This is a genomic window from Streptomyces sediminimaris (assembly GCF_047049295.1).
Taxonomy (GTDB): domain Bacteria; phylum Actinomycetota; class Actinomycetes; order Streptomycetales; family Streptomycetaceae; genus Streptomyces; species Streptomyces sediminimaris.
Genome location: NZ_JBJWOT010000001.1, coordinates 5500425 through 5612407, shown reverse-complemented (window position 1 = coordinate 5612407; position 111983 = coordinate 5500425). Strand labels below are relative to the sequence as shown.

100 protein-coding genes, 2 tRNA genes and 1 pseudogene (2 of these 103 cut by a window edge) are annotated in these 111983 nt (G+C 71.7%); 39 read left to right on the top strand and 64 right to left on the bottom strand.

What is annotated here, in order from left to right; translation table 11 throughout:
* On the top strand, positions 1-10 hold the 3' end of the coding sequence (locus ACJ9NR_RS26165) for a DMT family transporter (RefSeq protein ID WP_412493368.1). 314 nt of this gene lie to the left of the window's left edge; the window shows 10 of its 324 coding nt (coding positions 315-324); the start codon falls outside the window, past its left edge; its stop codon occupies positions 8-10.
* 383 nt (positions 11-393) lie between these two features.
* Here the strand turns inward: ACJ9NR_RS26165 and ACJ9NR_RS26160 are convergent, their stop codons facing one another.
* Complete coding sequence (locus ACJ9NR_RS26160) at positions 394-999, bottom strand: TetR/AcrR family transcriptional regulator (protein WP_412493529.1); 606 nt, start codon at positions 997-999, stop codon at positions 394-396.
* A 308-nt stretch (positions 1000-1307) separates the two neighbouring features.
* Between ACJ9NR_RS26160 and hisN the strand changes: the two genes are divergently transcribed.
* The 3 genes from hisN (at position 1308) to ACJ9NR_RS26145 (ending at position 3246) form a co-directional block, all read left to right on the top strand.
* On the top strand, positions 1308-2108 hold the full coding sequence (hisN, locus tag ACJ9NR_RS26155) for a histidinol-phosphatase (RefSeq protein ID WP_412493367.1): 801 nt from the start codon (positions 1308-1310) through the stop codon (positions 2106-2108).
* Positions 2109-2305: 197 nt separating this feature from the next.
* On the top strand, positions 2306-2698 hold the full coding sequence (locus ACJ9NR_RS26150; protein ID WP_412493366.1) for a CBS domain-containing protein: 393 nt from the start codon (positions 2306-2308) through the stop codon (positions 2696-2698).
* Between the two features lie 131 nt (positions 2699-2829).
* Complete coding sequence (locus ACJ9NR_RS26145) at positions 2830-3246, top strand: Fur family transcriptional regulator (RefSeq protein ID WP_412493365.1); 417 nt, start codon at positions 2830-2832, stop codon at positions 3244-3246.
* Positions 3247-3403: 157 nt separating this feature from the next.
* Here the strand turns inward: ACJ9NR_RS26145 and ACJ9NR_RS26140 are convergent.
* The 4 genes from ACJ9NR_RS26140 to ACJ9NR_RS26125 all read right to left on the bottom strand — a co-directional run bounded on the left by ACJ9NR_RS26140 (position 3404) and on the right by ACJ9NR_RS26125 (position 8728).
* Positions 3404-3477 (bottom strand) — tRNA-Met (locus ACJ9NR_RS26140).
* Positions 3478-3586: 109 nt separating this feature from the next.
* Positions 3587-5407: a tetratricopeptide repeat protein gene (locus ACJ9NR_RS26135; protein ID WP_412493364.1), complete on the bottom strand. Its 1821-nt coding sequence runs from the start codon at positions 5405-5407 to the stop codon at positions 3587-3589.
* A 205-nt stretch (positions 5408-5612) separates the two neighbouring features.
* Positions 5613-5686, bottom strand: a tRNA-Met gene (locus ACJ9NR_RS26130).
* A gap of 72 nt (positions 5687-5758) precedes the next feature.
* Positions 5759-8728: a UPF0182 family membrane protein gene (locus ACJ9NR_RS26125; RefSeq protein WP_412493528.1), complete on the bottom strand. Its 2970-nt coding sequence runs from the start codon at positions 8726-8728 to the stop codon at positions 5759-5761.
* Positions 8729-8892: 164 nt separating this feature from the next.
* On the opposite strand from ACJ9NR_RS26125, the gene ACJ9NR_RS26120 reads away from it, so the two are divergent.
* On the top strand, positions 8893-9435 hold the full coding sequence (locus ACJ9NR_RS26120; protein ID WP_412493363.1) for a PPA1309 family protein: 543 nt from the start codon (positions 8893-8895) through the stop codon (positions 9433-9435).
* Between the two features lie 20 nt (positions 9436-9455).
* Here the strand turns inward: ACJ9NR_RS26120 and ACJ9NR_RS26115 are convergent, their stop codons facing one another.
* From ACJ9NR_RS26115 to ACJ9NR_RS26100, 4 genes are all read right to left on the bottom strand, one after another.
* On the bottom strand, positions 9456-10550 hold the full coding sequence (locus ACJ9NR_RS26115) for a YlbL family protein (RefSeq protein ID WP_412493362.1): 1095 nt from the start codon (positions 10548-10550) through the stop codon (positions 9456-9458).
* Positions 10551-10606: 56 nt separating this feature from the next.
* Positions 10607-10771 carry a hypothetical protein gene (locus ACJ9NR_RS26110; protein ID WP_412493361.1) on the bottom strand — a complete coding sequence of 55 codons (165 nt, stop codon included), beginning with the start codon at positions 10769-10771 and terminating at the stop codon, positions 10607-10609.
* 121 nt (positions 10772-10892) lie between these two features.
* Positions 10893-11354: a molybdenum cofactor biosynthesis protein MoaE gene (locus ACJ9NR_RS26105; RefSeq protein ID WP_412493360.1), complete on the bottom strand. Its 462-nt coding sequence runs from the start codon at positions 11352-11354 to the stop codon at positions 10893-10895.
* 180 nt (positions 11355-11534) lie between these two features.
* Complete coding sequence (locus tag ACJ9NR_RS26100) at positions 11535-12698, bottom strand: SDR family oxidoreductase (protein ID WP_412493359.1); 1164 nt, start codon at positions 12696-12698, stop codon at positions 11535-11537.
* Between the two features lie 192 nt (positions 12699-12890).
* On the opposite strand from ACJ9NR_RS26100, the gene ACJ9NR_RS26095 reads away from it, so the two are divergent.
* Entirely contained in the window at positions 12891-14369 is a 1479-nt protein-coding gene (locus ACJ9NR_RS26095) for a zinc-dependent metalloprotease (protein WP_412493358.1), read from the top strand.
* Positions 14366-14887 (top strand): NUDIX hydrolase, encoded by a 522-nt coding sequence (locus ACJ9NR_RS26090; protein ID WP_412493357.1) that lies wholly within the window; start codon positions 14366-14368, stop codon positions 14885-14887. The genes ACJ9NR_RS26095 and ACJ9NR_RS26090 overlap by 4 nt, the downstream gene beginning before the upstream one ends.
* Positions 14888-14951: 64 nt before the next feature.
* On the opposite strand, the gene ACJ9NR_RS26085 is transcribed toward ACJ9NR_RS26090, so the two are convergent.
* The 4 genes from ACJ9NR_RS26085 to ACJ9NR_RS26070 all read right to left on the bottom strand — a co-directional run bounded on the left by ACJ9NR_RS26085 (position 14952) and on the right by ACJ9NR_RS26070 (position 18947).
* Positions 14952-15707: an AIM24 family protein gene (locus ACJ9NR_RS26085; RefSeq protein WP_412493356.1), complete on the bottom strand. Its 756-nt coding sequence runs from the start codon at positions 15705-15707 to the stop codon at positions 14952-14954.
* A gap of 18 nt (positions 15708-15725) precedes the next feature.
* Positions 15726-16406: an AIM24 family protein gene (locus ACJ9NR_RS26080; protein WP_412493355.1), complete on the bottom strand. Its 681-nt coding sequence runs from the start codon at positions 16404-16406 to the stop codon at positions 15726-15728.
* A gap of 11 nt (positions 16407-16417) precedes the next feature.
* Complete coding sequence (locus tag ACJ9NR_RS26075; protein WP_412493354.1) at positions 16418-18121, bottom strand: TerD family protein; 1704 nt, start codon at positions 18119-18121, stop codon at positions 16418-16420.
* A gap of 229 nt (positions 18122-18350) precedes the next feature.
* Positions 18351-18947 (bottom strand): M48 metallopeptidase family protein, encoded by a 597-nt coding sequence (locus ACJ9NR_RS26070; protein WP_412493353.1) that lies wholly within the window; start codon positions 18945-18947, stop codon positions 18351-18353.
* Between the two features lie 260 nt (positions 18948-19207).
* Here ACJ9NR_RS26070 and ACJ9NR_RS26065 point away from each other — a divergent pair, with 260 nt between their 5' ends.
* Both ACJ9NR_RS26065 and ACJ9NR_RS26060 read left to right on the top strand, forming a co-directional pair.
* The gene (locus ACJ9NR_RS26065) at positions 19208-20410 is read left to right on the top strand and encodes a TOMM precursor leader peptide-binding protein (protein ID WP_412493352.1); all 1203 of its coding nucleotides are present in this window, start codon (positions 19208-19210) and stop codon (positions 20408-20410) included.
* A complete protein-coding gene (locus ACJ9NR_RS26060; protein ID WP_412493350.1) occupies positions 20403-21764 on the top strand; it encodes an ABC1 kinase family protein in 1362 nt (453 codons plus the stop codon). Before ACJ9NR_RS26065 ends, ACJ9NR_RS26060 begins: the two co-directional genes overlap by 8 nt.
* Positions 21765-21873: 109 nt before the next feature.
* Here ACJ9NR_RS26060 and ACJ9NR_RS26055 read toward each other — a convergent pair whose 3' ends face one another.
* From ACJ9NR_RS26055 to ACJ9NR_RS26040, 4 genes are all read right to left on the bottom strand, one after another.
* Complete coding sequence (locus tag ACJ9NR_RS26055; protein ID WP_412493349.1) at positions 21874-22197, bottom strand: putative WhiB-interacting protein; 324 nt, start codon at positions 22195-22197, stop codon at positions 21874-21876.
* Complete coding sequence (locus ACJ9NR_RS26050) at positions 22194-22562, bottom strand: WhiB family transcriptional regulator (protein WP_412493348.1); 369 nt, start codon at positions 22560-22562, stop codon at positions 22194-22196. The genes ACJ9NR_RS26055 and ACJ9NR_RS26050 overlap by 4 nt, the downstream gene beginning before the upstream one ends.
* 175 nt (positions 22563-22737) lie before the next feature.
* Positions 22738-23052 carry a hypothetical protein gene (locus ACJ9NR_RS26045; RefSeq protein WP_412493347.1) on the bottom strand — a complete coding sequence of 105 codons (315 nt, stop codon included), beginning with the start codon at positions 23050-23052 and terminating at the stop codon, positions 22738-22740.
* Between the two features lie 165 nt (positions 23053-23217).
* Complete coding sequence (locus tag ACJ9NR_RS26040) at positions 23218-25470, bottom strand: ATP-dependent DNA helicase UvrD2 (protein ID WP_412493346.1); 2253 nt, start codon at positions 25468-25470, stop codon at positions 23218-23220.
* A gap of 146 nt (positions 25471-25616) precedes the next feature.
* On the opposite strand from ACJ9NR_RS26040, the gene ACJ9NR_RS26035 reads away from it, so the two are divergent.
* On the top strand, positions 25617-25874 hold the full coding sequence (locus tag ACJ9NR_RS26035) for a mycoredoxin (RefSeq protein WP_412493345.1): 258 nt from the start codon (positions 25617-25619) through the stop codon (positions 25872-25874).
* Positions 25875-26711: 837 nt separating this feature from the next.
* Here the strand turns inward: ACJ9NR_RS26035 and ACJ9NR_RS26030 are convergent.
* Complete coding sequence (locus ACJ9NR_RS26030) at positions 26712-28415, bottom strand: recombinase family protein (protein ID WP_412493344.1); 1704 nt, start codon at positions 28413-28415, stop codon at positions 26712-26714.
* 66 nt (positions 28416-28481) lie between these two features.
* Here ACJ9NR_RS26030 and ACJ9NR_RS26025 point away from each other — a divergent pair.
* Positions 28482-28559, top strand: a pseudogene (locus ACJ9NR_RS26025) (NrdH-redoxin); the annotation flags it as partial.
* 71 nt (positions 28560-28630) lie between these two features.
* On the opposite strand, the gene nudC reads toward ACJ9NR_RS26025, so the two are convergent.
* The 5 genes from nudC to ACJ9NR_RS26000 form a co-directional block, all read right to left on the bottom strand.
* Positions 28631-29575 carry an NAD(+) diphosphatase gene (gene nudC, locus ACJ9NR_RS26020; RefSeq protein WP_412493343.1) on the bottom strand — a complete coding sequence of 315 codons (945 nt, stop codon included), beginning with the start codon at positions 29573-29575 and terminating at the stop codon, positions 28631-28633.
* A 157-nt stretch (positions 29576-29732) separates the two neighbouring features.
* On the bottom strand, positions 29733-31145 hold the full coding sequence (locus tag ACJ9NR_RS26015; protein WP_412493342.1) for a dipeptidase: 1413 nt from the start codon (positions 31143-31145) through the stop codon (positions 29733-29735).
* Positions 31146-31155: 10 nt separating this feature from the next.
* A complete protein-coding gene (locus ACJ9NR_RS26010) occupies positions 31156-34812 on the bottom strand; it encodes an ATP-dependent helicase (protein WP_412493341.1) in 3657 nt (1218 codons plus the stop codon).
* Between the two features lie 100 nt (positions 34813-34912).
* Positions 34913-38446, bottom strand: a complete 3534-nt coding sequence (locus ACJ9NR_RS26005) for an ATP-dependent helicase (RefSeq protein WP_412493340.1) — start codon at positions 38444-38446, stop codon at positions 34913-34915.
* Between the two features lie 257 nt (positions 38447-38703).
* Positions 38704-39144, bottom strand: a complete 441-nt coding sequence (locus ACJ9NR_RS26000; RefSeq protein WP_412493339.1) for an MGMT family protein — start codon at positions 39142-39144, stop codon at positions 38704-38706.
* Between the two features lie 185 nt (positions 39145-39329).
* Between ACJ9NR_RS26000 and ACJ9NR_RS25995 the strand changes: the two genes are divergently transcribed.
* The 3 genes from ACJ9NR_RS25995 (at position 39330) to ACJ9NR_RS25985 (ending at position 45512) form a co-directional block, all read left to right on the top strand.
* A complete protein-coding gene (locus ACJ9NR_RS25995) occupies positions 39330-42107 on the top strand; it encodes a lysylphosphatidylglycerol synthase transmembrane domain-containing protein (protein ID WP_412493338.1) in 2778 nt (925 codons plus the stop codon).
* Positions 42108-42274: 167 nt separating this feature from the next.
* The gene (locus ACJ9NR_RS25990) at positions 42275-43822 is read left to right on the top strand and encodes an alpha/beta hydrolase (protein WP_412493337.1); all 1548 of its coding nucleotides are present in this window, start codon (positions 42275-42277) and stop codon (positions 43820-43822) included.
* Between the two features lie 136 nt (positions 43823-43958).
* Positions 43959-45512 (top strand): alpha/beta hydrolase, encoded by a 1554-nt coding sequence (locus ACJ9NR_RS25985; RefSeq protein ID WP_412493336.1) that lies wholly within the window; start codon positions 43959-43961, stop codon positions 45510-45512.
* A gap of 80 nt (positions 45513-45592) precedes the next feature.
* Here ACJ9NR_RS25985 and moeZ read toward each other — a convergent pair whose 3' ends face one another.
* The 7 genes from moeZ to ACJ9NR_RS25950 all read right to left on the bottom strand — a co-directional run bounded on the left by moeZ (position 45593) and on the right by ACJ9NR_RS25950 (position 54740).
* On the bottom strand, positions 45593-46771 hold the full coding sequence (moeZ, locus tag ACJ9NR_RS25980; RefSeq protein ID WP_412493335.1) for an adenylyltransferase/sulfurtransferase MoeZ: 1179 nt from the start codon (positions 46769-46771) through the stop codon (positions 45593-45595).
* Between the two features lie 63 nt (positions 46772-46834).
* Positions 46835-47584 carry a spherulation-specific family 4 protein gene (locus ACJ9NR_RS25975; RefSeq protein WP_412493334.1) on the bottom strand — a complete coding sequence of 250 codons (750 nt, stop codon included), beginning with the start codon at positions 47582-47584 and terminating at the stop codon, positions 46835-46837.
* Positions 47572-48531 (bottom strand): NAD-dependent epimerase/dehydratase family protein, encoded by a 960-nt coding sequence (locus tag ACJ9NR_RS25970; RefSeq protein WP_393865957.1) that lies wholly within the window; start codon positions 48529-48531, stop codon positions 47572-47574. The genes ACJ9NR_RS25975 and ACJ9NR_RS25970 overlap by 13 nt, the downstream gene beginning before the upstream one ends.
* A 175-nt stretch (positions 48532-48706) precedes the next feature.
* Positions 48707-50221 carry a hypothetical protein gene (locus ACJ9NR_RS25965; protein WP_412493333.1) on the bottom strand — a complete coding sequence of 505 codons (1515 nt, stop codon included), beginning with the start codon at positions 50219-50221 and terminating at the stop codon, positions 48707-48709.
* Positions 50218-51933, bottom strand: a complete 1716-nt coding sequence (locus ACJ9NR_RS25960) for a DUF3492 domain-containing protein (protein WP_412493332.1) — start codon at positions 51931-51933, stop codon at positions 50218-50220. Before ACJ9NR_RS25960 ends, ACJ9NR_RS25965 begins: the two co-directional genes overlap by 4 nt.
* 270 nt (positions 51934-52203) lie before the next feature.
* Positions 52204-53658 carry a DUF3152 domain-containing protein gene (locus ACJ9NR_RS25955; protein ID WP_412493331.1) on the bottom strand — a complete coding sequence of 485 codons (1455 nt, stop codon included), beginning with the start codon at positions 53656-53658 and terminating at the stop codon, positions 52204-52206.
* Between the two features lie 8 nt (positions 53659-53666).
* The gene (locus ACJ9NR_RS25950) at positions 53667-54740 is read right to left on the bottom strand and encodes an alpha/beta fold hydrolase (RefSeq protein ID WP_412493330.1); all 1074 of its coding nucleotides are present in this window, start codon (positions 54738-54740) and stop codon (positions 53667-53669) included.
* A gap of 308 nt (positions 54741-55048) precedes the next feature.
* Here ACJ9NR_RS25950 and ACJ9NR_RS25945 point away from each other — a divergent pair, with 308 nt between their 5' ends.
* From ACJ9NR_RS25945 to ACJ9NR_RS25930, 4 genes are all read left to right on the top strand, one after another.
* Positions 55049-55273 carry a hypothetical protein gene (locus ACJ9NR_RS25945; RefSeq protein WP_412493329.1) on the top strand — a complete coding sequence of 75 codons (225 nt, stop codon included), beginning with the start codon at positions 55049-55051 and terminating at the stop codon, positions 55271-55273.
* Between the two features lie 244 nt (positions 55274-55517).
* Positions 55518-56162 carry a TetR/AcrR family transcriptional regulator gene (locus ACJ9NR_RS25940; RefSeq protein ID WP_412493328.1) on the top strand — a complete coding sequence of 215 codons (645 nt, stop codon included), beginning with the start codon at positions 55518-55520 and terminating at the stop codon, positions 56160-56162.
* A 146-nt stretch (positions 56163-56308) separates the two neighbouring features.
* Positions 56309-56536, top strand: coding sequence for a DUF3107 domain-containing protein (locus tag ACJ9NR_RS25935; protein WP_142142321.1), 228 nt, complete (start codon positions 56309-56311; stop codon positions 56534-56536).
* A gap of 247 nt (positions 56537-56783) precedes the next feature.
* Positions 56784-57056, top strand: a complete 273-nt coding sequence (locus ACJ9NR_RS25930) for a hypothetical protein (RefSeq protein WP_412493327.1) — start codon at positions 56784-56786, stop codon at positions 57054-57056.
* 130 nt (positions 57057-57186) lie between these two features.
* On the opposite strand, the gene ACJ9NR_RS25925 is transcribed toward ACJ9NR_RS25930, so the two are convergent.
* Positions 57187-57924 (bottom strand): ferritin-like fold-containing protein, encoded by a 738-nt coding sequence (locus ACJ9NR_RS25925; RefSeq protein ID WP_412493326.1) that lies wholly within the window; start codon positions 57922-57924, stop codon positions 57187-57189.
* A gap of 469 nt (positions 57925-58393) precedes the next feature.
* Between ACJ9NR_RS25925 and ACJ9NR_RS25920 the strand changes: the two genes are divergently transcribed.
* Entirely contained in the window at positions 58394-60940 is a 2547-nt protein-coding gene (locus tag ACJ9NR_RS25920) for a DEAD/DEAH box helicase (protein WP_412493325.1), read from the top strand.
* A 275-nt stretch (positions 60941-61215) separates the two neighbouring features.
* Positions 61216-62097, top strand: coding sequence for an alpha/beta fold hydrolase (locus tag ACJ9NR_RS25915; protein ID WP_412493324.1), 882 nt, complete (start codon positions 61216-61218; stop codon positions 62095-62097).
* Between the two features lie 121 nt (positions 62098-62218).
* On the opposite strand, the gene ACJ9NR_RS25910 is transcribed toward ACJ9NR_RS25915, so the two are convergent.
* Complete coding sequence (locus tag ACJ9NR_RS25910; protein ID WP_412493323.1) at positions 62219-63112, bottom strand: NYN domain-containing protein; 894 nt, start codon at positions 63110-63112, stop codon at positions 62219-62221.
* 173 nt (positions 63113-63285) lie between these two features.
* Here ACJ9NR_RS25910 and ACJ9NR_RS25905 point away from each other — a divergent pair, with 173 nt between their 5' ends.
* Entirely contained in the window at positions 63286-63438 is a 153-nt protein-coding gene (locus ACJ9NR_RS25905) for a DUF8834 family protein (RefSeq protein ID WP_412493322.1), read from the top strand.
* Between the two features lie 166 nt (positions 63439-63604).
* On the opposite strand, the gene ACJ9NR_RS25900 is transcribed toward ACJ9NR_RS25905, so the two are convergent.
* The 3 genes from ACJ9NR_RS25900 to ACJ9NR_RS25890 all read right to left on the bottom strand — a co-directional run bounded on the left by ACJ9NR_RS25900 (position 63605) and on the right by ACJ9NR_RS25890 (position 66110).
* Complete coding sequence (locus ACJ9NR_RS25900) at positions 63605-64210, bottom strand: MarC family protein (RefSeq protein ID WP_412493321.1); 606 nt, start codon at positions 64208-64210, stop codon at positions 63605-63607.
* Between the two features lie 59 nt (positions 64211-64269).
* Positions 64270-65127, bottom strand: a complete 858-nt coding sequence (locus ACJ9NR_RS25895; protein ID WP_412493527.1) for a PHP domain-containing protein — start codon at positions 65125-65127, stop codon at positions 64270-64272.
* A 341-nt stretch (positions 65128-65468) separates the two neighbouring features.
* Positions 65469-66110: a DUF6758 family protein gene (locus tag ACJ9NR_RS25890; protein ID WP_412493320.1), complete on the bottom strand. Its 642-nt coding sequence runs from the start codon at positions 66108-66110 to the stop codon at positions 65469-65471.
* Between the two features lie 171 nt (positions 66111-66281).
* Here ACJ9NR_RS25890 and ACJ9NR_RS25885 point away from each other — a divergent pair, with 171 nt between their 5' ends.
* Entirely contained in the window at positions 66282-67508 is a 1227-nt protein-coding gene (locus ACJ9NR_RS25885; RefSeq protein ID WP_412493319.1) for an MFS transporter, read from the top strand.
* A 49-nt stretch (positions 67509-67557) separates the two neighbouring features.
* On the opposite strand, the gene ACJ9NR_RS25880 is transcribed toward ACJ9NR_RS25885, so the two are convergent.
* On the bottom strand, positions 67558-68142 hold the full coding sequence (locus ACJ9NR_RS25880) for a suppressor of fused domain protein (RefSeq protein ID WP_412493318.1): 585 nt from the start codon (positions 68140-68142) through the stop codon (positions 67558-67560).
* A gap of 502 nt (positions 68143-68644) precedes the next feature.
* On the opposite strand from ACJ9NR_RS25880, the gene ACJ9NR_RS25875 reads away from it, so the two are divergent.
* Positions 68645-69763, top strand: coding sequence for a magnesium and cobalt transport protein CorA (locus tag ACJ9NR_RS25875; protein WP_412493317.1), 1119 nt, complete (start codon positions 68645-68647; stop codon positions 69761-69763).
* A 24-nt stretch (positions 69764-69787) separates the two neighbouring features.
* Positions 69788-70300 (top strand): hypothetical protein, encoded by a 513-nt coding sequence (locus ACJ9NR_RS25870; protein WP_412493316.1) that lies wholly within the window; start codon positions 69788-69790, stop codon positions 70298-70300.
* A gap of 4 nt (positions 70301-70304) precedes the next feature.
* Here ACJ9NR_RS25870 and ACJ9NR_RS25865 read toward each other — a convergent pair whose 3' ends face one another.
* A complete protein-coding gene (locus tag ACJ9NR_RS25865) occupies positions 70305-71048 on the bottom strand; it encodes a hypothetical protein (protein WP_412493315.1) in 744 nt (247 codons plus the stop codon).
* 227 nt (positions 71049-71275) lie between these two features.
* Here ACJ9NR_RS25865 and ACJ9NR_RS25860 point away from each other — a divergent pair, with 227 nt between their 5' ends.
* From ACJ9NR_RS25860 to ACJ9NR_RS25850, 3 genes are read left to right on the top strand one after another with little or no spacing between them, the layout of a single operon-like run.
* Complete coding sequence (locus ACJ9NR_RS25860; protein WP_412493314.1) at positions 71276-72574, top strand: magnesium transporter MgtE N-terminal domain-containing protein; 1299 nt, start codon at positions 71276-71278, stop codon at positions 72572-72574.
* Entirely contained in the window at positions 72571-73164 is a 594-nt protein-coding gene (locus tag ACJ9NR_RS25855; protein WP_412493313.1) for a DUF1003 domain-containing protein, read from the top strand. Before ACJ9NR_RS25860 ends, ACJ9NR_RS25855 begins: the two co-directional genes overlap by 4 nt.
* 43 nt (positions 73165-73207) lie before the next feature.
* Positions 73208-74341 (top strand): Mrp/NBP35 family ATP-binding protein, encoded by a 1134-nt coding sequence (locus ACJ9NR_RS25850; protein ID WP_412493312.1) that lies wholly within the window; start codon positions 73208-73210, stop codon positions 74339-74341.
* A 54-nt stretch (positions 74342-74395) separates the two neighbouring features.
* On the opposite strand, the gene ACJ9NR_RS25845 is transcribed toward ACJ9NR_RS25850, so the two are convergent.
* The 5 genes from ACJ9NR_RS25845 to sigE all read right to left on the bottom strand — a co-directional run bounded on the left by ACJ9NR_RS25845 (position 74396) and on the right by sigE (position 79858).
* Positions 74396-75067: a hypothetical protein gene (locus ACJ9NR_RS25845; protein ID WP_412493311.1), complete on the bottom strand. Its 672-nt coding sequence runs from the start codon at positions 75065-75067 to the stop codon at positions 74396-74398.
* A 270-nt stretch (positions 75068-75337) separates the two neighbouring features.
* Positions 75338-75781 carry a sec-independent translocase gene (locus ACJ9NR_RS25840; protein ID WP_412493310.1) on the bottom strand — a complete coding sequence of 148 codons (444 nt, stop codon included), beginning with the start codon at positions 75779-75781 and terminating at the stop codon, positions 75338-75340.
* A 179-nt stretch (positions 75782-75960) separates the two neighbouring features.
* Positions 75961-77523, bottom strand: a complete 1563-nt coding sequence (locus tag ACJ9NR_RS25835; RefSeq protein WP_412493526.1) for a S1C family serine protease — start codon at positions 77521-77523, stop codon at positions 75961-75963.
* Between the two features lie 554 nt (positions 77524-78077).
* Positions 78078-79088 carry an anti-sigma factor family protein gene (locus ACJ9NR_RS25830; RefSeq protein ID WP_412493309.1) on the bottom strand — a complete coding sequence of 337 codons (1011 nt, stop codon included), beginning with the start codon at positions 79086-79088 and terminating at the stop codon, positions 78078-78080.
* Complete coding sequence (sigE, locus tag ACJ9NR_RS25825) at positions 79085-79858, bottom strand: RNA polymerase sigma factor SigE (protein ID WP_412493308.1); 774 nt, start codon at positions 79856-79858, stop codon at positions 79085-79087. Before sigE ends, ACJ9NR_RS25830 begins: the two co-directional genes overlap by 4 nt.
* 229 nt (positions 79859-80087) lie before the next feature.
* Between sigE and ACJ9NR_RS25820 the strand changes: the two genes are divergently transcribed.
* The gene (locus ACJ9NR_RS25820) at positions 80088-80735 is read left to right on the top strand and encodes an O-methyltransferase (RefSeq protein WP_412493525.1); all 648 of its coding nucleotides are present in this window, start codon (positions 80088-80090) and stop codon (positions 80733-80735) included.
* A gap of 99 nt (positions 80736-80834) precedes the next feature.
* Here ACJ9NR_RS25820 and ACJ9NR_RS25815 read toward each other — a convergent pair whose 3' ends face one another.
* Positions 80835-81002, bottom strand: a complete 168-nt coding sequence (locus ACJ9NR_RS25815; protein WP_003966491.1) for a DUF3117 domain-containing protein — start codon at positions 81000-81002, stop codon at positions 80835-80837.
* Positions 81003-81376: 374 nt separating this feature from the next.
* On the opposite strand from ACJ9NR_RS25815, the gene chcB reads away from it, so the two are divergent.
* Positions 81377-82180 carry a 2-cyclohexenylcarbonyl CoA isomerase gene (gene chcB, locus ACJ9NR_RS25810; protein ID WP_412493307.1) on the top strand — a complete coding sequence of 268 codons (804 nt, stop codon included), beginning with the start codon at positions 81377-81379 and terminating at the stop codon, positions 82178-82180.
* Between the two features lie 15 nt (positions 82181-82195).
* Here the strand turns inward: chcB and ACJ9NR_RS25805 are convergent, their stop codons facing one another.
* Together ACJ9NR_RS25805 and ACJ9NR_RS25800 are read right to left on the bottom strand one after the other, a co-directional pair.
* Positions 82196-82777, bottom strand: a complete 582-nt coding sequence (locus tag ACJ9NR_RS25805) for a DNA-3-methyladenine glycosylase I (protein ID WP_412493306.1) — start codon at positions 82775-82777, stop codon at positions 82196-82198.
* Positions 82774-83163, bottom strand: coding sequence for a DivIVA domain-containing protein (locus ACJ9NR_RS25800; protein ID WP_412493305.1), 390 nt, complete (start codon positions 83161-83163; stop codon positions 82774-82776). The genes ACJ9NR_RS25805 and ACJ9NR_RS25800 overlap by 4 nt, the downstream gene beginning before the upstream one ends.
* Positions 83164-83299: 136 nt before the next feature.
* On the opposite strand from ACJ9NR_RS25800, the gene folP reads away from it, so the two are divergent.
* Positions 83300-84160 carry a dihydropteroate synthase gene (gene folP, locus ACJ9NR_RS25795; protein WP_412493304.1) on the top strand — a complete coding sequence of 287 codons (861 nt, stop codon included), beginning with the start codon at positions 83300-83302 and terminating at the stop codon, positions 84158-84160.
* A gap of 7 nt (positions 84161-84167) precedes the next feature.
* Here the strand turns inward: folP and ACJ9NR_RS25790 are convergent, their stop codons facing one another.
* Positions 84168-84926, bottom strand: a complete 759-nt coding sequence (locus ACJ9NR_RS25790; protein WP_412493303.1) for an LOG family protein — start codon at positions 84924-84926, stop codon at positions 84168-84170.
* Positions 84927-85042: 116 nt separating this feature from the next.
* Positions 85043-86122, bottom strand: coding sequence for a succinyl-diaminopimelate desuccinylase (dapE, locus tag ACJ9NR_RS25785; protein WP_412493301.1), 1080 nt, complete (start codon positions 86120-86122; stop codon positions 85043-85045).
* Between the two features lie 85 nt (positions 86123-86207).
* On the opposite strand from dapE, the gene ACJ9NR_RS25780 reads away from it, so the two are divergent.
* Positions 86208-87173 (top strand): heavy metal transporter, encoded by a 966-nt coding sequence (locus tag ACJ9NR_RS25780; RefSeq protein WP_412493300.1) that lies wholly within the window; start codon positions 86208-86210, stop codon positions 87171-87173.
* Between the two features lie 278 nt (positions 87174-87451).
* Entirely contained in the window at positions 87452-87910 is a 459-nt protein-coding gene (locus tag ACJ9NR_RS25775; RefSeq protein WP_412493299.1) for an ATP-binding protein, read from the top strand.
* 81 nt (positions 87911-87991) lie between these two features.
* Here the strand turns inward: ACJ9NR_RS25775 and ACJ9NR_RS25770 are convergent, their stop codons facing one another.
* Entirely contained in the window at positions 87992-89083 is a 1092-nt protein-coding gene (locus ACJ9NR_RS25770; RefSeq protein ID WP_412493298.1) for a bifunctional succinyldiaminopimelate transaminase/glutamate-prephenate aminotransferase, read from the bottom strand.
* Between the two features lie 127 nt (positions 89084-89210).
* Positions 89211-89531, bottom strand: coding sequence for a ferredoxin (fdxA, locus tag ACJ9NR_RS25765; RefSeq protein WP_263212261.1), 321 nt, complete (start codon positions 89529-89531; stop codon positions 89211-89213).
* A 140-nt stretch (positions 89532-89671) separates the two neighbouring features.
* Here fdxA and ACJ9NR_RS25760 point away from each other — a divergent pair, with 140 nt between their 5' ends.
* Positions 89672-90715, top strand: coding sequence for a GNAT family N-acetyltransferase (locus tag ACJ9NR_RS25760; RefSeq protein WP_434056979.1), 1044 nt, complete (start codon positions 89672-89674; stop codon positions 90713-90715).
* 32 nt (positions 90716-90747) lie between these two features.
* Entirely contained in the window at positions 90748-91599 is an 852-nt protein-coding gene (locus tag ACJ9NR_RS25755; protein WP_412493296.1) for a transglutaminase family protein, read from the top strand.
* A gap of 55 nt (positions 91600-91654) precedes the next feature.
* On the opposite strand, the gene ACJ9NR_RS25750 is transcribed toward ACJ9NR_RS25755, so the two are convergent.
* From ACJ9NR_RS25750 to ACJ9NR_RS25710, 9 genes are all read right to left on the bottom strand, one after another.
* The gene (locus ACJ9NR_RS25750; protein WP_412493295.1) at positions 91655-92269 is read right to left on the bottom strand and encodes a response regulator transcription factor; all 615 of its coding nucleotides are present in this window, start codon (positions 92267-92269) and stop codon (positions 91655-91657) included.
* The gene (locus ACJ9NR_RS25745) at positions 92266-93456 is read right to left on the bottom strand and encodes a sensor histidine kinase (protein WP_412493524.1); all 1191 of its coding nucleotides are present in this window, start codon (positions 93454-93456) and stop codon (positions 92266-92268) included. Before ACJ9NR_RS25745 ends, ACJ9NR_RS25750 begins: the two co-directional genes overlap by 4 nt.
* A 5-nt stretch (positions 93457-93461) precedes the next feature.
* Positions 93462-94211, bottom strand: coding sequence for an ABC transporter permease (locus ACJ9NR_RS25740; RefSeq protein ID WP_412493294.1), 750 nt, complete (start codon positions 94209-94211; stop codon positions 93462-93464).
* Positions 94208-95134 (bottom strand): ABC transporter ATP-binding protein, encoded by a 927-nt coding sequence (locus tag ACJ9NR_RS25735; protein WP_412493293.1) that lies wholly within the window; start codon positions 95132-95134, stop codon positions 94208-94210. The genes ACJ9NR_RS25740 and ACJ9NR_RS25735 overlap by 4 nt, the downstream gene beginning before the upstream one ends.
* A 228-nt stretch (positions 95135-95362) precedes the next feature.
* The gene (locus ACJ9NR_RS25730; RefSeq protein WP_412493292.1) at positions 95363-97528 is read right to left on the bottom strand and encodes a hypothetical protein; all 2166 of its coding nucleotides are present in this window, start codon (positions 97526-97528) and stop codon (positions 95363-95365) included.
* Between the two features lie 154 nt (positions 97529-97682).
* A complete protein-coding gene (locus ACJ9NR_RS25725) occupies positions 97683-98093 on the bottom strand; it encodes a DUF6113 family protein (protein ID WP_412493291.1) in 411 nt (136 codons plus the stop codon).
* Positions 98093-98971, bottom strand: a complete 879-nt coding sequence (gene mshB / locus ACJ9NR_RS25720; protein ID WP_412493290.1) for an N-acetyl-1-D-myo-inositol-2-amino-2-deoxy-alpha-D-glucopyranoside deacetylase — start codon at positions 98969-98971, stop codon at positions 98093-98095. Before mshB ends, ACJ9NR_RS25725 begins: the two co-directional genes overlap by 1 nt.
* 119 nt (positions 98972-99090) lie before the next feature.
* Positions 99091-99438, bottom strand: a complete 348-nt coding sequence (locus ACJ9NR_RS25715) for a hypothetical protein (protein WP_412493289.1) — start codon at positions 99436-99438, stop codon at positions 99091-99093.
* Positions 99435-100355, bottom strand: a complete 921-nt coding sequence (locus ACJ9NR_RS25710) for a helix-turn-helix domain-containing protein (RefSeq protein ID WP_412493288.1) — start codon at positions 100353-100355, stop codon at positions 99435-99437. The genes ACJ9NR_RS25715 and ACJ9NR_RS25710 overlap by 4 nt, the downstream gene beginning before the upstream one ends.
* A gap of 451 nt (positions 100356-100806) precedes the next feature.
* Here ACJ9NR_RS25710 and ACJ9NR_RS25705 point away from each other — a divergent pair, with 451 nt between their 5' ends.
* Positions 100807-101682, top strand: coding sequence for a helix-turn-helix domain-containing protein (locus ACJ9NR_RS25705; protein WP_412493287.1), 876 nt, complete (start codon positions 100807-100809; stop codon positions 101680-101682).
* Positions 101679-101888 carry a DUF397 domain-containing protein gene (locus ACJ9NR_RS25700; RefSeq protein WP_412493286.1) on the top strand — a complete coding sequence of 70 codons (210 nt, stop codon included), beginning with the start codon at positions 101679-101681 and terminating at the stop codon, positions 101886-101888. The genes ACJ9NR_RS25705 and ACJ9NR_RS25700 overlap by 4 nt, the downstream gene beginning before the upstream one ends.
* A gap of 36 nt (positions 101889-101924) precedes the next feature.
* Here ACJ9NR_RS25700 and ACJ9NR_RS25695 read toward each other — a convergent pair whose 3' ends face one another.
* Entirely contained in the window at positions 101925-102119 is a 195-nt protein-coding gene (locus tag ACJ9NR_RS25695; protein WP_384250654.1) for a hypothetical protein, read from the bottom strand.
* 175 nt (positions 102120-102294) lie between these two features.
* Here ACJ9NR_RS25695 and ACJ9NR_RS25690 point away from each other — a divergent pair, with 175 nt between their 5' ends.
* A complete protein-coding gene (locus tag ACJ9NR_RS25690) occupies positions 102295-104415 on the top strand; it encodes a S9 family peptidase (RefSeq protein WP_412493285.1) in 2121 nt (706 codons plus the stop codon).
* Positions 104416-104536: 121 nt separating this feature from the next.
* Here ACJ9NR_RS25690 and ACJ9NR_RS25685 read toward each other — a convergent pair whose 3' ends face one another.
* From ACJ9NR_RS25685 to ACJ9NR_RS25665, 5 genes are read right to left on the bottom strand one after another with little or no spacing between them, the layout of a single operon-like run.
* Positions 104537-105631 (bottom strand): ABC transporter ATP-binding protein, encoded by a 1095-nt coding sequence (locus ACJ9NR_RS25685; RefSeq protein ID WP_412493284.1) that lies wholly within the window; start codon positions 105629-105631, stop codon positions 104537-104539.
* The gene (locus ACJ9NR_RS25680) at positions 105624-106607 is read right to left on the bottom strand and encodes an ABC transporter ATP-binding protein (RefSeq protein WP_412493523.1); all 984 of its coding nucleotides are present in this window, start codon (positions 106605-106607) and stop codon (positions 105624-105626) included. The genes ACJ9NR_RS25685 and ACJ9NR_RS25680 overlap by 8 nt, the downstream gene beginning before the upstream one ends.
* Positions 106608-106612: 5 nt before the next feature.
* Complete coding sequence (locus tag ACJ9NR_RS25675) at positions 106613-107590, bottom strand: ABC transporter permease (protein ID WP_412493283.1); 978 nt, start codon at positions 107588-107590, stop codon at positions 106613-106615.
* Positions 107583-108506, bottom strand: coding sequence for an ABC transporter permease (locus tag ACJ9NR_RS25670; RefSeq protein ID WP_412493282.1), 924 nt, complete (start codon positions 108504-108506; stop codon positions 107583-107585). The genes ACJ9NR_RS25675 and ACJ9NR_RS25670 overlap by 8 nt, the downstream gene beginning before the upstream one ends.
* A 6-nt stretch (positions 108507-108512) precedes the next feature.
* The gene (locus ACJ9NR_RS25665) at positions 108513-110150 is read right to left on the bottom strand and encodes a peptide ABC transporter substrate-binding protein (RefSeq protein ID WP_412493281.1); all 1638 of its coding nucleotides are present in this window, start codon (positions 110148-110150) and stop codon (positions 108513-108515) included.
* 495 nt (positions 110151-110645) lie between these two features.
* Here ACJ9NR_RS25665 and ACJ9NR_RS25660 point away from each other — a divergent pair, with 495 nt between their 5' ends.
* A complete protein-coding gene (locus ACJ9NR_RS25660; RefSeq protein WP_412493280.1) occupies positions 110646-111674 on the top strand; it encodes an ABC transporter permease in 1029 nt (342 codons plus the stop codon).
* Between the two features lie 80 nt (positions 111675-111754).
* Positions 111755-111983: the 5' end (the start) of an ABC transporter substrate-binding protein gene (locus ACJ9NR_RS25655; RefSeq protein WP_412493279.1), read on the top strand. The gene runs 1532 nt beyond the window's last position; only the first 229 of its 1761 coding nucleotides appear in the window; it begins with the start codon at positions 111755-111757; its stop codon lies off the right edge, out of view.

The following is a 111983-nucleotide window of genomic DNA, read 5'->3' as shown; positions in this document are numbered from 1 at the left end:
GGCGCACTGAACGCTCGGCCGGGAGTGCGGAGGGGTGGCGTGGTGTGGTGTGACGCGGTATGTCGTGGTGTGGGGTTGCGGCCGGGGGATGTGCCGTGGTGCCGTCGCGGGCCGGTAGTGCCGTCGTCTGCCGACGCGGCCGGAGGAGATGTGCCGTGGTGTGCCGTCGCGGCCGGAGGAGGCGCCGTGATGTGCCTGCGGACGGCCGCGGCGCCGTCGTGCCGGGTCGGAGCAGCGCGACGGGTCGGAGCAGCACGGAGCAGCGGAGCGGCTGATGGCTGCGGCCCCGGGTGCCCCGCCGTACGCCGGAGTCGCCCGTCGCCCGTCGCCCGTCGCCCCCGGCCCCGGGGCCGGGCGGGGCCGCATTCATCAGCAGCCCCGCCCGGCGACCGGTCACACAGCCTGCCGGGGCAGCGCCGTACGGATCAGGTCGGCGACGCCGCCCTCTCCCGGCGGGGCCGCCACGCAGGACAGGGCGATGCGCACCACCAGCTCACAGCAGCGGGCCAGGTCGGCCGTGTCCGACCTGAGCGCCCCGGGCCCCGACAGCACGGCCACCGCCCGGTCGCGGACCATCGCCACGAAGTCGCCCGGCGACGGCAGCGGACCGTCCGCCCGCCGCTGCGCCGGCACCGCCGAGGAGGAGGGGACCGCGGACAGCGTCGGCGAGGGCAGGCGCTCGCTCCAGCAGCCGGTCAGCATGGCGCGTACCAGTGCGTTGTCGCGGGCGGCGGAGGCGGTCCACTCGGCGGTCGCGGTCAGCCGCTCCCGGGCGTCGCTGTGCGTGGCGAGCGCGCGCTCGACGCCGGCGAGATACGCGTCCGCCTCCCTTCGGACCAGCGCCCGGGCCAGGCCCTCCTTGCTGCCGAACTCGTTGTAGAGCGTCTGGCGGGAGACCCCCGCCACCGCGGCCACGTCGACCATCCGCACGGCGGACCACGGTCGGCGCGCCAGCGCCGTGTACGCGGCGTCCAGTAGGGATTCCCGCGCTGCAGGCATCATCGCCTCCCTGGGGCGAGCGGCTCTGCGCCCAGATTTGACGCGCCCCGGGGCACTGTCAAGGGTTCGCGAGGGTGCGCGGGGGCGCCCTTCGGCCACTGTGTGCCGTCCGGATGCCGTCGGGGTGCCGCAGGGCACGGCGGAGGTGCGGCAGGGGTGCGGCGCGGAGGGGCGGTACGGCGGCTCGGAGGTGCAGTGGGCCGCCCGGAGGCTCCGAGGAGGTGCCGAGGAGGTGCCGAGGAGGTGCCGCCAAACCGTAAGCACGGCCCGCTGGCCCCGTGCCGATCTCGGCCGATAGCGTTCGTTCCATGCCGGACTACCTCGACGACCTCCGTTTCGCCCACGTCCTCGCGGACGCCGCCGACGCGGCGACCATGGACCGATTCAAGGCCCTCGACCTCAAGGTCGAGACCAAGCCGGACATGACGCCGGTGAGCGAGGCGGACAAGGCGGCGGAGGAGCTCATCCGCGGCCAGCTCCAACGCGCCCGCCCCCGCGACGCGGTCCTCGGCGAGGAGTACGGCCTGGAGGGGACCGGTCCGCGCCGGTGGGTGGTCGACCCGATCGACGGCACCAAGAACTACGTGCGCGGCGTCCCGGTCTGGGCCACGCTGATCTCCCTGATGGAGGCGGGCGAGAGCGGCTTCCAGCCCGTCGTCGGCGTCGTCTCCGCCCCCGCGCTCAGCCGCCGCTGGTGGGCCGCGAAGGGGCATGGCGCGTTCTCCGGCCGCAGCCTCTCCTCGGCCTCCCGCCTGCACGTCTCCCGTGTCTCGAAGCTGACCGACGCCTCCTTCGCGTACTCCTCGCTGACCGGCTGGGAGGACCAGGGCCGGCTCAGCGGCTTCCTGGACCTGTCCCGCGAGGTGTGGCGCACGCGTGCGTACGGCGACTTCTGGCCGTACATGATGGTCGCCGAGGGCTCGGTCGACATCTGCGCGGAACCGGAACTCTCCCTCTGGGACATGGCCGCCAACGCCATCGTCGTCACCGAGGCGGGCGGCTCCTTCACCGGCCTCGACGGCCGCCCGGGCCCGCACAGCGGCAACGCGGCCGCGTCGAACGGCCTGCTGCACGACGAGTTGCTGGGGTATCTCAATCAGCGCTACTGAGAAGCGCGAGGTCACTCCGCACGCCCTGAACTGGACGCACGCGCCCTCTTGTTGACCCGTGCTTTACCTGCGACTCTGAGAGTCCCCCCATCTTGTGAACTTGTGCAGTGCCTCATAGGCGCCTCCGGCGCCGGGCCTGAACCAACGGACGAAGATCCGTCGGTCACCGGGGATTCCCTAGGAGGTGGCTCCAGTCCATGCTCGTCCGCGACGCCATGAGCACGGTGGTCCTCACCATCGGCCCTGCCCACACCCTCCGCCAGGCCGCCGCCCTGATGTCCGCCCGCAAGGTCGGCGCGGCCGTGGTCCTCGATCCCGACGCAGGCGGCATCGGGATCCTCACCGAACGTGACATCCTCAACTCCGTCGGCCTCGGCCAGGACCCCGACAGCGAACGCGCGCACGCCCACACCACCACCGACGTCGTCTTCGCCGCCCCGTCCTGGACGCTGGAGGAGGCGGCCCACGCCATGACCCACGGCGGATTCCGCCACCTCATCGTCCTCGACCGCGGCGAGTGCACCGGAATCGTCTCCGTCCGCGACATCATCCGCTGCTGGGCGCCGGTCCGGCAGCACGTGCCCGCCTGACCGGGCAGGGGGACCCGGTTCCGATCAGGTCGCGACCAGGCTCACCCCGGGTTGGACCAAGTCCAATTCGAGATGAGATCCAAAGTCACACCCATTCGGGAAATGGTCCCCCTGCTGTTAGGCTTGACGTCATGAGCGACCTTCTGGAACGGCTGCGCGGACGCGGATGGCGGATGACCGCGCAGCGACGCGTCGTGGCCGAGGTTCTCGACGGCGATCACGTCCATCTGACGGCCGACGAGGTCCACACCAGGGCCGTCGTGAAGCTCCCCGAGATCTCCCGGGCGACCGTCTACAACACGCTGGGCGAGCTGGTCTCCCTCGGCGAGGTCCTCGAGGTCTCCACCGACAAGCGCGCCAAGCGCTACGACCCGAACGCGCACCGGCCGCACCACCACCTGGTCTGCGCCCGCTGCGGCGCGATCCGCGACGTCCACCCGGGCGGCAACCCGCTCGCCGACCTCCCCGACTCGGAGCGCTTCGGCTTCGCGGTCTCGGACGTCGAGGTGACGTACCGCGGTGTCTGCCCGGACTGCGCGAAGGCCTGAGAAGGCCCGCGGCCACGCGTCCACTGCGCGCCCTGAGCACGAACGCCACCCATGCGCGAGCGCGCCCATGCATGAACCCACCCGGGCATGAACACACCCATGCATGAACGCACCGAGGGCCGGAACCCATTTCTGGATTCCGGCCCTCGGCCTTCAGTAGCGGGGACAGGATTTGAACCTGCGACCTCTGGGTTATGAGCCCAGCGAGCTACCGAGCTGCTCCACCCCGCGTCGGTGAACGCAACGTTACGTCAAGGACGTGGTCAGAGGCAAATCCTCACGACCGCGGACCCGGACACCGCGGCGCACCCCCGGATCGCGGCTCTTCCCGGCGGAGCCGTCAGGCCGACAGTTCCTCGCGCAGCGCGTCCCGCAGCCGCGCCGCACGCTCCGAGACCTCCGCCGGCCCCAGCGTGACCGCGCGGTCCGCCCAGCGCTGCCCCTCGGCCAGCTCGCCACGACGCGCGTAGACCAGGGCCAGGCGCAGCGCCGCCCGCCCGTGACCGGCGTCGGCGGCCCGGGTCCACCACACCGCGGCCTCGGGCTCGCTGCCCTCACGGGCCAGCAGCAGCCCCAGGTTGAAGGCGCCGTTGCGCGATCCGGCCTCGGCGGCCGTGCGGTACCAGCGGGCCGCCTCCACCACGTCGCCGCGGGCGGCGGCCAGCATCCCGACCCGCACCTGCGCGCGCCGGTGCCCCTGGGATGCCGCCCGCTCGTACCATTCCTCGCACTCGGTACGCGCGTGCGCGGGCTCTCCGAGCTCGTGGGCGGGCTCGGGCGGCCGCCGGGCGTCCAGCACGGTCGCCAGCCGGTACGCGGCCTCCGCGCTGCCGCCTCCCGCCGCACACCGCAGATGCCGCTCCGCCGCCTGCTCGTCCCCCTCCCGCAGCCGGGCGATGCCGACCTGGAGCGCCGCCTCCGTGTGCCCGGCCGCCGCGGCCCGCTCGTACCACTGCAGGGCGGTGGCGGCGTCCTCGTCCGTGCCGCGTCCGGCGTGCAGGATGCCCAGGTTGAACGCCGCGTCCACGCTCCCGGCCTCGGCGGCCTTGGAGAACCACGGCTCGGCACCGGTGGCGTCCCCGCCCTGGAGCAGCAGGATGGCGAGCGCGTTGGCCGCCTCGCGGTGCCCGGCGTACGCGGCCCGGCGGTACCACTGCTCGGCCTGGGCGGTCCGTTTCTGCGCGGCGCAGAGCAGCCCGAGGTTGTACGCGCCGTTGTCGTCACCGGCGTCCATCGCCGCCCGGTACCAGCGCTCGGCGGTCTGCGTCTCGCCGCGCTCGGCGTGCAGCGCGCCGAGCGCGTTGGCGGCGTTGCCGTCGCCGTCCTGGGCGGCCCTGAGCCACCACACGGCGGCGCTCTCGGTGTCCCCGGCGTCGCGCAGCAGGAAGCCGAGCGCGCAGGCGGCCCGCGCCTCCCCGTCCTTCGCGGACGTCAGGTACCAGCGGCCGGCCTCCCTCAGCTCGCCGCGCCGCTCCAGGATCGCCCCGAGGTGCAGCGCGGCCCGCCGGTGTCCGCGCGCGGCGGCCTGGCGGTAGAACCGCTCGGCCTCGGCCAGCAGTTCGACACCGTTGTCACCCCCGCCCTCGCCCTCGCGCGCCGCCCGGCGATCGATCGCGCGCGCCAGCCGGTAGGCCGCCTCGCGGTGCCCGTGCTCGGCGGCGGTGCGCATCCATCCCTCGGCCCCGGCGTCCCCGCGGTGCTCCAGCAGATCCGCCAGCGCGTAGGCGCCCAGGGCGTGTCCCTGCTCGGCGGACTGGCGCAGCCAGTACTCGGCGGCGGGCTCGTCCCCGCGCTCGCGGTGGTGGCGGCCCAGCGCGTGGGCGGCCGCCGCGGATCCGGCGACGGCGGCGATCCGCCACCAGCCGGCGGCCTCGTCGGCGTACCCGCGCTGGTGCAGGAGGACTCCCAGGTTGTTCGCGGCCGCGCGGTCGCCCGCTGCGGTGGCGGCGCGCAGGTGGGACTCGGCTCCGTCGAGATCTCCGCGGCGCAGCAGCATGGCCCCGAGAACGCTCATCGCCTCGACGTCGCCGGCCTCGGCGGCGAGCCGCTGACGAACTTCCTCGACGGCCTCCTCAGCCACCTCTCCGGCTTCGTCCGGTTCGGAAGGCTGCACAAATCGCCCTGTCTCGAACAGAGTTGCCTTGTCCCCCATAACGTCCATCGTCGCACCACCTGCAACCCGGGTACACCTGGTATACCGCAGCCAGTGAGGTCACTTCAGCGTTTTGTCGACATGCCCACAGAGAGACAAGTCAAACACAGATCACCCAACTCCCCGAGGCGGCATGGCCGTTCTGCGCACCGGCACATGCGTTCGCACATCACGAAGGCCCGGATCCTGACGGATCCGGGCCTTCGATTTTCCGTAGCGGGGACAGGATTTGAACCTGCGACCTCTGGGTTATGAGCCCAGCGAGCTACCGAGCTGCTCCACCCCGCGTCGTTGTGTGGCAACCGTACCACGACGCGGGGCGGCCTTGATCACCGTGGTGCGGCATCAGCCGGGGTCCGGCTACCCGCCGGCCGTGCCGCTCGGACTGGGACTGCCGCTCGGACTGGGACCGCCACTCGGCTTCGCCCCGGCGCTCGGCTTGGAACCACTGCTCCCGCCACCGGTCTTGCCGGCCGCGGACTGCGCGTCCTCCGCCCTCCGCAGCGCGTCCTGGAGGTCCTTCTGCGCCTCCCCGTACGCCTGCCAGTCGCCCTTCTTCAGGGCCTCCTGGCCGGCGTCGAACGCCTTCTGGGCGTCCTTCAGCGCCTGCTGGACCGTCGGGTTGCTGGACGTCGGCGGCGGGTTGGTCCCCTGGTCCGCCGGCGGCGGTGTCGAACCCTCCGCCCCGAAGACCTTGTTGAGGGCCGCGTCGAGGGTGTCCTCGAAGGCGGTCTTGCCTCCGTAGGAGACCAGCACCTTCCGCAGCAGCGGGAACTTCACGTCGCCGCCGCGCACGTAGACGGGTTCCACGTACAGCAGCCCTCCGTCGAGCGGCACCGTCAGCAGGTTGCCGTACTCGATGTCGGAGTCGCCGCCCTTGAGGAGTTTGATCGACTCGGCGATCTCCGTGTTGGAGTTGAACTGGCTCTGCACCTGTTTGGGGCCGTCGACCTGTTGGCTGGTCGGCAGTTTCAGCACTCTGATCTTGCCGTAGTCGGGGCTGTCCGCCTCGGCGTCGACCGCCATGAAGGCGCTGAGGTTGTCCCGGCCGTTCGGAGTGAACGTCGTGGTCAGGGAGAACGCCTGGGCCTTCTGGTCGGGCATCTTCATACTGAGGTAGTACGGCGGTACCGCGTTGCCCGACTTGTTGGTCGGGTCGTTCGGCACCTGCCACACCTCGCTGCCGCTGAGGAAGGTCTGCGCGTCCTTGACGTGGTAGCGCGAGAGAAGCTCGCGCTGCACCTTGAACAGGTCCTGCGGGTAGCGGAAGTGGGCCAGCAGCTCGGGCGTGATGTCCTTCTTCGGCTTCACCGTGCCCGGGAACGCCTTCATCCAGGTCTTCAGGACCGGGTCCTGGGTGTCCCACTGGTAGAGCCTGACCTGGCCGGTGTACGCGTCGACGGTCGCCTTCACCGAGTTGCGGATGTAGTTGACCTGGTTCTGCTGGGCCACCACCGCGCGCGAGTTGTTGGTCGCGGTCAGCGAGTCGGCCGTCGTGTCACCGAGGGTCGTACGGGAGGCGTAGGGATAGCCGTTCGTCGTCGTGTAGGCGTCGACGATCCACTGGATACGGCCGTCCACGACCGCCGGGTAGGTGTCGCCGTCGATGGTCAGCCAGGGCGCCACGGCCTCGACGCGCTCCTTGGGCGTGCGGTTGTAGAGGATCCGCGAGCCCTCTCCGATCGCGCCGGAGTAGAGGATCTGCGGCTCGCTGAACGCCAGCGCGTAGGCCGCGCGGTTGACCGGGTTGGAGAGGTTGACCCCGCTCTTGCCCTGGTAGCTCGTGGTCTTCTCGCCCGTGTCGTCGGAGTAGTCGATCTCCTTCTGGGGGCCTCCGACGATCGAGTAGGTGGTGGTCTTCTCGCCGTAGTAGATCCGCTGCTGATACGTCCCGAGGTCGCCCTTGGACGGCAGGTCGGACTCGGTGAAGACGGGACGGCCGGGCGAGCTGCCCTCGGTGGCCTCGGTGCCCTTCGCCGTGACGACGCCGTAGCCGTGGGTGTAGCGGAAGTGGTCGTTGATCCAGTTGTTCTTGGGGACGCCGGCCAGGTTCAGCTCGCGCAGGCCGATCACCGTGTCCTGGTCCTTGCCGTCCTTGCGGTAGCGGTCGACGTCCAGGTTGGTGGGGAACCCGTAGTAGTTCCGCATCTGCTGGAGCTGCTGGAACGTGGGCGAGACGATGTTCGGGTCGATGATGCGGATGCTCGCCGTGGACGAGACGTCGTCGCGGACCTTGCTCTTGTCCTTGGTGGTGCTGGTGCCCTCGTACTCGCTGACCTTGGTGTCGTCGATGCCGTACGCCTCGCGTGTCGCCTTGAGGTTCTTCTGGACGTACGGTGCTTCCTTGGCCTGCTCGTTCGGCTCGACCTGGAACTTCTGCACGATCGCCGGGTAGAGCCCGCCGATCAGGATCGCCGAGAGCACCATCAGGCCGAAGCCGATCACCGGCAGCTGCCAGGTGCGCCGCCACAGCGTGGCGAAGAACAGCAGCGCGCAGATGACGGCGATGCAGAACAGGATGGTCTTGGCCGGCAGATAGGCGTTCGCGTCGACGTACCTCAGGCCGGTCCAGTTGCCCGTCGCCTTGAAGTCGCTCGACTTCACCGCGAGCCCGTACCGGTCGAGCCAGTACGCGACCGCCTTCAGGGCGACGAAGAGGCCGATCAGGACCGACAGGTGCCCCGTCGCGGCGGCGGTGGCCCGCGCGCCCGGGGAGGTGATCCTGAGACCGCCGTACAGGTAGTGCGTGAGCGCGGCGGCGATCAGGGACAGGATCGCCGCCGCGAAGCCGAAGCCCAGCAGGAAGCGGTACCAGGGCAGGTCGAAGGCGTAGAACGAGACATCGAGGTGGAACTGGGGGTCCTTCTGGTGGAAGGGCACGCCGTTGACCCACATCAGCCAGGTGCGCCACTGGCTCGAGGCCGAGGCGCCGGCGATCAGTCCCACCAGGGCGGTGATCCCGAGCAGCAGCCAGGTCTTGTACGGCGCGATGCTCATCCGGTACCGGTCGAGGCTCTGCTGCTCCATCGACATCGCGCTCAGCGGCGGCCGCATGCGGTGCGCCAGCCAGATGTTGAAGCCGACGGCGAGGGCCATCAGCAGACCGAAGACGAAGAACAGCCCGATCTTGGTCCACAGCGTGGTGGTGAAGACGGAGGAGTACTTCACGGAGCGGTACCAGAGCCATTCGGTCCAGAACCCCGCGAACATGGTGAACGCCATGCCGATGACGGCCAGGACGCCCAGTGTCATGAGCAGGGTCCGGACGCGCCGGGACGGGCGGCCCACTCTGATCCGCGGCCCCGTCGGGCCTCCGCCGCGGTCCGGCATCTGGAAAGCCAAGGTGCGCACCTCGAAGTTCGCTGTCGATCCGTCAGGCCCGCGTCTTCACGGACCTGCCGTGGCCCCCCGTGATCGCGGGCCCACACCTATGCAACTTACTCACCGTTTACTCGGTTCCCGATTCCGGCCATGAACGAGGCAGGATTGTGACCATGTCCAACACTCCCATGGCAGCCAACCCGCTCACCCGGGCCGTGCTCGAGATCGACGAGTACGCCTCCGGCCTCGGCTGGGACCAGCCCGCCCGCCTCTTCGCCCTCGTGGACACCGCCCGGCTGCGGGCCCAGGAACCCGCCCTCGCGGCCCAGCTGGGGCTGGACGACGATCCCGAGACCGGTGGTCTCACCCCGATCGAGCAGGAGGAGATCCCGGCCGGGAAGCCGCTGGACGAGTTCCTCGCCACGATCGCCTGGCCCGACGCGGTGGCCGGCTGCGCGCTCACGGTGGAGCGGCTGATGCTGCCGCCGGCCGCCGAGGCCCAGGTCCCCGAGAACCTGGACGAGGCCGGCCTGGCGAAGTGGGTCGCCGACCACCCGGAGCGCCAGGAGATCCGCATGACGGTGGCGGTGCTGCGCGACGGCGCCCGTGACTCGGCGCTGCGCCTGCGCGAGAAGGACGCGCCGACGGAGGTCCTCACGGGCTCCGACCTGGTGCCGGGCCTGGCGCAGGCGCTCGCGGCGACCTTCGAGGAGTAGCCGACCGACCGGGCCGCGGTCTACTTGGCCGTGCACTTCGGCAGGTCGGACGTCTTGCCGGCGCGGAGGTCCTTCAGCGCGCCGAGGGCGTCGTCGATGGTGTTCACCTTGATCAGGGTGAGCCCGCCCGGGGTGTCCTTGGCGGCGGCGGAGCAGTTGTCGGCCGGCGTCAGGAAGTACCGCGCGCCCTTGTTCCGCGCGCCGACCGTCTTCATCTGGATGCCGCCGATCGGGCCGACCTTGCCGCTGTCGTCGATCGTCCCGGTGCCGGCCACGAAGGTGCCGCCGGTCAGGCTGCCGGGCGTGAGCTTGTCGTAGAGGCCGAGCGCGAACATCAGGCCGGCGCTCGGCCCGCCGACGTCGGCGAGCTTGATGTCCATGCTGAAGGGGAACGTGTGGTCCGTCCCGGCGGAGATTCCGACGATGGCGCGCTTCTTGCCGCTGTCGCTCGACGTCGTGGTCGTGATCGTGATCTTCCGCGTCGTGGTCGCCGTCCTGTTCTGCTTCTCGGCGGCGGCCTGCGCCTTGGCGGGCACGATCGTGAACACGACGTCCTGGCCGGGCCGGTGCTTGGTCACCAGTTTGGCGACGTCCTCCGGCTGCTTCACGGCCGTGCCGTCGACGGCCTTGATGACGTCACCGGCGTGCAGCTTGCCCTGGGCCGGGGAGCCCTTGACCACCGTCGAGACGATCACCCAGGTCCGCACCGGGATGCCGAGCTCCTTCAGGGCGGCGACCTTGGCGCTCTCCTGGGACTGGCTGAACTCCTCGGCGTTCTCCTGCGTCGACTGCTCCTCGGTCTTGCCGTCCGGGTACAGGGTGTTGTGCGGCACGACCTTGCTGTCGTGGGCGAGCCACCCGTAGACGGCCTCGACGAGGTTCATGCGGTAGTCGGCGCTGGTCACCCGCACGGTGGTCATGTTCAGGTGGCCACTGGTCGGATAGGTCCTGTGTCCGGAGATCTGCAGCACCGGCTCGCCGTCGTGCTCCCCGAGCGTGTTCACCGTCGGGCCCGGGGACATCTCCGAGTACGGCACGGGGATGAACACTCCCGCGCACAGGAGCGCGATCAGCATCAGGGTGGAGGCGAGCATCGTCGCGGTGCGGCGTGGCATGCCAAGACAGTACGGGACAGCCCTGTCAGCGGACCGTCAGCCCCACCCCTGTCCCCTCACGTACCGGAGTCGGACCGCTCCATGGCCTCACGGAAGCGGGCGTACCCGGTGAGCTCGGGACCGTCGCTGCGCTGCTTGCGCGTCCGGCCGGCCCAGCTGCCCCACAGACCGGCCCCGATCCCGGCGACGAGCGGAATCAACAACCACAGAAGCGCGCCCATGCCGACCTCCCGACCCCGCTGAGCGACCGCGCGAACTGACTGATCAGCAGATTAACCGTCCGCACTGACAACGCTCACGGCAGGGGTGCGGTTACGCAACCCGAGGACGGCACAAGGGTGTTCAGCAGGCCCCCACCCACTCCTCCATACCGTCGGAGAAGGTCTGGTGCTTCCAGATGGGCACCTCGTGCTTCAGGTCGTCGATCAGCTTCCGGCAGGCCTCGAAGGCCTCGGCCCGGTGCGGGCACGACACGGCGACGACGACGGCGAGATCCCCCACGCCCAGGTCACCGATCCGGTGCACGGCCGCCAGCGCCCGCACCGGGTACTCGGCGACGACCTTCTCGGCGATCCGCCGCATCTCGGCCTCGGCACTGGGGTGGCACGAATAGCCGAGCCGATCGACGTCCGCGCCCTCGTCGTGGTTGCGCACGGTGCCCACGAAGAGGGCGATTCCCCCGGCCGCGTCGTCACCGACGGCCCCGAAGACCTCGTCCAGCGACAGCGCGGTCTCACGGACGGCGATCAGCTTGATGGGCTCCCGCGCGGCGTGCTCGCCGGGATGGTCGTCGATGGATGCCATGTCCCCATCGTGCCGCACGCCGCCGACAACACGGAACAGGCGTTTCACCCGGCACGCGCGCGTGCCGGCTTGGAGTGTCCTACAGGTGGCCGCCTGCCGGGCGCGCGCCCGGCAGGCGGCCCCGGACGCAGACGGTACCCGGACGCACGCGGTCCTCGGATCCTGAGACGCGGGCGGTCCTCAGATGCGGCGGCGTGCCTTGCGCGCCCGCCGGACCACGGCCGCCGCGCCCAGCAGAGCCACCGTCGCGCCCGCCGCGCCCGCCGCTGTCGCGTCCTTGCGGCCCAGCCGGCGTCCGGCCACCGTGTGCCGCCCGGAGACCTCCTCCAGGAGCTCCGCGAGCACCTCCTCGTTGGTCCACTGCGGGCGCCAGCCCGCGTCGTGCAGCCGGCTTCCGCTCACCACCCAGGGGTACATCGTGTACGCCAGGTCCCCGGCCGGCGACGGCGTCAGCCCGATCCGGTGCAGCCGGGCGGCCGCCCCCAGGGCCACCGCGGACGGCAGCTCCATCCGCCGGATCCCGCTGAGCTCCTCGACCTCCTCCTGCTCCAGCCATCCCTCGCAGCCGACCGCGATCTCCCCGTCGGCCTTCTCCAGGACGACGTACTCCAGGGCGCTGCACAGATCCTCGACGTGGCAGAACTGCCAGGCGGGCCGCGAACCGGCGACGACCAGCAGCCGGGGCGACTCGAAATACCTGGTCAGCGCGGTGTCCGTGCCGCCGACCAGCACCGCGGGCCGCACCACGCTGACGTTGAGGCCCGGGTGCGCGCGGGGGGCGCGCCGCGCCAGCCGCTCGATCTCCAGCAGGTCGCCGACCCCGGTGGCCTCGGCCGTGGCCCGCAGCTCGGCGTCCTCGGACAGCGGCAGCTCGTTGTCCGGCAGCGCCCCGTAGACCATCGCGGAGGTGCACAGCACGACCCGGTGGACGCCGGCCGCGGCCGCGGCGGTCAGCACGGTCTGCGTTCCGCGCACGTTGTAGGCCGTACGGGCGGCGGGGTCGCCCTCCAGATCCAGATCGAGCGCCAGGTGCACCACCACGTCCGCGCCCCGCAGCTTGTCCGCGATGGCCGGATCCCGTACGTCCAGGATGTGCCACCGCGCCGCCTCGCACTCACCGCGCCGCTCGTCGATGGCGATGACCTGCTTGACCTCGTCCGAGGCGGCCAGACGTTCGACGAGCAGGGCACCGATGCCGGAGGCGGCTCCGGTGACCGCGACGACCGGGCCTCTGACCGCGGTCGACTCGCCGGCGCGAAGCGCCGTCGTCGAGGGGCGGTGCCCGGGCGACGGGCGGGCTGACTCGTTTCGCGCTGCGCGAACCTGCGGATCTGGGGAACTCACCGGGCGTCTCCAGCGGTTGTCTTCAGTAAGAACGCGAGTGACGCGTCCCTACCAGGTGGCATCCATCCTGCCGCAGGCCGAGAGTCGGCGAAGCACCGAGGCCCGAACCGCCCATGGTGTCTACGCTGGGTGGTGTTATCGGGCAGTCGTGCCGTCGGGGACAACCGGCGGCCTTACCAGCCGAGGAATCCCGTGAGTGACACCCCATTCGGATTCGGCCTTCCGCCGGAGGAGCCGGAAGACGGCGACGAGGGCAAGAAGAAGGACCAGGAGAGCGGTGGTGGTCAGGAACCGGCCAACCCGTTCGGCTTCGGCGGGCTGCCCGGCGCAGGGGGCTTTGGCGGCCCCGGCGCGGACAATCCGCTCGCTGCCATGTTCGGTTCGCTGAACCCCAACGACCTGGGTGCCGCCTTCCAGCAGCTGGGCCAGATGCTCTCCTACGAGGGCGGCCCGGTGAACTGGGACATGGCCAAGCAGATCGCCCGCCAGACCGTCTCCCAGGGCAGCCCCGACGGCACCAAGGACTCCAGCGTCGGCCCCGCACAGCGCACCGCAGTGCAGGAGGCCGTCCGCCTGGCCGACCTGTGGCTGGACGACGCGACGTCGCTGCCGTCCGGCGCCGGCTCGGCGGTGGCGTGGTCCCGCGCGGAGTGGGTGGAGGCGACCCTGCCCGCGTGGCAGGAGCTCGTCGACCCGGTCGCCGAGCGTGTCGGCGCGGCCATGGGCGACGTGCTGCCGGAGGAGATGCAGGCCATGGCCGGCCCGCTGATCGGCATGATGCGCTCCATGGGCGGCGCGATGTTCGGCACGCAGATCGGGCAGGCCGTCGGCGTGCTCGCGGGCGAGGTCGTCGGCTCCACCGACATCGGCCTGCCCCTCGGCCCGGCCGGGAAGGCCGCGCTGCTGCCGGTGAACATCGAGGCGTTCGGCAAGGACCTGGGCGTGCCGAAGGAGGAGGTGCAGCTGTACCTCGCCCTGCGCGAGGCCGCCCACCAGCGCCTCTTCGCGCACGTGCCGTGGCTGCGGTCCCACCTGTTCGGCGCGGTCGAGGGGTACGCGCGCGGGATCAAGGTCGACACGGCCAAGCTGGAGGACGTGGTCGGCCAGTTCGACCCGCAGAACCCCGAGCAGCTGCAGGACGCTCTGCAGCAGGGCATGTTCCAGCCGGAGGACACCCCGGAGCAGAAGGCCGCCCTGGCCCGCCTGGAGACGGCTCTGGCGCTCGTCGAGGGCTGGGTGGACGCCGTGGTGCACGCGGCCGCGAAACCGCGCCTGTCGTCCGCCGACGCGCTCCGCGAGACCCTGCGCCGCCGCCGTGCCTCCGGCGGTCCGGCGGAGCAGACGTTCGCCACGCTGATCGGCCTGGAGCTGCGCCCGCGCCGGCTGCGCGACGCCTCCCGCCTGTGGGCCTCGCTCACGGACGCGCGCGGCGTCGACGGCCGGGACGCCCTGTGGGCCCACCCGGACATGCTGCCCACGGCCTCGGACCTGGACGACCCGGACGGCTTCGTGCACCGCGAGCAGCTGGACTTCTCCGAGCTCGACAAGATGCTCGGCGACGCGGCGGACGGTTCCGCGGGGAAGCCGAACCTGAGCAAGGACGAGCCGAAGGGCGACACCGAGGACGACGACGCCGAGGGTGACGGCACCGGGGGCGACGGCACCGAGTGAGCGTGTACGACGACGCGGTCCTCGTCCTGAAGGCGTACGAGGGCCAGGAAGAGCTGCGCCAGACGTACCTGGACCATCTGGCGGCCCATCCGGACGGCCTGTGGAAGGCCTGCCGCGCGGGACACATCACGGCGAGCGCCCTGGTGATCGACCCGGAGCGCGGCCGGGTTCTGCTGACCCTCCACGGGAAGCTGCGGATGTGGCTGCAGATGGGCGGCCACTGCGAGCCGGATGACCCCTCCCTGGCGTCGGCGGCCCTGCGTGAGGCCACCGAGGAGTCGGGCATCGCCGGGCTGAGCCTGCTGCCGGGCGGCCCGGTCCGCCTCGACCGCCATCCCATCCCGCCGCCGTGCCACTGCCACTTCGACGTGCAGTACGCGGTGCTGGCGCCGCCCGGCGCGGTCCAGGAGATCAGCGAGGAGTCGCTGGACCTGCGCTGGTTCGCCTACGACGAGGTGGCGGACGTGGCCGACGAGTCCGTCCTGCGACTGCTGGAGGCGACCCGCGCGCGCCTGTGAGGCGCCGCCATGCGTAAGGGGCGCCCGCACGTGCGGGCGCCCCTTACATCTGCTTTCCGGAGGCTCAGCTCCAGACGTTCCCCTGGTTCTGCGCCCGCGCTCCGTGCTGGCCCATGCCGTACTGCGCGGCGAGTCCGGAACCGATCTGGGCGTTCTGCGGCGGCAGCAGCTCACTCGGCTGGACGAGCGCGAACCCGCTGCCCATGAAGCTGAGCTCCCAGCCCTCACCGGTGTTGCCGCGGCGCCGCCACACCCCGGAGGAGTGCGTCTGGGCCTGCATCTGCACGCGCAGGCTCGTCGACCAGGCGACGATCGCGTCGGCGTCGCAGTTGACGTACTTGTCGGGCGTCACCTGCATCATCAGCGGCGCGCCCGAGGTCATCAGGGCGACCTTGCCGCGGCCGGTGATGTTCAGCTGGTACTTCCCGGAGCCGGAGATGCCGTACTGGCTGTCGACGGCGATGACCTCGTGGTGCAGCGAGGAGTCCATCGCGAGCACGTAGCTGCTGTCGACCGTCAGGCCGTCCTGGTCCACGTCCACCACATGGATGTGCTGGGCGAGGTTGGCGAAGAAGACCGTGCCCTGCCCGTGGCAGCGCATCAGGCTGAGACCCTCGCCGGTGGCCGCGCGCGCGTACGCCTGCTGGGTGCTCTGGTACTCCGCGTCGAACTCCACGAGCCCCTGGTAGGCGACCATGGTGCCCTTGCGGGCCAGGATGTCGTCGTGGCCCTGCAGCGTGACCCGCAGCATCTGCTTGTTCTGCAGGCTGTAGCGCTCCTGGGACTGCGAGTCGTTGAAGGCGAAAAGCGGACTCTGCATGGTGTTTCTGGCTCCCCCTCAGCCCCGGAACCGCAGGCGGTCGGTGCTGTCCTCGCTGGGCTGGACGACGACGATGCCCTGACCGGAGAAGGCCATCTGGTAGGCCTCACCGCTGCCGCGGCCGATCAGCGACTGCGCCTTGAAGCTGCGCTTGCCCTTCACCTTCAGGTTCGGGGACCAGGCGACGAGCGCGTCCGGGTCGACGTAGGTCTCGTCCTCCCCGCCGCCGCAGTCGACGACGATCGGCGTGCCCCGGGAGGTCAGCGCCACCCAGCCCTGCCCCGAGATCCTGGTGTTCCACAGACCCTGTCCGGCGAACTTGGCGAGCCCCTTCACCCGCTCCACGCCCCAGGTGAGGGACGCGTCGAAGGCGAGCAGGTTGGTGGCGTTGACGGAGATGCCGTCGCCGTTGAGGTTGACCACGACGACATCGGCGCCGTAGTCGGCGAGGTAGAGCAGTCCGTCGCCGGAGCACTTCATCAGGGGCGCGCCCTCCCCGGTGATCCAGTCCCGGGCGATCTGGCGCACGGCCGGCGGGTTGGGCTCGTACTGGATGAAGCCTTCGTAGGCGACCATCGACCCCACGCGCGCGAGGAGGTCGTTCCCGGTCTGCATGGCGACCTTCAGCATGTTGTTGCCGTGGTTCTCCATGCGCGCGGTGACGGGTGCGGGGGCGTAGCCCGCGAGCGGCTGGTTCATGACGGGCTCCCTCAGACCTCGTAGGGCTGTACGACGACGAAGTTGCCGGGGGCGGCCCGGAACTGGAGGTTGACGCTCTCGCCGGTGTCGCCCGGATAGGCGTTGCGGCGCATGCGGACCTGGCTGGAGACGATCACCTGGGCAGCCGCCGACCAGGCCACGACGGCGTTGCAGTCGGCGAAGGTGGTCGGCGTGACCGGCAGCACCACGGGCGTGCCGTGCGTCTTGACGACGATCGTGCCGGTCCCCTGGAACTGCATCGTGAACAGTGCGCCCCCGGGGATGCCGTGTCCCTCGATCCGGCGGACCTCGTACTGCAGGCTCTCGTCGAAGGCGAGGACGTTCTCGGCGGAGACGCAGATCGCGTCACCCTGGAGTTCGATGGGGTGCAGGTGGGTGGCGTTCTCGGCGAGGAAGACCTGGCCCTGGCCGGTGCAGCGCATCAGCTGCATCTCCTGGCCGGTGGCGTTGCCCACGATCCGGCCGGCGAACCCGGCGCCCTTGTAGCCGAAGTCGACCTTGCCCTGGTAGAGCACCATGCTGCCCTGCCGGGCGAGCACGGGCTGGCCGCCGATGCCGAGGTCGACGCGGACGAGCTTCTTGTTCTGCTGCGTCCAGCGCTGCCCGGTGGGTGTCTCCTTGAACTTCTGCAGCGCGGCGGTCACTCCGGCGCCGCCCTGGGGCGCGCCCTGCGGGACGCCATAGCCCTGCTGCGCCGGGACCTGCCCGGGGGGCGGCTGCTGGCCGTAGCCGGGCGGCGGGGCCGGCTGGCCGTAGCCGGGCGGCGGAGTGGGCGCCTGGGGCGCGTGCGGCGCCTGGGGCTGGCCGTAGCCGGGTGGCGGCGGCGCGCTCGGAGCACCGGGCCGGCCGTACGGCTGCTGCTGGGGCGGCTGGCCGTACGGAGCGGGCGCCGGACCGGGAGGCGGCACCGGGGCACCGCCGGGCGGGGTCATCGGCGCGATGATGGTGGGCGCGGCGTGCACGTTCGGAGCCGCGGCGGGCGCGGGGGCGGGAGGCGGCGTGTGCCCCGGAGGCGCGAAGCCCTGGGGAGCCGGGGCGGGGGCCGGAGCGGGCGCCGGTGCGGACGGGGCCGAAGGGCCCGGCGGGGCGCCGAAGGCGGGCGGGGCGAAGCCGGGCGCGGCGCCGGTCTGCGCCTGCTGCGGGGCGGGCGCCCCGGGCTGCTCCTCCTCGGCGACCTCGCCGCCGAAGTTCTTCAGCAGCGCCTCGAGGCCGCCGTCGAAGCCCTGCCCGACGGCGGCGAAGCGCCACACGTCCTTCAGGTAGAAGTCGCCCAGCATCACGGCCCTCTCCGTGGAGAACTCCGAGCCGTTGAAGGAGTACCGGGCCACCTCCTCGCCGCCTGCGACGATGCGGATGTATCCGGGGGCGATCTGCGACATCTGCCCGGCGCCGTCGAGGGCAGCCGTGAACGACAGCTTCTGGATCCGCGCCGGGATCTTGTCGAGCGTGATCCGGAAGGACTCCGTGTCCCCGGCCTGCGCACCCAGGAGCTGGATGGACTCCTCGGGCGACTTCGGCTGGTTGAAGAAGACGAAGTAGCGGTCGTCGGAGAGCCGTTCGTCGGCGTCGAGACCGAAGCAGCTGATGTCGAAGGTCAGTCCGGGACCGCTGATCTGCACGCCTACGTACAGATCCGTGCCCGCGGTGAGGTCACTGATCCTGGCCTTGTGGCCGCGTTGGAATTCCCTGGCCATGCGTAACGACCGTCCCCCATCCCGAATGTGAGTGCGTCGCGCCAGGCTAACGGCAAACCCGGACACCGGAGGAAGTCGGTACCGACCCGGTACACAACGGCCACCCCCCTATGGGGCGGGCCTCCACCCCTTACGGGGGCCGTCCTCATGCTCCTTGGGGCCGTCCTCACCCTCCATGGGGCCGTCCTCACCCTCCATGGGGCTGTCCTCACCCTCCATGGGGCTGTCCTCACTCTCCGCGGGCGCCCGGCAGGTGCGGCAGGCGCTCGGCGGCGACCACGCCCTCGAGGTACCCCCGGGCCCGCTCGGTGCGCGGATAGGCCTCCAGCAGACGCCAGAAGCGCGGCCCGTGCCCGGGGACGAGCAGATGCGCCAGCTCGTGGACGAGCACGTAGTCGACGACGTACTCGGGCATGCCCTGCAGCCGGTGGGAGAGGCGGATGCTGCCCTCGGACGGGGTGCACGACCCCCAGCGCGTGTTCTGGTTGGTGACCCAGCGCACCGAGGTGGGCCGGGCGCGTCCGCCGAAGTGCTGGTCCGACAGCCGCTCGGCGCGCTCGGCCAGCTCGTCGTCGCCCAGGACCTGCTTGCTCTCCTGGGCGGCCAGCTTGTCGAGCATGACGGCCACCCAGCGCTGCTCCTCCGCCTCGGACATCCGGGCAGGGATGAGTACGACGGTGCGATCGCCCTCGCGGTACGCGGAGACCGTCCTGCGTCGACGGGCGCTCCTGCGGACCTCGATCGCGCTCGCCCCCGAGCCGCTCGGCGGCTGGCTCGTCGTACTGCGCTGTGGCGTTCGGGCGCTGTGCAGTGGGTCGGCGGGCACGCCACGACGTTACCCGCTGTACCTGGGGGAAGTCCCGACTCCGGGACGGTTCCGTGCCGATCGCCCACCAGGCGTCTGATTCGTATGACGAATGCTCGGAGGTTGTGGACAACTTTCGACGGCTGTCGGCCGGTTTGGGCATGCTGGTTCTCGCCGCGGGAGCCACGACCGGGCTCCGCGGACGGAGATGTTCGACGGGGATGTTCTCACTAGGCTTACGGGGGCCTGTCATGGATGCGATGGTTCCGGTTGCTCCTGCGATGAAGACCGCGCTGCGGCGCGGCTGGCGCGACCTCAACACCGTCCAGTTCGGGATGGCGCCGGCCCACGCGCTGACGCTGGGCCCGGTGGACACGGCGACGGGCAGCTTCCTCGACCTGCTCAACGGCACCCGCGGGCTGCCCCTCCTGCGCGAGGAGGGGCGCCGCATGGATCTGCCCGACGGTCACGTCGACGCACTGGTGCGGCGGCTGGCGCGGGCGGGTCTCCTGGACGACGCCAAGGGCGGCGGGCCGGACGCCGACGAGCTGCGCGGCAGCAAGGAGGCCATGGACCGGCTGCGTCCGGACCTCGGCTCGCTGTCACTGGTCACCACCGGACCCGGCGACGCGATGCGGCGGCTGGCCGCGCGCCGCTCACTGCGGGTGCAGGTGCGGGGCGCGGGCCGGGTGGGCGCCACGCTGGCCTCGCTGCTGGCGGGCGCGGGGATCGGAGAGGTCGACGTGCGGGACGTGGGCCGGGTGGAGGCGGGAGACGTGTCGCCGGGCGGGCTGCCGGCCGGGGCCGTCGGCGAACGCAGGGAGGAGGCCGCCCGGCAGGCCGTGCGCCACTCGGCGCCGTACCGCCCGCGGCGCCGCCACCGCAGCACACCGCTCTCGGCCGGCGAGCCCGGCTTCTCCCTGGTGATCCTCGCTCCACGCGACGACGCCGCCGTGCACGCACCCGCGCCGTCCGGCGCGGAACCGCTCATCGCCTCGGGCACACCGCACCTCTACGCCGGCGTCGTGGAGGCGACCGGCGTCGTCGGCCCACTGGTGCTGCCCGGCGAGACGGGCTGCGCGGGTTGCCTGCACGAGGCGCGCACCGGCCGGGATCCGGCCTGGCCCCGCCTGGTGGCACAGTGGCATTCGGGCCCGCCGCGTCCGGCCCGGGCCTGTGATGTGACACTGGCCACAACGGTCGCGGGACTGGCGGCCGCGCACGCGCTCTCCTTCCTGGACGGGCAGGTCCCGACGAGCGCCGGCGCGCGCTGGGAGGTTTCCCTCCCGGGCCTGACCTGGCACGCACGGCCGGTCCCCGCGCATCCGGCATGCCCGTGCGGGGCCGCGGAGAAAGGTAAGGGAGAACACATCTCAAAGGACGAGGAGTCACACGGGACAATGGAGGGGCAACGGTCGCCGAAGAAGTTCTGCCGTGAGGCGGACCCGGCGCGGCCGGCAGGGACTTGGAGGGCGCATGTCTGATCTTCCGCGCAAGGCGGTCACCCGGACCGCCAAGCTCGCCGCGCTCCCGCTCGGCTTCGCCGGGCGGGCGACCTGGGGAATCGGTAAGCGGATCGTCGGCGAGTCCGCGGAGATCGTCGGCCGCGAGCTGCAGCAGCGCACGGCGGATCAGCTGTTCAAGGTGCTCGGCGAGCTCAAGGGCGGCGCGATGAAGTTCGGCCAGGCGCTGTCCGTCTTCGAGTCCGCGCTGCCCGAAGAGGTCGCCGGCCCCTATCGGGCGGCGCTGACGAAGCTGCAGGAGGCGGCGCCGCCGATGCCGACCAGCACCGTGCACCGGGTGCTCGGCGAGCGGCTCGGCGAGGACTGGGCCGACCTCTTCCTGGAATTCGAGGACAAGCCCGCCGCGGCGGCCTCGATCGGGCAGGTGCACCGCGCGGTGTGGCACGACGGCCGCGAGGTGGCGGTCAAGGTGCAGTACCCGGGAGCCGGCGAGGCCCTTCTGTCCGACCTGAGCCAGTTGAGCCGTTTCGCCCGGCTGCTGGGTCCGCTCATCCCCGGCATGGACATCAAGCCCCTGATCACCGAACTCAGGGACCGTGTCTCGGAGGAACTGGACTACGGCCTGGAGGCCCAGGCCCAGCAGACCCACGCCGAGGAGTTCACCGACGACCCGGACGTGGTGGTGCCCGGCGTGGTCCACCAGTGCGACCAGGTGCTGATCACCGAGTGGATCGACGGCGTCCCGCTGTCGGAGATCATCACGGACGGCACCCGGGAACAGCGAGACCGGGCCGGTCAGCTCCTGGCCCGCTTCCTCTTCTCGGGCCCGGCCCGCACCGGACTGCTGCACGCCGATCCGCACCCGGGCAACTTCCGCCTGCTGCCCGGCGGACCGAAGGGTGAGAACGACTGGCGCCTCGGCGTCCTCGACTTCGGTACGGTCGACCGCCTCCCGGGCGGCCTGCCGGCCCCCATCGGCGACTCCCTGCGCATGACTCTCGACGGCGAGGCGGAGGCCGTCTACGAACTCCTCTGCGCGGAGGGCTTCGTCAAGGAGTCCATAGAGCTGGACCCGGGCGCCGTCCTCGACTACCTGCTGCCGATCATCGAACCGGCCAGGGCCGACGAGTTCACCTTCACCCGCGGCTGGATGCGCAGCCAGGCGGCCCGCATCGCCGACGTCCGCTCCCCCGCCTACCAGCTGGGCAAGCAGCTCAACCTGCCTCCGGCCTACCTCCTGATCCACCGGGTCACGCTGAGCACGATCGGCGTGCTGTGCCAGCTGGGTGCGACGGTGCGGCTGCGCGAGGAACTGGAGGAGTGGCTGCCGGGCTTCGTCGAGGAGGAGGACGAAGGCGAAGCCGCCGAGGCGTGATCCGCGCCTCCGCCCGAACGCGCCGCGGGGGCCGGTCCGTTCGCACGGACCGGCCCCCGCGGGGAGCTTCCGCCTCCCGTGTGGAGGCAACCGCTTCAGCTGTGTTCGCCTACTGCATGACCGCCACGGCCAGCGCACGGCGGGCACGGAGCGAGGCGCGCTCCGCCCGGCGCTGCATCCGGCGGGCCACCACCAGGCTCAAGGCCCGGCGTTCCTGCTCGGCCTCATGCAGCCGGTCGTGCATATGCGCACGAGCCAGGGCTTCTGGGATGAGTTGCATCTCTCGGGTCCTGTTCTGGCGCGAGCCGGTCGCGCCGGTGGTGGTGACATCTTCGATCGCGGAGCCGGTGGGCTCGTTGGTGGACGGCTTCATCGGGGCCTGCTTCTCGGGGTCGTTCGTGAGGGGACGGTCGATCGTTCCTGCGGTGTTCATGCCGTGACCGGGTTCTTGCGCGGGCGGCCACGCGGCCGCTTCCGGGCGACGACGACACCCTGGACGAACAGCTCGCCACCCCAGACGCCCCAGGGCTCACGCCGCTCCTTGGCGCCGGCGAGGCAGGCCTCGATCAGCGGGCAGGTGCGGCAGAGGGACTTGGCGTACTCGACGTCGGCCGGCGACTCGGCGAAGAAGACCTCCGGGTCGTAGGAGCGGCACGGGACGGGTACGCCGAGGTTCTCGATGGCGTCGTCGAGCGCGGTGAGCGCGGTGAGCGGGATCAAGGCGGAGTCCTCCGTGGGGCCGGGCTTGGGAATCGCGTCTGAAGGCGGTACGGACGGGGCGTGCGCTTCGAGTTGCACGATTGGTCTTCCTCGTCTGGTCGTTCCGGCCCTGTGGGGCCGGTGGTCGGCTGGTACCGGGTTCTTTTCTTGTCCCGAGGCCCCTTCGCTCCGTCGTCCCCGGGTGAGGGAAAACAGAAGGGCCGCGGATCCCGGATGGGGTTCCGCGGCCCTGAGGCGCCGGCCTGATCAAGGATCAGGCTGGATCACTCCAGGGATCTGGCCCACGGAAGGCCCACATCAGGTGGTGCTGCGTCGTCTGCTTCCGGCTGCCGGCACCGGCCGCCGCAAAGGCATAGGCCTGTGCCTGCGCCTCTACTGCTTCCAGTGCCTTGATCGGTCGCTCATTGCACTCACGGACGGGAAGGCCCGCGAGAGACACGGGGGCGGACGCCGGACCGGCGGCAGGGATGCCGGACAGAACGGTGCCCTGGTCGGAAACGCCGAGCATGCACGCGGAGACGACCGAGCGATCGGTCAGTTTGGCGGTGCTGTTGCTGATGCTGATCACTTCAATCGCCTCCTCTCGGCGTCTCGGGGGACTGGGATGAACCAGTCCGACGGATATGCAAGTAGAACACGGAATCGGAGCCTCCGAGAAGGCCTCCGTCCCCGTGGACAAGAACCTATGGGGATTGCTGGGGCAGGCGCAAACTATTTTCTCGACGAGTTTGAATCAGTCCCGTTCGCCGTCCTCCCCGAGCTCGCGGCCTGCACAGAGGGCCAGGACATCGGCACCGTAACGGGTCAGCTTGCGCATGCCGACCCCGGGAATCCGTGCCAGTTCACGCTCGTCGTCGGGGACGGCCTCGGCGATCGCCATCAGCGTCTTGTCGGTGAAGACGCAGAAGGCGGGCTGCCCGCTGCGCTGCGCCTGGACCGCGCGCCACTCGCGCAACCGCTCGTAGAGGCCCTCGTCCATGTCGGAGGGACAGTCCTCGCAACGCATCAGCTTCATCTCGCCCGCATCGGTGAGCGTGCGCCCGCACACCCGGCAGCGCGCCGGGGTGCGCTCCCTGCGTCGCGGCACGGCGGCCGGCGTCCTCGCGACGCCGCGCTCGACTCCGCCCGCGCCCCCTGCGGCGGTGCGGCCGGCGCCACCGGTGGACCCCGGCCGCAGTCCGTCCAGGAATCGGCTGGGCCGGCGGTTGGGGCGGCCGCCGGGCGAACGGGACAGCGACCAGGAGACATGGAGGTGCCGGCGGGCCCGGGTCACGCCGACGTAGAGGAGGCGGCGCTCCTCCTCGATCTGCTCGTCGGTTCTGGCGTAGGTGATCGGCATCATGCCCTCCGCGACACCGACCAGGAAGACGACGTCCCACTCGAGACCCTTGGCCGAGTGCAGGGAGGCGAGGGTGACGCCCTGCACGGTCGGGGCGTGCTGAGCGCCCGCCCGTTCGTCGAGCTCCGCGACGAAGTCGCCGAGGGTGGCGCGCGGTGCGGCGGCGGCGAAGTCGTGCGCGAGGTGCACGAGGGCGGCGAGGGATTCCCAGCGCTCACGCACCGCGCCGGACCCGGCCGGAGGCTCGGACGTCCAGCCCTCGCCGGACAGCACGGCACGCACCTGGGAGGGCAGGTCGACGGCGTCGTCGAGGAGGGAGTCGTTGCCCCCGAAGCGGGCCGCGCCGCGCAGCGCGACACCCGCCTTGCGCACCTCGGGGCGGTCGAAGAACCGCTCGGCGCCGCGCAGCTGGTAGGGGACTCCGGCGTCGGCCAGTGCCTGCTCGTAGGTCTCGGACTGGGAGTTCGTCCGGAACAGGATGGCGATCTCGCCGGCCGGGACGCCCGCGTCCATGAGCTCGCGGATGCGGTGGGCGGCGCCCTCGGCCTCCGCGGGCTCGTCCGTGTACTCGGTGTAGGCGGGCTCGGGGCCCGCCTCCCGCTGGGAGATCAGCTCCAGGCGGTGGTCGGCGGCGCGGCCGCGGGCCTGGGCGAGGAGGCCGTTGGCGAGGTGGACGACCTGAGGGGTGGAGCGGTAGTCGCGCACCAGCTTGACCACGGTGGCTCCGGGATGGCGGGCACGGAAGTCGAGCAGGTGGTCCGGGGTCGCTCCGGTGAAGGAGTAGATCGTCTGGCTCGCGTCACCGACCACGCACAGGTTGTCCCGCTCGCCGAGCCACAGGTCGAGCAGACGCTGCTGGAGGGGGCTGACGTCCTGGTACTCGTCGACCACGAAGTGCTGGTACTGGGCGCGGACCTGGTCGGCGATGTCGTGCCGGTCCTGCAGCACGGCGACGGTCAGCAGCAGGACGTCCTCGAAGTCGATGACGGAGCGGTCCCGCTTGAGGTCCTCGTAGACCGAGTACAGCTGGGCGATCTCGGCCGGGTCGCGGGGGGATTCGCGGCCGGCCTTCGCGGCGGCGGGCGCGTAGTCGGCGGGGACGGTCTGGGTGACCTTGGACCACTCGATCTCGGCGGTGACGTCCCGCAGCTCGCCCCGGTCGAGGCGGATGCGGCAGGCGGCGGCGGCGTCGGCGACGAGCTGGATCTTGCGGTCGACGAGGCGGGGCATGGAGCCGCCGACCGCTTTCGGCCAGAAGTACTGCAGCTGACGCAGGGCGGCCGAGTGGAAGGTGCGGGCCTGGACGCCGGACGCGCCGAGCTGGCGCAGCCGGCCGCGCATCTCGCCTGCCGCGCGGTTGGTGAACGTGACGGCCAGCACACTGGAGGGCTGCAGGATCCCGGCCCGCACCCCATAGGCGATCCGGTGGGTGATCGCCCGGGTCTTGCCCGTGCCGGCTCCGGCCAGCACGCACACCGGGCCGCGCAGGGCGGTGGCCACCTCGCGCTGCTCGGGGTCGAGCCCTTCGAGCACCGCGTCGGCCGAGTCCGGTACCTGCGGGAAGAGCGTGGAGTGCGTTGCTGCTGTCACACGGCCATGCTGCCAGGTCGCCGGAGACGAGTGCGGCGGTTGTCCACAGGCAGACACCCGCAGTCGTACCAATGCGGCAGGCGTCCGCCCCGATGCGGCAGACGTCACGTCGCGCGGGACACCGCCCGGGGGAATGGTGGCGCTTTCAAGTACGTTCCCCCTGCGAGCACCGATCCCCCTAGTCGCCGAGGAGCGCGAGAGACATGCCGGGCACTGTGACGATGTACAGCACCACGTGGTGTGGCTACTGCCGCCGGCTGAAGAGCCAGCTGGACCGCGAGGGCATCACGTACGACGAGATCAACATCGAGCACGACCCGGAGTCCGCTGCTTTCGTCGAGAAGGCGAATGGCGGAAACCAGACGGTTCCGACCGTTCAGGTAGTTCCCTCCAACGGTGGTACTGAGGTCGTCATGACGAACCCGAGCCTTGCTCAGGTGAAGCAGGCGCTGGGCGCCTGACCCTCGCGAGACGCAGCCCCCGACCAGCCAGACGCTGATCGGGGGTTTTGTGTGCCCAACAGAAGCTCTCAGCGCGTGGTACCAGAGCCGCAGGTTCAGAGCGTGAGCACAGGCCGGGTGACCTGCGCTTTCCCCTTCTGTGCCCTGTACATTTCGGGTTCCCCCGCGATGGTGGCGGGGGAGATGTTGTAGCCGGAGAAGGGAAACCCGAGATACAGGAACACGTGTGTGCGCTGGTGCGCTCTGTCATGAAGCCCGCAGAGAAGTTGATCGGCGCCGCGATGGCGTTGTACGCGGAGTACGAGACACAAGATCATTGGCAGGCTGCGTAGGGCTGGCTGGCTCACGAAGACAGGCAAGGTGCCGGACGGTCCGGTGATCTACCGGCTCACGTTGCCGAAGCAGGGGGGTATGGCTGAGGAGCCATACAACCTACCTACCTTCAAGAGCGACGGCGGTAGGAGTGAGGAGCCAACGGCGAAGATCAAGCCGGTAGGCGAAGAGCGGCCCCCGGCAGGGGCCGACAGGGCGAAGACGAGAAGCTCAAGCAGCCGGCGAAGGTGGGCCGCGCAAGCGGCCCCCAGAAGGAAGACGAAGGGTTTGGCTCCCTTGGGGGCCTTCGGCCCCCTGCTTCTCCTTCGTAGACGTGGAGACGGCCAAGCAGGAGGAGCGCCGTCGACGCTGGTTTGGAGAGCCATACGCAGCTCCCTCGCCGGTGGACTTCGGCTACGACGGCTTGACCGACCGGCTTCAAGAAGCGGGGCACGAGCCGCCGCCCTTCTGATCGGAAGACAGAAGGCCCCAGGTCGGGGGCCTTCCTCGGTTGCTCAGCCTGCATCAGGCAGAGATCGGAACCATCTCGTTTCCCTCTGCTCCCTTGGCTTCCTCCTCAGCCTTCGCCCGCTGCGCTGCCCGCTCCGCATCGAAGTCCTCCCAGCGGCTGACGATCTCCCACTCCACACCCGTGAGCGGCTTCGGCTTCTCGTACGGCTTTCCGTGCAACGAGATCGGCGTGATCGGTGAGAGCACCTGAGAAGACTTGGAGGGCGCGTCCCAGTACGTGATGCCCTGTTGCTTGATGTTCTCGATCAGGTCGCCGGGATCGATGGCCAGGACGTCATGTCCGAAGTACGCCTTGACCTTGTGCTTCTTCAGCCACTCGCGCCGTTCGTCTACGCTCGACCGCTCCCACCACTCCGCGTAGCTCTCGCCCGTACCGGTCCACACGGTCACCGGCTTCGGTCCCTCCTGATTGGTGACCTTCTCTCGGTCCTGGGCAAGGCTGGCGACTTGCGAGGCGTACGCGACGGCGCTGATCTCGTCCTGCTGGAGTTCCTTCAGGAGCTGGTTCATCTTGCCGTCGATCACGGCGAGCTTCGCCGCACGACTGTCGTCGACGGTCGTCTTCGACTCCATCCGTTCCAGGTGGCCGATCTCGCCCAACAGGGCCGACTCCAGCCAGGGATACAAGTCCTCTGCCCAGAACCTCTGCTTCGGGCATGCCTGGATGCCCTTGCTCTTGTTGCCGTGACACCGATACCGCTCGCGCTTGCCCTTGGCCGGGTCCCCCTTCACGAAGTAGAGGGAGCTACCGCACAGCATGCAGAAGGTCACGCCCACCGTCGGCGACGTAGAGCCCTTCTGCTTCTTGTACTTGACCGAGGCGACAGCTTCCGACAGCTTCGTCCACTCCTCCTCGTTCAGTACCGGCTCAGACCGCATGACGGGTGTGCCGTCGTCGTTGCGGACCACGGAGCCATTGGCGCGTACGTACTCCCCGAGCAGGGAGCGGCTGACCAGTACGGCTTGCACTGTGGTCGGCGTCCACCTGGCTCCCCGAGGCTTCGGGTCCGCCAGCCGAGTCGTGCTCTCGCCTGCCGCCGCGCGGATGCGAGCGATGTCCTGAGCCGTGGGCACGCCTTGCTCGTTCAGCCAGTCGGCGACGGCCGAGAAGCTCGGCTTCTCGATGAAGCGCCGGATCATCTCGATCAGCGTCGGGCCGTACTCGGGGTCGAGTTCGAGGGTGAAGCCTGCATCGCCCTTCACCGCTCGGCGCCCGAACGGGACAAGGCCACCCGGCCACCGGCCGGTCTTCCGCATGGTCTCCCGGGAAGCCTTGTTGCGGGCCTTGATGGCGTCCAGCTCGGCCTCTGCCACCACGGCCAGGATCTTGGCGATGGTCTTGCCCCACGGCTTCGAGAGGTCGAATCCCTCCTCGCAGGAGATGAGGCCCTTACCGTTCGCCTCGCACCACTCGATGATGTCCGAGAGGTGGCGGACCGACCGCGCGATGCGGTCGATCTTCAGGATGATGATGTGGTCGAACTGATCCTTCTTGTTGTTGAGCCAGTCCCCCAGGGACGGACGCACCCACGGCGAGATGGACGCCGACACGTCGATGTCGACCGCAAAGTCGACCAGCTCCATTTCCTCCGCGTCGGCCCGCTTGCCGATGCGGGTCCGCTGCGTTTCCTCGCCGGTCTGGTTCTCGTTGCCTACAGACAGACGGACCACGCCAAGCGCCCTGGGCTTCTCGCTCACCCTTGCCCCTCCCCGTTACATGGGCGGCCTCCCCTGGCCGCCAGGAGGGAAGTCTGCAGACCGTACCCGACCATGCTGTTCCCCGACGGCTCGACGCTCACCAACCCGTCGCTGGCGCAGGTCAAGCAGAAGATCGACGCGTAGGCGCCTCGCGTTTCGCCGCGAAGGCGGGCCCTGAGACGGTTCAGGGGCCGCCTTCGCGCGGTTCGGCCCGCTCAGACGAAGCTTCTGGTCGGCAGCGGCTTGCCGTACCACATCTCGATCAGGCGGGCCGCGATGGAGATGCCGTACGGAGGCAGTACCTCGCCGGCTTCGAAGGCGGCACCGAGCTCGTCCCGGGAGAACCAGCGGGCCTCGTGGATCTCGTCGCCGTCGACGGTGATGTCGGTCGAGGTCGCGTGGGCCTTGAAGCCGAGCATGAGGCTGGACGGGAAGGGCCAGGGCTGGCTGGCGACGTACTCGACCTCGCCGACGTCGATGCCCGCCTCCTCCCAGACCTCGCGGCGCACCGACTGCTCGATGGACTCGCCGGGCTCGACGAAACCGGCGAGGGTCGAGAAGCGGCCCTCGGGCCAGTGCACCTGGCGGCCGAGCAGGATGCGGTCGTCCTCGTCGGTGACGGCCATGATCACGGCCGGGTCGGTGCGCGGGTAGTGCTCGGCACCGCAGGCGGGGCAGCGGCGGATGTGACCGGCGGCGGCGATGACCGTGCGCTCTCCGCAGCGGGAGCAGAAACGGTGGGTGCGCTGCCAGTTCTCCAGGCCGACCGCGTGCACCATCAGGCCCGCGTCGCGGGGCGACAGCAGCAGACCGGCCTCGCGCAGGCCCGCGGGGCGCGCGGACTGGTCGATCCGGCCGGGCAGGGCGTCCTTCTGGAGGGCGAAGTAGCTGACGCCGTCCTCGTCGGTGCCCAGGAAGTAGCGGTGGGCCTCGGTCAGGGGCGCTTCGAAGGAGGGGGTCATGACGAGTTCGGTGCGGCCGTCGGCCGTCTCGTCGATGAGGACCTGACCGCCGGAGACCACGAAGCAGCGGGTGGTGGGGTGGCTCCATGCCGCCGCGAGCCATGCCTCGTCGAGCCGGTGGTGGGCCGCGCGGTCGATGCCGCTGGGGGCGGTGAGCGAGATGGGGCGGTCGGCGATGTGGTCGGTCCTGGTGGTCACGGGTGCTTCCAACTCCCCCGGTGGAACGGATTGTTTCGGCGGGCGGTTCGGCGGGACGTGGGTCACGGGCTGACCGGACCCGGTGGGGCCGGGCGGGGCGGGGGCGGTCTCTCCGGTGTGCCCCTCGCGCGGTGCCCCTCCGGGCGGCTCAGGGCGCTCAGGACTCATGGCGCCAGGTCTCGGCGAGGTCGCCCCACAGATGAGCGCTGGTCTCGACGCCTTTGAGGAGCAGGTCGAGCTCGACCTTCTCGTTCGGGGCGTGCCAGCCGTCGGACGGGACGGAGATGCCCAGGAAGAGCACGGGTGCGCCGAGGACCTCCTGGAGGTCGGCGGCCGGTCCGGAGCCGCCCTCGCGCGTGAAGAGGATCTTCTTCTCGAAGGCGCGGCCCATCGCCCGGACCACCGACTGCAGGGCCGGATGGTCCAGCGGCGTCAGGCACGGGCGCGTGGCGGCGCCGAAGGTGATCTCGTGCCGGATCCCGGCGGGCACCTGCTCGGCGGCCCAGGCCCGGACGGCCTTCTCGATGTGGTCCGGGTCCTGGCCGGCCACCAGCCGGAAGGAGAGCTTCACGACCGCCGACGACGGGATGATCGTCTTGCTGCCGGGGCCCTGGTAGCCGCCTGCGATGCCGTTCACCTCGGCCGTGGGGCGGGCCCAGACGCGCTCCAGTGTGGTGTGCCCGGCCTCTCCCTGGGTGGCGTACGACCTGGCGGTGCGCAGCCACTGCTGTTCGTCGAAGGGCAGCTCGGCGAAGAGCTCCCGCTCGAAGGTGGTGAGCTCGGCGATGCCGTCGTAGAAGCCGGGGACCGCCACACGTGCGTGCTCGTCGTGCAGGGCGGCCACGAGGCGGGCCGCCGCGCCGGCCGGGTTGGGGACGGCGCCGCCGAAGGAGCCGGAGTGGATGTCCTGGTCCGGGCCGTGGAAGTGGATCTCGCACTCGGCGAGGCCGCGCATTCCCGTGCACACGGTGGGGGTGTCCTCGGACCACATGCCGGTGTCGGAGACGATCACGGCGTCGGCGGCGAGCCGGTCCGCGTGCCGCTCGACGAGGGCGCGGAAGTGCGGGGAGCCGGACTCCTCCTCGCCCTCGATCAGCAGCTTGAGGTGGACCGCGGGGGCGCTGCGGCCGGTGGCGGCGAGGTGGGCGCGGACGCCGAGCGTGTGGAAGAACACCTGGCCCTTGTCGTCGGCCGCCCCGCGCGCGTGGAGACGGTTCTCACGGACGACGGGCTCGAAGGGATCGCTGTCCCAGCCGTCCTCGCGGGCGGCGGGCTGCACGTCGTGATGTCCGTAGACGAGGACGGTGGGCGCCCCGGGATCGGCGGAGGGCCATTCGGCGAAGACGGCCGGAGCGCCCGGGGTCTGCCAGACCTCCGCGGTCGTGAAGCCGGTCTCCTGGAGCTTGGCGGCGAGCCAGTCGGCGCTGCGGCGCACGTCGGGCGCGTGATCGGGCTGTGCCGACACGGACGGTATGCGCAGCCACTCGGCGAGGTCGTCGAGGAAGGCGGCGCGATGCTGCTCGATGTATGTACGGACGGCGCTGACGGCACTGTCAACGGGCTGGCTCATGGTCACGAGCCTATCGGCCCCCGCCGACATCCTCGTTGGGCGGTTCCTCACAGTTTGCTTGCGCGGCCGGGTCCCCGAGCAGCAGCCGCTCCAGTGCGGCCCGGTCCGGCAGGTCGTCCGGTCGTACGACATCACCCGTGCGTACGTAGACGAACGCCGCGTTGACGGAATCCGGTGGAACGCCCTGCTGCTCGGCCCAGGCGAGGCGGTACAGGGCCAGCTGGAGGGGGTCGGCGGAACGGGTGCGGCCGGTCTTCCAGTCGACGATCTCGTACGTCGCCCCGTCGCCGTCGCCCTCCTTGTAGACCGCGTCGATGCGGCCCCGGACCACGCGGCCGGCGATCGCGAGCTGGAAGGGCGCCTCCACGCGATGGGGCGTGCGATGGGCGTACTCGGTGCGCTCGAAGGCGTCCTTGAGTGCCTGCAGGTCACGCTCGTCGGCGATCTCGGCGTCGGTGCCGGGCAGTTCCTCCGGCTCCAGCACGGGCAGGGTCAGCTCCTCGAAGCGGGCCTCGACCCAGGCGTGGAACCGTGTGCCCCGGCGCGCGGCGGGTTGCGGGGGGCGCGGCATGGGGCGCGCGAGTTCCTGCGCGAAACCGTCCGGGTCGGCGGCCAGGCGCAGCACCTGGGAGGCGGAGAGCGACGCGGGGAGCGGGACGTCCGTGACGGCCTTCCGCGCGCGCATCAGCTCGCCGGTGAGGGCGTCGAGGTCACGGTCCCAGGAGGCGAGGGTGCGGGCCTCCTCGGGTGTGAGGCGGGCGGGTTCGCGCGGAGGGCGGCGGCCTGAGTGCGGGCGGGTGTTCTCGCGGCGCTCCGGCCCATCCGGACCTTTCGGACTCTGTTGATCTTTCGGACCCTGTGGGCGCTTCGGACCTTGTGAGCCTTTCGGACTCTGCGGGCCCTTCGGGCTCTCCGGGGAAGATGCCTGGTGCGGGACGGCGGGGCGGGTGAAGGCGCCCCCATCCACGGAGTCCCCGAGGTCCGTGAAGGGGTCCTCGGCGTCCGTCGGTTCTTCGCCGTACGGCGGTTCCTCGTCGTACGACGGTTCCTCGGCGTACGGCGGTTCCTCGGCGTACGGCGGCGGTGGCCAGTCCGGGTCCATGTGGTCGTCCGGGTCGTGCGTCGCAGCGGGGCGGCCGTCCTCGTGGGAGGCGTGGGAGGCGTGGGTGGCGAGGTCTTCGAGGTACGTCAGGACCGTCTCGGCGGCCGCCCGGCGCCGGGTGAGAGACGTCTCGTCCAGGGGCAGGGGCCACGCCTGTTCTGCGCTCGCCGTGTGCAGCGCCGGGTTCTCCTCGTCCTCGGCCGGTTCGTCAGCCCATGCCTCGATCTCTCCGTACCCGGCCTCGCAGTGCTCGTAGAGGGCCTGCAGGAAGTCGGAGGGGCCACGGGGCTTCTTCTGGGTGGGGCCCCACCAGTGGCCCGAGCCGAGGAGCAGGGAGCGGGGACGGGTGAAGGTGACGTAGCCGAGGCGCAGCTCCTCGGTGTGCTGGTGCTCCTTCATCGCGTCCTGGAAGGCCCGCAGCCCCCGGGAGTCCCAGCTGTCGACATCGGGGAGGGTGGCGGCGTCGCCGCGCAGTTCGTGCGGCAGCACCTTGCCCTGGGCGGTCCACCTCTCGCGGCCCCGGGTGCTGGGGAAGGTGCCGGTGACCAGCCCCGGGACGGCCACGACGTCCCACTCCAGGCCCTTGGACTTGTGGGCGGTCAGCACCTTCACGGTGTTCTCGCCGCCGGGCAGGGCGTTGTCCAGGCCCTTCTCGTACTGGGCGGCGGTGCGCAGGAAGGCCAGGAAGGCCAGCAGCGTGGCCTCGCCGTCGCCCGCGGCGAACGCGGCGGCCGTGTCGAGGAAGTTGGAGAGGGTCTCCCGGCGGCGTGCGGCCAGCGCGTGCGGGGACGCCGACAGCTCCACCTCGAGGCCGGTGACGGCGAGGACGCGGTGCAGGACGTCCATCAGCGGGTCGGACAACGACCGGCGCAGGTCACGCAGCTCGGCCGCCAGGCGCGCGAATCGCACCCGGGCGTCCGGCGAGAAGGGCAGTCCGTCGTCCTCGTGCCCGGTGTCGAGCGGCATCTCCAGGAAGGTGTCGAGGGCGTCCGCGAGCGAGGTCACCTCCGAGGGGTCGATCCCCTCGACGGCCTCGGCGAGCCGGCGGTCCCGGTCGTCGTCGTCCACGCGCGCGTGGGCGACGAGGAGCCGGGCACGCCGCCCCAGGAGGGCGAGGTCGCGGGGGCCGATGCGCCAGCGCGGACCGGTCAGCAGCCTGACCAGTGAGGCGTTGGCGCCGGGATCCTGGAGGACCTCGCAGACGGCGACCAGGTCGGCGATCTCGGGCAGGTGCAGCAGCCCGGACAGACCGACCACTTCGACGGGGACGTCCCGGGCCACGAGCGCGCCCTGGATCTGCGCGAAGTCGGTCGCGGTGCGGCACAGCACGGCGATCTCACCGGGCTCCTTCCCGGTGCCCACCAGGTGGGCGACGGAGTCGGCGAGCCACTCGATCTCCTCGGCGTGGGTGCTCAGCAGCGCGCAGCGCACCGTGCCGTCGCGTTCGGCGCCGGGGGCCGGGCGCAGGGCCTCCACGCCCTCGTGCATGGCGCGCAGCGGCTCCGCGAGGCCGTTGGCCAGGTCGAGGAGGCGGCCGCCGCTGCGGCGGTTCTCGCTGAGCGCCTGCCGGGCGGCGGGCCGGCCGTCGGGGTGCGCGAAGTGCTCGGGGAAGTCGTCGAGGTTGGCCACGGAGGCGCCGCGCCAGCCGTAGATGGCCTGGCAGGGGTCGCCGACGGCGGTGACCGGGTGGCCGGTGCCGCTTCCGAAGAGACCTGCCAGGAGGATGCGCTGGGCCACCGACGTGTCCTGGTACTCGTCGAGGAGGACCACACGGAACTCGTCGCGCAGGATGCGGCCGACCTCGGGGATCCGGGCGAGCTGCGCGGACAGGGCGATCTGGTCGCCGAAGTCGAGGAGGTCGCGTTCGCGTTTCGCGGCGCGGTAGCGGACGACGAGTTCGGCGAGGTCGCGGCGGGCGGCGGCCGCCTTGGGGACCTGCCGCAGGGCGTCGTTGCCGAGCCTGACGTCCTCCAGGGCGCGCAGCAGTTCGCTGTCGTACGCGCGCAGCTCCCCCGGTCCGACGAGGTGTTCGGCGAGTTCGGCGTCGAGGGTGAGCAGGTCGCTGACCAGGTCCGCGAAGGAGCGGGTGAGCGCCGGGTAGGGGCCCGGTGCCTCACGCAGGACGCGTGCGGCGAGCTGGTAGCGGGTGGCGTCGGCGAGCAGGCGGGCGGTCGGCTCGAGGCCGATGCGCAGGCCGTGGTCGGTCAGCAGGCGCCCCGCGAAGGCGTGGTACGTCGAGATCACCGGCTCGCCCGGCGGGTTGTCGGGGTCGATGACGTCCGGGTCGGTGACGCCTGCCTTGACGAGCGCCTTGCGAACGCGCTCGGCGAGCTCGCCCGCCGCCTTGTTGGTGAAGGTGAGGCCGAGGACCTGTTCCGGGGCGACCCGGCCGGTGCCGACCAGCCAGACCACGCGTGCCGCCATCACCGTCGTCTTGCCGGACCCGGCGCCGGCCACGATCACCTGCGGAGCGGGCGGCGCGATGATGCAGGCCGTCTGCTCGGGGGTGAACGGGATCCCGAGGAGTTCCTTGAGCTGATCGGGATCGGTGATACGGGGCGGCACGTCAGAGAGGCTAGCGGCGGCCACTGACAGCGGAGTCCGAATCGGCGCCGGATCGGGGAGCGTCGCAGGTCAGCACGCGTGGTGTGATGAATCACCCACGTCACTCGACCACATGCCGCCCTTCCGGCCGGGCGCTGCAGGACGCCCGGAACGAGCAGTGCGCGCAATGCTGTCCGGCGGTCGGCGTGAAGCGCTCGTCGAGGACCTTGCCGGCCGCGGTGGCCAGCAGCTCACCGGCCCACTCCCCCTCCAGGGGTTCCTGCGCCTGCACCTTGGGCAGCGTCTCGCCGCCGTCCCGCTGGGCGGCGCCCTGGCGGAGCTGGACCAGTTCGGCGCCTCCGGGCTCGGGACGGACTCCGTCGAAGACCTCGTCGACGGCGCCTTCGCGGACGGCGAGCTGGTAGACGGCGAGCTGGGGGTGGCGCTCCACCTCGCGCGCGGTGGGCGCCTGTTTGCCGGTCTTGAAGTCGACCACGTAGGCGCGGCCCTCGCCGTCGGCCTCGACGCGGTCCATGGAGCCACGGATGCGGACCTGGTACTCGCCCGCCCGGAGGGTGACGTCGAAGCCGTACTCGCCGGCCACCGGGGTGCGGCCGGTGCGGTCCATGACGTGCCACTGCAGGAAGCGTTCGAGTGCCACGCGCGCGTTCTCCTTCTCCTGCGCCGACTTCCACGGCGCGTCGAAGGCGAGCGCGTTCCACACGGAGTCCAGGCGCTCCATGAGGACGGCGAGGTCGGCCGGGGTGTGTCCGGAGGCGACCTCGTCGGCGAGGACGTGCACGACGTTGCCGAAGCCCTGAGCGGTCGTCGCGGGGGCGTCGGCCTTCACCTCACGGCCCAGGAACCACTGCAGCGCACAGGTGTTGGCGAGCTGGTCGAGTGCGCTGCCGGACAGCACGACGGGCTGGTCGCGGTCGCGCAGCGGCACCTTGCTCTCGGTCGGCTCGAACATGCCCCACCAGCGGTAGGGATGGGCCGAGGGGACGAGAGGGCGGCCGTCCTCGTCGGCGAGCGCCGCGAGCCGCGCCAGCCGGTGGGCGGCGGCCTCCCTGAGGGTGTCCGAGACGTGCGGGTCGACCGTCGTGGCACGCAGCTCGGCCACCAGCGCGGCGACGGACAGGGGACGGCGCGGGCGGCCGGTGACGTCCCTGGGTTCGACGCCGAGTTCGGTGAGGAAGCGGGAGGGCTGGTCGCCGTCGTCCGCAGGGGCCTTCACGGCGGTGACGACGAGCCGCTCACGCGCGCGCGTGGCGGCCACGTAGAACAAACGGCGCTCCTCCGCCAGCAGCGCGCCCGGGGTGAGCGGCTCGGCCAGTCCGTCGCGGCCGATGCGGTCCGCCTCCAGGAGCGAGCCGCGGCGGCGCAGGTCGGGCCACAGGCCCTCCTGGACGCCGGCGACGACGACCAGCCGCCACTCCAGGCCCTTGGAGCGGTGCGCGGTCATCAGGCGTACGGCGTCGGGACGTACGGCACGCCGCGTGAGGGTGTCGGCGGCGATGTCCTCGGACTCGATCTCCTCCAGGAAGTTGAGGGCTCCCCGGCCGCCGGTGCGCTCCTCCGCGCGCGCGGCGGTCGCGAACAGCGCGCAGACGGCGTCCAGGTCACGGTCGGCGTTGCGCCCCGCGGCGCCGCCACGGCGCGCGGACCGCTCCAGCCGGGTCGGCCACGGCGTGCCCTCCCACAGGTCCCACAGCGCCTCTTCGGCCGTACCACCGCGGGCGAGGCGCTCCCGGGCCCGGCGCAGCAGCGCGCCGAGCCGCTGGGCGCCACGCGCGTACGCGGGGTCGTGCACGGCCAGGCGCTCCGGCTCGGCCAGCGCTCGCCTGAGCAGCTCGTCCGAGGGCGGCGGCAGGGGGTTGCCCGCCGCCCGCTCCTCGTCGCGCAGGGCACGCCCGAGGCGGCGCAGGTCGGCGGCGTCCATGCCGGCGAGGGGCGAGGCGAGGAGGGAGAGGGCGGTTTCGGTGTCGAGCCAGGAAGTGGCCGACGCCGTGAGAGCCGGTTCCCCGGACGGAGCTGCGGCAGAAGCCGACTCCCCGGGCAGAGCTGCCGCAGAGGCCGACTGCCCGGACGGGACAGCCGCAGAGGCCGACTCCCTGGGCGCGACGGCCCCAGAAACCGGCTCCCCGGGCAGAGCTGCAGCAGAAGCCGGTTCCCCGGGCGCGACGGCCCCAGAAGCCGAAGCCCGGGGCTCGACGACCCCAGCCGGTTCCCCAGGGGGGACTTCCTCGGGATCGGATGCCGCCTCCGCCGCGGCCACCGCCCGCAGCGCCGTCAGCAGAGGCGCCACCGCCGGCTCGTGCCGCAGCGGCAGGTCGTCGCCGTCTATGTCGAGGGGGACGCCGGCCGCGGTGAGGGCACGGCGGACCGTCGGGATGGTGCGGGCCCCGGCGCGCACCAGGACCGCCATCTCGCGCCACGGGATCCCGTCCTCCAGATGGGCCCGGCGCAGGATGTCGGCGATGTTGTCCAGCTCCGTGCCGGGCGTCGGGTACGTGAACACCTCGACACGGCCGCCGTCCCGCGCCGGGGTCAGCTCGCGGTGCGCGCGCACCTTCTCGGCGGGGAGGCGGCTCAAGGGCATGCGCCGGGTGAGCAGGCGGGTCGCGGCGAGCAGCGCGGCGCCGGAACGACGTGAGGTGCGCAGGACCTCGACGGGCGCGGGGCGGCCGTCCGCGCGCGGGAAGGCGCCGGGGAACTCCAGGATGCCGCCCACGTCCGCACCGCGGAACGCGTAGATCGACTGGTCGGGGTCGCCGAAGGCGACCAGGGTGCGGCCGTCGCCGGCCAGCGCGTGCAGGAGCCGTACCTGGGCGGCGTCCGTGTCCTGGTACTCGTCCACGAGGACGGCGTCGTACCGCGCGGCGAGCTGCTCGGCGACCTCGGGGCGGCGGGCGAGGAGGACGGCGCGGTGGACCAGTTCCGCGTAGTCGAGCACCCCCTGGAGGTCGAGGACGTCCAGGTACTCGGCGAGGAAGGCGGCCGCGGCGCGCCAGTCGGGGCGGCCGATGCGGCGGGCGAAGGCATCCAGGGCGCCAGGGTCTAGGCCCAGTTCGCGGCTGCGGGCGAGCACCGCGCGGACCTCGTCGGCGAAGCCGCGGGTGGTCAGGCAGGCGCGCAGGTCCTCGGGCCAGCGCACGTGCGCCAGGCCGAGCCGCTCCAGGTCGCTCTGGCCGGTGAGCAGTTCGCGGACCGTCACGTCCTGTTCGGGTCCGGACAGCAGCCGCAGCGGCTCCACGAAGAGGTCGCTGTCCTGGTGGGCGCGGACCAGGGCGTAGCAGAAGGAGTGGAAGGTGGTCGCCTGGGGCGCGTGTGCCGCCCCCAGGCGCAGGGCCATGCGGTCGCGCAGTTCGACGGCCGCCTTGCGGCTGAACGTCAGCACCAGGATGCGCTCGGGGTCCCCGCCACGGGCGATCCGGGACGCCACGGCCTCGACGAGCGTGGTGGTCTTGCCGGTGCCCGGACCTGCGAGAACGAGCAGCGGGCCGGACGCGTGGTCAACCACCGGGCGCTGTGAGGCGTCAAGACGAGGGGGAGCCGGCCGGGTCGGCGGGGTACGCACCAGCCGGTAAGCGCCACTGTTCCCCTGCCGCACCTGTGGGTGCGGCAGGCGCCTGGTGGAGGAAGAGGAGCTCACGTGGTTCGCCGGTCCTGGTGGTTGTGCTGGTTGTCGGACCACCGCGCGTTCAGGACGGTGGTCGGGGGGTGAGCGGGACTGGTGCAGGTGACGCTACGCCGGCGGAAGGCGCGGAAGGAGGGCTTCCTCTTCTTCCCTGTCGGCACGCGCGACCCACGCACCCCTCCACCCACGAACGTACGTCATGCCACAAACGTCCCTCGCTTCCCCCGTACGGATCACGGGTCGCACGCGAGCCCGTCGTATGGCGGAAGCTGTCAGGTGTGACCCTCCGCGCGTCCGCCGCCGTCCCACCGCGCCCGTGTCATGTCGAGGCGCGGCAGGTGGCCCTCCGCGGCCCTGCCCGCCTCTTTCAGGGGCGTGCCCTCGGTACGGTAGTGGTCGAGGGCCCGCAGTTCGTGGCCCGGCAGCAGCACCCCGTCCGCGCGCACGACGCGCCACCACGGAACGGCTCCCCCGTAGAGGGCCATCACCCGGCCGACCTGGCGGGGACCTCCCATCCGTCTCCCCCCACCACCCTCACCGCAGAGCGCCGCGCGCTCGCCCTCCTCATGCTCCAGCCACTCGGCGACGTCCCCGTACGTCATGACGCGTCCCGGCGGGATCAGTTCGGCGACCTCCAGGACGCGCTCGGCGTAATCCGGGAGCGCGTCCGGTGGCTCCGGGCGGGCGTCGGGCGGAAGGCTCTGCTCGCTCATCCGGCTCATCCTGCCTCATGCCACCGACAGTGCGGCGTCCCCACGAGCGTGCCTACGTCTCGCCCCGGGACGGCGCTTCCGGCAGACTGTGCGGCCCGCATGTGCACCCTGATACCCCCGCGTGTCGGTGGGGCATGCCACCATCGTGCGGGCGGTGACCGGTGATACGAGATCAAGAAGAGACGATGAAGCAGCAGGGTGCGCACCCAGAGGACGCGGAGAGCACCTCTGACGCTTCGTCGCGCCCGGACGGCGCCGCCTCCCAAACCGGTGGCGGCACGACCGCCCGGGAGGGCAGGGCCACCGCGCCGAAGGACCCGAACAAGGGCGACAAGAGCGGGGACGAGTTCCTCGACGAGGTGCACATCGACGAGGTGGAGGGCGACGAACCGCTGCTCCCCGCGCGCGTGCACCGCCCGTCGGATCTGATGCGCCTGATGGTGGGCGTGCTGGCGGTCGCCGTCCTGCTCGCGATCGCCGCCTTCGCGCACGGCACCACCTCGGGTCTCGAACAGGACATCAACAAGGGCACCGGACAGGCGCCCGACCTGCTCATCAGGTTCGCGGGTCTGGCCTCCAGCATCGCCATCCTGCTGGTGCCGGTCGCCTTCGCGATCGAGCGGCTGATCAAGCGGGACGGGCTGCGCATCGCCGACGGCGTGCTCGCGGCGGTCCTCGCCCACGGAGTGACGCTCGCCACGGACCTGTGGGTCGCGAAGGCCGCCCCCGGCTCCATCCAGGAGGCGCTCACCCAGCCCTCGCCCGGTGACATCCACGCCCTCACGGACCCGGTGCACGGCTATCTCGCGCCGGTCATCGCGTACATGACGGCGGTCGGCATGTCCCGGCGGCCGCGCTGGCGCGCGGTGCTCTGGATCGTGCTGCTGCTCGACGCGTTCTCGATGCTGGTGACCGGCTACACGACACCGTTCTCCATCATCCTGACGGTGCTGATCGGCTGGACCGTGGCCTACGGGACGCTGTACGCGGTCGGCTCGCCCAACATCCGTCCGACGGGACGCACGCTGATGGCGGGCCTCCAGCACGTCGGTTTCCGCCCGGTGACCGCCTCGCGCGAGGAAGTGCCGGAGACACCGGAGACCGGCGACCGCGGCCGGCGCTACTTCGTCACCCTGGAGGACGGACCGCCGCTGGACGTGACGGTGGTCGACCGCGAGCAGCAGGCACAGGGCTTCTTCTACCGCGCGTGGCGCAATCTGACGCTGCGCGGCTTCGCCACGCGCAGCAGCCTGCAGTCGCTGCGCCAGGCGCTGGAACAGGAGGCCCTGCTGGCGTACGCGGCGATCGCCGCCGGCGCCAACGCGCCGAAGCTGATCGCGACCTCGGAACTCGGCCCCGACGCCGTGATGCTCGTCTACGAGCACACGGGCGGTCGCACCCTGGACAACCTGTCCGACGAGGAGATCACCGACGAACTGCTGCGCGACACCTGGCACCAGGTACGGGCCCTGCAGTCACGGCGCATCGCACACCGCAGGCTGGTGGGCGACGCGGTTCTGGTGGATCGTTCCGGCACGGTGATCATCACCGATCTGCGCGGCGGCGAGATCGCGGCCGGTGACCTGCTGCTGCGCATGGACGTCTCTCAGCTCCTGGTGACGCTGGGGCTGCGGGTGGGCGCCGAGCGCGCGGTGGCGTCGGCGGTCGAGGTGCTCGGCCCGGACGCCGTCGCCGACTGCCTGCCGATGCTCCAGCCCATCGCGCTCAGCCGCACCTCGCGCGCGACCCTGCGCAGACTGGCCCGTGAGCGGGCCGAGCGCGAGCGCGAGGCGGTCCTGGAGGCTTCCCGGCAGGTCAGGCAGGCCAGGCTGGAGGAGGGCGCCGAGGACGGCGAGGCCGTGGCCGCACCCGAAAAGCCCGACAAGAAGGCCGTGCGCGCGGAACAGCGGGCCGAGAAGCGGGCTCTCGACGAGGCTCTGGACGAGGCACGCGAGGAGGATCTGCTGGCCCAGATCCGGCACCAGGTGCTGCTGATCAGGCCGCAGGCGCCGGTCGAGCCCGCCCGCCTCGAGCGGGTGCGGCCGCGCACCTTGATCAGCTTCATCGCCGGCGCCATCGGCGCCTACTTCCTGCTGACCCAGCTCACCCACATCGAGTTCGGCCCCCTGGTCGCGAACGCGCAGTGGGGCTGGGTGCTGGCGGCCGTGGCGTTCTCGGCGTGCAGCTACTTCGCGGCGGCGATGGCGCTGCTGGGGTTCGTGCCCGAGCGGGTGCCGTTCCTGCGGGCCGTGGCGGCGCAGGTCGCCGGGTCGTTCGTCAAGATCGTCGCGCCCGCCGCGGTGGGTGGCGTCGCCCTCAACACACGCTTCCTGCAGCGCTCGGGGGTGCGCCCGGGGCTCGCCGTGGCGAGTGTCGGCGGCTCTCAGCTCTTCGGTCTGGGCTGCCACATCCTGATGCTGCTGTCGTTCGGCTACCTGACCGGCACCGAGAAGACGCCGTCGCTGTCGCCGTCCAGGACGGTCATCGCCGGCCTGCTGACCGTGGCGGTGCTCGTGCTGGTGGTCACCTCGGTGCCGTTCCTGCGGAAATTCGTCGTCACGCGCGTGCGGTCGCTGTTCGCCGGTGTGGTGCCGCGCATGCTGGACGTGCTGCAGCGGCCGCAGAAGCTCGTCAGCGGCATCGGCGGCACCCTGCTGCTGACCGCGTGCTTCGTGATGTGCCTGGACGCCTCGATCCGCGCCTTCGGCACCGAGGGGACCAACCTCAGCATCGCCAGCGTCGCCGTCGTCTTCCTCGCCGGCAACGCGCTCGGATCCGCGGCCCCGACCCCGGGCGGCGTGGGCGCGGTGGAGGCGACCCTGACGGTCGGTCTGATCGCCGTGGGCCTGCCCAAGGAGGTCGCGGCGCCGGCGGTCCTGCTGTTCCGGCTGCTGACCCTGTGGCTGCCGGTGCTGCCGGGCTGGCTGGCCTTCAACCACCTCACGCGCAAGGGCTCGCTCTAGCACGACCGCCTCTCTTACGACCGCCTCTCTACCACCGCCTCTGGTACGACCGTTGTGTGTACAACGGCTCCTCGTACGACCGCTTCTCGTACGGTGGCTGCACGCGCGCGTACCTCGTACGGCCCGTGTCCCGAGCGCCGCGCCGCGCGCCGCAGCAGGATGGGAGCATGCCGAAGCCGTCCCGCCTGCGCGCCGTCGCCGTGACCACCTCCGCCGTGCTGCTGTGCTCCGCGCCCATGGCCTGCAGCGACGACGGCTCCGGCGGCGGGGATCTGTCGGCCCAGAAGCTCGACTGGAAGGACTGCCCGGCGCCGTCCACCGCGGAGGGCGGCGGTGACACGCCCTCCCCTCTGCCGCACGGCGGTACCTGGCAGTGCGCCACCATGAAGGCGCCCCTGGACTGGAGCAAGCCCAAGGGCGACACGATCGGTATCGCGCTGATCCGGGCGAGGGCGAGCGGCCCGAAGAGCGAGCGCATCGGCTCGCTGGTCTTCAACTTCGGCGGGCCGGGCGGCTCCGGCGTCAGCACGCTGCCCTCCTTCGGACAGGACTACGCGGCCCTGCGCACCCGCTACGACCTGGTCAGCTTCGACCCACGCGGGGTCGGCCGCAGCGCTCCCGTGAAGTGCGAGGACGACCAGCAGCTCGACGTGTACTTCCAGCAGGACGCGACCCCGGACGACGCCCGTGAGCGCACCGACTACGTGGACGGCACCAAGGAGTTCAACGCGGCCTGCGAGAAGAACTCCGCGAAGGTACTGCCGCACGTGCGCACCACCGACGCGGCCCGCGACATGGACCTGATGCGCCAGGTCCTCGGTGACGACAAGCTGTACTACTTCGGCATCTCGTACGGCACCGAACTCGGCGGTGTCTACGCCCACCTGTTCCCGAAGAAGGTGGGCCGCGCCGTCTTCGACGCGGTCGTCGACCCGACGCAGGACGCCGAGCAGAGCTCGCTCGGTCAGGCGAAGGGCTTCCAGCTCGCGCTCGACAACTTCGCCGAGGACTGCACATCGAAGACCACTCGCTGCCCGATCGGCGACACCGCGCAGGACGTGAAGAACCGTATCGCCACACTGCTCAAGGACCTGGACGGCAAGCCCATCCCCGGTATCTTCCCCCGCCGGCTCACCCAGACCGCCGCGACCAACGGCATCGCGCAGGCGCTGTACTCGAAGGACTTCTGGCAGTACCTCACCGAGGGCCTGGCCCAGGCCTACCAGGGCGACGGCAGGATCCTGCTGGCCCTGTCCGACTCGCTGAACGGACGCAACGAGAACGGCGAGTACAGCAACATCGCCGCCGCCAACGTCGCCATCAACTGCGCGGACGACAAGGCCCGCTACGGCCCCGGCTTCGTGCAGCGGAAACTGCCCGAGTTCCGGTCGGCCTCGCCGCTGTTCGGCGACTTCCTGGCCTGGTCCATGGTCAGCTGCACCGGCTGGGCCGTTCCGGGTGCCGCCGACCACCCCGACGTGAGCGCGCCGGGCGCGGCGCCGATCCTCGTCGTGGGCAACACCGGCGACCCGGCCACGCCGTACGAGGGCGCGAAGAAGATGGTGGACTCGCTCGGTCGGGGTGTCGGCGTCGAGCTGACGTACAAGGGGCAGGGGCACGGTGCGTACGACAGCAAGAACAAGTGCGTGCAGTCCGCGGTCAATGGCTATCTGCTGGACGGCAGGCTGCCCAAGGCCGGGACCGTCTGCTCCTGACAGCCGGCAGACAGCGGGTAAACCGGCAGGTCAGAAGGTTATCCACAGGCTGCGGCAGGTCCGGCTTGATCCGCCTACTATGGCCTGACCGCCGTTTGCTGCACGACGCCGACGGCCTGTGATGGGGGGAAGGCGCATGGCACGACTCGTACGGTGGGCCGCTCTGGGCACCGCCGCGGCGCTCCTGGCGGGCGGCTGCAGTGGCTCGTCGTCCGGCGACGGCAAGAGCGGTGAGAGGTCGAGCCCGGCCCCGTCGTCACCGTCCCGTTCCTCCGGGACGACAGCCGCGCTGCCCTCCTCACTGACCGGGCAGAAGCTCGCCTGGGGCCGCTGCAAGGCCACCTCCGACTCCCCCGCGCCGGGCAGCGACTGGCAGTGCGCGACGCTCAAGACGCCCCTGGACTGGTCGAAACCCGAGGGCGAGACCATCGACCTCGCCCTCATCCGCGCCAAGGCCGACGGCGGCAAGCGCATCGGCTCGCTGCTGTTCAACTTCGGCGGGCCAGGCGGCTCGGGCGTGTCCATGATGCCCACCTACGCCTCCACGGTGTCCGCGCTGCGCGAGCACTACGACCTGGTGAGCTGGGACCCCCGCGGGGTGGCCGCCAGTGAGGGCGTGCGCTGCCGCAGCGACAAGGACATCCAGGCCGCCGAGGACGTGGACGCCACTCCGGACACCCCGGCGGAGGAGAAGGCGTACTTCCAGGACGCCGCGGACTTCGGCCAGGGCTGCAAGAAGGCCGCCGGGAAGCTGCTGGCCCATGTGTCGACGACGGACACCGCCCGCGACATGGACCTGATGCGCCAGGTGCTGGGCGACACCAAGATGCACTACTTCGGCATCTCGTACGGCACCGAACTCGGCGGTGTCTACGCCCACCTGTTCCCGAAGAAGGTGGGGAGGCTGATCCTCGACGCGGTCGTCGACCCGAGCGCCGACACCGTGGGCCAGGCGAAGAACCAGACCAGGGGCTTCCAGCGCGCCCTGGACGACTACCTGAAGTCGACCGGCCAGGACCCAAAGCAGGGCACCCGGAAGATCGCCGACCTGGTGAAGCGCCTCGACGCGAAGCCGCTGCCCACCTCCTCCGGACGGAAGCTGACGCAGACGCTCGCCCTCACCGGCATCGTCCTCCCCCTGTACAGCAAGGAGGGCTGGCCGACCCTGACCAGCGCCCTGGGCGCCGCGGAGCGGGGCGACGGTTCCGAGCTGCTCGCGCTCGCCGACGGCTACAACGAACGCGACGCTTCGGGGCACTACGCCACGACGACCCATTCACAACGGGTCATATCGTGCCTGGACGACAAGGAGCGGCCGACCGCCGAGGCGACGAAGAAGAGGCTCGCGGCGTTCGAGAAGATTTCGCCCGTGTTCGGGGACTTCCTCGGCTGGGACACGGCCGGCTGGTGCCACGACTGGCCGGTGGCCGGGCAGTTCGACACCCCGGAGGTGAGCGCGCCGGGCGCGGCGCCGATCCTCGTGGTCGGCAACACCGGCGACCCGGCGACGCCCTACGAGGGTGCCCGGAAGATGGCCGACGAGTTGGGCAAGGGCGTCGGCGTGGAGCTCACCTGGAAGGGCGAGGGGCACGGTGCGTACGGAAGCGGGAGCGACTGCGTCGACTCGACGGTGGACGCGTATCTGCTGAAGGGGACCGTGCCGAAGGACGGCAAGGTCTGCGCCTCGTAGCGGGAGCATCGGAAAGGGGCCCGGCACCCGCGGTGCCGAGCCCCTCCCGGAAGGTCATGCCTCTCGTGGACCGGCGTGGCCTAGTAGACCGGCTTGTCCGGCTCGATCTGGTTGACCCAGCCGATCACGCCTCCGCCAAGATGCACGGCGTCGGAGAAGCCCGCGGACTTCAGGACCGCAAGGACTTCCGCACTGCGGACACCCGTCTTGCAGTGCAGGACGATCTTCTTGTCCTGCGGGAGGCTCTCCAGGGCGGTGCCCATGAGGAACTCGTTCTTCGGGATCAGCCTGGCGCCCGGGATGCTGACGATCTCGTACTCGTTGATCTCGCGGACGTCGATGATGTCGATGTTCTCGCCATCGTCGATCCACTCCTTGAGCTGCTTGGGAGTGATCGTCGCGTCGGCGGCGGCCGCCTGGGCCTCCTCGGACACGACGCCGCAGAAGGCCTCGTAGTCGATGAGTTCGGTGACGGTCGGGTTCTCGCCGCAGACCGCGCAGTTGGGGTCCTTGCGGACCTTGACCTGGCGGTACTGCATCTCCAGGGCGTCGTAGATCATCAGGCGGCCGACCAGCGGCTCACCGATGCCGGCGAGGAGCTTGATGGCCTCGTTGACCTGGATGGAGCCGATGGACGCGCACAGCACGCCCAGCACGCCGCCCTCGGCGCAGGAGGGGACCATGCCCGGCGGCGGGGGCTCCGGGTAGAGGCAGCGGTAGCAGGGGCCGTGCTCGGACCAGAACACGGAGGCCTGGCCGTCGAAGCGGTAGATCGAACCCCACACGTACGGCTTGTTCAGCAGCACGCAGGCGTCGTTGACCAGGTAGCGCGTGGCGAAGTTGTCCGTGCCGTCGACGATCAGGTCGTACTGGCTGAAGATGTCCATCACGTTGTCGGCCTCGAGCCGCTCCTCGTGAAGGATCACGTTCACGTACGGGTTGATGCCCTTGACGGTGTCACGGGCGGACTCGGCCTTGGAGCGGCCGATGTCGGACTGGCTGTGGATGATCTGGCGCTGCAGGTTCGACTCGTCCACCTCGTCGAACTCCACGATGCCGAGGGTGCCGACGCCCGCGGCGGCCAGGTACATCAGCGCCGGCGAGCCCAGGCCGCCGGCGCCCACACAGAGCACCTTGGCATTCTTCAGCCGCTTCTGCCCGTCCATCCCCACGTCGGGGATGATCAGGTGGCGGGAGTACCTGCGGACCTCGTCTACGGTGAGCTCATCAGCCGGCTCGACCAGGGGTGGCAGCGACACGGGGACTCCGTTGGTCGGTCAATCACTACGGTTGTTCTCCCTGCAACACTGCCACGCCCTTTTTCATTCCGAGACACCCGTCCCGATCCGCGAGACGATTTCGTCCCAGTAACCGGGCATGGTCTCCCACGGGTCACTGCGGCCTCCCCGGTCCGTGCGGTCGGTGAAGTAGATCGTCGCGGCGCCCTGCCAGCGGGCGATGCGCAGCGCCTCCTCCAGGTGCGGCAGGGGCACTCCGTGGACGAAGTGGCAGAAGCGCTCGGGGGGATGGTCCGCCGTCCACTCCGCCACCTGCGACCAGCGGTAGTCGCTCCAGGGGCCGCAGAAGGTGACCAACTGGTCGGCGCACTCGAGGTAGCCGGGGTGCGGGTGGGTGCCGTGGCCGAGGACGATGTGAGCGCCTTCACAGATCGCGCGGAGCGTGGTGACGGTGCGGCGGATCTCGGAGAGCGAGACGCCATCGGTCGGACAGCGGTCCAGGAGGAAGCCGTCGACCTGGTACCAGTCGATGTGGCGATGCGCGTCGGAGACCACCTCGCCGAAGGTCCGGGCCCCGGACGGCGACTCCAGGTGCCCCAGGACCCGCACGCCCATGTTGCGCAGCCGTCCGGCCGCCTCCAGGCAGTGCGGATCAGGGCGGGCGCCGGGGCCGTCGGCCACGTTGAGCACGACCCAGTGCAAGGGGGTCCCCGGCCGGGTGAGTTCCCCCCATTCGGTGGGCGCGACAAGGGGGTGGGCGTAGCCGGGGACGCCGAACCCGGTACGGACGTCGGTGCTCGTGCTGCCCGCTCTGGTGCTGGTCACATACGGCATGCCGCCTCCATCCAGATGTCGGCGAGGGACTCCTCGAGGTTGATCCTCGGCCGCCAGCCGAGCCGGTCGCGCGCGGTGCGCACATCGGCCTGCTGCCAGCTGCCGCAACCGTCCGGGTACGGGTACGCCATCGGCGCCGCGTGGTCCGGGTCGGATCGCTGGTGGCCGACCGTCGGCCGCAGCGGGCCGGGCGGGCCGTCGAGTTCGTGGAGGGCGCCGCCGTATCCGGCCACCCGGGCGAGCACGGCGGCGGCGTCGCGCAGCCGCACGGCGCGGCCCGAGCCGATGTTGATGACGCCCTGCGCGGCGGAGAGGGAGGCGGCGTGCACCGCACGGGCGACGTCACGTACGTCGACGAAGTCGCGCTGGACGCCGAGACCGCCGAGCTTGAGTTCGCCGTCGCCGGACTGCATGGCGCGGCGCATGGCTTCGGCGAGACGTCCGAGCGGTGAGCCGGCGGGGGTGCCCGGACCGGCCGGCGAGAAGACCCGCAGGACGACCGCGTCCAGGCCGGAGCCGAGGACGAGTTCGGTGGCGGCGAGCTTGCTCACACCGTACGGACCGCCGGGGCGGGGCACGGCGTCCTCGGCCGTGGACGAACCGGGCTGGCTGGGTCCGTACTCGGCGCTGCAGCCGATCTGCACCAGCCGGGCGTCGCAGCCGCTGCGGCGCAGGGCCTCGCAGACGGTGGCGACGGCGACGGTGTTGTGGCGGGTCAGATCGCGGGCGCCGCCCCGGGTGGCGCCGGCGCAGTTGATGACGACACCGGGGTGGACCGCGTCGAGGAAGCGGGTGAGGGCACCGGGGCTGCCGGACGCGAGGTCGAAACGGACGTCGGCGTCGTCGCCGCGGCCGAGCGCGGTGAGCTGGACGGCCGGGTCGGCGAGCAGGCGGTCGGCGACGAAGCGGCCGAGGTAGCCGTTGGCTCCGATCAGCAGGACTCTCATCGGGCGGCTCCCGGGGCCGAGGCGTCGGATCGGGAGGTGATCATCTCGGGTTCTCCTTCGGAGGGGGTGGAGCGGTTGCCTCGGGCGGCGGGTCCTGGCGCCTGCGGCAGGGTCGGGGCCGGCCGGGGCCGGCGTGCGGGCGACGTGCTCGGGCCCGCCGGGATCGGCTGCGGCGTCAGCACGGCCGGTCCGCGGGTGCGTGGGCCGAGGCCCGGGTGAGCGTGCGGGCCGCGTGGACCAGCAGGGCCAGCGCGGCCGCCGCGCAGGCGAGGGCCGGGACGCTGCCGGCGCCCCAGGCGTCCACGGCCGTCTCCACGGGGGTGGCGAGGAAGCCGCATCCGGGCAGACGGGCCGCGAAGACCGTGGCCAGGGCGGTCGCCTCGGCGGTCGCCGCGGCCGTGAGGACGAGGACGGGCGCGTGGCTGAAGCCGTGCGCGGTGAGGAGGCGGGCGAGGAACAGCAGGGCACCCAGGGTGACGGTCTGGGCGTAGGCCGCACTCTCGTCCAGGACCGCGCCGCACAGGGCGAGCAGAGCCGTCAGGGCGGACAGGAACAGGGCGAACGCGCCGAGCAGCAGCGGGCGCGCGGAGGCGGTGAACTCCTCCAGACCTCGGCTGGCGCTCAGTCTGCGGCGGGCGCACACGGCGAAGAGGCGGGCGCACCAGGCGGCTGGTGCGCAGGCCCAGGCGAGGGCCAGGACCGGGGCCGCGGCCAGGGTCCACGAACCGCCGGCACCGACGGTGGGCGGCCCGTCAGGGCCTCCGGTGACGGCCACACGGAGAAGACCGTCGCCGAGGAGGGCATAGACGATGAGCCAGTACGTCCAGATCCGGCTGCCCGGAGTGTGCTGCGTGGCCCCCGGTGGCCTGTGGTCCGCGGCGCCGAGAGGGCCGCGGGCGAGCGACGCGCGCAGGGCGAGGGCCACCGCGAGAACGCCTGCGGCGACCGCGATCGTTCGGGTCTGTCCGTGGGCGAGGCGGAGGGCGGTCACGGTCGCGGCGCACAGGGCTCCGGGCAGCAGCGTGAGCACGATCCAGGCGGTGCGCGCCCGCGGGGCCGTGAGCGCCGTGGAGCGCGGTGCCGTCTCCTCGTCGTGGGCGGCGCGCGCGTACATCTCCTCGGCGAGGGAGAACACGTCCCGGTGCCGGAAGCGGGTCGCCGTCCGGTCGGTGACGCCGTGGGCCTCCAGCCCCGCCGCGATCTCCAGGGGGTCCACCGCCCGTTCGCACAGCTCGCGGTGGCGGTGCATCAGCGTCTTCACCGGGTCGGCAGCGGTGCGCCGGGGTGCCGGCCGGCCGCGCTCGGCCTGCGGGCGGGCCCCGACGCCGCCGTCCGGTGCGCGGGGGCCGCCCGGCACTGCCGTGGCGTCCTGTGTGCCGGTGCCCTCCTGTGTACCGGTGCCGTCCCGTGTACCGGTGTCCCGTGTACCGGTGTCCCGTGTGCCGGTGCCGTCCCGTGTACCGGTGTCCCGTGTGCCGTCGCCGTCCCGTGTACCGGTGGCCTCCCGTGTACCGGTGTCCCGTGTGCCGTCGCCGTCCCGTGTACCGGTGGCCTCCCGTGTACCGGTGTCCCGTGTGCCGGTGCCGTCCAGGGGTCCGGTTTCCCCCGTCGCCCACTCATGGGAGCGCTCGTCCCACGCCTGCGCGGTGCTCGGCGCGCCGGGCCTGTCGAGTTCGCCGAGGCCGCTCATCGCGCCCCCTCCGCGGCCGGCGTGGCGGATCTGGCGCGGGCGGGGGTGTCCGTGGCCCAGACGGGGCCACCGCAGGCCACCACACGCGCTGCCGGGCCGGTCCAGCGGCCGGGGACATGGGCCTCGGCCGGGGCGGCGAAGGGCAGCGGTTCCCCGGTGTCGTCGAGGACCACCCGGCGCACCGGGGTGTGCGAGACGATCTCCAGGTAAATGCCGTGAAATGCCGTGGTGTTCTGCTCAACGGTGAACAGTTCGAGCGCCCGCGCGCGTGCGGCGGCACCCAGGCGCTCCCGGCGCTCGGGGTCGCGCAGCAGCGCCAGGCAGGCCTCGGCGAGCGCCCGCGGGTTGCGCGGCGGTACGACGAGCCCCGTGCCCCCGATGACCTCCACCACCGCGCCGACGTCCGTGGACACCGTGGCCCGGCCGCAGAGCATGGCCTCCACCAGGCTGATCGGAAAGCCCTCGACGACGCTGGAGAGCACGGTCACGCCGCCGGCGGCGTACGCCTCGGCGAGAGTGGGCAGCTCAGGGCCGCCGATCTCCTCGAAGGAGACGGGGTTGTCGCCGACGGCGTGCGGCCCTGCGGCCTCGTCGGGGAAGAGCTGCGCGGCCAGCGCCCTGCAGTGCCCGAGGTAGGCCTCGCCCTCGGGCCCGGTGGGCGCGCCCACGATCCGCAGCCGCGCCTTCGGCTGCTCCCTGCGCACCTCCGTGAAGGCGTGCAGCAGCGAGACCAGGTCCTTCGCGGGCTCGATCCGGCCCACCCAGACCAACGCGTCGGGGTCGGAGCTCTCGGCGGACTCGCCCACCTCGGCGAAGGGGCCGGCGTCCATGCCCGGGTAGACCGTGCGGAGTTTGGCGCGGTCGGCGCCGCAGCGCTCCTGCCAGCGGCGGGCGTGCGCGTTGCCGGGGGTGATGACCGCGGCCCGGTCGTAGATCTCGGTGGCGAGCCTGCCGTGGAAGGCGGCGAGCAGGGCGCGTACGGCGGGCGGCGCGTCCGTGGCGGCGAGGTAGTGCGTGCGCAGCCGCACGCCGTACTCGGTCACCAGCAGGGGTACGCCGTGGAAGTGGCGGGCGAGCAGTCCGGGCAGGGTGGCGGGTCCACCGGACGCGGCGTGGCACAGGTCGGCCGAGCCGAGCCCGTCGTCCTCCCCGTACCAGTCCAGCGACAAGGGGCGCAGGGCGCGTTCGAGGTGCGCCACGACCGCGAGCAGGTCCGGTACGCGCGCCTCACGTGCCGCCCGCAGGGCGCCCGGTGCGCGACAGGCGCGCTCCAGGGCGCGTACGGCGGTCTCCGAGCGGAGCGCTCCCACCAGGCCGCCGTCCTCGCGGGCGAGTTCGGCCAGCCCGTACAGCGCGTTGCCGAAACGGTCCGCCTCGGCGGCCGGGGTCTTCCCTGAAGCCCCGGCGGGGTCCCCGGTGTGCCCCGCGCACAGCGCGGCCGCCAACTCGCCGTAGCACTCGGCGAACCGCCGGCGCGCCCGTCGGCCGTGCCCGGTCCCGTCGTCCTGGGCCGTCCACATAGGCGCCGTACGCACCCGGCTGACCTGCGGCGGCAGCGGAACCCAGCCCTCACTCTCCTGCCGTTCGGTGCGGCTGAGCGCGTAGAGGTCGAACTCGTGCTGCCCGAGCCCGCGCACGAGCCGGTCGCACCAGAGCGTGGCGTCACCGCTCACATACGGATAGCCACCCTCCGTAAGCAGTCCGATGCGCACGAGCGCACCCCCGATCTCCCGTATGGGGAGCCGCCGTTGACCCGGCGGCTCGCAGCGGGACGAACGTATGCGGACAAGGCGGTGGTGCGACGGACGGTTGTCCGTCGCACCACCAAAAGGGGTGAACGGTCGTAACTTTCCTGTGCGGTTCGCGTTCGATCGCGCTAAGAGATCATGCAGTCACGTTCCGTCAGGGGTGGCGGCCGACGCCCGCGGCGCCGGGCATCTGCCCCTCGGGCGACGTGACTCGCGATACCCGCGATGCGCCGGTCAGCCCTTGGGGTAGGGCCAGGGGTTGGCCAGACAGTGGATCCCGTCGTGGTCGAGGAACTTGGTCTGCTGCTGCATCACGGGGGCGAGCTGGCCGTTCTTCGTGCAGTTGACATGGCCTCGGCCGAGCCGGTGACCCACCTCGTGGTTGATCAGCATCTGCCGGTAGGCGAGGATCCGGTCGCCGTAGGTCTTCGATCCCTGGGCCCATCGGTACGCGTTGATCATCACTCGCTCGGTGGCGGCCGAGTCGCAGGAGACGTTCTCCTCGTTGGTGTCGAGGCCGGACTTGGCGCACCACGTGGCGGTGGTCCCCGGGCTGGCGAGGGTGATCACGAAGTCGGGCTTGCCGGAGTCGACGCGCTCGAAGGTGCGCGCGCCGCCGTGGGCCCAGCTCCGGTCGTCGTTGAGCGTCGTCTGCACGGCCTGGGCGAAGAGTTCGCCGTCGAGTCCGAGCCCCTGCTCCACGTCCACCCGGTAGGTGTATTTGCGCCCTTTGCCGGGTGCCTTGGCGCGCCCGGGGACCGTCTCGAACTTCCCCGATCCCTTGAGCGTGGCGTTGAAGGCGTACTTCTTCCCCATCGCCTGCGCGTACGTCAGCGTCTCGGTGCTCGGTGAGGAGGACGGCGACGGCCCCGGGTCCCGTGCGTCCCGCGCCTGCCCGGTGGCCGACTGCGTTCCCACGGCACCGCCGTCGTGGCCGTTGGCGACCTGGCCGGCGACCACGACGGCCAGCACGGTGGTCACGGCGGCGGCCGCGACACCGGTGAACGTCCGCCCCTTGCCACCCCTGTCCTGAGCGGGCACACCGGTCGGCGGTGCGTCCTCGTCGGGGTCGGAGGGGATGCCGACGACCGGGCCGGGCTCCCAGTCGGTGACGGAGGCGTACGGGTCCGCGGCGTACGCGGACGCGCCGCCGCGGGGCGTGAAGACGTCGTCGTCCGCGTCGAAGGCGTCGACGTACTCCTGCCGCGGCCCACCGGGCGGCGCCGTGCGCTGGCCCGGAATGGCGGCCCGGGGCTGCCTCAACTCCCCCCATCCACCACCGGCTTCGCGCTGCTCGGGGTGGCCGCCGCGCACTGCGGGGGTGCCGTGGGCGGGCGTGCCGTCGACGGCGGCACGGGGGACGCCGTGCGCGGGCGTACCGTCAGGCAACCGCGGCACCCCACGCGCAGGCGTACCGTCAGGCAACCGCGGCACCCCACGCGCAGGCGTACCGTCAGGCAACCGCGGCACCCCACGCGCAGGCGTGCCATCAGGCAACCGCGGCACCCCACGCGCAGGCGTACCATCAGGCAACCGCGGCACCCCACGCGCAGGCGTACCGCCGGAAAACCCCGGCCCCCCGCCGGTGGGCGCGCCGTCCGGCCTCCCCTTCGATCCCCTCGCTCCGGAACTCGTTTCCTTGGCGTCGCCCTTCGCGGCAGCGACCCCGCGGCGGCTGTGGCGTCCCACGTCGGCCCTCAGCTCCCCGCGCTCTGGGACTCGGAGGTGGTTCCGCCGTCGCGGGCGGCAGTGCCGTGGCCGGAGCGGGAGGCTCCGCGCGCGCCGGCCGGCTTCCCCGGTGGGTGCCCACCCACCGACTCGCCCCGTTCCGCGAGGAGTTCCCGAAAGGCCCGGGCCACCGTCTCCGGGTACTCCATCATCGCCACGTGCCCCGCCTCAGGCAGGGTCAGCAGGCGCGAGTCGCGGAAGGCGCGGGCCGCCTTGCGGGCCATGCGGAAGCCGACGAGCTGGTCCCGGCCGCCGTAGACGAGGAGGGTCGGGGCGAGGACGCGCTCCGCCTGGCGCCACAGGCCGTGCTGGCCGCCCAGCGTGTACGCGTTGACGATGCCGCGCGCGGAACGCGTCATCGCGTCCCAGAGGTACGGCAGTTGCATCCGCCGTTCCATCTCCTCCACGGCGTTGCGGAAAGCCTCCGGCGAGACCCGGCCGGGATCGCCGTAACAGAGCGCCAGCACGCCGCGGACCCGCTCCTCCGCGGTCCATCCGGCGGTGAACCGGGTGAAGAGGCCGGCGACTCCCGGCAGCGCCAGCAGCGCCGTCGGCACCGCGCTGCGCTGCACGAGGATCTCCGGGAGCGCCGGCGACACCAGCGTCAGCGTCCGCACGAGGTCGGGCCGCAGCGCCGCGACGCGCGTGGTGACGGCACCGCCGAGCGAGTTGCCGAGCAGGTGCACGGGCCCGCGCCCGGACGCGTCGAGAAAACGGATCACCGAGCGCGCGTGCCCGGTGATCGAGTAGTCGCCGTCGTCCGGCGGCGGCGAGTCGCCGAAGCCGGGCAGGTCGAGGGCCTCACCGTCGACGACGCCCTCGAGCTCCTGCATCAGCGCCGACCAGTTCTGCGAGGAGCCGCCGAGCCCGTGAACGTAGAGAGCGGGTGGCAGTCCCTCCCTCCCCGGTGGTCTCGACCGCACCGTCAGCGTGATCCCCGGCAGCCCGACCGACCTGAGCCGCTCACCCTCCGCAACCCTGACGGGTGCCACCTTCGGGAGCACAGTGGTCGCCGGAACGGACGGCAGCTCGGTCGAAGACATGCGGCAATGTTACGAGACGATCACGTAGTGGCTCATGTGTTCGCCGTCACAGATTGCACGCCCTGGCCGTTTGCACGCCGCGGCAGACTGCAGGCACTCACTCAGGCAGTCACTCATGGCAGGCGGTCATGGCAGGCGGTCATGGCAGGCGGTCATGGCAGGCGGTCACAGATTGCCATTGCAGGCAGTGACAGATTGCGCGCACACCGCATAGCGTCCGGATCAGGTGTCTCCTAGGCTCGTTCCGAGGGCACCCGCTGTGGGCACCTGCTTCTCTCAGGCACGTTCGTAGGAAGGGAGCCCGGACCATGGCCGTAGACCCCACCGACCCCGAGACGTTCGAGGACGACGGCGCACAGGAACCCCAGGAGATCGACGTCGAGGCCCCCGAGAACGACGCGGCGGAACAGTCCGCCGACCTCGCGGCGGACCGCGACGAGCCTCTCGAGGACGTGGACCCGGCCACCGCGAACGAGGCCGACCTCGTCGAGCAGCACCGCGTCGTCTCCATCGACGAGGACGACTACCGCTGACGAGGACGACACCGGCCAACGAGGACGACTACCGCTGACGGGGGCGCACGGAAGCACCGGAGGGCGCCGCTGAGCTGGAACGAGGCGTTTTCCTGCCCGCTTCGGTCCGGTTTGAAACGACCTGTTTGGCTTTCGTCGCCGTCCGGTCCGTGAAATTCTGCGCCCGCACCGCGCACACCCGGGTTACCGAAAAGTACGATGGCGGCGCGGCGCACACCGCATGTGGACGAAATTGGGAGGCGGCGTGACAGCCATCGAGCAGACAGAGGCGGCACGCCCGCGGGGCACGCGCCTGCCGCGCCGTGCCCGACGGAACCAGCTGCTGGGCGCCGCCCAGGAAGTCTTCGTGGCGCAGGGTTACCACGCGGCCGCCATGGACGACATCGCCGAGCGCGCCGGCGTCAGCAAGCCGGTGCTCTACCAGCACTTCCCGGGCAAGCTCGACCTCTACCTCGCGCTGCTGGACCAGCACTGCGAGTCACTGATCGGGTCGGTGCGCGGCGCGCTCGCGTCGACGACCGACAACAAGCAGCGCGTCCGCGCGACGATGGACGCCTACTTCGCGTACGTCGAGGACGACGGCGGCGCCTTCCGCCTGGTCTTCGAGTCGGACCTGACGAACGAGCCCGCGGTGCGCGAGCGCGTCGACAAGGTCACGAACGAGTGCGCGGAGGCGATCTGCGACGTCATCGCCGAGGACACCGGCCTCTCGCGCGCGGAGTCGATGCTGCTGGCCTCCGGGCTCGGCGGCCTCGCCCAGGTCGTGGCCCGCTCCTGGCTGCACAGCGACCGCAGCGTGCCGCGCGACCAGGCGGTGCAGCTGCTGGCCTCGCTGGCCTGGCGCGGTATCGCGGGTTTCCCGCTGCACGGCAGCGAACAGCACCACTGACGGCACCGGGAGGGGCGCTTGTTCCCGCTCCGTGTTCGCTCTTGGCGTTCCGGGGCGGAGCGTGCGCGTCCCCTCACCGGGCTAATGTGTGCTGAGTACGGCGCGTACAGGTCGCGCACTTCACTGACCGTCGGAGGGACAAAGCCGTGGAGGTCAAGATCGGCGTGCAGCACGCGCCCCGCGAGATCGTTCTGGAGAGCGGTCAGAGTGCCGAGGAGGTCGAGCGGATCGTGGCCGAGGCACTGGCCGGGAAGTCGCAGCTGCTGACCCTCGTGGACGAGCACGGCCGCAAGGTGCTCGTCCCGGCCGAGCGCCTCGCCTACGTCGAGCTCGGCGAGCCCGCTCCCCGCAAGGTGGGTTTCGGCGCGCTGTAATCACCACTCGCGAGAGGGGCCCGGCGGTCATCGGCCGCCGGGCCCCTCTCGTTCTTCCGGTCGTTCTTCCGGTCGGTCTTCCGGCTTCCCCTTCCCCGCGGATCCCCCTTCCCGGCAGATCCTTCCCCGCGGATCCCCTTCCCCGCATATGGAGCACAACGGACGCACCGGGGAGGATTGCATTCCGCAGGTCACGGGTATGACGGGCTACGACCGTGATGCGCAGTGTGGCCGTGGGAGGGACCCCATGTTGTTGTTCGAGGCGCTCGGCTCCGCGCTGCTCGGTCTGGCGCTGGCGTGGGGGGCGAACCGCCGGCTGGCCCACCGGCTGCCCGCCCGTTCCCTGGTGCTGGCGACGGGCGCCGCCGGAGCCCTGTTCGGCGCCTTCGTCACCCACAGTGCCTTCGACCCCGGCAATGTGCTGCTGATCCTTCTCGGCGCGGCGATCGTGTCCGCCGCCTCGCTGTCCCTGCTGGTGCGCCCGGCAGGGAGACTCCGCCGGCGCTCGGCGCCGGCGTGAGCTCGACGGAGACGGACAAGACCAAGACGACAGAGAAGGACCGGACGGAGACGGACCGGACGGAGACGGGCCGGACGGCGGCGACGGCCGGAAACCCCGGAACGACGACCGGGCGAACGGGCCCTGAGAGCTAGGCCGCGAGCCCCAGGGCGGCCATCCGCTTGGTGTGCGCCTCGGTGATGCGGGAGAACATCCGGCCCACCTCGGCGAGGTCGAAACCGTCCGCGACGCCGCCCACGAGCATCGTCGACAGCGCGTCCCGGTCCGCGACCACCCGCTGGGACTGCGACAGGGCCTCGCCCATGAGACGCCGTGCCCACAGAGCGAGACGGCCACCCACGCGCGGGTCGGCGTCGATCGCGGCGCGCACCTTCTCCACGGCGAAGCCGGCGTGCCCGGTGTCGTCCAGCACGGCGAGCACCAGTTCACGCGTGTCCGCGTCCAGCCGGGCCGCGACCTCCCGGTAGAAGTCGCTGGCGATCGAGTCACCGACGTACGCCTTGACGAGCCCCTCCAGCCAGTCGGAGGGCGCCGTCTGCTTGTGGAAGCCGTCGAGCGCGGCGACGAACGGGTCCATCGCGTGCGTGGGCTCCTCGCCGATCTCCGTGAGCCGGTCGCGCAGCCGCTCGAAGTGGTGGAACTCGGCCGACGCCATCTTCGCCAGTTCCGCCTTGTCGGCCAGCGTCGGCGCCAGCTTGGCGTCCTCCGCGAGCCGCTCGAACGCCGCGAGCTCGCCGTACGCGAGCGCACCGAGGAGATCGACGACCGCGGCCCGGTACTGCGGGTCGGCGGAGGCTTTCGCCCAGTCCTGGGCGGCGACTCCGGTGCGTTCGGAGGGAGCGTCAGAGGTGTTGTCAGACGTCGTCATGAAGCGCACAATAGTCCGCTTGTCCGGCGACGGAAGTCCCTGGTCAATCAGTGTGATGACGGCTACGTGACCAAATCGGCCATCGTGTGTGCGGGATTCCGGGGTATGGTGGTAATGCGCCTGCCGAGTAGTCGACGGGCCGCACGTATGAGGATGCCCGGTCGGTGGCCCGATCGGCTCCGACCCGACAGCCCTCCCAGGCCGTACGGCACATTGCGTACGCCGGCCGGAGGGACACCTCAGCGGTACGAGCGCTAGAGCGTCGGCAGAGGTCCCGTGCCCTACGGCAAGATCGTAAGGCAGCCGACGTCCCCGGCACGGTCCGTCCACGACCCCCGCGCTCGCCTCGCACCGCGTACACAGAAGAGGCAGCACCCTGACTACCACGTTCAGAGATCTCGGAATCCTCCCCGAGACCGCCGAGGCCCTCGAAGCCGTCGGCATCACCACCCCCTTCCCCATCCAGGAGATGACCCTCCCCGTCGCCCTCTCGGGCACGGACGTCATCGGCCAGGCCAAGACCGGCACCGGCAAGACGCTGGGCTTCGGCCTCCCGCTCCTCGAGCGCGTCACCGTCCCCGCGGACGTGGAGGCGGGCCGCGCGAAGCCCGAGGAACTCACCGACACCCCGCAGGCACTCGTCGTCGTCCCGACGCGCGAGCTGTGCACGCAGGTCACCAACGACCTGCTGACCGCCGGCAAGGTGCGCAACGTGCGGGTCCTCGCCATCTACGGCGGCCGGGCCTACGAGCCCCAGGTCGAGGCCCTCAAGCAGGGCGTCGACGTGGTCGTCGGCACCCCGGGCCGGCTGCTGGACCTCGCGGGCCAGAAGAAGCTCAACCTCAACCACGTCAGGGCCCTCGTCCTCGACGAGGCCGACGAGATGCTCGACCTGGGCTTCCTGCCCGACGTCGAGAAGATCATCAACCTGCTGCCGACCCGCCGCCAGACGATGCTGTTCTCGGCGACCATGCCGGGCGCGGTCATCGGTCTCGCGCGCCGCTACATGTCGCAGCCCACGCACATCCGCGCCGCCGCGCCGGACGACGCGGGCAAGACGGTCGCGAACACCTCGCAGCACGTGTACCGCGCGCACAACATGGACAAGCCCGAGATGGTCGCGCGCATCCTGCAGGCCGACGGCCGGGGGCTGGCCATGGTCTTCTGCCGCACCAAGCGCACCGCGGCCGACCTCGCCGACCAGCTCAAGCAGCGCGGGTTCGCGGCCGGCGCGGTCCACGGCGACCTCGGCCAGGGCGCCCGCGAGCAGGCGCTGCGCGCCTTCCGCAACGGCAAGGTGGACGTCCTCGTCTGCACCGACGTCGCCGCCCGCGGCATCGACGTCGAGGGCGTGACGCACGTCATCAACTACCAGTCTCCCGAAGAGGAGAAGACGTACCTGCACCGCATCGGCCGTACCGGCCGCGCGGGCGCCAAGGGCATCGCCATCACCCTGGTCGACTGGGACGACATCCCGCGCTGGCAGCTGATCAACAAGGCGCTGGAACTCAACTTCAACGATCCGCCGGAGACGTACTCCACCTCCCCGCACCTCTTCGAGGAGCTGAGCATCCCCGCGGGCACCAAGGGTGTCCTGCCGCGCGCCGAGCGCACACGCGCGGGGCTCGACGCGGAGGAGCTGGAGGACCTCGGCGAGACCGGCGGCCGCGGTCGCGGCGGCCGGAACGGCCGAGGCGGACGGGGCGACCGGGGCGACCGGGGCGACCGGGAAGGGTCCCGGTCCGCCGAGCGTGAGCGTCCCGCGCGCACGCCGCGTCGCCGTCGCCGCACCCGCGGCGGTACGCCGCTGGACGCGACCGCCGCTCCCGAGGCCGTGGCCGAGACCGCGGCACCCGAGGAGAGCGGTCCGCGCACCCTGCGCCGCCGTCGCCGCACCCGCGGCGGTGCCGCGTCCGAGCAGCCGGTGCCGGCCACGGCGCCCGAGGCCGCGGAAGCCGCCGTCACGACGGCGGAGGGCCCCGCCCTGGACCCGGCCGAGGCTCCGCAGAAGGCGCGCCGCCGGCGCACCCGCAAGTCCGCGGAGGGCACGGCGACCGCGGAGACGGCCGCCGAGCAGGCCGCGGAGACCACCCCGGCGGTCACGGAGACCCCGGCCGTCGAGCAGCCCTCGGCCGTCGTGGAGACCCCGGCGATCGAGGAGACCCCGGCCGTCGAGGAAGCCTCGGCGATCGCGGACCCCGAGCTTCCTGCCACCAAGCCGCGCCGCCGTACCCGCAAGGCGACGGCTGCCGCGGAGACGGCGGTCGACGCCGCCGAGGCCACGGAGGCCAAGCCGCGCCGTACGCGGAAGACGGCGACCACCGCAGAGGCCGCCGTGGACACCGCCGAGGCCACCGAGGCCAAGCCGCGCCGCACGCGGAAGACGACGACCACCGCAGAGGCCGCCGTGGACACCGCCGAGGCCACCGAGGCCAAGCCGCGCCGTACGCGGAAGACGGCCGCCGCCGAGATCCCGGCTCAGGTCGCCGAGGAGCCCGAGGCCAAGCCGCGCACCCGGACCCGGACCCGCAAGGCCACGGCTGCGGCAGAGGCCGCCGCCGACACGGCCGAAGGCACGGAAGCCAAGCCCCGCCGTACCCGCAAGACGGCCGCCGCCCCGGAAACCACCCCGGAAGCCACCGGCGAGGTCACACCGCGCCGCACGCGCAAGGCCACGGCAGCCACGGCCGACACGACCGAGGCCGGCGAGGCCAAGCCGCGCACCCGGACCCGGACCCGCAAGGCCACGGCTGCGGCAGAGGCCGCCGCCGACACGGCCGAAGGCACGGAGGCCAAGCCCCGCCGTACCCGCAAGACGGCCGCCGCCACCGAGATCCCGGCGCAGGCGGCCGGCGAGCCCGACGCAAAGCCCCGCACCCGGACCCGCGCCCGCAAGACCACGGCAGTCGCCGAGATCGCCACCGACGCGGCCGAGGTGGCTGAGCTGGCCGAGGCGAAGCCCCGGACGCGTCGGCCGCGGAAGGCCACGGCCGCGGTGGAGCCCGCAGAGAGCTGATGGCTCACCCGACCGACGGCCCGGCCCACCTGCTGTGGGCCGGGCCGTCGGCGTCACGCGCCGAGAACAGACTCCGCTCGGCCCAGACCGTCCACCCGCCCTCCTTCTGCCCGACCGCCGTCCGCCCGCCCTCCATCCGCCCGGCCCCCGTCCGCCCCACCGACGCCCGACCGCCCCACCGGTCCCCCCCCCCCCCGCCCATCGGCCCGACCGGCCGGCCGGCCACCCATCGGCCCATCCGTCTGCACGCCCCCCTCGCCGGATAACCTCACTCCATGAGCAGGCCTCCGACCTTCACCCCGCCCCCGGGCGCCCGCGCGTACTCGCTGCGCACCGCGCGCGGGGAGTTCGCCGTCGTCGACTCGCCCGTGGCGGACGGCGTCGCGCCGCGGGGAACCGCGCTGCTGCTGCCCGGGTTCACCGGCAGCAAGGAGGACTTCAACCCGCTGCACGAGACGCTCGGGGGGCGCGGTTACCGGACCGTCGCGGTGGACGGGCGCGGGCAGTACGAGTCCGACGGGCCCGAGCACGACGAATCGGCCTACGCGCAGAGCGAGTTGGCGCAGGACGTGCTCGCCCAGGCCGCCGCCCTCGGCACCCCCGTGCACCTCGTCGGGCACTCGCTCGGCGGGCAGATCGCACGGGCCGCGGTCCTGCTGGACCACTCGCCCTTCCGCTCCCTCACCCTCATGGCCTCCGGGCCGGCCCAGATCTCCGTCTCCCAGCAGCAGCGGGTGAAGCTGCTCAGGGACGCGCTCGCCGTGATGACCATGGCCGAGGTGTGGGAGGCGATCCAGGCTCTGGAGCCGCCCGAGGAGACCGACACCGGTGGTCTGGACGCCGGGCTCGGCGACCAGGAGGACCTGCGCCGCCGCTGGCTGGGCAACAAGCCGGCCCAGCTCGCCGCCACGGGGCGCCAGCTGTGCACCGAGCCGGACCGCGTGGCCGAGCTGGCCGCCGTACCGCTGCCGTTCCACGTGCTGTCGGGTTCCAGCGACGACACCTGGCCGGTGCCCCTGCTCGACGACATGGCGCTGCGCCTGCGCGCGCGCCGCACGGTCGTCCAGGGCGCGGAACACTCCCCCAACACGGACCAGCCCCTCGAAACGGCCCGCGCCTTCGCCGACTTCTGGGACCGAGGCGTCCCCGGCAGCTAGCGACCGCTCAGTGCGGCCGGTACGGCTGATACAGCCAGTACGGTTGATACAGCCGGTACGGTTGATACAGCCGGTACTGGTGATACAACAGCCGGTACCGCTGATACAACAGTCCGTACGGCTAGTACTGCGCCTGAAGGTGCTCCCAGAACCCGTCCCGCAACGCCCGCCGCAGGTCGGCCTGGCCGCGCAGCGAGTACTGCAGCAGGCCCTCCGCCTCCACCAGCAGGTCCTGGTCGACCGAGCCCGGCAGGTAGGGGTGGCCGGGCAGCAGTTCCACCAGTGACTCGCGGCCTCGCGCCGCCAGCCACCTCGCCGCGATCTGCGCGCCGACGAAGCGGACGTCCTCGCGGCCGGGCCGGGAGGCGGTGGCCTCGTAGGCGGCCGCGGTGCGCCGGGCGACGTACGGTTTGAAGAAGTCGAGGTCGAGGGTGCGCTGGCTGTCGACCTCCCAGAGCAGGGGCTCCGCCTGGTTGCGTCCCTCGGGCGCCTCGATGCCCCACAGGTGCACCCGCGCCCCGTAGCCCTGCGCGGCCTCGACCGCCGACACCAGGTCCTCGTCGCCGCCCAGCAGGGCCGCGTCGCTGATCGCGCGGTGTCTGGCCAGTGACTCCAGGTCCGATCTGATCAGCGAGTCGACGCCCTTCTGCTGGTTGTTGGCGTTGAGATTGCCCAAGCGGACCTTCACGTCCGGGAGTTCGGCGATCGACTGCTGCTCGGCGGTGTGGATACGGCGTCGCGCGCCGTCGTACCAGTAGATCCGCAGCAGCCGGCTGTCCGCGAAGATCGTGCGGGCCTTGTCGATGAGCGCCTCGATCAGCGCTTCCGCGTCGAGGTCGAACGCCCGGCGGTCCTCCGTGCCGGCGACGAGGCGCCCCGCGGCCGCGTACAGGTATCCCGCGTCGACGAAGATCGCATGCGTCGAGGGCGTCTTGGCCACCTCGGCGAGCATGCGCTGCAGCAGCTCGTTCGTGCGGTCGATGCGGGCGGCGAGGGCCTCGAGGTCGTCGTTCATCGCCTCCATTGTCCCGGTGGTCACGCTGCGAACACAACCGGTCCCGGTCGGTCTCGTAGGTTATGCCTTACCGGTCAGTAGTTAGCCGTTCGAAAAATTTATTTAGCGTAGGGAATGTTTGTAACGAGGTAACCGTTGACTGGAGCAGATGGCAGCGCGACGAAGGGAGAGGCATGCGCTTCGAAATCATGCGACTCGACGAGGTCAACGGCACGACCGTGGACAGCACCGTCGTGGACGCCGCCTCCGTCGACCGGATCGTCCAGCAGGCCGCGGCCATAGGACAGCGGCTCTGGATCCGGCCCGCCGAGAGCTCGGCCGTGTAACCGACGCGGATCACCGCGCGATCTTCGAAGCCCCCGCCCGGCACCGACGCCGTGCGGGGGCTTCGCGTTTCCCGCGAGGGGGTTTCACGTTCCCTGCGAGGGAGCGCGCCCCCGGGGACGCGTCTCCGGGGAGCGGGTGGCCGGGGAGTGGCCGGCCGGGGACCGCTCAGGCGCCCTTGATCACCTGCGTGACGCCGTTGATGATCTGCTGTACGGCGATCGCGGAGAGCATCATGCCCGCCAGCCGCGTCACCAGGACCACGCCACCGTCCTTGATGATCCGGATGATCAGCAGCGAGTACCGCATCACCAGCCACAGCACGACATGGATGGCGAGGATCGCCGCCCACACCGACGCCTGCGCGGCGAAGCCGTCGGCCTTCTGCACGGCCAGGATCACCGAGACGATCGCCCCCGGACCGGCCAGCAGCGGCATGCCCAGCGGCACGAGCGCCACATTGACGTCCTTGGTCTGCTTCGGCTCCTCGTTCTTGCCGGTCAGCAGGTCGAGGGCGATGAGCAGGAGCAGCAGTCCGCCCGCGATCATCAGGGCGGGCACGGAGACGTGCAGGTAGTCGAGGATCTGGTGTCCGAGCAGCCCGAAAACGGTGATCACACCGCCGGCGACACAGACGGCCTGGAAGGCCATCCGCTTCTGCACCTTGCCGGGTCGCCCGGCGGTCAGCGCCAGGAAGATCGGGGTGATCCCGGGGGGATCCATGATGACGAAGAGGGTCAGGAAGAGGGAGCCGAAGACGGCGAGGTCGAACATGGGTGAGCCACTGGCCTTGCGGTGATGGGAAACGGACGTGAGAAGGGGCGAGAGAGGAGTCAGGCCCCGCCGGTCCCCGGCACCGGGAACGCTCCCGTCGCCCGCCGCACGATCTCCCCGTACACCTCGGGATCCGTGACGTTCTCGCCGAGCACGCACGTCTTGCGGCTGCCGTGGTAGTCACTGGAGCCGGTGGTCAGCACTCCCAGTTCCTTCGCCAGGTCCCGCAGACGCGCCCGCGCGCGCTCGTCGTGGTCCATGTGGTCGACCTCGATGCCGTCGAGTCCGGCGGCGGCCATCTCGGCGATCGCGGACTCCGGCACCGTACGGCCGCGCTTGGCGGCGGCGGGGTGCGCGAAGACGGTGACCCCGCCCGCGGCCTTGACCAGCCGGATCGCCTCGAAGGGGTCCGTCTCGTGCTTCTCGACGAAGGCCCGGCCTCCGTCGGCCAGCCAGTCCTCGGTGAACGCGTCGCTCACGGTCGGCACCACGCCGAGCTCGACGAGCGCGCTCGCGACGTGCGGACGCCCGACCGAGCCGTCCCCGGCGATCCGCCGCACCTGCTCCCAGGTCACCGGCACGCCCAGCGCGTTCAGCCTGTCGACCATGGCCTGGGCGCGCGGCACCCGGTCGTCGCGCACCAGCTCGCGCTCGGCGAGCAGCGCCGGCTCCTCGGGGTCGAAGAGGTAGGCGAGCATGTGCATGGAGACGCCGTCGACACGGCAGGACAGCTCGGCTCCGGTGACGAGCGTGAGCCCCTCCGGCAGCGCGGCGATCGCCTCGGCGTACCCGCGGGTGGAGTCGTGGTCGGTCAGCGCGACGACGTCCAGCCCGGCGGAGGCGGCGTTGCGCACCAGCTCGGCGGGCGTGTCCGTGCCGTCGGAGGCAGTGGAGTGGGCGTGCAGATCGATACGCACCACGCGGACTCCAGGCGACGACGGGACGGAAGCGGACGCTCAAGGATAACCGGATTTTCCAGCCCCCACGTCACACCCGTACCCGACCAGCACCCCCTACATCCCCGGGCACGGCAGCACGGGGAACCACGCACGACCGACCACGACAACCGGCACCAGCCACCCTCACCGCCCTGCACCGCATCGCCCCGCACCGCACCGCACCGCACCGCACCGCACCGCACCGCACCGCACCGCACCGCACCGCACCGGCCATTCGTACCCGCACCGGCACCCGCACCCGCCATTCGCACCCGCCATTCGCACCCGACCCGCACAGACCACCGAGCCACCCGTCGGTGCTACGGCTCGAGCAACCGCGGCGACAGCGCCCCGCACGGCACCAGTTCGACCTCCGCGCCCGCGTCCCGCAGATCCGTCAGCACCAGCTCGTCGTACATCAGCAGGCCCGACTGCTCGGGCCACACGACCGCCCACAGCCACAGCCCCCGCGCCTCGCCCGCGAAGACGGCGCGGTCGTCGGGGCTGTCGGTGACGTGCCAGAGCGGGGTGGGGCGGCCGCCGGCCAGCACCTTGGCCTGGGGCGGCTTCTCGACGTTCATGTACGGCCCCGGGTCCGGGCCGTCGATGCCCGCGTACCGCGCGCCGAGCCCGACGCCGAGCTCCTCGGCGACCAGGATCAGCTCCCCTATGCCGCCGAGCGGCCCCGGCCCCGAGCACGCCACCGCGGTCGCCCGGCCGCCGTGCCGGTCGTCGCCCGCGCAGGCCACCCCCGTGAAGAGCCAGCCGACCGGCAGGGGCCACGGCATCCACACCGGCACCTGCGCGCGATGCACCACCACACTGAGGGCCTCGACGCTGGGCGGGATCACGGGCTGCAGCGGATGCACGGTGCCGTGCACATCGCACTGCCAGGAATCGGCGAAGAGTCCGGGAGCCCTGACCCGGCCACCACACTTCGGGCAACTGGGTTCGCCCCTCATAGGGCCCCACGGTCCTACCCCCGCCCCGCCACGTCAAGGACGATCACCCGTCCGGACGGAACCCTTCACGGGGAGCCGCACAGGACCCAACTAGATGCTACTTGCATTAATTAGCCGCGCTAACTTACTATGTGCATATACCAACTATTTATCGAGGAGAGTGGAGGAAGCATGGACGACCCCTTCGACGCGGGTGCGAGCGGCATCCTGCGGCAGCCGAAGGCCGTGTGGGCGACGGCGGGCGCGTCCGTCGTCGCCTTCATGGGCATCGGACTCGTCGACCCGATCCTGCCGTCCATAGCCAAGGGTCTGGACGCGACGGCCGGCCAGGTCTCCCTGCTCTTCACCTCGTACTTCCTGATCACCGCCGTCGCGATGCTGCTCACCGGCTTCGTCTCCAGCCGCATCGGCGGCCGCAAGACGCTCCTGCTCGGCCTCGCCTTCGTGGTGGTCTTCGCGGGCCTGGCCGGCACCTCCGGCTCGGTCGCCGAACTCGTCGGCTTCCGCGCGGGCTGGGGCCTGGGCAACGCCCTGTTCGTCTCGACGGCCCTCGCGGTCATCGTCGGCGCGGCGGCGGGAGGAAGCGCCGCCGCGATCCTGCTCTACGAGTCCGCCCTCGGCCTCGGCATGGCCTGCGGGCCGCTGCTGGGCGCGCTGCTCGGCAACCAGAGCTGGCGCTACCCCTTCTTCGGCACCGCCTTCCTGATGGCGGTCGGCTTCCTGTGCATCACGGCGTTCCTGAGGGAGCAGCCGAGGCCGGCCCGGAAGACCTCGCTGCTCGACCCCCTGCGGGCGCTCGGCCACGGCGGCCTCGCCTCCGCCGCGGTCTCGGCGTTCTTCTACAACTACACGTTCTTCACCGTGCTGGCCTTCACGCCGTTCGTGCTGGACATGACGCCGTACAGGTCGGGGGCCGTGTTCTTCGCCTGGGGCGTGCTGCTCGCCGTGTTCTCGGTGCTCGTGGCCCCGCGCATGCAGGAGCGCTTCGGCTCCTTGAAGGTGCTCGGCGGCTCGCTGGTACTGCTCGCGGCCGACGTCCTCGTCCTCGGCTACGGCAGCCACACCACGGCCGTCGTCTGCACGGTCCTGTCGGGCGCCTTCATCGGCGTGAACAACACCGTCTACACGGAGCTGGCGCTCGGCGTCTCGGACGCGCCCCGTCCCGTGGCGAGCGCGGGCTACAACTTCGTGCGCTGGTTCGCGGCGGCGGCCGCGCCGTACTTCGCGCCGAAGATCGAGGAGTGGACCGACCTCCACGTCCCCTTCGTGGTCGCGGCGGTCACCGCCCTGCTGGGCGCGGGCGTCGTGCTCGTACGGCGCACCGCGCTCACGCACGAGGCGGAGGAGCCGGAGCCGCGGCACGCGTCGCAGGAGAGCGTCACGGTCTTCGCCAACTGACGTCCGCCGGATGACGGTTGGTGAGATCGCTCACTCCAGCTGAGATCGGTCACTCCAGCGGGACGGACCCGCGGGCTGGGTCCCGCAGGTCCGTCCCGTGTGCCAGCCAGCGCTCCCGGAGGGCCTGGGCGCCGTGCACCCGCTTCCAGGCGGCCTCGTTCGGCGTCATCGGGAGCAGGGGCAGGAACCGGACCGGCTCGAGCGGCTCCTCGAGTGCGAGATCCTCGACCAGACCGCCCGGCTCGGCCACCAGGACGGAGCTGAACGGTGCGCCGGGCCACAGCGGCTCACCGACGTCGAGCGAGCCGCCGGGTGCCACGACCACGCCCTCGACCTGCGGTGAAGCGGCGAGTACGGCGAGCGGGCGCAGCGCCTTGTCGGTGTCGGCGAGGCCGCCGCGGACCGACAGGACCAGTTCGGCGCGCGGGCCCTCGACCGGGTCGGCGAGCACCGCCGAGGGGTCGTTCATCGGCTGCGCGGACATGCCGAGGGTGGCGTAGCGGACGATGTCGCCCTCGTGGAAACGGAGCACTTCGATGCGGTCGGCGCCGAGGAACGTGACGGCCGCCCGGGCGTCCGGTTCGCCCAGCGCGCCGCGCAACCGGGCCTCGACCAGAGGAAGAACATCAACCATGCGGCGAGCATAGAACTCGTCAGTACAGGGCAAAGCAGCACCTTGACACATTGGGCTGCTGATAGTCTTGCCCGCGTCGTCGGGGCAACACGCAGATGGGCCCCTCCCGGGCCGTGAGCCAGCGGGGGAACCGCACATTAGGCCCGACGCGAGTGAGACTCCCTTACGGGAATGGAACGTCCCTCACGAGGGACCGGCCGGAGGAGGTGGGGCTGTCATGGATCGAAGTCACCCGTGCAGTACCACTCGCTCTTCCCGCCCCTGATACAGCTGATCCGGCTCTGGCTGACCGCCGCCTTTCACGCTCACGTCTTCCCGCGGAAGAGCACTTCGTTTCGTTCTGCCTGATCTGTCTGATCTGAATCAGCAGCGGAATACGCCACCGCGACGGTGCGGTGCTCCCCGCTTTGTGGACGTGCCAAACACCTGACGCCAGGACGTCCTCATTCCGGGCAGTTCCAGCCGTCGTCGGCGCCTTTCGCCTGACACGAAGGAGCCAGCCATGTCGATGATCCGTGACCTGCGCGCCGCGGTCCGGCCGTCCCGCGTCCCGGTGCGGGGGGACGCCGGTGTGTACGACACGACTCGCGACCCCTCGACCCCCTCCGCCGTGGTCGACTGCGCCGTCTACCGGGACGGCGTCCGCGTCGACAGCGGCAGGTCCCTGACCCCGCACGAGGCGATGCGCCTGGTGCGCCGCGACGGCGGCTTCGTGTGGATCGGTCTGCACGAGCCGACCGAGGCCGAGTTCTCCGGGATCGCAAGCGAGTTCGGGCTGCACCCGCTGGCCGTGGAGGACGCCGTCCAGGCCCACCAGCGGCCCAAGCTGGAGCGCTACGACGACACCCTCTTCACGGTCTTCAAGACCATCCACTACGTCGAGCACGACCGGCTCACCGCCAACAGCGAGGTCGTCGAGACCGGCGAGGTCATGTGCTTCACCGGACGGAACTTCTTCATCACCGTCCGGCACGGCGGCCAGGGCTCGCTGCGCGCCCTGCGCCACCGGCTCCAGGACGACCCCGAGCTGCTCGCCAAGGGCCCCTCGGCGGTGCTGCACGCGATCGCCGACCATGTCGTCGACGGCTATCTCGCGGTCGCCGACGCCGTCCAGGACGACATCGACGAGGTCGAGACCGAGGTGTTCTCGCCGGGCCGCCGGGGCGGCGTCTCGCGCGGTGTGGACTCCGCGCGGATCTACCAGCTCAAGCGCGAGGTGCTGGAGTTCAAGCGCGCCGTCTCGCCGCTGCTGCGTCCCATGCAGCTGCTGAGCGAGCGGCCGATGCGGCTGGTCGACCCCGACATCCAGAAGTACTTCCGGGACGTCGCCGACCACCTCGTCCGCGTCCAGGAGCAGGTCCTCGGCTTCGACGAGCTGCTCAACTCGATCCTCCAGGCCAACCTGGCGCAGGCCTCCGTGGCGCAGAACGAGGACATGCGCAAGATCACGTCCTGGGCCGCGATCATCGCCGTACCAACGATGGTGTGCGGGGTCTACGGCATGAACTTCACCTACATGCCGGAACTGCACGCGAAGTACGGCTACCCGGTGGTCATGAGCATCACGGTCTGCATCTGTCTGGGCATCCACCGCACGCTGAAGCGCAACGGCTGGCTGTGAGAGCGGCCTGGTTAGGCTGAGACCATGACAAGCGAGCTGCTCGGCCAGGCCCTCGTCGAGGAGGCCACCAAGAAGTCCGGCCTCATCTGGGTCAGCGGTCCCGGCGTCCCGGCCAGGGCGCTGTGGCACGTGTGGCACGAGGGTGCCGCGTGCCTGGTCGGCGACGGACCGGGCGAGCAGCCGCTGCCGGGGCTGACCGACGGGGCCGGGGCGGAGGTGACGGTCCGCAGCAAGGACAAGGGCGGCCGTCTGGTGACCTGGCCCGCGAAGGTCGTCGAGCTGACGCCCGGCTCCGAGGAGTGGACGGCCACGGTCGCCGAGCTGAAGGGCAAGCGGCTCAACGCCCCCGACGGCGAGGCGATGACCGGGCGCTGGTCCCGCGAGTGCCGGGTACTGCGTCTGGAACCGGCCGGGGCGACAGCGCGGTTGCCCGCCGGCAGCCTGGCCGAGGCACCGCTGCCGACGCCCGCCACGACGCGCCGGCCGGCCCCCGCGGGGCTTCCCCGGCTGCTGCTGAGGAAGCGAAGGCGCCGATAGGACGTCAGGACGTCGGCAGCTGCTTGCCGTAGTCCACCGTCTCGTTCTTCTCCGGCTCGTTCAGGGCGAAGTCCTCGCCCCAGGACGAGAAGGCGATCGTTCCCGCACCGCCCGCCCGCTGCAGCCGGAGCGGATAGGGCTTGCCCTGCAGGGAGACGTCGAGGGTGCCGCCGGAACCCTTGCCGCCGGTGATCCGGATGGTGCGGGTACCCGACTGCTCGTGATGCCCGTCCGTCGCGAGCGAACCGTGCAGGGTGAGCAGACCCTCGAGGAGGACGTCCATGTCCGTGAAGCCGCTGAACTTCTTGTACGCGGGGTCGCGCCGCGGCACCTTCACGTACTTGCCGTCGAGCTTGCCCGCGGACACCTTGTCCGTGGCGCCGCCCGCGTGCTTCCAGAACTTCGCGCCGGCCTTCAGATACAGCTGCTCACCGATGCGCAGCAGCCCGAAGGCCACGCCGCCCGAGGTGACCGAGCCGGTGGCGCCCTCCGACTTCAGGCGCATGTCGAGTTTGTACGTGCGCCCGTTGGTGACCACGTTGCCCAGGAGGTGCACGGAGTCGGCCGACGCCGCGGCCGCCCGGGTCTTCGCCTGGATCTTCGCGGCCGGCAGTCTGCCGACGCCGTTGGTGCCCGCGTCGGGGTCGCCGCTGCAGCCCGCCAGCACGCCCGTCCCCGCCAGGGCCAGTGCGCACATCGCTGCCAGCAGCGTGATCCGGCGAGTACGGCCCTGGGCGATCGCGGTCACGGAAGGGGCTGCCTTTCGGTCGTGGGACGTGAGCGGCGTACCGCAGCGTACCCGGGGTACGGGCGGCCCAGCGGAAGCAGTCCGTCCGGGCGCCCCACCAGGGCGGACCCGATCGGTACGGGCTAGCCTGAAGCCCACCTGAGCGGGCAATTCGGAAAGAAATCACAGCAGGAAACAAGCACTGCGAAACACACCGCAAGAACCCGCAAGCAAAGGAGGCGCGGCCCATGGCAGCGGGCGCCCCGAGGATCTTCGTCTCGCACCTCGCCGGTGTCGCCGTCTTCGACCCCAACGGCGACCAGGTGGGCCGCGTCCGCGATCTGGTCGTCATGCTGCGCGTCGGCCGGCGGCCGCCGCGGGTGCTCGGGCTGGTCGTCGAACTGCCCACCCGGCGCCGCATCTTCCTGCCCATGACCCGGGTGACCAGTATCGAGTCCGGCCAGGTCATCACCACCGGCGTGCTCAACGTCCGGCGCTTCGAGCAGCGGCCCACCGAACGCCTCGCCTTCGGCGAGCTCCTGGACCGCCGGGTCACGCTCGTCGAGACCGGCGAGGAGGTCACGGTCCTCGACGTGGCGGTGCAGCAGCTGCCGGCCCGCCGGGACTGGGAGGTCGACCGCGTCTTCGTCCGCAAGGGCAGGCGCAGCGGCGCCTTCCGGCGGGCCAAGGGCGAACAGCTGACCGTCGAGTGGTCCGCCGTCACCGGCTTCTCCCTGGAGGAGCACGGACAGGGCGCCGAGAGCCTGCTCGCCACCTTCGAGCAGCTGCGCCCCGCGGACCTCGCCAACGTGCTGCACCACCTGTCGGCCAAGCGCCGTGCCGAGGTGGCCGCCGCCCTCGACGACGACCGGCTGGCCGACGTGCTCGAGGAGCTGCCCGAGGACGACCAGATCGAGATCCTCGGCAAGCTGAAGGAGGAGCGCGCCGCGGACGTCCTGGAGGCCATGGACCCGGACGACGCGGCCGACCTGCTCGCCGAGCTCCCCGAGGAGGACAAGGAGCGCCTGCTGAGCCTGATGCAGCCCTCCGACGCGGCGGACATGCGGCGCCTGATGGCGTACGAGGAGCACACGGCGGGCGGCCTGATGACCACCGAGCCGATCGTGCTGCGGCCCGACGCCACGGTCGCCGACGCGCTCGCTCGCGTCCGCAACCGCGACCTCTCCCCCGCCCTCGCCGCCCAGGTCTACGTCTGCCGCCCGCCCGACGAGACGCCGACCGGCAAGTACCTCGGCACGGTCCACTTCCAGCGCCTGCTGCGCGACCCGCCGTACACGCTGGTCAGCGCGATCATCGACGACGACCTGCAGCCTCTCGACCCCGATTCCGCGCTGCCCGTCGTCGCCGGGTTCTTCGCCACGTACGACATGGTCGCGGCGCCCGTGGTCGACGAGGCCGGTTCGCTGCTGGGCGCGGTGACGGTGGACGACGTACTGGACCACATGCTGCCCGACGACTGGCGGGAGACGGAGTTCCATCTGGACGTGGACGAGAACGACGAGAGCAAGGGGGGTGGGGGCTCATGACTCCCGAGCGCGAGAGCACGCGCGAGCGCACGCCGGCCGGGGCGACGGCCGCCACCCGCCCGCGCGCCCGTCTGGACCAGCCGCGCGCGCCGCGCCGCCGGCTGATCCCCGAGTGGGACCCGGAGGCCTTCGGACGGCTGTCGGAGCGCATCGCGCGCTTCCTCGGCACGGGACGGTTCATCGTCTGGATGACGGTCGTCATCGTGCTGTGGGTGGTGTGGAACGTGTTCGCGCCGAGCGCGCTGCGTTTCGACAGCTACCCGTTCATCTTCCTGACCCTGATGCTGTCCCTCCAGGCGTCCTACGCCGCCCCGCTGATCCTGCTCGCGCAGAACCGGCAGGACGACCGCGACCGGGTCAACCTCGAACAGGACCGCAAGCAGAACGAGCGCTCCATCGCCGACACCGAGTACCTGACCCGCGAGATCGCCGCCCTGCGCGTCGGCCTCGGCGAGGTCGCCACGCGCGACTGGATCCGGTCCGAGCTGCAGGACATGGTCAAGGAGCTGGAGGAGCGGCAGAACGGCCACCACGAACACGCCGTATTCCCGGCGGAACGGTCGCGCGGACGTGACGTAGACGACCGGTGACGGGCGTCCCGGGGGCACCCCGCGGCGCCGTACCATCGACCTTATGGCTAGCGAAGACGCGGTGCGCGAGGCACTGGCGACGGTGAACGACCCCGAGATCAACCGGCCCATCACCGAGCTCGGGATGGTCAAGTCGGTGGACATCGGCGCGGACGGGACGGTCGCGGTCACCGTGTACCTGACGGTCTCCGGCTGCCCGATGCGCGAGACCATCACCCAGCGCGTGACCGACGCGGTCTCCCGGGTCGAGGGCGTCACGCGCGTCGACGTCTCGCTCGACGTGATGAGCGACGAGCAGCGCAAGGAGCTGGCGAACGCGCTGCGCGGCGGCCAGGCGGAGCGCGAGGTCCCCTTCGCCAGGCCCGGCTCGCTCACCCGCGTCTACGCGGTCGCGTCCGGCAAGGGCGGCGTGGGCAAGTCCTCGGTGACGGTGAACCTGGCGGCCGCGATGGCGGCCGACGGGCTGAAGGTCGGTGTCGTCGACGCCGACATCTACGGCCACAGCGTGCCGCGCATGCTCGGCGCGGACGGCCGCCCCACCCAGGTCGAGAACATGATCATGCCGCCTTCGGCCAACGGCGTGAAGGTCATCTCCATCGGCATGTTCACCCCGGGCAACGCCCCGGTGGTCTGGCGCGGCCCGATGCTCCACCGCGCGCTCCAGCAGTTCCTCGCGGACGTGTACTGGGGCGACCTGGACGTCCTGCTGCTCGACCTCCCGCCCGGCACCGGCGACATCGCCATCTCCGTCGCCCAGCTGGTCCCGAACGCGGAGATCCTGGTCGTCACCACGCCTCAGCAGGCGGCGGCCGAGGTCGCCGAGCGGGCCGGCTCCATCGCCGTGCAGACCCACCAGAAGATCGTGGGCGTCGTCGAGAACATGTCCGGCCTGCCCTGCCCGCACTGCGGCGAGATGGTCGACGTCTTCGGCACGGGCGGCGGCCGGACGGTGGCGGAGGGCCTGACCCGTACGACGGGTGCGACGGTTCCCGTCCTCGGCGCCATCCCGATCGACGTCCGCCTCCGCGAGGGCGGCGACGAGGGCAAGCCCGTGGTCCTGAGCGACCCGGACTCCCCGGCGGGCGCGGCCCTGCGGGACATCGCGGGCAAGCTGGGCGGGCGTCAGCGGGGCCTGTCGGGCATGTCCCTGGGGATCACGCCGAAGAACAAGTTCTGACCCGCCGCGCCGGGGCGCGGTGAAGGGGCGCCGCGGCCGCGCGGCGCCCCTTCGTCATGCGTACGCCTTGATGTCCTCGATCATGGCGAAGCCGAGGCCGTACGCGCTCATGCCTCTTCCGTACGCCCCCACGTGCACCCCTTCCGGCGTGGATCCGGCGAGGACCCAGCCGAACTCGGACTCGCGGTAGTGGAAGGGCGTGGGAACGCCGTCAACGGGCAGGGAGAGCGTCGACCACTCCGGGCCCGACAGGTCGTCGGCCAGCGCCCACGCGGTCTCCGTCTGCTGCTCCAGCCAGTCGTCCCGCAGCGAGTGGTCCATCTGCCCGGGCCAGGTGAAGGACAGCAGCCCCACACCGGCCAGCCAGGCCGCCGAGGAGACCGACGTGGCCTCCAGCAGACCCGTGCCGTCGGCACTGCGCCGTACGGGGCTCGCCGCGACGGTCACCACGACCGCGAACTTCTCCCGCGGCTCGTCGGCGGAGCCGGCCGCGAACTCGTTCTTCACGGAGGGCTCGTCGCCGTGCCCGATCGAACCGTGCTCGACGGCACCGTCGGCCGCCGTCCCGACCTGCATCAGCCAGCGCGGACCCGTGAAGGCCTCGTCGAGGCCGTACCACGGGAAGGGCGCCAGCAGGTAGCCGTCGACCGTGCGCCGGGCCGTGGGCAGCTGCCCGCCGCCCTCCGTGCCCGGCGCCTGCGCGACTGCCTGACTCGTCGTCTCCATGTGCCCGGACGCCTCCTCGTTCTCGTCGGACCGGAGCGGCCCGCCCCCCTTCGGGCGGCGTTACTCCTCGAAGTACGGTCCGCACAACAACTCGGCAGCATAGCCACCCCGCTCGGAACAGCACGGAAATCGCCCGGCGCGTGGGTCGCACCGAGGGGCGGGTTCAGGCCGTGCGCAGGTCCGCCGGAGTATGAAACGCATCACGTACGGCGCATACGGGCGCGCGCGCGTGCCGCGCCGGAGCGCGGTCCGGCGGCGTGCGGGCAGGACTCAGGTGGCGTCCGCGTCGAAGGGCGGGCGGTCGTCCCCGTCGGGCTTCTTCGTCATGTCCACGCGGCCGTTCGAGGAGGCCGGGGGACCGGAGGAGGACGGCGTGGACGGCGGGTCGATCTCGCGGCTGTGCACCGCGTCCGTGACCTCGGCCATCTCCTTCTTCAGGTCGAAGCCGTTGCGGATCTCCTTGAGCCCCAGGTCGTCGCTGTCCAGCTGCTTGCGGATGAACGTCCTGGGGTTGAGGTCCTCGAGCTCGAAGTCCTTGAACTCCGGGCCCAGCTCGGACCGGATGTCCTGCTTGGCGCTCTCCGAGAACTCCCGGATCTTGCGGATCGTCCGCATCACGTCCTGGATGACCTTCGGGAGCTTGTCCGGACCGAAGACGAGCACGGCAAGGACAACGAGCGTCACCAGCTCGAGCGGTCCTATGTCATTGAACACCTGAAGCTCCTTGCGAGTCCCTCGGTCCTCGGCCCTCGGTGGTCTGTGCGGGTCTTCCGTGGTCCGGGCCGGATCCACGGTACCCGGCCATCCCGTACGACCGGTACCGTCCCGGGCGTTCCGGGTGCGGTGCGTGGACGGTTTTGGGGGTTGTTTGCCTTGTGGGGCCCCGAATGGGCTCAGCCGCCGTCCGAGGAGCCGAGGACCAGCGAGATCCTCCTCTCCGCGCCGTCCCGCCGGACGGTCAGCTCCAGGCGGTCGCCGGGGCGGTGGGCGCGGGTCCTGACGATCAGCTCCTCGCCGGAGTGCACGCGCCGGCCGTCCAGCGCGGTGATGACGTCGCCCGCCCTGATGCCGGCCCTGGCGCCCGGGCCGCCCGGCCGGACGGCGGGGCCGCCGTCCCGGGCCTTCGCGCCGACGCGGGCGCCGTCCCCGGTGTAGTCCAGGTCGAGGGTGACGCCGATGACCGGGTGGGTCGCCCTGCCGGTGTTGATCAGTTCCTCGGCGACCCGCCTGGCCTGGTTGACCGGGATGGCGAAGCCGAGCCCGATGGAGCCGGCCTGACCGCTGCCCGAGTCCGAGCCGTCGTCGGCGGAACGGATGGCGGAGTTGATGCCGATGACCCGGGCCCGGGTGTCGAGCAGCGGCCCGCCGGAGTTGCCGGGGTTGATCGGCGCATCGGTCTGGAGGGCGTCGACGTACGACACGTCGCTCCCGTCGGCGCTGTCGCCGCCGGCCGTGATGGGCCGTTCCTTGGCGCTGATGATGCCGGAGGTGACGGTGCCCTCCAGGTCGAAGGGGGCGCCGATGGCGACGACGGGATCGCCGACCTGGACGTTGTCGGAGTTGCCGAGCGGCATGGGCGTCAGCCCGCCGACGTGACTGACCTTGACGACGGCGAGGTCGTAGCCGCTGTCCCGGCCGACGACGGTGGCCTTGGCCGTGTCCCCGCTGTTGAAGGTCACCGATATCCGGCCTGCGGAGTCGGCGGCCGGTTCGACGACGTGGTTGTTGGTGAGGATGTGGCCCTGCGCGTCGAGCACGAAGCCCGTCCCGGTGCCGGACTCCCCGGCGCCGGACACATGCAGGGTGACCACGCTGGGCAGGGCCCGCGCGGCGATGCCCGCGACGCTGTCCGGGGCCCGGCCCGGGGGCTCCTTGCCGGCCTGCGGCAGCTCCACGGCCCCCAGGCCGCCGTCGCGTTCGAGGGAGGCCCCGACGACACCGCCGACGCCCCCTGACACCAGCGCGAGCGCCACGCCGCCGCCGACGAGCGCCCGCCGGACCCGCCTGCGCCGCTTGTCCTTGTCCTCGACGGCCGCGCCGTTCTGCTGGAGGGGGGTGGAGGACCAGGGGTCGTAGTTCTGCCAGGGGGTGGAGAAGGAGGGTACGGGGGCCGCGGGGGCGGGGGCGGGCTGGGCCCCCGGGAGCACGGGCACCGGTTCCGGCGCCGGGGAACCGTGGGACGGTGGTGGCGCCGGCGCCGGCGCCGGTGTCGCGGTGCCCTGCGCGGGCGTGGCCGCCGGGTGCTGCACCGGCGGAGCGGGCGCCCAGGGGCCGGGCTCGCCGTACGGCGGGGTGCTGTAGGGGTCGGGGTCGTGCAGGGGCCCGGAACGCTCGGCGGCGTGCGTCCCCGCGGGGGCCGCCGGCTCGCCGTCACCCTCACGGCCACCGCCCGCACCACCGCCCCCCGAACCGGCCGCCCCCTCAGGAGCCGTCAGCCCGGCGCCGGGAGCCCGCAGCTCGAAGTCGCCATCGGGTACGGACCCACTCCCGGCCCCGGAAACCCCACAGGAAGCCGCCCCCTCCCCCACGCCACCCACGGACCGCACCGCCCCCTCAGAAGCCCCCAGCTCCGGGCCAGGAGCCCGCAGCTCGAAGTCGCCATCGGGCGGGGAGGCGGCGCCGGCTGCGGAAGGGCCAGAGACGCGGGGAGCGGCGGAGGCGGCCGGAGAGGCCGCCCCCTCGGTCCCGGCGCCCGCGGGCCGCGTCGGCCCGGCGTCGTCCCCGGGCGTGGCCGCGCGCCCGGCCGCGGCTTCCCGCGGTGCGTCCGGCCCGTGGCCCGCGTCGGCGGATGAGGTCGCCTCCGTCTCTCCCGCCACACCCTGCGGACGCGGCCTGCTCCACCACTTCGGCTTCGCGGGCTTCCCCTCGTTCATGCTCTCCCCACAGCCGGCCACGGCACGGCACGGTCCGGCGCCGTGGCCTCGGTTGTCGACTCCGCGCGCGGCCCGCTGCCGCGGACGCGGTCCAGCCTGGATTCAACCAGGTTCGCGGGCCGGGACGCAGGGGCCGGTCAGCGGGAGGGGTGCGGGGAGGAGGAAGCGGAAGCCGGGTCGGGGACGGGTGCGGCGAGGAGGCCGGGGGACGAGAGCTCCGGCGGATCGGACCACGAGGTCAGGGTGAGCGGCGGGGTCGCCTCCAGCGGGCGTATCAGCGGGGACATCACGGCGGCGCCCGCCATCACGGGAGTGGTGAGCGTGTGCACGGTCTGCTGCCGGGCCCGCACCGAGCCGGCCCGGTCCGCGGCGCCGGCCTGGTTCACCACGCCGGGCAGCAGCGGCGCGGAGACCGCGGTCGGGGCCACCGGGGCCTCGCCCAGCGACTGCCGGCCCTGTGCGAGCAGCGGGGCGGTGCCACGGCGCCGCTGGTTCTCGGGGGCCGTCGCGGCACCCGTCCCCTGGGGGCGTGCCGGAATCACGTTGCTGCCCGCGCCCGTGCCGCCGCGGGCGTCCGCGGTGTCGGTGGGGGTGCCCGCCGTGACGCCGCCCAGCGCGATCGCGGCGAGCGACACGGCGCCCGCGGCGACGAACGCGAACCGCATCCCGCGCGAGGCGGAGCGCTCGGACTCGTGCCGGCTGACGTCGTGGATACGGAAGCCGCGGTCCGCGGCGGAGGGCAGCCCGGAGGCGTGCGAGGAGGCGGCGGGGACGTAGCCGAACTCGAAGCTCTCGCCCCGCTTCAGGCCGAAGGCCCCCGTGACGCCAGATCTTCCGAGGAGCCCGCCGGGGATTCCTCCCCCGCCGAACGGCGAGCCACCGCCGTCCGGGTCACCTCCCCCGGGAAGCCCCTGGAGCCGGGCCAGGAAACTCTCGGAGGGCGGCGGCGGGGCCGCCTCCGCGAAGACGTTCTTCAGCTGTCGCTGCGCGTCCGCCTCCGCCTTGCACCTGGCGCAGGTGGCCAGGTGGGCGAGGACCCGCTCGCGCGTCTCATGACCGAGCTCTCCGTCCACCAGGGCGGAGAGTCGGTCTCCCAGATGCTGTTCGGCCAGACGCCGCTCGGCGGGGCTGGGTCGGGTCTCGCTCACGCGGTCGCGCCCCCTCCTCCCAGCGCGGGCACACGGGCGAAGGAGCGGCGCTCCGCCGTCCGGGCCTGGGGCGCACGGTGCGCGAGGGCCTTGCGCAGCTGCGAACGACCGCGGTGGATACGGGAGCGGACCGTGCCGAGCTTGACGCCCAGGGTCGCGGCGATCTCCTCGTACGACAGGCCCTCGATGTCGCACAGCACGACGGCGGCGCGGAACTCGGGCGCGAGGGTGTCGAGGGCCTGCTGGACGTCCGCGTCGAAGTGCGCGTCGTTGAAGACCTGCTGCGGCGACGGCTCCCGGCTGGGCAGCCGCTCCGCGGCGTCCTCGCCCAGCGCGTCGAAGCGGATGCGCTGCTTGCGGCGGACCATGTCGAGGAAGAGGTTGGTGGTGATGCGGTGCAGCCAGCCCTCGAAGGTGCCCGGAGTGTAGGTCGACAGGGAGCGGAAGACGCGGACGAAGACCTCCTGGGTGAGGTCCTCGGCGTCGTGCTGGTTACCGGTCAGGCGGTAGGCCAGCCGGTAGACACGGCCGCTGTGGGTGCTGACGATCTCCTCCCAGGTGGGCGGAGTCCACGCCTGCCCGTCCGCGTCGGTGGAGAACGTCGCGGTCTGGGCCGGGTCAGCGGCGTGGCTGTGGTCAGCAGCGGTGTCGTTCACGGATTTCGGCCTGCCGGCTGATCCGAGGAAGCGCCGCAGCGCTCCTGCCCGGACTCCAGGCGCGGCCGCACCTCCCCTGTCGGCTCTGGTGGTGTCCAGTGGAGCCCCTACCATAGCCACCTCGCCCGTTAGCTCCGGATAAGCGGTTTTACGAGAATTTGATGTGGGCCGGCGCCCCTCGGACCCCTGCGTCCGCAGTTGCTCCGGGGCCTGCCCGTCGCCGTGATCCAACCGTGTCCCCCAGACGTCGTCCCTACCCCTCTTAACGCCCGGTCCCATCTGCGGGTTCCCGGGCCCAACGGATACAGTCACGCCGAGGCAACCACGGGGACAGGAGAGGGCCATTACCGGCAACCGGCAGACGAGCTGGGCGTTCGCCGACGCCTACGTCGCCGAGGACGAGGTGCTGCTCTGGGCCCGCGACCGGGCCCGTGAGGCAGGGCTGCGCTCGGTTGCGCCCGGTACGGGCTTCGCGCTGCGGTTGCTGGCGGCCTCCGTCGACGCCAAGGCGGTCGCCGAGATCGGTACCGGTACCGGCGTCTCCGGCATCCATCTGCTGCACGGCATGCGCCCGGACGGGGTGCTGACCACGGTCGACCCCGAGCCCGAGCACCAGCAGTTCGCCCGCCAGGCCTTCCGCGCCTCCGGCTTCGCCGGCAACCGCGCCCGTTTCATCCCGGGCCGCGCCCTGGACGTCCTGCCCCGGCTCGCGGACGCCGGTTACGACCTCGTCTTCTGCGACGGCGACCGGCAGGAGGTCATGGAGTACCTCGCTGAATCGTTGCGCCTGCTGCGTCCCGGCGGCCTCGTCGTCTTCGAGGGGGTCTTCGCCAACGGCCGCACGGTGGGCTCCGGGCCGCAGCCCTCGGAGGTGCTGCGGCTGCGGGAGCTGCTGCGCGCGGTGCGCGAGAGCCAGGAGCTGCTGCCCTCGCTGCTGCCGGTGGGCGACGGTCTGCTGTGCGCGGTCAAACGGCCCGTGCAGGACCAGTGAGGCGGGAAAGCGCACCGGTCCGGAACCGGAAAAGGAAAAACAGCAGCCCCGGCACCATTCGGGTGCCGGGGCCACTGAAAAGGTATGGTCGCTTCCGCGTCAGCCGACGACCTTCTTGAGGGCGTCGCCGAGCGCGTCGGCCTCGTCAGGGGTCAGCTCGACGACGAGTCGACCGCCGCCTTCGAGCGGAACGCGCATGACGATGCCCCGCCCCTCCTTGGTCACCTCGAGCGGGCCGTCGCCCGTCCGCGGCTTCATGGCCGCCATGCTCGTTCCCCTTCCTGAAACCAGCTCATCGTCAAAGCCGACGGCCCTGGAGGGCACGCGCGGGCCACAGCGTGGGACTGGGACACGCGACACCGGCATCGAACACATTGCTTCCAAGCCATTATCCCGCATCTCAGGACCCGATGACCAACATCAGTCGGCATCGCTTGGGCAACGCGCGCGAGCAAAACCACTCAATTCGGCGATGTGACTGCGATACTGCGCCACCGCACCGACGTCCGCCGTCCGGAAATCGCCGGGAATTCTTTGACGCAGGTCACACGTGCGCTCCGGCCCCTCTCCGCCATGCTGTCCTACGGACAGGGGCGTACCGGCCGGTACGCCCGAACCCGCGACAGCGGAGGGGACACACCATGGCCGACACCGTGCTCTACGAGGTGAGCGACGGGCTCGCGACGATCACGCTCAACCGCCCCGAGGCGATGAACGCGCTGAACGTCGCGACCAAGGTCGCCCTGCGGGAGGCGGTCCGCTCCGCGGCCGGCGACGAAGCGGTACGGGCGGTGCTGCTGACCGCCGCCGGCGACCGGGCGTTCTGCGTCGGCCAGGACCTGAAGGAGCACATCGGGCTGCTGGCGCGGGACCGCGAGACGGGCTCCGGGCAGACGATGAGCACGGTGAAGGAGCACTACAACCCGATCGTGCGGGCGATCGCCGGGATGCCGAAGCCGGTGGTGGCCGGGGTGAACGGGGTCGCGGCGGGGGCCGGCTTCGGCTTCGCGCTGGCCGCCGACTATCGGGTCGTGGCCGACACCGCCGCCTTCAACACCTCGTTCGCCGGAGTGGCCCTGACGGCCGACTCGGGCATCTCCTGGACGCTGCCGCGGGTGGTGGGCCCCGGCCGGGCCGCCGATCTGCTGCTCTTCCCCCGCGGCATCAAGGCCCAGGAGGCGTACGACCTCGGTATCGCCAGTCGTCTGGTGCCGGCCGCCGAGCTGCGGGCCGAGGCGGAGAAGGCCGCGCGGGCACTCGCCGAGGGGCCGACGGTGGCGTACGCGGCGATCAAGGAGGCGGTGGCCTACGGGCTGTCGCACTCCCTGCCCGAGACGCTGGAGAAGGAGGACGAGCTGCAGACGCGGGCGGGTTCGTCGGAGGACCACGCGATCGCGGTGCGGGCCTTCGTCGACAAGGAGAAGCCCAAATACCTGGGCCGCTGACACCCTCCGCGGCGCTCAGGGCCGACGCGCCACGCAGCTTTCGAGGTGGTCGTCGACCAGGCCGCACGCCTGCATCAGGGCGTACGCCGTCGTCGGGCCGACGAAGCGCAGGCCCCTCTTCTTCAGGGCCTTGGACAGGGCCGTCGACTCGGGCGTGACCGCGGGGACGTCGGCGAGCGTCCTCGGGGCCGGGCGGCCGGGCGCCGGGGCGTGGGACCAGATCAGCTCGTCCAGCTCACCGGGCGCCCAGCCGGCGAGCGCGCGGGCGTTGGCGAGGGTCGCGTCGATCTTGGCCCGGTTGCGGATGATGCCCGCGTCGGCGAGCAGGCGGTCGCGGTCCTCGTCCGTGAAGGCGGCGACCTTCTCGATCCGGAAGCCGGCGAAGGCGGCGCGGAAGCCGGGACGGCGGCGCAGGATCGTGATCCAGGACAGGCCGGACTGGAAGGCCTCCAGGCTCAGGCGCTCGTAGAGGGCGTCGTCGCCGTGGACCGGGCGGCCCCACTCCTCGTCGTGGTAGGCCACGTAGTCCTCGGTGGACAGGGCCCAGGGGCAGCGGGGGGCGCCGTCCGGGCCGGCGATGGCGGAGCCGTCGCTCACTGCTGCTCCTCCTGGCCGCGGGCCGGCTTGTCCATGGAGACGTGCTGCGAGACGTGGTGCGGGACGTGGTGGGCGGCGGCGGCCCGGGCACCCGCCAGCGCGGACTCCAGGTCGGCGATGCGGGCGTCGCGCTCGGCGAGCTCCGCGCCGAGGCGGCTCAGGGCGTCGTCGACGTCCGACATGCGGTAGCCGCGGGCGGCGAGCGGGAAGCGCAGGGCGTCGACGTCGGCACGGCCGACCGGGCGGTCCGGCGGCAGCGGGTCCTGCAGCCGCTCCGGGGCCACCTCGGGCAGCGGGCCCCGGCCCTCGCCGCCGCCCACCACGGCGAGGGTCACCGCGGCGACCACGACGGCGAGAGCGACGACCAGGAACAAGAACATAACCATCGCGGTGGTCCCCACGCTCGATGCTCGGAAAGCAGAAAGTGTCAGGGTCCGATCGTGCCATGCCACTCTGACAGTTAGGGTCGCAGGCGGCCGAAAGGCCGCAACACCCGGAAGGTACGAGGAGAGGTCACAGGGGATGCTCAGGCTGGGCAGGCGCGCGTTCGGGCCCCACGAGCCGGTGATCATGGCCATCGTGAACCGGACTCCGGACTCCTTCTACGACCGGGGTGCCACCTTCCGCGACGAGCCCGCCCTCGCGCGCGTGGAGCAGGCGGTGGCCGAGGGCGCCGCCATCATCGACATCGGCGGGGTCAAGGCCGGACCCGGCGACGAGGTGACCGCCGAGGAGGAGGCGCGGCGGACGGTGGGGTTCGTCGCGGAGGTGCGGCGGCGCTTCCCGGACGTCGTCATCAGTGTGGACACCTGGCGGGCCGAGGTCGGCGAGGCCGTGTGCGAGGCCGGGGCCGATCTGCTGAACGACGCGTGGGGCGGTGTCGATCCCGCTCTCGCCGAGGTCGCGGCGCGCCACGGCGCAGGACTGGTGTGCACGCACGCGGGCGGCGCCGAGCCGCGTACCCGGCCGCACCGGGTGACGTACGACGACGTCATGGCGGACATCCTGGAGGTGACGCTCGGCCTGGCCGAGCGGGCCGTGGCGCTGGGCGTGCCCCGGGAGTCCGTGCTGATCGACCCGGGGCACGACTTCGGGAAGAACACGCGGCACAGCCTGGAGGCGACCCGGCGGCTGGGCGAGATGGTCGCGACGGGGTGGCCGGTGCTGGTGTCCCTGTCCAACAAGGACTTCGTGGGCGAGAGCCTGGACAAGCCGGTCAAGGAGCGGCTGGTGGGCACGCTCGCGACCACCGCCGTCTCGGCGTGGCTCGGGGCGCGGGTGTACCGGGTGCACGAGGTCGCCGAGACCCGGCAGGTGCTGGACATGGTGGCGGCGATCGCGGGGCACCGGCCCCCGGCGGTCGCCCGCCGGGGACTCGCGTAGACCGGCGCTACCGGGCCGCTTCCTTGGACACCAGGGCGACCGCCTCGTCCACGTCGTCCGTGACGTGGAACAGCAGCAGGTCCCGCTCCGCGGCCTTGCCCTCGGCGACCAGGGTGTTCTTGAGCCAGTCGACCAGACCGCCCCAGTACGCGCTGCCGAACAGGACGATCGGGAAGCGGGTGACCTTCTGGGTCTGGACGAGGGTGAGCGCCTCGAAGAGCTCGTCGAGGGTGCCCAGGCCGCCGGGCAGGACCACGAACCCCTGCGCGTACTTGACGAACATCATCTTGCGGACGAAGAAGTAGCGGAAGTTCAGGCCGATGTCGACGTAGGGGTTGAGCCCCTGCTCGAAGGGGAGCTCGATGCCCAGGCCGACCGAGATGCCCTTCGCCTCGCAGGCGCCCCTGTTGGCCGCCTCCATGGCGCCGGGACCGCCGCCCGTGATCACGGCCCAGCCGGCCTCCACCAGACCGCGTCCCAGCCGTACGCCCGCCTCGTACTCCGGCGAGTCCGCCAGGGTGCGCGCCGAGCCGAACACACTGATCGCGGGCGGGAGTTCGGCCAGCGTGCCGAAGCCCTCGATGAACTCCGACTGGATGCGCAGGACGCGCCAGGGGTCGGTGTGCACCCAGTCCGAGGGTCCGCCCGCGTCCAGCAGCCGCTGGTCCGTCGTGCTCGCGGTCACCTGCCCTCGCCTGCGGAGGACCGGTCCCAGGCGCTGCTCGTCCGGCGGCACCTTCTTGCCTTCGGGGTTCCCGGTGGCCATGTGCGCTCCCTCCGCTTGCGGGGTGTTTCCACCTCAGCGTAGATCTACGCGGGTTACGGACGGGGGACCTGGGCGTGTCCGCGGTGCAGCGGTCGCGGCACGGGGGCCGACCCGCGTCAGGCGGTCAGCCAGGCCCGCAGGCGCTCCTCCCCGGCCAGGATCTTCGCCGTCTCGACCCGTTCGTCGCGCTTGTGCGCCAGGTGCGGGTTGCCGGGGCCGTAGTTGACCGCGGGGATGCCGAGGGAGGAGAAGCGCGACACGTCCGTCCAGCCGTACTTGGGCCGCGGGGTCCCGCCCACCGCCTCGATGAAGGCCGCCGCGGCCGGGTGGCTCAGGCCCGGCAGGGCGGCGCCGCTGTGGTCGTCCACCACGAACTCCGCCACGCCGCAGTCCGCGAAGACCTCGCGGACGTGGTCGATCGCCTCCTGCTCCGTGCGGTCGGGCGCGTAGCGGAAGTTGACGGTCACGACGCACTCGTCGGGGATGACGTTGCCCGCCACGCCGCCCGAGACGCCCACCGCGTTCAGGCCCTCCCGGTACTCCAGGCCGTCGATCACCGGGTGGCGGGGCTGGTAGGAGGCCAGACGGGCCAGGATCGGCGCGGCCGCGTGGATGGCGTTGGAGCCCATCCAGCCGCGCGCCGAGTGCGCCCGCTCCCCCTTCGTCCTCAGCAGGACCCTGAGGGTGCCCTGGCAGCCGCCCTCGACCTCGCCGTCCGAGGGTTCGAGCAGCACCGCGAAGTCGCCCCGGAGCCACTCGGGCCGGGCCTCGGCGATGCGCTTGAGGCCGTTGAGTTCCGCCGCCACCTCCTCGTTGTCGTAGAAGACGAAGGTCAGGTCCCGGTTGGGGGCGGGCACCGTCGCCGCGATGCGCAGCTGCACCGCCACACCCGACTTCATGTCGCAGGTCCCGCAGCCCCACAGGACGCCGTCCGCGTCCAGGCGGGAGGGGACGTTGCCGGCGATCGGCACCGTGTCGATGTGCCCGGCCAGGACGACCCGCTCCGGCCGGCCCAGGTCGGTGCGCGCGACGACGTTGTTGCCGTACCGCTCGACCGTCAGGTGCCCCAGCGTGCGCAGGGCGGCCTCGACGGCGTCGGCGAGGGGCTTCTCGGTGCCGCTCTCGGAGGGCAGGTCGACGAGCTGCGCGGTGAGCTCGGCGGCGTCCAGACTGAGGTCAAGCGGGGTGTCGGCCATGCCGTCGACCCTAACCCGCCACCGCACCGCCCCCCTGTCCACATCCGCCTCATGGACCGCGGCGCCCTCCGCTATTTTGTACGGCGTGCCAGAGCCGTCTCCCTCTCTCAAGCGTCGTGGCCGCCTGTTCCGGTTCGGGGCGGCCCTCGTGGTTCTCCTCGCACTCGCCGGCTACCTCGCGGTGCAGTACGTCACCGGGGGAAAGGGTGCGCCGGGCTGCAGGGTCGTCTCGGGCGGGGACGGCAGAGCGGCCTACGACTTCACCCCGGAGCAGGCGGTGAACGCGGCGACCATCGCCGCCGTGGGCACCGGACGCGGCATGCCGCAGCGGGCGGTGACCATCGCGCTCGCCACCGCGCTCCAGGAGTCGGGGCTGCGCAACATCGAGCACGGCGACCGCGATTCGCTCGGCCTGTTCCAGCAGCGGCCCTCGCAGGGCTGGGGCACCGCGAAGCAGATCCTGGACCCGACGTACGCGGCGGGTGTCTTCTACGAACACCTGGCCAAGGTGCGCGGCTACACCAGGCTGCCGCTCACGGTGGCCGCGCAGCGGGTGCAGCGCAGCGGCTTCCCGGAGGCGTACGCCAAGCACGAGCCGGACGCCGAGCTGCTCTCCGCCGCCCTCACCGGCGCCTCGGCCGCCACCCTGACCTGCGACGGCCGCCCGGCCATGACCCGGGCGGCGGGTCCGGACGGGGTACGCGCGGCGCTGGTACGGGACTTCGGGCGCGACGTGCTGCAGCCGGCCGGTCTGGAGGTGGGCGCCACGACCGCGCCGGCGCCTTCCCCGGCCCCGGGCGCGCGCACCGTCACGCTCCCCGTCGACGCCGGCTCGAGCGCCGCCGGGGGCCGCGACGTCCGCCGGCGCGGCTGGCAGCTCGCCCACTGGGCGGTGGCCAACTCCTCGGCGCTGCACATCGAGCGGGTCCGGTACGGCGGGCGGGAGTGGACCGCCGGCAGCACCGACAGCCGGTGGCTCCCGGTCGCCTCGGGGGGCGCCGGCGGCGCCCGGGGGGCCGCGGACGCGGTGCGCATCGTCACTGCTCAGTAGTGCGGGCCTTCACCCGCACGGGTCAGGTGTGGCATACCCGGGGCCTGGAGCGGGCAGGTTTTCGCGCCCTCACCCCAGCAACCGTAAAAGCCCTTGGAAACAAAGGGGCGTAAGGATTCCGCAGACTTTCGGATCGCGTCTGTTCTGTCCGGATTTATCCGCAGCCGATAATGCGACGCATTGCACACTCTTTACGTTGGCGCGCCGCAACCTTCGAGCCCTTCGAGCGGTAACCACTGCGTCCGAGCCCGGACGATCAACCGCATCGAAGGAGCACCATGTCCCTCCCCCTGACCCGTCGGATCGCCCGTGCCGCGCTGCTCGTCGCAGCGGGAGCGGCTGCCGGGGTCGGCGCGGCCGGCGCGGCGAGCGCGGCCCCCGAACTCCCCGCCACCCCGAACGTCGGCGGCCTGACCGCTCTGGACGGGGCGAGCGTCGGCAACACCGTCGACGGAGCGGCGCAGAACGTCACCGGGATCGCGGGCGACGCGGGCGCCAACGCGGTCAAGAAGGCGGTGCCGAACGCGGGCAAGACCGGTGGCAGCGTCGCCAAGAAGGCGGCGCCGGCCGCGCAGAAGGCGGCCGGGGCCGCGGCGGGGTCCGTCGGCGAGATCGTCGGCGCCACCACGCAGTCGGCGGCCAAGGACGGCGCCGGCCTGCCCACCGGCTCGCTGACCGACGGCGGCCTGCCGGCCCCCGCCACCCTGCCGGTGAAGGGCCTGCCGATCGGCGGCTGAGACTCCGTACACCGAAGGGGCCCGGGGCACTCCCCCGGGCCCCTTCGGCCTGCGCGCGGCCGCCGCGGGCCGCGCCGGGACTCACAGGCGCGCCACGGCCGCCCGTACCCGCTCGTCCGTCGCCGTCAGCGCCACCCGGACGAACCGCTCGCCCGCCGGGCCGTAGAAGTCGCCCGGCGCGGCCAGGATGCCGAGTCCGGCCAGGTGGGCCACGGTGTCCCAGCAGGACTCGTCCCGCGTCGCCCACAGATACAGGCCGGCCTCGCTGTGCTCGATGCGGAAGCCGTGCCGCTCCAGCGCCGTCCGCAGGGCCGCGCGGCGGGCCGCGTACCGCTCCCGCTGCTCGTGGACGTGGCCGTCGTCGCCCAGGGCCGCCACCGCGGCCGCCTGCGTGGGCGCCGGCGTCATCATGCCGCCGTGCTTGCGGATCTCCAGCAGCGGGCCGAGGACGGCCGGGTCGCCGACCAGGAAGGCCGCCCGGTAGCCCGCCAGGTTGGAGCGCTTGGAGAGGGAGTGGACGGCCACGACGCCCTCGTACGAACCGCCGTTGACGTCGGGGTGCAGCACCGAGACGGGGTCGGCCTCCCAGCCGAGTTCCAGGTAGCACTCGTCGGAGAGGACCAGGACGCCGTGCCGGCGGGCCCAGGCGACGATCCGGGTCAGCTCCTCCTTCGGCAGAACCGCGCCGGTGGGGTTGGAGGGCGAGTTGAGCCAGAGGAGCTTCAGGCCCTCGGGGTCCAGCTCGGTGGGGTCGTCGTAGGCCTCGTGCCCGGCGCGGGCCAGACGGGCGCCGACCTCGTACGTCGGGTAGGCCAGCCGGGGGTGGGCGACCCGGTCGCCGGGGCCGAGGCCCAGCTGGGTGGGGAGCCAGGCGACCAGCTCCTTGGAGCCGACGACCGGCAGGACGTGCCTGTGGGTGATCCCGCGGGCGCCCAGCCTGCGTCCGGCCCAGCCGGTGATCGCGTCGCGCAGCGCCGGCGTGCCCCACACGGTCGGATAGCCCGGGGAGTCCGCCGCGTCGATCAGGGCCTTGCGGACCAGCTCGGGAACGGGGTCCACCGGGGTGCCGACGGAGAGGTCGACGATGCCGTCCGGATGCGAGGCGGCCGTCTGCTTGTACGGCTCCAGCTTGTCCCAGGGGAAGACGGGCAGGCGTGCGGAGACTGCGGACACGGGATCTGGCTCACTTTCTGGTACGGCGACAGGCCCTCACACGGCAAACGCCCCGGTCCCGTACGGCGTCCGGGGCGATGCGGCCGTACGGGACCGAGGCGGCACGATGTGCGGGCCGCTTACGTGATTACTCGGCCTGCGGCGGCAGCGCGGCGATGAGGGGGTGGTCCCGCTCGATCAGGCCCAGCTTGCTGGCGCCGCCGGGGGAGCCGAGCTCGTCGAAGAACTCGACGTTCGCCTTGTAGTAGTCCTTCCACTCCTCCGGAGTGTCGTCCTCGTAGAAGATCGCCTCGACCGGGCAGACCGGTTCACAGGCACCGCAGTCGACGCATTCGTCCGGGTGGATGTACAAGGACCGCTGGCCCTCGTAGATGCAGTCGACCGGGCACTCCTCGATGCACGCCTTGTCCTTGACGTCGACACAAGGCTGCGCGATGACGTAGGTCACGCTGTCGTTCCTCCTCGATTGGGCGCTGGCGGGCCTCCGCAGGCTCCGCCGCCTGGCGCGCGGGAGCGCGGCGTCGTCGATGCCCGCCCCTAGTATCTCCGTTCCTGGGCATGATCCGAACAGGAGGGGTGGACCGACCTGTGGAAATCTCGGCCAAAGGACGCCTCGAGGTCCGTATCACCGCTGCTGACGTGGGGAAACGAGTCTCCGTCCGACGCCTTGCCGAATCATCTCTCCCGGAGGAGAAGTTCACCGACACGGTGGGTGTTCTCACATCATGGGACGACGGTGTGCTGCTGATCACACGCAGGGACGGCGAGAGCGTCCGTATCGCGGAATCCGCGCTGGTCGCCGGGAAGGTCGTCCCCCCGGCCCCGGCGCGGCGCCGCGGACCCGCCGCCTCCTACCGGGAGCTCGCCCGGGCCGCCTCGCGCGCGTGGCGGCCTCTGGAGAGCGAGTGGCTCGGCGAGTGGGAGCTGCGCGCCGCGGCCGGGTTCACCCGGCGCGCCAATTCCGTCCTGCCGCTGGGCGACCCGGGCATGCCGCTCGACGAGGCGCTGAGCGCCGTACGGCGCTGGTACGGCGAGCGCGGGCTGCCCGCCTACGTCCAGACCGCGACCGGCGCCGAGGGCACGCAGGAGCGGCTCTGCGCGGAGCTGGAGCGGCGCGGGTGGGTGCGCGAGGTGAGCGCACAGGTGTGGACCGGGGCGCTCGCGCCGGTCGCCGACCGGGCGGAGGGCACGGATGTCCTGCTCTCCCGGGAGGCCGACGAGGGCTGGCTCTCGCGCTACGGGCGCAAGGGCGTGGGCGAGGTCGCGCTGAAGGTGCTGGGAGGGGGATCCCCCCGCCCGGGCGAAGCCGGGAGCGGAGGAGGGCCCTCGGTGTGGTTCGCGACGGTGCCCGGTGCCGGCGCGCCCGCCGCGATCGGGCGGTGCGTGGTGGACGGGCGGTGGGCGTCCTTCGCGGCCGTGGAGGTGGACCCCGCGCTCAGGCGCCGCGGGCTGGCCACCACCGTGCTGGCCGCGCTGGCCCGGCGGGCGCTGGAGGAGGGAGCCTCGGCCGCCTGGCTCCAGGTCGAGGACGACAACGCGGGAGCGCGGGCGCTGTACGCCGGGCTGGGCTTCGCCGCGCACCACGCGTACCACCACCACCGTCAGCCGGCGGCTCCCGGCGACGGCCAGTAGTACCGATCGCCGTGAGAGGGCACGAGCCAGCTATGCGTCCACCGTATCCCCCTCCGCCCGAGCGGTCCGCCGAGCTGCGGCGGCGGTTCGCCGACGAGGCGCGGTCCGAGCGGCCCGATCTGTCGTCGCTCTGCCTGCTGGTGGGCGCGGCGGCGGACGGGGCGCTGGACGAGACCGGCATGGACGCCGCGCAGATGGAGCTGGACCGGCTGGCGGGCCGGCTGCCGTTCCGGCCCGGCGGCCCGCAGTCCTGGGCGACGGCGCTGCAGCATCTGCTGGGCGCCGCGGAGGGCTTCCGCGGCTCCCCCGCCGACTACCGGCGCCTGGAGTCCTCGCTGCTGCACGAGGTGCTGCGGCGGCGGCGCGGGCTGCCGATCCTGCTGTCGGTGGTGTGGGTGGAGGTCGCCCGGCGGGCGGGGGCGCCGGTGTACGGGGTCGCCCTGCCCGGGCACTTCGTCGTCGGGTTCGGCCCCGAGGAGCAGCAGGTGCTCGTCGACCCCTTCGACGGGGGACGGGTGCTCGGCGGAGGCGACGCGGAGGTACTGGTGGCCGGCGCCACGGGCGCGCCGCTGGACCGGTCGATGCTGGTGCCCGCGACGCCCCTGGTGGTCGTCTCGCGCATCCTGAACAACGTGCGCGCGTGGGCCGCCGCGCGGCCCGAGCGGTCGGACGTGGCCCTGTGGGCGGTGGAGCTGTCGCTGCTGCTGCCGTCGCATCCGGCGCGGCTGCGCTACGAGCGGGCCCATCTGCTCGTACAGCGCGGGGACTACCTGCGGGGAGCGGCGGAGCTGGAGGCGTACGCCGAGGTGGTGGCGCCGGTGGACGAGGCCGCGGCGGAGCGGATGCGGGGGCAGGCGCGGGTCGCCCGCGCGATGCTCAACTGACGGCGCCGCCTCGGTGGCGTCCCTCGACGGAGCTGTGGCGTCCCTGAACGGAGCTTCAGAGCCAGCCCTTCTCCCGTGCGATCCGGACCGCTTCCGCCCGGTTGCGCACCGCCAGTTTCTGGATCGCCGTCGAGAGGTAGTTGCGCACCGTGCCCTGGGACAGGTGCAGGACGGCGGCGAGTTCCGCGTTGGTGGAGCCGTCGGCGGCGGCGCGCAGGACCTCGCGTTCGCGGTCGGTGAGGGGGTTGGCGCCCTCGGCGAGGGCCGCGGCGGCGAGCGTGGGGTCGATCACCCGCTCGCCCGCCAGCACCTTGCGCACCGCTTCGGCGAGCTGGGCGGCCGGGGCGTCCTTGACCAGGAAGGCGTCGGCGCCCGCCTCCATGGCGCTGCGGAGGTAGCCGGGGCGGCCGAAGGTGGTCAGGACCACCAGCTTCACCGCGGGCAGCGCCCGGCGGACCTGGGCCGCCGCCTCGATGCCGGTGCAGCCCGGCATCTCGATGTCGAGCAGGGCCACGTCCACGCCGTGCTCGCGCGCGGCCGCCAGCACCGCGTCGCCGCGCGCGACCTGCGCCACGACCTCGATGTCCTCCTCCAGGCCGAGGAGCGCGGCCAGGGCCTCACGGACCATCGACTGGTCCTCGGCGAGCAGCACCTTGATCGTAGGGCTCATGCCCCGGATCCTACGGCCGGCGAAAAGCCCGCGGGCACGCGGGCGACCAGCCGGAACCCGCTCCTGGTACGGCCCGCCTCCAGGGTGCCGCCCGCCTTCTCCAGGCGCTCGGTCAGACCCGTGAGGCCGTTGCCCGGCCCCTTGCCGGTGCCGCCGGAGCCGTTGTCCTCCACGGCGAGTTCGAGCATGTGCCCGTCCAGGGTCTGCCGCTGGAGCACCTCCACGGTGCAGCGCCCGGCCCCGCTGTGCCGTACGACGTTGGTGACCGCCTCGCGCAGCGCCCAGGCCAGCGCCGACTCGCTCTCCTCCGGCACGCCGGCGAGGTCCGGTTCGTCGGGTACGTCGGCGGCGATGCCGGCCGCGGTGAGGGCGACCTGGGCGCCCGCGAGCTCCGCGGACAGACGCGGGCGGCGGTAGCCGGTGACCGCCTCGCGCACGTCCACCAGGGCCTGGCGGCTGACCTGTTCGATGTCGGCGACCTGCTGGGCCGCCTTGTCGGGCCGGCCGGGGAGCATCCGGCCGGCGAGCTCGCTCTTCAGCGTGATCAGCGACAGCGAGTGCCCGAGCAGGTCGTGCAGGTCACGGGCGAGGCGCAACCGCTCCTCGTTGGCGGCCAGCTGGGCGACGGTGGCGCGGGCCTTGCGCAACTCTATGGTCGTGCGCACCAGCTGCTTCACACCGGTCATGGCGAAGCCGAGCAGGACGACCACCAGGACCAGGCTCCAGTCGAACTTGCTCTCGCTCAGGCCCACCGAGACCATCGCGAGGGAGTTCAGCCCGATCGCCCAGTAGGCCGCCCGGATCGGCAGGGTGGCGCCGCAGGTGACGGAGACGTAGACGAACAGGCCGATCCACGCGTAGCCGAGGGTGAGGCTCAGGACGACGGCCAGCGTGCCGAGGAACACCACCAGGACGGCGACGCTCCGGCCGGAGAACGGCCGGCCCATGTTCCGGAAGACGAGCGCCAGGTAGACGCCGGTGAAGGTCACCAGGGCCAGCCAGCCGGCCGCGGTCACGGCGGCCGGGTGCCCGCCCGAGGTCAGGTCCCGCACCGGCGCCCCGAGGAAGATCAGCCAGGGCAGGATCCAGACCAGCTTGCGCATGGCCTCGGCCCGGTTGCGGGGCGGCTGGCCCACCCGGATGGCGTTCTCGGCCCGGCACTCCCGGGGCAGCTCGTCTTCCGTCATCGTGCTCACGCCTTCAGCGTGTCCTTCCGGTACAGCCAGGCCGCCCCGCCTGCGAAGAGCAGGAAGAAGACGACGAGGATGGCGACGTCCCGGGCGTGCGGGGCCCGGCTCTGCTCGATGGCCTGTCCGAGAGCAGCGTACGCGTGCGTGGGCAGCCACTTCGCGATGTCCTGGAGCCACTGCGGGAAGCTGGTGGAGGGGAACCACAGGCCGCCGAGGATCGACAGGCCGAAGTAGGTGATCATCGTGATCGGGCGGACGGCGTCCCCGGAGGCGAGGTAGCCGATGGCGACCCCGAGGGCGGCGAAGACCAGGCTGCCGGCCCAGATCGCGCCGGTGAGGGCGAGCCACTGCCAGGCGTCCAGGCGTACGTCCTTGACGGCGGCGGCCACCAGGAAGACGACCACGATGGAGGGCAGGCTGACGACGGCGGCGCTGGCGGTCTTGGCCAGGACGTAGCCCCGTCCGGGCAGCGTGGTCAGCCGCAGCTGCCGCACCCAGCCGTTCTCGCGCTCCTTGGCGATCCGCTCGCTGTTGCCCATGAGGACGGCGGTCAGGGCGCCGAAGGAGGCCATGGAGACCATGACGTACTTGGCGACGCTCAGGCCGGTGCCCTTGACGTCGCCCGTCTGGCTGGAGACGAGCAGGAAGATCACCGACGGGTAGATCACCGAGAAGAACAGGAACTTGCGGTTGCGCAGGGCCCGCGTGAGCTCCAGCCTGATCAGGCCCCGCGAAGCGAGAAGGTTCGTCATGACTGCTTGGACTCCTCGGCGGTGGTGATGGCGACGAAGGCCTGCTCCAGACCGAGGCCGGCGACTTCGAGGTTGCGGGGGTAGACACCGAGGCCGTACAGCGCGTGCACGGTCGCGTCGGCGTCGGAGGACTGGATCCGGACGGTCTGGCCGCTGACGTCGATGGAGGTGAGGAAGGGCAGGCCGCGCAGCGGGGCCTCGTCGATCGGTCCCTCCAGGTCGAAGGCCACCCGCCGGGCCCCGGCCTTCGCCTTGATCTCGGCGGCCGTGCCGTCGGCGAGCAGCCGCCCCCGGTGCAGCACGAGCACCCGGTCGGCGATGGCGTCGGCCTCCTCCAGGTAGTGGGTCGCGAACAGCACGGTGCGGCCCTGGTCGGCCTGCTCGCGCATGGTGGCCCAGAAGGCCTGGCGGGCCGAGACGTCCATGCCGGTGGTGGGCTCGTCCAGGACGATCAGGGCGCTGTCGCCGGCGGTGGCGAGGGCGAAGCGGACGCGCTGCGCCTGGCCGCCGGAGAGCTTGTCCACCTTGCGGTCGGCGATCTGGGTGATGCCGGCCCGGGCGAGGACGTCACCCACCCGGTAGGGCCTGGGATGCAGGTCGCAGGCGAGCTTCACCAGCTCGGCGACCGTCACCTCGTCCATCAGCCCGCCGCTCTGCAGCATGGCGCCCACCCGGCCGGCCACGATCGCCTCGCGGGGGCTGGTGCCGAAGACGCGGACCGTGCCGCTGTCGGGGTGCCGGAGGCCGAGCAGCAGGTCGAGGGTGGTCGACTTGCCGGCCCCGTTGGGCCCCAGCAGCGCCACGGTCTCCCCCGGGTGCAGGGCGAGCGTCAGCCCGTCCACGGCCCGGACGCTCCCGTACACCTTGCTCACCCGCTCGAACCCGACCACGGGCGCGGCGGTCGCTGTCGCTGTCGTCGTCATGTGAACCATCGTGTCGGCGCGGGGCCGGGCACGGCAGTGTCGGCGGTCCGGAGTGCCGGATGACAGATGTCATACACGGGGACGCGAAGACCCTAGGACACGAGGACACGAGGACACGAGGACACGAGGACCCGGGAGACGCGAGGACCCGGGAGACGCGAGGACCCGGGAGACGGCGAGAGGGCACCCGGCGCGTGCGTGCCGGGTGCCCTCTGCCAGGGCCTCGTGTCAGGGCTTCGTCTTGATGATCCCGACCCGGTTCGTCGGGCTCAGGAGGGCCTGGCGCATGGCGACGTAGACGTCCTGGGGGGTGACGGCCGTCTTCTTGCCGGTGCCGCGGGTGATCAGCACGCCGTCGAAGGTCTGGCCGTAGAGATCCTTGAGCGCGGTCAGGTCCGGGGCGTCGGTGAGCTTGCCGTTGACGGCCTTCACCCTGAGGAACTTCCACAGGGAGTTCTGCGGGCTGAACTCGATGAGCTTGCCGGTGTCCGTCTTCACCGTGACGTTGCCCGACATCGCGGGCTCGGCGAACGCCTTCATCTCCCGGTCGACCTCGGCCTTCGACACCGTCGGCTGCCGGGTCGTCGTGGCGACCGCCACCGCCGGGGCGGAGCCGGTCTCCACCTGCGTGCGGTAGGCCGCCTCCACGGCGTCGGCCGACTTGGTGACGTCGATGCCCTTGCCCGGCTTGCCGTAGACGGGGACGGCCTTGCCGGACTTGAACTCGATCGTGCCCTCGGTCACCGAACCGGAGCCGCCCGACACGGCCTTGAGAGCGGCGGCCAGTTTCTCCTCGTCCACGGGCATGACCGGGTCGACGACGCGGTGGCCGCCGAAGAGGGAGCCGATGACGGAGACGGGGTTGTAGTCGCTCTTGGCGGCGGCGGCGACCGTGGCCTGCTCGTCCAGCTGGAGCCCGGCCTGGTCCGGCTTGAGCGTGGCCGTGCGGCCGCCGACCGACAGCTTCAGCGGCTTGTTCACATGGCCGCCGAAGGCCTCGTCGAGCTTCTTGACGGCGTCGTCGCGCGTGCCGCCGCCGATGTCCACGCCGAGCACGGTGGTGCCCTTGGGCACGTCGGAGTGGTTCATCAGCAGCCCGGCGCCGTAGGCGAGACCGGCGATGACGACCACACCGGTGCCGACCAGCACCAGCTTGTTGCTCCCCTTCTTCTTTTTCTTCGCGGCGGACGCCGACGGCACGTTCTGCGCCACCGGCTCCGGCAGCTTCGGCGGGGTGTGCGGCAGCGGGCCCTCGCCCGCGGCGCCGGGGCCGAACGGCGAGTTCGAGCCCGGCGGCACGACCGGGATGCCGCTGGTGACGGTCTGCCCCGAGATGTTGCCGGGCGCCGGATACCCCTGCCCACCCGGCTCGGGGGCCGGCTTCTGCGGGGTCAGGATCGCGGTGTCGTCGCTGAGCCCGCCGCCGGGGCCGAGCCCGGCGCCGTGCACGCCGCCCATGCCGCCGGGGGGCGGGGCCAGGTGCCCGTCACCGGTGACCGGCCCCCCGGTCGGGCCCGCGGGACCCGGCTCGCCGTCCCGGCCGCCGTGGCCGTTCGGGCCGTTGAAACCGCTCGCGCCGCCCGGTCCGCCGTAGACGTCCTGGTCGTTCGGCCCGCCCTGGGCGCCGTGCTCGCCGTTGAAGTACGGCAGTTCGTCGCGGCGCGGCTCGCCGCCGGGGCGCGCGCCGAGCGGTCCCGCGGCCAGCGCCTCGGTGACGTCGAAGGAGCCGGTGCCGCCGCCGTGCCCGGGGGCCACCGGACCGCCGGTCGCCCCGGGCAGGCCGGCGCCGTTCGTCCCGCCGGGGCGGGAGGCGCCCGGCACGCTCATGGAGCCGACGACGCCGCCGGGACGGCCGCTGCCCGGGCGCGCGGCACCGGGAGCGGCTCCGGGGCCGGGCGCGCCGGCACCCGGGCCGGGCGCGCCGGGAGCACCCGGCGTGCCCGAACCGCCCGGCAGACCGGCCCCGTTCGTCCCGCCGCCGCCCGGACCGCCCTTGGGCGCGGCCGACTTGCGGGGCGCGAACCAGTCGCTGGTCTTCTCCCCGGCCTGCTGTGCGGGCTCGGCCGGGGCCTCGGCGGTGCCCGCGGGCCGGGTCGCCTGCGGCGCCGGAGCCTGGCTCTCCCCGGTCTCCTCGGGGGACTCCGCGTCCGCGACGGGCGTCCGCATGACGACCGGCGGAATGGGCCGCGACCCGGGGATGTTGATCCGGATCCGGGTCGTCAGCGTGGTCTCGGTCTTGCGTTCCTCCGGCCGCGCGGCCGGGCGGCCCGCGTCCGTACCGGCGGTACCGGCGTCGGGAGCCATGGGCGTCCCGTACGGCGGCGTGCCCGACGGGTATGCGGCTCCGCCGCGCCCGTCGGGCCCGGAGGACGGAGTGTCAGTTTCACGACTCAAGGCAGGTTCTCCCGGTTGGCTCCGCCGCCCGGCACAACCTCACGGGCGGCTCGGCGGCGCGCACCACCATACTGGCCACTTCTGGCGTGTATCCCATGACCGCCGGGGAAACCCACACGGGACTCGCACGCATGGTTCATGGCGAAGTGGTACGTCACTTGCCAAGTCGGACGTCACGTCCGCCCGGTCGCCACCCCGGACCCAGGGTGGCGCAGATCACAGCCACGGCCATACCGCCGAGCAGGAAGACGTACGAGCCGCCTCCCGCGCCGAACAGGAAGTCCCCTTCGGGCCTGCTGGCAGTGAGCAGGAGGACGGCGATCATCCAGCCGGCGGCGGGCGCGACCGCCCCGCCCCGGCCGCCGCCGGCCCACCCGCCGCCGAGGCAGAGCCCCGCCTCGCCGGCGAGCGCGAGCAGCAGCCCGAGGGGGAACCAGCCGGCCTGTACCAGCACACCGGCCGCGCCGACGACGAGGCCGAGCACGAAGAGGCCCGCGTACAGCAGGACCCGCCCGGCGGAGGGGCGCCGCAGCGGCTGGGCGAGCAGGGGGCCGCGCTCGTTCATCACGCCTCCCCCTCGCCGGTGCCGGTGCCGGTGCCGAGCCCGGCGAACAGGTCGCGCTCCCGCGGCCCGCCGGGCTTCCCGCGCACCAACTCGTAGTACTCGGTGGTGAACAGGGGCTGGGCCAGCTCGTTGGAGAGCGCGAAGCAGCCGTCCGCGACCTCGATCTGCGTGGCGTGCGCCCGCATCGCGGCGGCCTTGGCGGCGGCGTGCGCGCCACCGTCGATCTCGGCGGTGACGCGGTCGTCGGGCACGACACCCGGTACGTCGTCGAGGCCCGCGGCCTTGGAGAAGGGCAGCGTGGGCAGATCCTCCGCGAGCCGGGCGAAGGCCTCCCGCGCGGCGGAGCGGGGCACCCGGTTCCAGTACACCTTGGGGATCTCCCACCCCTGCCCGGCGGCCAGTTCGGCGGCGCGCATCGCGACGCGGTGGGCCTGGATGTGGTCGGGGTGGCCGTAGCCGCCGTTGTCGTCGTAGGTGACGAGGACCTGGGGGCGCGCCTCGAGGATCACCTCGACGAGGTGCCCGGCCGCCTCGTCGACGTCCGCCTGCCAGAAGCAGCCCGGGTCGTCGTTGTCGGCCAGGCCCATCATCCCGGAGTCGCGGTAGCGGCCCGGGCCGCCGAGCAGCCGGAAGTCCTCGACGCCGAGCGCGCGCATGGCCCCGGCCAGCTCGCCCAGCCGGTGCTCGCCCAGCGCGGCCCCGGTGAGGTGCCGCAGCTCCGGCGGAATGACCTCGCCGCGCTCGCCGAGGGTGCAGGTGACCAGGGTGACGCGGGCACCCCCGGCCGCGTAGGCGGCCATGGTCGCGCCGTTGTTGATCGACTCGTCGTCCGGGTGCGCGTGCACCAGCAGCAGACGCCGGGAGGGCTGTTCCGTCATGGGGCCACCCTACGAGGCGGCGGCCTCCGGCACCGGCCCCGGCCACCTGCCGATCCGCCCTCGGGGCCCGGCCATGGACGTGCGGAGCCTCGGCTGTCCTGACCAGCCCCATTGCCTGCTCACTCGCGGACTGCCTTCATCGCCTCGCCGACAACGGCGCTCAGCTCGCGAAGCGCTTCCCACGCGACGGCCGGATCTTCGTGTTCCAGGCTGCCCCGCGCCTGGGCACAACGAGTGGACAGGTCCGGACGGCGGGCGATCTCGATCTCCTTGGCCCAGATCAGGATCCAGCTCTGTACAGGGCTCAGAGACTGCCACTCGACCGCCTTCGCGAAGGCCTCGTCCTTCATGGTCTGCATCTCGTCCAGGCGGCCTGGCGCGACGACGGCAAGGGCCGCACGCAGGGCATCAGGGGTCGGCTCGGGACGTGGGATCAGTTCGCTTTCGGGGTCGGTCTGAGTGCTCATGGTGCCCTCAGGAGGGTGCCCCGCCCAGAGCATCCGGTGGCAGTGGCAACGGAAGTGCGGCAGTCATGGCAGCGTCCTGGGGTCGGTGAGCGGAAGGCGCGGTCGCAGCCGTCGCAGTTCTGGAATGGGTGCCGGACGGTTGGCGGCACTGCCGGGGCGCGGAGGGGCGGCAGGGGTGGCAGTTGAGCGGCGAGGCGGTGGGCGAGCAGGGCGGCGGGCCGCCGAGGCCCTTCCGGCGGCAGGTCGGCGGTCAGGGCATGGCGTACGGCGGCGGGTGTGACGTCACGTTCGAGCCAGGCGGCGACGCCGGGGGCGAGGTGGGCAATGTCGCAGGCGGAGAGGAGGAGGCGGGGGTCGTGGCGGCGGAGGTCGGAGAGAAGGTCGGTGGCCTGCTGAAGCGGGGCGGGGACGGTACATACAGGCTGAGGGACGGCGGGTAGGGGCTTCTTCTTGCGAGGTGCCCCCTGCACGGCCGACGTGGAGTGTGAGGGCGCGTAATCGTGCGACGCGTCGTCGAGGTCGACCCGTTTTCCTGGCTGGTTGCAGGAAATGGTGCGAGTGACGATACGACCGCTGGGGGCACGCTCACGCTCCCGGCGGAGGTATCCGTGGGCCTCCAGTTCGCGCAGGGCGGCGGCGATACGGGTGGAGCCCTCCTGGAAGCGGGCGGTGAGCGTCTTGATGTCCACCCGGGCGCCCTTGGGGAGGGACTGGATGTGACAGGCCAGGCCGATCGCGACGAGGGAGAGCTCAGCGTGCTGGGCGAGATGGTTGCCGATCACCGTGAAGCGGGCGGTGTGGCGGCGGTTGTCGTGGATGAGGCCGCCGGCGCGGGCAACGGCTTGCCGCCTCGGGTGGTTGTTCCCGGCAACACGGGACTGTGCGCGCGGGGGCGCGCTAGGGTTCTGCGTGTCCATCGGGAAGCTCCTACTTCCTCGGTGGTCAGGCCCTCGCACTGGGATGGCAGTCCCGGCGGGGGCCGTCGCATGTCTGCGGTTGTGTTGCGCCGAGCGTAGGGCAGGCAAGGGGCCGCGAATCCAGCCGAGTTGGCGATGTTCACCCGTGCGGGTGAGCGGGCTCGGCGGGCGGGAGGGGTGGGGCTTGGTCGGGTTCTTTCACCGTCGTGGTCCTTGGGAGAGAACGCCCCTCGCACCGGCGCACGGACAGTCGGGTTCCGGTGGCGTCGAATCCGGGTGCGGGCCCATGGCGAGGCGACCGGTTTTCTGATTCACATCACTCAGCGTGGCCGTCCGCACTTACCGTAAGCAGTGACGATGCCGTCGCGCACGGTGACCGTCCGAGGGCTGGCCGGGCGGGGCGTAAGGGCAGTGGCGGCCTCGGTGCGGCCGTACGACGGAGGGGCGCGGAGTGTCGGTGGACGGTGACGTGAGGCGGCTCAGGACCGAGGCCGACGAGCCGGGTTGGGAGGTGGACCCGGACGACGACTGGGGCGTGGCGGTCATCGCGACCGTGGGGCGGCAGCTGAAGCTGCGGCGCGAGGCGGTGGGGATGCGGGCCGCCGAGTTCGGGGAGGCCGTGGGGTACGGCGAGGACCTGGTCTACAAGATCGAGGGCGGGAAGCGGATTCCCCGGCCCGAGTATCTGGACATGGCGGACGAAGCGCTGGGGGCGGGCGGGCTGATCGCCGCGATGAAGGAGGACGTGAAGAAGGTCCGGTATCCGAAGAAGGTGCGCGATCTGGCGCAGATGGAGGCGCGGGCGGTGGAGATCGGTGTGTACGAATGCTGCAACATCGCCGGTCTGCTGCAGACCTCGGATCACACGCGGGCCCTGCTCGAATCCTGGCAGCCCGCCTACTCGCCGGAGGACTTGGAGCGACGGGTGGCTGCGCGCATCGCCCGGCGATCCGTCTTCGAGCGGTCCCCCGCGCCCGCACTCAGCTTCGTCCTGGAAGAGGCGACACTGCGCCGCAGGGTTGGAGGCACAATGGTGCGGCGAGAGCAGTTCGAACGCCTGCTGGAGGTAGGGCTGTTCAACAACGTCACGCTTCAGGTGATGCCGATGGACAGTGGAGCCCATCCCGGCATGGGCGGCAGGATCGAAGTGCTGAAGTTCGAGGACGGGACAGCCGTGGCCCGGTCCGACGGCGCGTTCAGTGGTCGTCCGACCTCCGATCCGAAGCAGCTCCGCATCCTGGAACTGCGGTATGGCACCATCCGCGCGCAGGCTCTCCCTCCACGGGAGTCGCTGGCGTTCATCGAACAACTGCTGGGAGAGACATGATCCGCAACTCCACGGCCGAGGTCGTCTCGGAGCTTTCGTGGTTCAGGAGCAGCCACAGCAGCGGCCCCGACGGCGATACCTGCGTCGAGGTCGCGAACACCCCGGGCCTCATACACGTCCGCGACTCCAAGCACACCGACGGCCCCCGGCTCGCTCTCACGCGGGAGGCCTGGTCGGCCTTCGTACCCTTCGCGTCCGAGGACTGACAGCCGCCTGTCGGGCGAAGCCTGCCCGCGCGGGCCTCAGAACTTGATGCTGCCGATCATGCCGGCGATGTTCGTCGTCAGCTCGTTGATGGTGGGAGCGATGGTCGAGGACGCCAGATAGAACCCGAGCAGCATGCAGACGATGGCATGCCCCGCCTTCAGTCCTGACTTCTTGATCAGCAGGAAGACGACGATCGCCAGCAGCACCACCGCCGAAATCGAGAGTGCCACGGCGGTTCACCTCCAATGGTCCCAGCAGTGGGGGATCGGACTTGGGGGGCAGATAAATCCACACGACAGCCAGCAGGTTCATACCCACCATGCGCCAGTGATCATAACTATCCGGACGCGCGCATCGATCGGCGCACGGCCGCACAAGGGGGCGCATGGCCAATATGGTCGGGGCATGACGACGAGGCCCGACTCCTTCCCCCGCCGGCACGCACGCACCCAGCGGTTCACGCTCGGCGCGCCGCGTGCTTTCACCGTGGCGCCCGACGGCACGCGTGTCGTGTTCCTGCGCTCCAGCTCCGGTACGGACAGGGCGAATTCCCTGTGGCTCCTCGACACGGCGCAGGGCCAGGAGCGCCTGGCGGCCGACCCCGGCGCCCTGCTGGGCGGCGCCGGCGAGGACCTGCCGCCCGAGGAGCGGGCGCGCCGTGAGCGCAGCCGCGAGGGCGGCGCCGGCATCGTCGGCTACGCCACCGACGCGGCCGTCGAGCTGGCGTCCTTCGCCCTGTCGGGGCGGCTTTTCGCGGCCGAGCTGCAGGTCGGGACGGCGCGTGAACTGCCTGCCGCGGGACCGGTGATCGACCCGCGCCCCTCCCCCGACGGGCGGCACGTCGCCTACGTGGCGCGCCGTGCGCTGCGGGTGGTGAGCGCCGAGGGCAAGGACGACCGCGCGCTCGCGGAGCCGGAGTCGGCCGAGGTCACCTACGGTCTCGCCGAGTTCATCGCGGCCGAGGAGATGGGCCGCTCCCGGGGCTTCTGGTGGTCGCCGGACTCCCGGCACCTGCTGGTCGCGCGGGTGGACGAGACGCCGGTGCGGCGCTGGTGGATCTCCGATCCGGCGCAGCCCGACCGTGACCCACGGCGCGTGCCCTACCCGGCGGCGGGCACCGCCAACGCGGAGGTACGGCTGTTCCTGATCGGCCTGGCCGGGGAGCGGACGGAGGTCGTCTGGGACCGGGCGCGCTACCCGTATCTGGCGCGTGTGCACTGGTCGGACGCGGGTGCGCCGCTGCTGCTGGTGCAGGCGCGCGACCAGCGCAGCCAGCTGTTCCTGGCCGTGTCCCCGGAGACCGGCGAGACCCGGCTCGTCCATGCGGACGAAGATCGAGTTTGGCTTGATCTTTTTCCCGGTGTGCCCTGCTGGAGCCCGTCGGGACAGCTCGTGCGGATCGTCGACGAGGGCGGCGCGCGGGTGCTGGCGGTGGGTGAACGCCCGCTGACGGGGCCGCAGTTGCACGTCCGCGCGGTGCTGGACGTCGGGCCGCAGGACGTGCTCGTCTCCGCGTCGGCGGGCGCCGAGGCCGAGGCCGCCGAGCTCGGCGAGGTGCACGTCTACCGCGTCAACGAGCTCGGCCTGGAACGCGTCTCGCACGAGCCCGGCGTGCACGCGGCCGTGCGCGCCGGGGGCGTGACCGTGCTGGTGTCCGCCTCGCTCGACCGGCCCGGCAGCCGTGTCCAGGTACTTCGTGACGGCAAGCCGGTGGCGACGATCGCCTCGTACGCCGAAGATCCCGGTATGTCCCCGCGCGTGACTCTCACCGAGGGGAGCGCGCGGCGCATCCCGTGCGCCGTGCTGCTCCCCCGCGACCACGACGGCAGGACCCCGCTGCCCGTCCTCATGGATCCCTACGGCGGTCCGCACGGTCAGCGGGTGGTCGCCGCCCACAACCCGCACCTGACCTCGCAGTGGTTCGCCGACCAGGGCTTCGCGGTCGTGGTCGCCGACGGCCGCGGCACCCCGGGCCGCTCCCCGGCCTGGGAGAAGGCGGTCCGCGACGACCTCGCGGCGGTCGTCCTGGAGGACCAGGTGGACGCGCTGCGGGCGCTCGCCGCCGACTTCCCCCTCGATCTGGACCGGGTCGCCGTCCGCGGCTGGTCGTTCGGCGGTTACCTGGCGGCGCTCGCGGCGCTGCGCCGCCCGGACGTCTTCCACGCGGCCGTGGTGGGAGCACCGGTCACCGATCTGCGGCTGTACGACACCCACTACCAGGAGCGCTACCTCGGCCACCCGGGCGAGCAGCCGGAGGTCTACCGGCGCAACTCGCTGATCGACGACGCCGGTCTGGTGGACGCCGCCGAGCCTCACCGCCCGATGATGGTCATCCACGGCTTCGCCGACGACAACGTGGTGGTCGCCCACTCCCTGCGGCTGTCCTCGGCCCTGCTCGCCGCCGGCCGGCCGCATGAGGTGCTGCCGCTGTCCGGCGTCACGCACATGACCCCGCAGGAGTCGGTCGCCGAGAACCTGCTGCTGCTGCAACTGGACTTCCTGCGGCGGTCGTTGGGCCTGGCGTAGCAGGGCAGCGGGCCGGGGCGACATGGCGCGCCCCGGCCCGCTTACGGCACCCGCACGGCCGTACGCTCCAGAGCCTGACGCGTGCGTATATCGCAAGCGGGTCCGCGAAGTTGCCTGCGTGTTACTCCTCGTCCCGCACCGCACGGCCCTCGGGCGGCACGTGCTGCTCCTCGGGCGGCACATGCTGCTCCTCGGGCGGCACGACCTGCTTCTCCTCCGCGAAGTGGCAGGCGGAGTCATGGGCGGCGGGCCCGGTCTCGTAGCGGAACTCGGCGGGCACCGCGAGCGCCGGCACCTCCAGCGCGCACCGCTCCCGCGCCTTCCAGCAGCGGGTGCGGAAGCGGCAGCCGGAGGGGATGTCCGTCGGCGAGGGCACGTCGCCCGCCAGGATGATCCGCTCCCGGTACTCGCGCGCCTCCGGGTCCGGCACGGGCACGGCGGACAGCAGCGCCTGGGTGTACGGGTGCGTCGGATGGTCGTAGATCTCGCTGTCCCGGCCCGTCTCCACGATCCGGCCGAGGTACATCACCCCGACCCGGTCCGAGATGTGCCGGACGATCGACAGGTCGTGCGCGATGAAGACGTAACTCAGCTCGAACTCGCTCTGCAGCCGGTCCAGGAGGTTGATCACCTGGGCCTGGACGGAGACGTCGAGCGCGGAGACCGGTTCGTCGGCGACGATGATCTCCGGACGCAGCGCCAGCCCGCGCGCGATGCCGATGCGCTGGCGCTGGCCGCCGGAGAACTGGTGGGGGTAGCGGTTGATGTACTCGGGGTTGAGGCCCACGACGTCCAGCAGCTCCCGGACCTTCGCCCGCCGGTCTCCCTTGGGGGCCACCTCGGGGTGGATCTCGTACGGCTCCTGGATGATGTCGCCCACCGTCATCCGGGGGTTGAGGGAGGTGTACGGGTCCTGGAAGACCATCTGGATGTTGCGCCGTACCGAGCGCAGGGCCCTGCCGGAGAGCCGGGCGATGTCCTCGCCCTTGTAGCGGATCTCTCCGGCGGTCGGTCTCTCCAGGTTCACCAGCATCTTGGCGACCGTCGACTTGCCGCAGCCGGACTCGCCGACGATGCCGAGGGTCTCGCCGCGGCCGAGTTCGAAGTCGACGCCGTCGACGGCCCTCACCGCGCCGACCTGCTTCTTGAAGAGGATGCCCCGGGTCAGCGGGTAGTGCTTGACCAGCCCGCTGACCTGGAGGATCGGCTCAGCCATTCAGGCACTCCCTCCAGAAGTGGCACGCACTGCGGCGGTCCGTGTCCGGGCTCTCCACCTCGTACAGCGGCGGCAGGTCCGTGCGGCACACGTCCCGGGCCATCGGGCAGCGGGGGTGGAAGGCGCAGCCGGGCGGGATGTTCATGAGGTTGGGCGGCAGGCCCTTGATGGCGTAGAGCTCCCCGCCCTTCTGGTCCAGGCGCGGGATCGAGTCCAGCAGGCCCCTGGTGTACGGGTGCGCGGGGGCCTTGTAGATGTCGTGCACGGGGGCCGACTCGACGATCCGGCCCGCGTACATCACCGCGATCCTGTCGGCGACGTCGGCGACCACGCCCAGGTCGTGGGTGATGAGGATGAGGCCCATGTTGTACTCGCGCTGCAGCTCGGCGAGCAGGTCCATGACCTGGGCCTGGACGGTGACGTCGAGGGCGGTGGTGGGTTCGTCGGCGATGATGAGGGCCGGCTCCAGCGCGAGGGCCATCGCGATCATGATGCGCTGGCGCATGCCGCCGCTGAACTGGTGCGGGTAGTCCCCGACACGCTCCCTGGCCGCCGGGATGCGCACCCGGTCCATCAGCTCCACGGCCTTGTCCCGGGCGTCCTTCTTCGACATCCCCCGGTGCACGACGAACATCTCGCCGAGCTGGTCGCCCACGGAGAGCACGGGGTTGAGGGAGGACAGCGCGTCCTGGAAGATCATGGCCATCTCGGCGCCGCGCACCTTGCGCCGCTCGTCCTCCTTCAGCGTGAGCAGGTCCCTGCCCCGGAAGAGGATCTCGCCGCCGGTGATCCTCCCGGGGGGGGTGTCCAGGATCCCCATGACGGCCTGCGCGGTCACGGACTTCCCCGAGCCCGACTCCCCGAGCACGGCCAGCGTCTCCCCCGCGTCCACGGTGTAGTCGACCCCGTTGACCGCCTTGGCCACCCCGTCCCGGGTCCGGAACTCCACGCGCAGGTCCCGCACTTCGAGCAGCAACGCCATCACCTCAGCTTCGGATCGAGAGCGTCCCGCACCGCGTCGCCCAGCATGATGAAGGCGAGGACCGTGATGGCGAGGGCGCCGGCCGGCCACAGCAGCATGTGGGGGGCGTTGCGGACGTAGGGGGAGGCGGCGGAGATGTCGATGCCCCAGCTGACCGTGGGGGGCTTGAGACCGACGCCGAGGTAGGACAGGGTCGCCTCCAGGGCGATGTACGTGCCGAGCGCGATGGTCGCCACCACGATCACCGGGGCCACGGCGTTGGGCGCGATGTGCCGCAGCAGGATGCGGGTGTTGGAGGCGCCGAGGGCGCGGGCGGCCTGGACGTAGTCGTTCTGCCGGGCGGTGATGACCGAGCCGCGGGCGATGCGGTAGACCTGCGTCCAACCGAGCAGCACGATGAACCCGACGACCGGCCAGATCGTGTTGCTGGTCACCACGGAGAGAAGAACGAGACCGCCGAGCACGACCGGGATCGCGAAGAAGATGTCGGTGATCCGGGACATCAGCGAGTCCCAACCCCCGCCGAAGTACCCGGCGAGCCCGCCCAGGATCGAGCCGAGGAGCGCGACGCCGACCGTGGCCAGGACGCCCACCCCGATGGAGACGCGAGTCCCGTACACCGTGCGCGTGTAGACGTCGCAGCCCTGGCCGTTGAAGCCGAAGGGATGGCCGGGCTGCGATCCCTCCTGCGCCTTGGAGAGGTGGCACTCGAGCGGGTTGCCGGAGGCGATCAGCGACGGCCGGACGGAGATGACGACCAGGAAGAGGATCACCAGTCCGGAGACGATGAAGACGGGGTTGCGCCGCAGGTCCCGCCAGGCGTCGGACCACAGGGAGCGCGGCTTGCCCTCGGGCCCCGTGCCGTCCGGTCCCCCGGGCGTCCCCTCGAGCGTCTCCCCCTCGGTCACCGCGAGGTCCATCGCGCCGCCCATGCCCGCGGCGGAGATGGCGCCCTCGGAGTCGTACGGCTCAGGCATAGCGGATCCTCGGGTCGAGTACGGCGTACAGGAGGTCGACGAGGAGGTTGGCGACCAGGAAGACCAGCACCAGCACGGTCACGAAGCCGACCACCGTCTGGGTGTTCTGGCGCAGGATCCCCTGGTAGAGCTGGTAGCCGACGCCGTGGATGTTGAAGATGCGCTCCGTCACGATCGCGCCGCCCATCAGCGCCCCGATGTCCGTGCCGATGAAGGTGACCACGGGGATCAGGGAGTTGCGCAGCAGGTGCCGGACGATCACCCGCCGCCGCGGCAGCCCCTTGGCGACGGCCGTGCGGACGTAGTCGGAGCGCCGGTTCTCCGCGATGGAGGTCCGGGTCAGCCGGGTCACGTAGGCGAGGGAGACGGAGGCCAGGACCAGGCCCGGCACGATCAGCTCGCCGAAGGTCGCCTCCGGGGAGACCGACGGTTTGATCCAGCCCCACTTGACGCCGAGCAGCAGCTGCAGCAGCAGGCCGGTGACGAAGGTGGGGACGGAGATGACGACGAGGGTGAGCAGCAGGACCGAGGTGTCGACGGGGCGCCCGCGCTTGAGCCCCGTGACGACGCCCAGTGTGACGCCGATGACGATCTCGAAGAGGATCGCCACGATGGTGAGCCGGATGGTCACGGGGAACGCCGACGACATCAGCTCGGTGACCTTCTGCCCGTTGAAGGCGGTGCCGAAGTCGCCGGTGAAGACGTTCCCCATGTAGGTCAGGTATTGCTGCCAGACCGGCTTGTCGAGGCCGAACTCCTTCTTCAGCTGGGCGGCCGTGGCCGGGTCGCACTGCCGCTGGCCGCACAGGCCCGCGATGGGGTCGCCCATCACGTTGACCATCAGGAAGATCAGCAGCGTGGCCCCGATGAACACCGGGATCATCTGGAGCAGACGCCGGACCACGTACCTGCCCATGGCGGGTCAGCCGACCTTGATCTCGTTGTAGACCGGGACGCTGAAGGGGTTGAGGGCGACGCTGGAGAGCCGGTCGGACCAGCCGGCGCTGCCGTTCTGGTACCACAGCGGGATGGCCGCCATGTTGTCCCGTACGACCTTCTCGGCGTCCTGGAAGAGCGAGATCGCCTTGGCGGTGTCGGTCTCGCTGTTCGCCTGGTCCACGAGGTTGTCGAAGTCCTTGTTGGACCAGTGGCCGTCGTTGGAGGAGGCGTTGGTGTAGTAGAGCGGCTGGAGGAAGTTCTGGATCAGCGGGTAGTCCATCTGCCACCCCGCCCGGAACGGACCCGACATCTTCTTCTGGGTGATCCGGTTGCGGAAGTCGGCGAAGGTGCCGATCGGGTTGCCGACGCAGGCCTTGTCGTTGCCGAGCGCGTTGTTGATGGAGTTGCAGACCGCGTCCACCCACTCCTTGTGCGAGCCGGTGTCCGCGTTGTAGCTGATCCTGACCTGGCCGCCGGGCAGCCCGCCGCCCTCCTGGATGAGCTTCTTGGCCTCGGTGGGGTTGTACTCGCAGGCGCTCCCGCACAGCCCGGCCTGGAACCCGCCCTTCTCGCCGAGGACCGGCGAGGTCCAGTCGGTGGCCGGGGTGCGGGTCTTCTGGAAGATCGTGTCGGTGATCTGCTTGCGGTTGATCGCCATGGACAGGCCCTTGCGGACCTTCTGCGCGCCGCTGGTGTTCCACTTCTTGTCGTAGAAGGGGAAGGCGATGGTCTGGATGATGCCGGCCGGGGTGTTCAGGTACCGGCCGGACAGGTCGCTCTTGACGTTCTTCAGCTGGGCGGCCGGGACGTCGTCGACGAGGTCGAGGTTGCCGGCCATCAGGTCGGTGTAGGCGGTGTTGTTGTCGGTGTAGACCTTGAGGTCCACACCGCCGTTCTGCGCCTTGTCCGGGCCGGGGTAGGCGTCCCACTTCCTGAGGGACATCTTCGAGCCCTTGGTGTACGACTGGATCTCGTACGGCCCGTTGCCGATCGGTTTGTTGATCCATCCGGCGTGGTCGGTGAAGAAGGCCTGGGGCAGCGGGGCGAAGGCGACGTAGCCGAGAGTGTCCGGGAAGGTCGAGAACTTCTGGGTCAGCTTGATGGTGAAGGTCCGGTCGCCGGTGACCTTCAGCCCGGAGAGCGTGTCGGCGGTCTGCTTGCCGCTCGCGGGGTGGACCTTGTCGTAGCCCTCGATGTAACCGAAGAAGTACGCGTTCTTCTGGTTGTTCTTCAGGCTGGCGCCGTAGTTCCAGGCGTCCACGAAGGACTTGGCGGTGACGGGCTCGCCGTTGCTGAACTTCCAGCCGCTCTTGACGGTGACGGTGAAGTTCTGCGAGTCGGAGGTCTCGATCTTGTCGGCGAGCATGTTCTCGGCCGCGCCGGTCTTGGGGTCGTACCGCTTGAGCCCGCGGAAGATCATGTCGAGGACCTTGCCGCCCTGCACCTCGTTGGTGTTGCCCGGCTCCAGCGGGTTCTGCGGATCCCCCCACGAGGAACTGAAGACCGCGCCGCCGGCACCGCTGCCGCCCCCGCTGTCACTGCCGCCGCCCCCACAGGCCGTCGCGGCGAGAGCGACAGCCGCCGCGCCTGCGACCCATCTGGCGTGCGTGGCTCCACGCATGGTGTGCCTCCTCATGACTGCCGGTCCGTTACCGGCAATATCAACTCAAAAGGTGCACACCGCACACGCGCCTGGCCCATTAGAGGATCTTCGACGGCTCGCTCCATCCGGATGGGCGTGCGCGGGCCCCCACCGGCGGTGGATCTTCCGAGGGGGACACAAAGGATCTTCCACGGAGCGCGCAACGGATCTTCGTCATCCGATGCCGAACCGTTGGATTGTTACGGAGAGGTGTACGGATTTCGATACGGAGGCATCCGCATATCGAACTCCTTGCCCGTTTCGCGAAGTTGGCCCGAATCCGGACACAGATCGATTACGGGGCACTACCCGCGTAGCTACAGAATGACCAACAAACGGTAAAGAAAGCAAAGAGAACGCCAAGGCGACCGACATTTTATTGACCTTGAACGAATTGCGTTGAAAAAGTCCGGCGTAGCCCGTAGGGGAGCGCCCTGCGGAGTCACTCAGACCCTCCCTTGGGCCAGGAGCATCATGATCCCCCCATCCCCATCCGCGGCTGCACCGCTCGAGGTGACCGACGAGACCGTGGCGAAGGCGACCCCTTCGAGCGGCTCGGAAGGCGGCAAGAGCAGGTCTCCGGGACGCCTTGCCTGGAAGCGCTTCAAGCGCGACCGGACGGGCGTCATATCCGCGTACATCGTGATCTTCTTCTTCGTGATCGGGATCGCGGCGCCGCTCATATCGAAGCTGTACGGCAAGAACCCGTACACCACGTACGCGAGCCAGGACCCGAGCCTGCTCAACGCCTTCTCGTACCCCTCGGGGCCGAACGGCGGCATGAGCGGCGACTTCTGGTTCGGCATCGAGCCCCAGCTCGGCCGGGACGTGTTCTCGTTCCTGCTCTACGCGATCCGCAACTCCCTGGGTATCGCCGTCGCCGCCGCGCTCCTCACCACGATCCTCGGTGTGGTCATCGGAACCACGGCCGGCTACCTGGGCGGCAAGACGGACTACCTCGTCGGGCGGCTCATCGACATCCTGCTGTCGTTCCCGTCCACGCTCTTCTTCATCGCGTTCATGCCTGTCGTCTACGGCATCTTCGTCAAGCCGGACGACAACGTACCGACGTGGTTGACGGTCTTCGCCCTGATCATCGTGCTGTCCGCCTTCGGCTGGGCCTCCCTCGCCCGGCTGCTGCGCGGCCAGGTACTCGGCCTGCGTGAACGGGAGTTCGTCGAGGCGGCGAAGGTCACGGGTGCGTCTCCGATGCGCGTCGTCTTCAAGGAACTGCTGCCCAACCTGTGGACCCCGATCATCATCCAGTCCACGCTGATGCTTCCGGCGTACGTGACCGCCGAGGCGGGCCTTTCCTTCCTCGGCGTCGGCGTGACCGACCCCACCCCCGACTGGGGCGTGATGATCGCCCGGGGTGCCCAGTTCTACACCGAGGACCTCACCTTCATGCTCTTCCCGGGCCTGTCCATGGTGATCTTCGTCCTCGCCTTCAACTTGCTCGGCGACTCGGTGCGCGACGCGCTCGACCCGAAGTCGAAGCGGTAGCAACGCAGTTCCACCCGGCACGGGGCGGTGACACCCGGCTGGTCCATGACGACCCGACCAACCTCCTAGGCAGGCTCTGCATGTCCTTTTCCCGTAGAAACTTCATGATCGCCACTGGTGTGGCCGCGGCCTCCACCACGGTGCTGAGCGCCTGCAGCAGCGGTGACTCCAAGGGCTCCGGCAACAACAAGGTGCCCTCGGTGACGGGCTCCAAGGCCGTGACCATCGCGGTCGGCACGAAGACGGACTCGGTCGGCCCGGCCCCGGAGGTCAAGGGCGCGGTCACCGGCGGGACGCTCTACTCGCTCG

Bases quoted from the DNA above. Each gene is read 5' to 3' on its own strand.
- ACJ9NR_RS26105 (WP_412493360.1), bottom strand. From the start codon at position 11,354: ATGGCATCCATCGACGACCATCCCGGCGAGCACGCCGCGCGGGAGCCC.
- ACJ9NR_RS25735 (WP_412493293.1), bottom strand. From the start codon at position 95,134: ATGACGACGACAGCGACAGCGACCGCCGCGCCCGTGGTCGGGTTCGAG.
- ACJ9NR_RS26145 (WP_412493365.1), top strand. From the start codon at position 2,830: ATGAGCGACCTTCTGGAACGGCTGCGCGGACGCGGATGGCGGATGACC.
- ACJ9NR_RS25945 (WP_412493329.1), top strand. From the start codon at position 55,049: ATGGCCGTAGACCCCACCGACCCCGAGACGTTCGAGGACGACGGCGCA.
- ACJ9NR_RS25660 (WP_412493280.1), top strand. From the start codon at position 110,646: ATGATCCCCCCATCCCCATCCGCGGCTGCACCGCTCGAGGTGACCGAC.
- ACJ9NR_RS25750 (WP_412493295.1), bottom strand. From the start codon at position 92,269: ATGAGCCCTACGATCAAGGTGCTGCTCGCCGAGGACCAGTCGATGGTC.
- ACJ9NR_RS25790 (WP_412493303.1), bottom strand. From the start codon at position 84,926: ATGGCCACCGGGAACCCCGAAGGCAAGAAGGTGCCGCCGGACGAGCAG.
- ACJ9NR_RS25815 (WP_003966491.1), bottom strand. From the start codon at position 81,002: ATGGCGGCCATGAAGCCGCGGACGGGCGACGGCCCGCTCGAGGTGACC.
- folP (WP_412493304.1), top strand. From the start codon at position 83,300: ATGCTCAGGCTGGGCAGGCGCGCGTTCGGGCCCCACGAGCCGGTGATC.
- ACJ9NR_RS26120 (WP_412493363.1), top strand. From the start codon at position 8,893: ATGTCCAACACTCCCATGGCAGCCAACCCGCTCACCCGGGCCGTGCTC.
- dapE (WP_412493301.1), bottom strand. From the start codon at position 86,122: ATGGCCGACACCCCGCTTGACCTCAGTCTGGACGCCGCCGAGCTCACC.
- ACJ9NR_RS25715 (WP_412493289.1), bottom strand. From the start codon at position 99,438: ATGAGCACTCAGACCGACCCCGAAAGCGAACTGATCCCACGTCCCGAG.
- ACJ9NR_RS25860 (WP_412493314.1), top strand. From the start codon at position 71,276: ATGGCAGCGGGCGCCCCGAGGATCTTCGTCTCGCACCTCGCCGGTGTC.
- ACJ9NR_RS26080 (WP_412493355.1), bottom strand. From the start codon at position 16,406: ATGAACCAGCCGCTCGCGGGCTACGCCCCCGCACCCGTCACCGCGCGC.
- ACJ9NR_RS26125 (WP_412493528.1), bottom strand. From the start codon at position 8,728: ATGCCGGACCGCGGCGGAGGCCCGACGGGGCCGCGGATCAGAGTGGGC.
- ACJ9NR_RS26015 (WP_412493342.1), bottom strand. From the start codon at position 31,145: ATGAGCCAGCCCGTTGACAGTGCCGTCAGCGCCGTCCGTACATACATC.
- ACJ9NR_RS25665 (WP_412493281.1), bottom strand. From the start codon at position 110,150: ATGCGTGGAGCCACGCACGCCAGATGGGTCGCAGGCGCGGCGGCTGTC.
- ACJ9NR_RS26065 (WP_412493352.1), top strand. From the start codon at position 19,208: ATGAAGACCGCGCTGCGGCGCGGCTGGCGCGACCTCAACACCGTCCAG.
- ACJ9NR_RS25855 (WP_412493313.1), top strand. From the start codon at position 72,571: ATGACTCCCGAGCGCGAGAGCACGCGCGAGCGCACGCCGGCCGGGGCG.
- ACJ9NR_RS25975 (WP_412493334.1), bottom strand. From the start codon at position 47,584: ATGCCGTATGTGACCAGCACCAGAGCGGGCAGCACGAGCACCGACGTC.
- ACJ9NR_RS25885 (WP_412493319.1), top strand. From the start codon at position 66,282: ATGGACGACCCCTTCGACGCGGGTGCGAGCGGCATCCTGCGGCAGCCG.
- ACJ9NR_RS26085 (WP_412493356.1), bottom strand. From the start codon at position 15,707: ATGCAGAGTCCGCTTTTCGCCTTCAACGACTCGCAGTCCCAGGAGCGC.
- ACJ9NR_RS25990 (WP_412493337.1), top strand. From the start codon at position 42,275: ATGCCGAAGCCGTCCCGCCTGCGCGCCGTCGCCGTGACCACCTCCGCC.
- ACJ9NR_RS25775 (WP_412493299.1), top strand. From the start codon at position 87,452: ATGTCCCTCCCCCTGACCCGTCGGATCGCCCGTGCCGCGCTGCTCGTC.
- ACJ9NR_RS26135 (WP_412493364.1), bottom strand. From the start codon at position 5,407: ATGGACGTTATGGGGGACAAGGCAACTCTGTTCGAGACAGGGCGATTT.
- ACJ9NR_RS25845 (WP_412493311.1), bottom strand. From the start codon at position 75,067: ATGGAGACGACGAGTCAGGCAGTCGCGCAGGCGCCGGGCACGGAGGGC.
- ACJ9NR_RS25985 (WP_412493336.1), top strand. From the start codon at position 43,959: ATGGCACGACTCGTACGGTGGGCCGCTCTGGGCACCGCCGCGGCGCTC.
- ACJ9NR_RS25915 (WP_412493324.1), top strand. From the start codon at position 61,216: ATGAGCAGGCCTCCGACCTTCACCCCGCCCCCGGGCGCCCGCGCGTAC.
- ACJ9NR_RS25755 (WP_412493296.1), top strand. From the start codon at position 90,748: ATGCGTCCACCGTATCCCCCTCCGCCCGAGCGGTCCGCCGAGCTGCGG.
- ACJ9NR_RS25920 (WP_412493325.1), top strand. From the start codon at position 58,394: ATGACCCTCCCCGTCGCCCTCTCGGGCACGGACGTCATCGGCCAGGCC.
- ACJ9NR_RS25850 (WP_412493312.1), top strand. From the start codon at position 73,208: ATGGCTAGCGAAGACGCGGTGCGCGAGGCACTGGCGACGGTGAACGAC.
- ACJ9NR_RS25995 (WP_412493338.1), top strand. From the start codon at position 39,330: ATGAAGCAGCAGGGTGCGCACCCAGAGGACGCGGAGAGCACCTCTGAC.
- ACJ9NR_RS25700 (WP_412493286.1), top strand. From the start codon at position 101,679: ATGATCCGCAACTCCACGGCCGAGGTCGTCTCGGAGCTTTCGTGGTTC.
- ACJ9NR_RS26055 (WP_412493349.1), bottom strand. From the start codon at position 22,197: ATGAACACCGCAGGAACGATCGACCGTCCCCTCACGAACGACCCCGAG.
- ACJ9NR_RS25685 (WP_412493284.1), bottom strand. From the start codon at position 105,631: ATGGCTGAGCCGATCCTCCAGGTCAGCGGGCTGGTCAAGCACTACCCG.
- ACJ9NR_RS25905 (WP_412493322.1), top strand. From the start codon at position 63,286: ATGCGCTTCGAAATCATGCGACTCGACGAGGTCAACGGCACGACCGTG.
- ACJ9NR_RS26110 (WP_412493361.1), bottom strand. From the start codon at position 10,771: ATGGGCGCGCTTCTGTGGTTGTTGATTCCGCTCGTCGCCGGGATCGGG.
- ACJ9NR_RS26115 (WP_412493362.1), bottom strand. From the start codon at position 10,550: ATGCCACGCCGCACCGCGACGATGCTCGCCTCCACCCTGATGCTGATC.
- ACJ9NR_RS25950 (WP_412493330.1), bottom strand. From the start codon at position 54,740: ATGTCTTCGACCGAGCTGCCGTCCGTTCCGGCGACCACTGTGCTCCCG.
- ACJ9NR_RS25690 (WP_412493285.1), top strand. From the start codon at position 102,295: ATGACGACGAGGCCCGACTCCTTCCCCCGCCGGCACGCACGCACCCAG.
- ACJ9NR_RS25925 (WP_412493326.1), bottom strand. From the start codon at position 57,924: ATGACGACGTCTGACAACACCTCTGACGCTCCCTCCGAACGCACCGGA.
- ACJ9NR_RS25890 (WP_412493320.1), bottom strand. From the start codon at position 66,110: ATGAGGGGCGAACCCAGTTGCCCGAAGTGTGGTGGCCGGGTCAGGGCT.
- ACJ9NR_RS25800 (WP_412493305.1), bottom strand. From the start codon at position 83,163: ATGGTTATGTTCTTGTTCCTGGTCGTCGCTCTCGCCGTCGTGGTCGCC.
- ACJ9NR_RS25740 (WP_412493294.1), bottom strand. From the start codon at position 94,211: ATGACGAACCTTCTCGCTTCGCGGGGCCTGATCAGGCTGGAGCTCACG.
- ACJ9NR_RS25875 (WP_412493317.1), top strand. From the start codon at position 68,645: ATGTCGATGATCCGTGACCTGCGCGCCGCGGTCCGGCCGTCCCGCGTC.
- ACJ9NR_RS25710 (WP_412493288.1), bottom strand. From the start codon at position 100,355: ATGGACACGCAGAACCCTAGCGCGCCCCCGCGCGCACAGTCCCGTGTT.
- ACJ9NR_RS26150 (WP_412493366.1), top strand. From the start codon at position 2,306: ATGCTCGTCCGCGACGCCATGAGCACGGTGGTCCTCACCATCGGCCCT.
- ACJ9NR_RS25900 (WP_412493321.1), bottom strand. From the start codon at position 64,210: ATGTTCGACCTCGCCGTCTTCGGCTCCCTCTTCCTGACCCTCTTCGTC.
- ACJ9NR_RS26060 (WP_412493350.1), top strand. From the start codon at position 20,403: ATGTCTGATCTTCCGCGCAAGGCGGTCACCCGGACCGCCAAGCTCGCC.
- ACJ9NR_RS25965 (WP_412493333.1), bottom strand. From the start codon at position 50,221: ATGAGCGGCCTCGGCGAACTCGACAGGCCCGGCGCGCCGAGCACCGCG.
- ACJ9NR_RS25970 (WP_393865957.1), bottom strand. From the start codon at position 48,531: ATGAGAGTCCTGCTGATCGGAGCCAACGGCTACCTCGGCCGCTTCGTC.
- ACJ9NR_RS25930 (WP_412493327.1), top strand. From the start codon at position 56,784: ATGTTGTTGTTCGAGGCGCTCGGCTCCGCGCTGCTCGGTCTGGCGCTG.
- ACJ9NR_RS25870 (WP_412493316.1), top strand. From the start codon at position 69,788: ATGACAAGCGAGCTGCTCGGCCAGGCCCTCGTCGAGGAGGCCACCAAG.
- ACJ9NR_RS26000 (WP_412493339.1), bottom strand. From the start codon at position 39,144: ATGAGCGAGCAGAGCCTTCCGCCCGACGCCCGCCCGGAGCCACCGGAC.
- ACJ9NR_RS25910 (WP_412493323.1), bottom strand. From the start codon at position 63,112: ATGAACGACGACCTCGAGGCCCTCGCCGCCCGCATCGACCGCACGAAC.
- ACJ9NR_RS25725 (WP_412493291.1), bottom strand. From the start codon at position 98,093: ATGAACGAGCGCGGCCCCCTGCTCGCCCAGCCGCTGCGGCGCCCCTCC.
- ACJ9NR_RS26035 (WP_412493345.1), top strand. From the start codon at position 25,617: ATGCCGGGCACTGTGACGATGTACAGCACCACGTGGTGTGGCTACTGC.
- mshB (WP_412493290.1), bottom strand. From the start codon at position 98,971: ATGACGGAACAGCCCTCCCGGCGTCTGCTGCTGGTGCACGCGCACCCG.
- ACJ9NR_RS25675 (WP_412493283.1), bottom strand. From the start codon at position 107,590: ATGCCTGAGCCGTACGACTCCGAGGGCGCCATCTCCGCCGCGGGCATG.
- sigE (WP_412493308.1), bottom strand. From the start codon at position 79,858: ATGGTAGGGGCTCCACTGGACACCACCAGAGCCGACAGGGGAGGTGCG.
- ACJ9NR_RS26075 (WP_412493354.1), bottom strand. From the start codon at position 18,121: ATGGCCAGGGAATTCCAACGCGGCCACAAGGCCAGGATCAGTGACCTC.
- ACJ9NR_RS25880 (WP_412493318.1), bottom strand. From the start codon at position 68,142: ATGGTTGATGTTCTTCCTCTGGTCGAGGCCCGGTTGCGCGGCGCGCTG.
- chcB (WP_412493307.1), top strand. From the start codon at position 81,377: ATGGCCGACACCGTGCTCTACGAGGTGAGCGACGGGCTCGCGACGATC.
- hisN (WP_412493367.1), top strand. From the start codon at position 1,308: ATGCCGGACTACCTCGACGACCTCCGTTTCGCCCACGTCCTCGCGGAC.
- ACJ9NR_RS26160 (WP_412493529.1), bottom strand. From the start codon at position 999: ATGCCTGCAGCGCGGGAATCCCTACTGGACGCCGCGTACACGGCGCTG.
- ACJ9NR_RS25745 (WP_412493524.1), bottom strand. From the start codon at position 93,456: ATGACGGAAGACGAGCTGCCCCGGGAGTGCCGGGCCGAGAACGCCATC.
- ACJ9NR_RS25670 (WP_412493282.1), bottom strand. From the start codon at position 108,506: ATGGGCAGGTACGTGGTCCGGCGTCTGCTCCAGATGATCCCGGTGTTC.